The 113,631-nt window shown below is 52.1% G+C and carries 122 protein-coding genes and 4 pseudogenes (1 of these 126 only partly in view); 85 read left to right on the forward strand and 41 right to left on the reverse strand.

Going from position 1 to position 113,631, the window contains the following annotated elements; all coding sequences use genetic code 11:
* Positions 1-453 precede the first annotated feature (453 nt).
* Positions 454-1,752 carry an MFS transporter gene (locus tag QMN38_RS19630; RefSeq protein ID WP_271440654.1) on the forward strand — a complete coding sequence of 433 codons (1,299 nt, stop codon included), beginning with the start codon at positions 454-456 and terminating at the stop codon, positions 1,750-1,752.
* Here QMN38_RS19630 and QMN38_RS19635 read toward each other — a convergent pair.
* The 5 genes from QMN38_RS19635 to trxC all read right to left on the reverse strand — a co-directional run bounded on the left by QMN38_RS19635 (position 1,749) and on the right by trxC (position 7,471).
* Complete coding sequence (locus QMN38_RS19635; protein WP_416348269.1) at positions 1,749-2,084, reverse strand: YfiM family lipoprotein; 336 nt, start codon at positions 2,082-2,084, stop codon at positions 1,749-1,751. The genes QMN38_RS19630 and QMN38_RS19635 overlap by 4 nt on opposite strands.
* A gap of 32 nt (positions 2,085-2,116) precedes the next feature.
* Complete coding sequence (gene pssA / locus QMN38_RS19640; protein ID WP_271440707.1) at positions 2,117-3,472, reverse strand: CDP-diacylglycerol--serine O-phosphatidyltransferase; 1,356 nt, start codon at positions 3,470-3,472, stop codon at positions 2,117-2,119.
* Positions 3,473-3,586: 114 nt separating this feature from the next.
* A complete protein-coding gene (locus tag QMN38_RS19650) occupies positions 3,587-6,247 on the reverse strand; it encodes a bifunctional acetate--CoA ligase family protein/GNAT family N-acetyltransferase (RefSeq protein WP_323605723.1) in 2,661 nt (886 codons plus the stop codon).
* A gap of 36 nt (positions 6,248-6,283) precedes the next feature.
* Positions 6,284-6,982: a tRNA-uridine aminocarboxypropyltransferase gene (tapT, locus tag QMN38_RS19655; RefSeq protein WP_271440656.1), complete on the reverse strand. Its 699-nt coding sequence runs from the start codon at positions 6,980-6,982 to the stop codon at positions 6,284-6,286.
* 69 nt (positions 6,983-7,051) lie between these two features.
* Complete coding sequence (trxC, locus tag QMN38_RS19660) at positions 7,052-7,471, reverse strand: thioredoxin TrxC (protein ID WP_323605725.1); 420 nt, start codon at positions 7,469-7,471, stop codon at positions 7,052-7,054.
* Between the two features lie 207 nt (positions 7,472-7,678).
* Here trxC and QMN38_RS19665 point away from each other — a divergent pair, with 207 nt between their 5' ends.
* Complete coding sequence (locus QMN38_RS19665) at positions 7,679-8,758, forward strand: tRNA/rRNA methyltransferase (RefSeq protein WP_271440657.1); 1,080 nt, start codon at positions 7,679-7,681, stop codon at positions 8,756-8,758.
* A 33-nt stretch (positions 8,759-8,791) separates the two neighbouring features.
* Here QMN38_RS19665 and ung read toward each other — a convergent pair whose 3' ends face one another.
* Complete coding sequence (gene ung, locus QMN38_RS19670) at positions 8,792-9,481, reverse strand: uracil-DNA glycosylase (RefSeq protein ID WP_137383463.1); 690 nt, start codon at positions 9,479-9,481, stop codon at positions 8,792-8,794.
* 318 nt (positions 9,482-9,799) lie between these two features.
* Between ung and grcA the strand changes: the two genes are divergently transcribed.
* The gene (gene grcA, locus QMN38_RS19675; protein ID WP_003037563.1) at positions 9,800-10,183 is read left to right on the forward strand and encodes an autonomous glycyl radical cofactor GrcA; all 384 of its coding nucleotides are present in this window, start codon (positions 9,800-9,802) and stop codon (positions 10,181-10,183) included.
* Positions 10,184-10,262: 79 nt separating this feature from the next.
* Here the strand turns inward: grcA and eamB are convergent, their stop codons facing one another.
* On the reverse strand, positions 10,263-10,850 hold the full coding sequence (eamB, locus tag QMN38_RS19680; protein WP_271440659.1) for a cysteine/O-acetylserine transporter: 588 nt from the start codon (positions 10,848-10,850) through the stop codon (positions 10,263-10,265).
* Between the two features lie 102 nt (positions 10,851-10,952).
* On the opposite strand from eamB, the gene QMN38_RS19685 reads away from it, so the two are divergent.
* Positions 10,953-11,849, forward strand: coding sequence for a LysR family transcriptional regulator (locus tag QMN38_RS19685; RefSeq protein ID WP_323605727.1), 897 nt, complete (start codon positions 10,953-10,955; stop codon positions 11,847-11,849).
* A gap of 17 nt (positions 11,850-11,866) precedes the next feature.
* Here the strand turns inward: QMN38_RS19685 and srmB are convergent, their stop codons facing one another.
* Positions 11,867-13,195 carry an ATP-dependent RNA helicase SrmB gene (srmB, locus tag QMN38_RS19690; RefSeq protein ID WP_271440661.1) on the reverse strand — a complete coding sequence of 443 codons (1,329 nt, stop codon included), beginning with the start codon at positions 13,193-13,195 and terminating at the stop codon, positions 11,867-11,869.
* Positions 13,196-13,325: 130 nt separating this feature from the next.
* On the opposite strand from srmB, the gene trmN reads away from it, so the two are divergent.
* Entirely contained in the window at positions 13,326-14,063 is a 738-nt protein-coding gene (gene trmN / locus QMN38_RS19695) for a tRNA(1)(Val) (adenine(37)-N(6))-methyltransferase TrmN (protein WP_271448637.1), read from the forward strand.
* Here the strand turns inward: trmN and nadB are convergent.
* Positions 14,048-15,670 (reverse strand): L-aspartate oxidase, encoded by a 1,623-nt coding sequence (nadB, locus tag QMN38_RS19700; RefSeq protein ID WP_271448636.1) that lies wholly within the window; start codon positions 15,668-15,670, stop codon positions 14,048-14,050. The genes trmN and nadB overlap by 16 nt on opposite strands.
* 263 nt (positions 15,671-15,933) lie before the next feature.
* On the opposite strand from nadB, the gene rseD reads away from it, so the two are divergent.
* The 12 genes from rseD to acpS all read left to right on the forward strand — a co-directional run bounded on the left by rseD (position 15,934) and on the right by acpS (position 25,650).
* On the forward strand, positions 15,934-16,098 hold the full coding sequence (gene rseD / locus QMN38_RS19705) for a rpoE leader peptide RseD (protein ID WP_124022090.1): 165 nt from the start codon (positions 15,934-15,936) through the stop codon (positions 16,096-16,098).
* A complete protein-coding gene (rpoE, locus tag QMN38_RS19710) occupies positions 16,095-16,670 on the forward strand; it encodes an RNA polymerase sigma factor RpoE (RefSeq protein WP_003037573.1) in 576 nt (191 codons plus the stop codon). Before rseD ends, rpoE begins: the two co-directional genes overlap by 4 nt.
* Before the next feature lie 31 nt (positions 16,671-16,701).
* Positions 16,702-17,352 (forward strand): anti-sigma-E factor RseA, encoded by a 651-nt coding sequence (gene rseA, locus QMN38_RS19715; protein ID WP_271440664.1) that lies wholly within the window; start codon positions 16,702-16,704, stop codon positions 17,350-17,352.
* Complete coding sequence (gene rseB / locus QMN38_RS19720) at positions 17,352-18,308, forward strand: sigma-E factor regulatory protein RseB (RefSeq protein WP_048210886.1); 957 nt, start codon at positions 17,352-17,354, stop codon at positions 18,306-18,308. The genes rseA and rseB overlap by 1 nt, the downstream gene beginning before the upstream one ends.
* Entirely contained in the window at positions 18,305-18,784 is a 480-nt protein-coding gene (gene rseC / locus QMN38_RS19725) for a SoxR-reducing system protein RseC (RefSeq protein WP_286628839.1), read from the forward strand. Before rseB ends, rseC begins: the two co-directional genes overlap by 4 nt.
* Positions 18,785-19,066: 282 nt before the next feature.
* Positions 19,067-20,866 carry a translation elongation factor 4 gene (gene lepA, locus QMN38_RS19730; RefSeq protein WP_005130327.1) on the forward strand — a complete coding sequence of 600 codons (1,800 nt, stop codon included), beginning with the start codon at positions 19,067-19,069 and terminating at the stop codon, positions 20,864-20,866.
* 15 nt (positions 20,867-20,881) lie between these two features.
* Entirely contained in the window at positions 20,882-21,856 is a 975-nt protein-coding gene (gene lepB / locus QMN38_RS19735) for a signal peptidase I (protein WP_048210888.1), read from the forward strand.
* Positions 21,857-22,094: 238 nt separating this feature from the next.
* Positions 22,095-22,775 carry a ribonuclease III gene (rnc, locus tag QMN38_RS19740; protein WP_003037579.1) on the forward strand — a complete coding sequence of 227 codons (681 nt, stop codon included), beginning with the start codon at positions 22,095-22,097 and terminating at the stop codon, positions 22,773-22,775.
* Positions 22,772-23,677 (forward strand): GTPase Era, encoded by a 906-nt coding sequence (gene era, locus QMN38_RS19745; RefSeq protein ID WP_271440665.1) that lies wholly within the window; start codon positions 22,772-22,774, stop codon positions 23,675-23,677. Before rnc ends, era begins: the two co-directional genes overlap by 4 nt.
* Positions 23,678-23,811: 134 nt before the next feature.
* The gene (recO, locus tag QMN38_RS19750; protein ID WP_137383480.1) at positions 23,812-24,522 is read left to right on the forward strand and encodes a DNA repair protein RecO; all 711 of its coding nucleotides are present in this window, start codon (positions 23,812-23,814) and stop codon (positions 24,520-24,522) included.
* 16 nt (positions 24,523-24,538) lie between these two features.
* The gene (gene pdxJ, locus QMN38_RS19755) at positions 24,539-25,270 is read left to right on the forward strand and encodes a pyridoxine 5'-phosphate synthase (protein ID WP_137383470.1); all 732 of its coding nucleotides are present in this window, start codon (positions 24,539-24,541) and stop codon (positions 25,268-25,270) included.
* Positions 25,270-25,650 (forward strand): holo-ACP synthase, encoded by a 381-nt coding sequence (gene acpS / locus QMN38_RS19760; protein WP_005130319.1) that lies wholly within the window; start codon positions 25,270-25,272, stop codon positions 25,648-25,650. Before pdxJ ends, acpS begins: the two co-directional genes overlap by 1 nt.
* 124 nt (positions 25,651-25,774) lie before the next feature.
* On the opposite strand, the gene QMN38_RS19765 is transcribed toward acpS, so the two are convergent.
* Complete coding sequence (locus QMN38_RS19765; protein WP_323605730.1) at positions 25,775-26,035, reverse strand: YfhL family 4Fe-4S dicluster ferredoxin; 261 nt, start codon at positions 26,033-26,035, stop codon at positions 25,775-25,777.
* 214 nt (positions 26,036-26,249) lie between these two features.
* On the opposite strand from QMN38_RS19765, the gene QMN38_RS19770 reads away from it, so the two are divergent.
* The gene (locus tag QMN38_RS19770; protein WP_323605731.1) at positions 26,250-27,647 is read left to right on the forward strand and encodes a tyrosine-type recombinase/integrase; all 1,398 of its coding nucleotides are present in this window, start codon (positions 26,250-26,252) and stop codon (positions 27,645-27,647) included.
* Positions 27,648-27,845: 198 nt separating this feature from the next.
* On the opposite strand, the gene QMN38_RS19775 is transcribed toward QMN38_RS19770, so the two are convergent.
* The 10 genes and pseudogenes from QMN38_RS19775 to QMN38_RS19820 form a co-directional block, all read right to left on the reverse strand.
* Positions 27,846-28,418, reverse strand: coding sequence for a 3'-5' exonuclease (locus QMN38_RS19775; RefSeq protein ID WP_323605732.1), 573 nt, complete (start codon positions 28,416-28,418; stop codon positions 27,846-27,848).
* Positions 28,419-28,557: 139 nt separating this feature from the next.
* A pseudogene (locus QMN38_RS19780) lies at positions 28,558-28,947 on the reverse strand (DUF550 domain-containing protein); the annotation flags it as partial.
* Positions 28,948-29,089: 142 nt separating this feature from the next.
* Entirely contained in the window at positions 29,090-29,434 is a 345-nt protein-coding gene (locus tag QMN38_RS19785; protein WP_048216131.1) for a hypothetical protein, read from the reverse strand.
* Positions 29,431-29,685, reverse strand: coding sequence for a hypothetical protein (locus tag QMN38_RS19790; protein ID WP_199994444.1), 255 nt, complete (start codon positions 29,683-29,685; stop codon positions 29,431-29,433). The genes QMN38_RS19785 and QMN38_RS19790 overlap by 4 nt, the downstream gene beginning before the upstream one ends.
* A complete protein-coding gene (locus tag QMN38_RS19795; RefSeq protein ID WP_001253786.1) occupies positions 29,682-29,858 on the reverse strand; it encodes a hypothetical protein in 177 nt (58 codons plus the stop codon). Before QMN38_RS19795 ends, QMN38_RS19790 begins: the two co-directional genes overlap by 4 nt.
* Entirely contained in the window at positions 29,846-30,385 is a 540-nt protein-coding gene (locus QMN38_RS19800) for an HD family hydrolase (RefSeq protein WP_323605733.1), read from the reverse strand. The genes QMN38_RS19795 and QMN38_RS19800 overlap by 13 nt, the downstream gene beginning before the upstream one ends.
* A 128-nt stretch (positions 30,386-30,513) precedes the next feature.
* Complete coding sequence (locus QMN38_RS19805) at positions 30,514-31,341, reverse strand: YfdQ family protein (protein ID WP_323605735.1); 828 nt, start codon at positions 31,339-31,341, stop codon at positions 30,514-30,516.
* A 57-nt stretch (positions 31,342-31,398) separates the two neighbouring features.
* A complete protein-coding gene (locus QMN38_RS19810; RefSeq protein ID WP_044691226.1) occupies positions 31,399-31,770 on the reverse strand; it encodes a hypothetical protein in 372 nt (123 codons plus the stop codon).
* 607 nt (positions 31,771-32,377) lie between these two features.
* Positions 32,378-32,743: a ClpX C4-type zinc finger protein gene (locus QMN38_RS19815; RefSeq protein WP_044702971.1), complete on the reverse strand. Its 366-nt coding sequence runs from the start codon at positions 32,741-32,743 to the stop codon at positions 32,378-32,380.
* 179 nt (positions 32,744-32,922) lie between these two features.
* Positions 32,923-33,597, reverse strand: a complete 675-nt coding sequence (locus QMN38_RS19820; protein WP_053390032.1) for a LexA family protein — start codon at positions 33,595-33,597, stop codon at positions 32,923-32,925.
* Between the two features lie 88 nt (positions 33,598-33,685).
* Between QMN38_RS19820 and QMN38_RS19825 the strand changes: the two genes are divergently transcribed.
* The 9 genes from QMN38_RS19825 (at position 33,686) to QMN38_RS19865 (ending at position 39,451) form a co-directional block, all read left to right on the forward strand.
* Positions 33,686-33,886, forward strand: a complete 201-nt coding sequence (locus tag QMN38_RS19825; protein ID WP_053390031.1) for a helix-turn-helix domain-containing protein — start codon at positions 33,686-33,688, stop codon at positions 33,884-33,886.
* A 43-nt stretch (positions 33,887-33,929) separates the two neighbouring features.
* Positions 33,930-34,481 carry a YmfL family putative regulatory protein gene (locus QMN38_RS19830; protein WP_053390030.1) on the forward strand — a complete coding sequence of 184 codons (552 nt, stop codon included), beginning with the start codon at positions 33,930-33,932 and terminating at the stop codon, positions 34,479-34,481.
* A gap of 172 nt (positions 34,482-34,653) precedes the next feature.
* Positions 34,654-34,833 carry a DUF4222 domain-containing protein gene (locus tag QMN38_RS19835; protein ID WP_003034732.1) on the forward strand — a complete coding sequence of 60 codons (180 nt, stop codon included), beginning with the start codon at positions 34,654-34,656 and terminating at the stop codon, positions 34,831-34,833.
* Positions 34,823-35,680 carry a conserved phage C-terminal domain-containing protein gene (locus QMN38_RS19840; protein ID WP_100194709.1) on the forward strand — a complete coding sequence of 286 codons (858 nt, stop codon included), beginning with the start codon at positions 34,823-34,825 and terminating at the stop codon, positions 35,678-35,680. The genes QMN38_RS19835 and QMN38_RS19840 overlap by 11 nt, the downstream gene beginning before the upstream one ends.
* On the forward strand, positions 35,677-36,996 hold the full coding sequence (locus QMN38_RS19845) for a phage N-6-adenine-methyltransferase (RefSeq protein WP_323605736.1): 1,320 nt from the start codon (positions 35,677-35,679) through the stop codon (positions 36,994-36,996). The genes QMN38_RS19840 and QMN38_RS19845 overlap by 4 nt, the downstream gene beginning before the upstream one ends.
* Positions 36,993-37,379: a RusA family crossover junction endodeoxyribonuclease gene (locus tag QMN38_RS19850; protein WP_000767088.1), complete on the forward strand. Its 387-nt coding sequence runs from the start codon at positions 36,993-36,995 to the stop codon at positions 37,377-37,379. Before QMN38_RS19845 ends, QMN38_RS19850 begins: the two co-directional genes overlap by 4 nt.
* Before the next feature lie 13 nt (positions 37,380-37,392).
* Complete coding sequence (locus QMN38_RS19855) at positions 37,393-38,076, forward strand: phage antirepressor KilAC domain-containing protein (protein ID WP_065944768.1); 684 nt, start codon at positions 37,393-37,395, stop codon at positions 38,074-38,076.
* Positions 38,073-39,068: a DUF968 domain-containing protein gene (locus tag QMN38_RS19860; protein WP_323605738.1), complete on the forward strand. Its 996-nt coding sequence runs from the start codon at positions 38,073-38,075 to the stop codon at positions 39,066-39,068. The genes QMN38_RS19855 and QMN38_RS19860 overlap by 4 nt, the downstream gene beginning before the upstream one ends.
* A 17-nt stretch (positions 39,069-39,085) precedes the next feature.
* Positions 39,086-39,451, forward strand: coding sequence for an antiterminator Q family protein (locus QMN38_RS19865; protein WP_086539062.1), 366 nt, complete (start codon positions 39,086-39,088; stop codon positions 39,449-39,451).
* Between the two features lie 22 nt (positions 39,452-39,473).
* Here QMN38_RS19865 and QMN38_RS19870 read toward each other — a convergent pair whose 3' ends face one another.
* Positions 39,474-39,896, reverse strand: coding sequence for a hypothetical protein (locus tag QMN38_RS19870; protein WP_003826156.1), 423 nt, complete (start codon positions 39,894-39,896; stop codon positions 39,474-39,476).
* Between the two features lie 262 nt (positions 39,897-40,158).
* The gene (locus QMN38_RS19875) at positions 40,159-41,028 is read right to left on the reverse strand and encodes an LAPAL motif-containing putative phage structural protein (protein WP_061381724.1); all 870 of its coding nucleotides are present in this window, start codon (positions 41,026-41,028) and stop codon (positions 40,159-40,161) included.
* 266 nt (positions 41,029-41,294) lie between these two features.
* Between QMN38_RS19875 and QMN38_RS19880 the strand changes: the two genes are divergently transcribed.
* From QMN38_RS19880 to QMN38_RS19910, 7 genes and pseudogenes are all read left to right on the forward strand, one after another.
* Entirely contained in the window at positions 41,295-41,681 is a 387-nt protein-coding gene (locus tag QMN38_RS19880) for a phage holin family protein (protein WP_181500231.1), read from the forward strand.
* Positions 41,668-41,949 carry a phage holin family protein gene (locus QMN38_RS19885; RefSeq protein ID WP_323605741.1) on the forward strand — a complete coding sequence of 94 codons (282 nt, stop codon included), beginning with the start codon at positions 41,668-41,670 and terminating at the stop codon, positions 41,947-41,949. The genes QMN38_RS19880 and QMN38_RS19885 overlap by 14 nt, the downstream gene beginning before the upstream one ends.
* A complete protein-coding gene (locus tag QMN38_RS19890; RefSeq protein WP_323605742.1) occupies positions 41,949-42,563 on the forward strand; it encodes a glycoside hydrolase family 19 protein in 615 nt (204 codons plus the stop codon). Before QMN38_RS19885 ends, QMN38_RS19890 begins: the two co-directional genes overlap by 1 nt.
* A 7-nt stretch (positions 42,564-42,570) precedes the next feature.
* Positions 42,571-42,846, forward strand: a complete 276-nt coding sequence (locus QMN38_RS19895) for a hypothetical protein (RefSeq protein ID WP_280558469.1) — start codon at positions 42,571-42,573, stop codon at positions 42,844-42,846.
* 266 nt (positions 42,847-43,112) lie between these two features.
* Complete coding sequence (locus tag QMN38_RS19900; protein WP_323605744.1) at positions 43,113-43,310, forward strand: hypothetical protein; 198 nt, start codon at positions 43,113-43,115, stop codon at positions 43,308-43,310.
* Positions 43,303-43,728: a phage tail tip fiber protein gene (locus tag QMN38_RS19905; RefSeq protein ID WP_323605745.1), complete on the forward strand. Its 426-nt coding sequence runs from the start codon at positions 43,303-43,305 to the stop codon at positions 43,726-43,728. The genes QMN38_RS19900 and QMN38_RS19905 overlap by 8 nt, the downstream gene beginning before the upstream one ends.
* A gap of 11 nt (positions 43,729-43,739) precedes the next feature.
* Positions 43,740-44,438: pseudogene (locus tag QMN38_RS19910) on the forward strand (glycosyltransferase family 2 protein); the annotation flags it as partial.
* Positions 44,439-44,556: 118 nt separating this feature from the next.
* On the opposite strand, the gene QMN38_RS19915 reads toward QMN38_RS19910, so the two are convergent.
* Positions 44,557-44,757, reverse strand: coding sequence for a hypothetical protein (locus QMN38_RS19915; protein ID WP_323605746.1), 201 nt, complete (start codon positions 44,755-44,757; stop codon positions 44,557-44,559).
* Between the two features lie 163 nt (positions 44,758-44,920).
* Here QMN38_RS19915 and QMN38_RS19920 point away from each other — a divergent pair, with 163 nt between their 5' ends.
* The 21 genes from QMN38_RS19920 to QMN38_RS20020 all read left to right on the forward strand — a co-directional run bounded on the left by QMN38_RS19920 (position 44,921) and on the right by QMN38_RS20020 (position 64,704).
* Positions 44,921-45,514: a hypothetical protein gene (locus QMN38_RS19920; RefSeq protein WP_323605832.1), complete on the forward strand. Its 594-nt coding sequence runs from the start codon at positions 44,921-44,923 to the stop codon at positions 45,512-45,514.
* Positions 45,511-45,849 carry an HNH endonuclease gene (locus tag QMN38_RS19925; protein ID WP_323605748.1) on the forward strand — a complete coding sequence of 113 codons (339 nt, stop codon included), beginning with the start codon at positions 45,511-45,513 and terminating at the stop codon, positions 45,847-45,849. The genes QMN38_RS19920 and QMN38_RS19925 overlap by 4 nt, the downstream gene beginning before the upstream one ends.
* A 139-nt stretch (positions 45,850-45,988) precedes the next feature.
* A complete protein-coding gene (locus QMN38_RS19930) occupies positions 45,989-46,474 on the forward strand; it encodes a terminase (protein ID WP_323605750.1) in 486 nt (161 codons plus the stop codon).
* Positions 46,475-46,481: 7 nt separating this feature from the next.
* Complete coding sequence (locus QMN38_RS19935; protein WP_323605752.1) at positions 46,482-47,999, forward strand: terminase large subunit; 1,518 nt, start codon at positions 46,482-46,484, stop codon at positions 47,997-47,999.
* The gene (locus tag QMN38_RS19940; protein ID WP_323605754.1) at positions 47,999-49,273 is read left to right on the forward strand and encodes a phage portal protein; all 1,275 of its coding nucleotides are present in this window, start codon (positions 47,999-48,001) and stop codon (positions 49,271-49,273) included. Before QMN38_RS19935 ends, QMN38_RS19940 begins: the two co-directional genes overlap by 1 nt.
* A 19-nt stretch (positions 49,274-49,292) precedes the next feature.
* Positions 49,293-49,973, forward strand: coding sequence for an HK97 family phage prohead protease (locus QMN38_RS19945; protein ID WP_323605755.1), 681 nt, complete (start codon positions 49,293-49,295; stop codon positions 49,971-49,973).
* Position 49,974: 1 nt separating this feature from the next.
* On the forward strand, positions 49,975-51,135 hold the full coding sequence (locus QMN38_RS19950) for a phage major capsid protein (RefSeq protein WP_323605757.1): 1,161 nt from the start codon (positions 49,975-49,977) through the stop codon (positions 51,133-51,135).
* Positions 51,136-51,166: 31 nt separating this feature from the next.
* Entirely contained in the window at positions 51,167-51,493 is a 327-nt protein-coding gene (locus tag QMN38_RS19955) for a head-tail connector protein (protein ID WP_323605759.1), read from the forward strand.
* Complete coding sequence (locus QMN38_RS19960) at positions 51,493-51,834, forward strand: phage head closure protein (RefSeq protein ID WP_323605761.1); 342 nt, start codon at positions 51,493-51,495, stop codon at positions 51,832-51,834. Before QMN38_RS19955 ends, QMN38_RS19960 begins: the two co-directional genes overlap by 1 nt.
* Positions 51,824-52,201: a hypothetical protein gene (locus QMN38_RS19965; RefSeq protein WP_323605763.1), complete on the forward strand. Its 378-nt coding sequence runs from the start codon at positions 51,824-51,826 to the stop codon at positions 52,199-52,201. Before QMN38_RS19960 ends, QMN38_RS19965 begins: the two co-directional genes overlap by 11 nt.
* Positions 52,198-52,608, forward strand: a complete 411-nt coding sequence (locus QMN38_RS19970; protein WP_323605765.1) for an HK97-gp10 family putative phage morphogenesis protein — start codon at positions 52,198-52,200, stop codon at positions 52,606-52,608. The genes QMN38_RS19965 and QMN38_RS19970 overlap by 4 nt, the downstream gene beginning before the upstream one ends.
* A 13-nt stretch (positions 52,609-52,621) precedes the next feature.
* Entirely contained in the window at positions 52,622-53,077 is a 456-nt protein-coding gene (locus QMN38_RS19975; protein WP_323605767.1) for a phage tail tube protein, read from the forward strand.
* A gap of 61 nt (positions 53,078-53,138) precedes the next feature.
* Positions 53,139-53,480, forward strand: a complete 342-nt coding sequence (locus QMN38_RS19980; protein ID WP_323605769.1) for a phage tail protein — start codon at positions 53,139-53,141, stop codon at positions 53,478-53,480.
* A gap of 219 nt (positions 53,481-53,699) precedes the next feature.
* Positions 53,700-56,675, forward strand: a complete 2,976-nt coding sequence (locus QMN38_RS19985) for a phage tail tape measure protein (protein WP_323605771.1) — start codon at positions 53,700-53,702, stop codon at positions 56,673-56,675.
* Positions 56,675-57,013 carry a phage tail protein gene (locus tag QMN38_RS19990; RefSeq protein ID WP_153742632.1) on the forward strand — a complete coding sequence of 113 codons (339 nt, stop codon included), beginning with the start codon at positions 56,675-56,677 and terminating at the stop codon, positions 57,011-57,013. The genes QMN38_RS19985 and QMN38_RS19990 overlap by 1 nt, the downstream gene beginning before the upstream one ends.
* A complete protein-coding gene (locus tag QMN38_RS19995; RefSeq protein ID WP_323605775.1) occupies positions 57,010-57,768 on the forward strand; it encodes a phage minor tail protein L in 759 nt (252 codons plus the stop codon). Before QMN38_RS19990 ends, QMN38_RS19995 begins: the two co-directional genes overlap by 4 nt.
* A gap of 1 nt (position 57,769) precedes the next feature.
* Complete coding sequence (locus QMN38_RS20000; RefSeq protein ID WP_323605777.1) at positions 57,770-58,480, forward strand: C40 family peptidase; 711 nt, start codon at positions 57,770-57,772, stop codon at positions 58,478-58,480.
* Positions 58,481-58,509: 29 nt separating this feature from the next.
* Positions 58,510-58,932, forward strand: coding sequence for a hypothetical protein (locus QMN38_RS20005; RefSeq protein WP_323605779.1), 423 nt, complete (start codon positions 58,510-58,512; stop codon positions 58,930-58,932).
* 55 nt (positions 58,933-58,987) lie between these two features.
* Positions 58,988-59,587, forward strand: coding sequence for a tail assembly protein (locus QMN38_RS20010; RefSeq protein WP_323605781.1), 600 nt, complete (start codon positions 58,988-58,990; stop codon positions 59,585-59,587).
* A gap of 52 nt (positions 59,588-59,639) precedes the next feature.
* On the forward strand, positions 59,640-63,224 hold the full coding sequence (locus tag QMN38_RS20015) for a TipJ family phage tail tip protein (RefSeq protein WP_323605783.1): 3,585 nt from the start codon (positions 59,640-59,642) through the stop codon (positions 63,222-63,224).
* A gap of 49 nt (positions 63,225-63,273) precedes the next feature.
* Positions 63,274-64,704 (forward strand): phage tail fiber protein, encoded by a 1,431-nt coding sequence (locus QMN38_RS20020; RefSeq protein ID WP_323605786.1) that lies wholly within the window; start codon positions 63,274-63,276, stop codon positions 64,702-64,704.
* A gap of 37 nt (positions 64,705-64,741) precedes the next feature.
* On the opposite strand, the gene QMN38_RS20025 is transcribed toward QMN38_RS20020, so the two are convergent.
* Positions 64,742-64,984, reverse strand: coding sequence for a DinI-like family protein (locus tag QMN38_RS20025; RefSeq protein WP_323605787.1), 243 nt, complete (start codon positions 64,982-64,984; stop codon positions 64,742-64,744).
* Positions 64,985-65,059: 75 nt separating this feature from the next.
* Between QMN38_RS20025 and QMN38_RS27215 the strand changes: the two genes are divergently transcribed.
* Complete coding sequence (locus tag QMN38_RS27215; protein ID WP_476580378.1) at positions 65,060-65,302, forward strand: DNA polymerase V; 243 nt, start codon at positions 65,060-65,062, stop codon at positions 65,300-65,302.
* A 2-nt stretch (positions 65,303-65,304) separates the two neighbouring features.
* Complete coding sequence (locus QMN38_RS20035; protein ID WP_476580379.1) at positions 65,305-65,694, forward strand: HumD family translesion DNA polymerase; 390 nt, start codon at positions 65,305-65,307, stop codon at positions 65,692-65,694.
* Between the two features lie 244 nt (positions 65,695-65,938).
* Here QMN38_RS20035 and QMN38_RS20040 read toward each other — a convergent pair whose 3' ends face one another.
* Positions 65,939-66,787, reverse strand: coding sequence for a MurR/RpiR family transcriptional regulator (locus tag QMN38_RS20040; RefSeq protein ID WP_048210891.1), 849 nt, complete (start codon positions 66,785-66,787; stop codon positions 65,939-65,941).
* A gap of 117 nt (positions 66,788-66,904) precedes the next feature.
* Between QMN38_RS20040 and murQ the strand changes: the two genes are divergently transcribed.
* Genes murQ through tadA form a run of 4 tightly spaced genes read left to right on the forward strand, consistent with a single transcriptional unit; the run spans position 66,905 to position 70,366 of the window.
* Positions 66,905-67,798 carry an N-acetylmuramic acid 6-phosphate etherase gene (murQ, locus tag QMN38_RS20045; protein WP_323605789.1) on the forward strand — a complete coding sequence of 298 codons (894 nt, stop codon included), beginning with the start codon at positions 66,905-66,907 and terminating at the stop codon, positions 67,796-67,798.
* 9 nt (positions 67,799-67,807) lie between these two features.
* Complete coding sequence (locus tag QMN38_RS20050; RefSeq protein WP_323605790.1) at positions 67,808-69,172, forward strand: PTS transporter subunit EIIC; 1,365 nt, start codon at positions 67,808-67,810, stop codon at positions 69,170-69,172.
* Positions 69,173-69,175: 3 nt separating this feature from the next.
* Positions 69,176-69,811 (forward strand): phosphatidylglycerophosphatase C, encoded by a 636-nt coding sequence (gene yfhb, locus QMN38_RS20055; RefSeq protein ID WP_323605792.1) that lies wholly within the window; start codon positions 69,176-69,178, stop codon positions 69,809-69,811.
* A gap of 57 nt (positions 69,812-69,868) precedes the next feature.
* The gene (tadA, locus tag QMN38_RS20060; RefSeq protein ID WP_323605793.1) at positions 69,869-70,366 is read left to right on the forward strand and encodes a tRNA adenosine(34) deaminase TadA; all 498 of its coding nucleotides are present in this window, start codon (positions 69,869-69,871) and stop codon (positions 70,364-70,366) included.
* Positions 70,367-70,413: 47 nt separating this feature from the next.
* Here tadA and mltF read toward each other — a convergent pair whose 3' ends face one another.
* A complete protein-coding gene (gene mltF, locus QMN38_RS20065) occupies positions 70,414-71,964 on the reverse strand; it encodes a membrane-bound lytic murein transglycosylase MltF (protein ID WP_323605795.1) in 1,551 nt (516 codons plus the stop codon).
* Positions 71,965-72,221: 257 nt separating this feature from the next.
* Between mltF and purL the strand changes: the two genes are divergently transcribed.
* The 6 genes and pseudogenes from purL to glnB all read left to right on the forward strand — a co-directional run bounded on the left by purL (position 72,222) and on the right by glnB (position 80,898).
* Positions 72,222-76,109 (forward strand): phosphoribosylformylglycinamidine synthase, encoded by a 3,888-nt coding sequence (gene purL, locus QMN38_RS20070; RefSeq protein WP_323605797.1) that lies wholly within the window; start codon positions 72,222-72,224, stop codon positions 76,107-76,109.
* 296 nt (positions 76,110-76,405) lie between these two features.
* Positions 76,406-76,705, forward strand: a pseudogene (locus QMN38_RS27030) (hypothetical protein); the annotation flags it as partial.
* Positions 76,706-76,992: 287 nt separating this feature from the next.
* Complete coding sequence (qseE, locus tag QMN38_RS20075) at positions 76,993-78,423, forward strand: two component system sensor histidine kinase QseE/GlrK (protein WP_323605834.1); 1,431 nt, start codon at positions 76,993-76,995, stop codon at positions 78,421-78,423.
* 22 nt (positions 78,424-78,445) lie between these two features.
* On the forward strand, positions 78,446-79,165 hold the full coding sequence (gene qseG, locus QMN38_RS20080) for a two-component system QseEF-associated lipoprotein QseG (protein ID WP_271448643.1): 720 nt from the start codon (positions 78,446-78,448) through the stop codon (positions 79,163-79,165).
* Positions 79,165-80,499: a two-component system response regulator GlrR gene (gene glrR / locus QMN38_RS20085; RefSeq protein WP_305764056.1), complete on the forward strand. Its 1,335-nt coding sequence runs from the start codon at positions 79,165-79,167 to the stop codon at positions 80,497-80,499. Before qseG ends, glrR begins: the two co-directional genes overlap by 1 nt.
* Before the next feature lie 60 nt (positions 80,500-80,559).
* The gene (gene glnB, locus QMN38_RS20090; protein ID WP_002914032.1) at positions 80,560-80,898 is read left to right on the forward strand and encodes a nitrogen regulatory protein P-II; all 339 of its coding nucleotides are present in this window, start codon (positions 80,560-80,562) and stop codon (positions 80,896-80,898) included.
* A gap of 101 nt (positions 80,899-80,999) precedes the next feature.
* Here glnB and hmpA read toward each other — a convergent pair whose 3' ends face one another.
* Entirely contained in the window at positions 81,000-82,190 is a 1,191-nt protein-coding gene (hmpA, locus tag QMN38_RS20095; RefSeq protein ID WP_271440672.1) for an NO-inducible flavohemoprotein, read from the reverse strand.
* Between the two features lie 325 nt (positions 82,191-82,515).
* On the opposite strand from hmpA, the gene glyA reads away from it, so the two are divergent.
* A complete protein-coding gene (gene glyA, locus QMN38_RS20100) occupies positions 82,516-83,769 on the forward strand; it encodes a serine hydroxymethyltransferase (protein ID WP_003835277.1) in 1,254 nt (417 codons plus the stop codon).
* Positions 83,770-83,861: 92 nt separating this feature from the next.
* Here glyA and hcaD read toward each other — a convergent pair whose 3' ends face one another.
* Genes hcaD through hcaE form a run of 5 tightly spaced genes read right to left on the reverse strand, consistent with a single transcriptional unit; the run spans position 83,862 to position 88,079 of the window.
* Positions 83,862-85,064 carry a phenylpropionate dioxygenase ferredoxin reductase subunit gene (hcaD, locus tag QMN38_RS20105; RefSeq protein ID WP_323605798.1) on the reverse strand — a complete coding sequence of 401 codons (1,203 nt, stop codon included), beginning with the start codon at positions 85,062-85,064 and terminating at the stop codon, positions 83,862-83,864.
* A gap of 9 nt (positions 85,065-85,073) precedes the next feature.
* The gene (hcaB, locus tag QMN38_RS20110) at positions 85,074-85,886 is read right to left on the reverse strand and encodes a 3-phenylpropionate-dihydrodiol/cinnamic acid-dihydrodiol dehydrogenase (RefSeq protein ID WP_271440674.1); all 813 of its coding nucleotides are present in this window, start codon (positions 85,884-85,886) and stop codon (positions 85,074-85,076) included.
* Complete coding sequence (gene hcaC, locus QMN38_RS20115) at positions 85,886-86,203, reverse strand: 3-phenylpropionate/cinnamic acid dioxygenase ferredoxin subunit (protein WP_202038039.1); 318 nt, start codon at positions 86,201-86,203, stop codon at positions 85,886-85,888. The genes hcaB and hcaC overlap by 1 nt, the downstream gene beginning before the upstream one ends.
* On the reverse strand, positions 86,203-86,721 hold the full coding sequence (hcaF, locus tag QMN38_RS20120; RefSeq protein ID WP_271440675.1) for a 3-phenylpropionate/cinnamic acid dioxygenase subunit beta: 519 nt from the start codon (positions 86,719-86,721) through the stop codon (positions 86,203-86,205). The genes hcaC and hcaF overlap by 1 nt, the downstream gene beginning before the upstream one ends.
* Positions 86,718-88,079, reverse strand: a complete 1,362-nt coding sequence (gene hcaE / locus QMN38_RS20125) for a 3-phenylpropionate/cinnamic acid dioxygenase subunit alpha (protein ID WP_271448628.1) — start codon at positions 88,077-88,079, stop codon at positions 86,718-86,720. The genes hcaF and hcaE overlap by 4 nt, the downstream gene beginning before the upstream one ends.
* A gap of 135 nt (positions 88,080-88,214) precedes the next feature.
* On the opposite strand from hcaE, the gene hcaR reads away from it, so the two are divergent.
* From hcaR to QMN38_RS20140, 3 genes and pseudogenes are all read left to right on the forward strand, one after another.
* A complete protein-coding gene (gene hcaR, locus QMN38_RS20130; protein ID WP_271448627.1) occupies positions 88,215-89,108 on the forward strand; it encodes a DNA-binding transcriptional regulator HcaR in 894 nt (297 codons plus the stop codon).
* A gap of 57 nt (positions 89,109-89,165) precedes the next feature.
* Positions 89,166-89,405: pseudogene (locus QMN38_RS20135) on the forward strand (aldose 1-epimerase); the annotation flags it as partial.
* A gap of 88 nt (positions 89,406-89,493) precedes the next feature.
* Positions 89,494-90,642: a 3-phenylpropionate MFS transporter gene (locus tag QMN38_RS20140; protein ID WP_271440678.1), complete on the forward strand. Its 1,149-nt coding sequence runs from the start codon at positions 89,494-89,496 to the stop codon at positions 90,640-90,642.
* Here the strand turns inward: QMN38_RS20140 and csiE are convergent.
* The 7 genes from csiE to QMN38_RS20175 all read right to left on the reverse strand — a co-directional run bounded on the left by csiE (position 90,637) and on the right by QMN38_RS20175 (position 99,605).
* Positions 90,637-91,914 carry a stationary phase inducible protein CsiE gene (csiE, locus tag QMN38_RS20145; RefSeq protein WP_323605805.1) on the reverse strand — a complete coding sequence of 426 codons (1,278 nt, stop codon included), beginning with the start codon at positions 91,912-91,914 and terminating at the stop codon, positions 90,637-90,639. The two genes, QMN38_RS20140 and csiE, sit on opposite strands and share 6 nt — an antisense overlap.
* Positions 91,915-92,816: 902 nt before the next feature.
* A complete protein-coding gene (locus QMN38_RS20150; RefSeq protein ID WP_323605806.1) occupies positions 92,817-93,419 on the reverse strand; it encodes an SIS domain-containing protein in 603 nt (200 codons plus the stop codon).
* A complete protein-coding gene (locus QMN38_RS20155) occupies positions 93,416-95,053 on the reverse strand; it encodes an FGGY-family carbohydrate kinase (RefSeq protein ID WP_323605807.1) in 1,638 nt (545 codons plus the stop codon). Before QMN38_RS20155 ends, QMN38_RS20150 begins: the two co-directional genes overlap by 4 nt.
* 17 nt (positions 95,054-95,070) lie before the next feature.
* Positions 95,071-96,024, reverse strand: a complete 954-nt coding sequence (locus QMN38_RS20160; protein ID WP_323605808.1) for an ABC transporter permease — start codon at positions 96,022-96,024, stop codon at positions 95,071-95,073.
* Position 96,025: 1 nt separating this feature from the next.
* Positions 96,026-97,015 carry an ABC transporter permease gene (locus QMN38_RS20165; RefSeq protein WP_271448621.1) on the reverse strand — a complete coding sequence of 330 codons (990 nt, stop codon included), beginning with the start codon at positions 97,013-97,015 and terminating at the stop codon, positions 96,026-96,028.
* A complete protein-coding gene (locus QMN38_RS20170; protein WP_323605809.1) occupies positions 97,008-98,516 on the reverse strand; it encodes a sugar ABC transporter ATP-binding protein in 1,509 nt (502 codons plus the stop codon). The genes QMN38_RS20165 and QMN38_RS20170 overlap by 8 nt, the downstream gene beginning before the upstream one ends.
* 105 nt (positions 98,517-98,621) lie before the next feature.
* Positions 98,622-99,605 (reverse strand): autoinducer 2 ABC transporter substrate-binding protein, encoded by a 984-nt coding sequence (locus QMN38_RS20175; RefSeq protein ID WP_006683457.1) that lies wholly within the window; start codon positions 99,603-99,605, stop codon positions 98,622-98,624.
* Between the two features lie 417 nt (positions 99,606-100,022).
* Between QMN38_RS20175 and QMN38_RS20180 the strand changes: the two genes are divergently transcribed.
* Both QMN38_RS20180 and QMN38_RS20185 read left to right on the forward strand, forming a co-directional pair.
* Positions 100,023-100,661, forward strand: a complete 639-nt coding sequence (locus tag QMN38_RS20180; RefSeq protein WP_271457603.1) for a DUF1007 family protein — start codon at positions 100,023-100,025, stop codon at positions 100,659-100,661.
* The gene (locus QMN38_RS20185) at positions 100,652-101,632 is read left to right on the forward strand and encodes a nickel/cobalt transporter (RefSeq protein ID WP_323605810.1); all 981 of its coding nucleotides are present in this window, start codon (positions 100,652-100,654) and stop codon (positions 101,630-101,632) included. Before QMN38_RS20180 ends, QMN38_RS20185 begins: the two co-directional genes overlap by 10 nt.
* 70 nt (positions 101,633-101,702) lie before the next feature.
* Here the strand turns inward: QMN38_RS20185 and suhB are convergent, their stop codons facing one another.
* The gene (gene suhB / locus QMN38_RS20190) at positions 101,703-102,506 is read right to left on the reverse strand and encodes an inositol-1-monophosphatase (RefSeq protein ID WP_003835237.1); all 804 of its coding nucleotides are present in this window, start codon (positions 102,504-102,506) and stop codon (positions 101,703-101,705) included.
* Positions 102,507-102,624: 118 nt separating this feature from the next.
* Here suhB and trmJ point away from each other — a divergent pair, with 118 nt between their 5' ends.
* The 11 genes from trmJ (at position 102,625) to sseB (ending at position 111,427) form a co-directional block, all read left to right on the forward strand.
* Positions 102,625-103,356 carry a tRNA (cytosine(32)/uridine(32)-2'-O)-methyltransferase TrmJ gene (gene trmJ, locus QMN38_RS20195; RefSeq protein WP_137384805.1) on the forward strand — a complete coding sequence of 244 codons (732 nt, stop codon included), beginning with the start codon at positions 102,625-102,627 and terminating at the stop codon, positions 103,354-103,356.
* A gap of 242 nt (positions 103,357-103,598) precedes the next feature.
* On the forward strand, positions 103,599-104,090 hold the full coding sequence (gene iscR, locus QMN38_RS20200; RefSeq protein ID WP_323605811.1) for a Fe-S cluster assembly transcriptional regulator IscR: 492 nt from the start codon (positions 103,599-103,601) through the stop codon (positions 104,088-104,090).
* A 112-nt stretch (positions 104,091-104,202) separates the two neighbouring features.
* Positions 104,203-105,417: a cysteine desulfurase gene (gene iscS / locus QMN38_RS20205; protein WP_271440688.1), complete on the forward strand. Its 1,215-nt coding sequence runs from the start codon at positions 104,203-104,205 to the stop codon at positions 105,415-105,417.
* A 25-nt stretch (positions 105,418-105,442) separates the two neighbouring features.
* Positions 105,443-105,829: a Fe-S cluster assembly scaffold IscU gene (iscU, locus tag QMN38_RS20210; protein WP_002913991.1), complete on the forward strand. Its 387-nt coding sequence runs from the start codon at positions 105,443-105,445 to the stop codon at positions 105,827-105,829.
* 20 nt (positions 105,830-105,849) lie between these two features.
* Positions 105,850-106,173 (forward strand): iron-sulfur cluster assembly protein IscA, encoded by a 324-nt coding sequence (gene iscA / locus QMN38_RS20215; protein ID WP_003835203.1) that lies wholly within the window; start codon positions 105,850-105,852, stop codon positions 106,171-106,173.
* Positions 106,174-106,281: 108 nt separating this feature from the next.
* The gene (gene hscB, locus QMN38_RS20220) at positions 106,282-106,797 is read left to right on the forward strand and encodes a co-chaperone HscB (protein ID WP_271440689.1); all 516 of its coding nucleotides are present in this window, start codon (positions 106,282-106,284) and stop codon (positions 106,795-106,797) included.
* Positions 106,798-106,812: 15 nt separating this feature from the next.
* Entirely contained in the window at positions 106,813-108,663 is a 1,851-nt protein-coding gene (gene hscA / locus QMN38_RS20225; protein WP_323605813.1) for a Fe-S protein assembly chaperone HscA, read from the forward strand.
* Position 108,664: 1 nt separating this feature from the next.
* Positions 108,665-109,000, forward strand: a complete 336-nt coding sequence (fdx, locus tag QMN38_RS20230; protein ID WP_003037690.1) for an ISC system 2Fe-2S type ferredoxin — start codon at positions 108,665-108,667, stop codon at positions 108,998-109,000.
* 11 nt (positions 109,001-109,011) lie between these two features.
* Entirely contained in the window at positions 109,012-109,212 is a 201-nt protein-coding gene (gene iscX, locus QMN38_RS20235; protein ID WP_003037694.1) for a Fe-S cluster assembly protein IscX, read from the forward strand.
* A gap of 61 nt (positions 109,213-109,273) precedes the next feature.
* On the forward strand, positions 109,274-110,557 hold the full coding sequence (pepB, locus tag QMN38_RS20240) for an aminopeptidase PepB (protein ID WP_271440691.1): 1,284 nt from the start codon (positions 109,274-109,276) through the stop codon (positions 110,555-110,557).
* 93 nt (positions 110,558-110,650) lie between these two features.
* Positions 110,651-111,427 (forward strand): enhanced serine sensitivity protein SseB, encoded by a 777-nt coding sequence (gene sseB / locus QMN38_RS20245; RefSeq protein ID WP_323605818.1) that lies wholly within the window; start codon positions 110,651-110,653, stop codon positions 111,425-111,427.
* Positions 111,428-111,525: 98 nt separating this feature from the next.
* On the opposite strand, the gene sseA is transcribed toward sseB, so the two are convergent.
* Positions 111,526-112,371: a 3-mercaptopyruvate sulfurtransferase gene (sseA, locus tag QMN38_RS20250; protein ID WP_271440693.1), complete on the reverse strand. Its 846-nt coding sequence runs from the start codon at positions 112,369-112,371 to the stop codon at positions 111,526-111,528.
* 206 nt (positions 112,372-112,577) lie between these two features.
* On the opposite strand from sseA, the gene QMN38_RS20255 reads away from it, so the two are divergent.
* On the forward strand, positions 112,578-113,631 hold the 5' portion of the coding sequence (locus QMN38_RS20255) for an alpha-2-macroglobulin family protein (protein WP_323605820.1). It continues 3,881 nt past the right edge of the window; 1,054 of the gene's 4,935 nt are visible here — the first part of the coding sequence; it begins with the start codon at positions 112,578-112,580; its stop codon lies beyond the right edge, outside the window.

Consider the following 113,631-nt stretch of genomic DNA (forward strand, 5'->3'; position numbering starts at 1 on the left):
CGCCATAAACTGCCAGGCATCAAATAAGTGAAGAAGCCCATCCTGCCGGATGGGCTTTTTTGCGTCTGTGCGGGGTGGAAACCGCCGGATGCACCGGACTGAATGTATGTTGTAGGCCTGATAAGCGCAGCGCATCAGGCACTCCCGGCGGCATTTCGCCGGATGCGGCGTATCGCCTTATCCGGCCTACAACTGTCTGGATCATCAGACATTCCCGGTGGCACATCGCCAGGTGCGACGTGAACGCTTTATCCGGCCAACAAAGGCCTGTGCTATTTCTGACAGCCAACCAGGTTCTCTTCCCCCGAACATTTCTTAATCCTTTCCCTGCTAATTAAAATCGTGATCTATCTCTCATAATAAATTATAACAACTATATAACATTTAATTTACTAAAACAGACGCAAAACATCATTGATAGATTCATAAGATCCTGGCAGGGGTACAATTCTAATGGCTGATAGCAGTGTAACTGAGAACGGGGCGCTGGCAGATGGCGACACCCGGCGTCGTATATGGGCAATTGTTGGTGCATCGTCAGGGAATCTGGTTGAATGGTTTGATTTCTATATCTACTCTTTCTGTTCCCTTTATTTTGCCCACATCTTTTTTCCTTCCGGAAATACCACCACTCAATTGTTACAAACCGCCGGAGTTTTCGCTGCAGGCTTTCTGATGCGGCCAATCGGAGGATGGCTTTTTGGTCGTATTGCAGATAAACACGGACGTAAAAAGTCCATGCTGTTATCTGTCTGCATGATGTGCATGGGATCGCTGGTGATCGCCTGTCTGCCTGGATATGAGACGATTGGCACCTGGGCTCCCGCACTATTACTGCTGGCCAGATTATTCCAGGGGCTGTCCGTTGGTGGGGAATACGGTACTAGCGCGACTTACATGAGTGAAGTAGCCGTTGAAGGTAAGAAAGGTTTTTATGCTTCATTCCAGTACGTGACATTAATCGGCGGGCAGTTACTGGCATTGCTGGTTGTGGTCATATTACAGCAAACCCTGGAAGATTCTGCGCTCAGAGCCTGGGGCTGGCGTATTCCGTTTGCGCTGGGCGCTGTATTGGCGATTGTGGCATTGTGGCTGCGTCGTCAACTGGATGAAACATCAAAACAGGATGTCCGTGCGTTGAAAGAAGCGGGGTCTCTGAAAGGGTTGTGGCGTAATCGCAAAGCCTTTGTCATGGTACTTGGCTTTACCGCTGCTGGTTCTCTGTGTTTTTATACGTTTACGACCTACATGCAGAAATATCTGGTTAATACGGCGGGTATGCATGCCAACGTGGCCAGCGGCATTATGACGGCCGCATTGTGCGTGTTTATGTTGGTACAACCGCTGTTCGGTGCGTTGTCAGATAAAATAGGCCGACGGACTTCAATGCTATGTTTTGGTGCGCTGGCGACGATTTTCACTGTACCTATTCTGTCTGCGCTGCAAAATGTGAGTTCTCCGTTTGTGGCATTTGTCCTTGTGATGTGCGCCTTGTTGATCGTCAGTTTCTATACCTCCATCAGCGGGATACTGAAGGCAGAGATGTTTCCAGCGCAGGTCCGTGCGTTGGGGGTGGGATTATCGTATGCGGTAGCCAATGCCCTGTTTGGGGGTTCGGCTGAATATGTCGCGTTATCCCTAAAATCTGTCGGCATGGAAACGTCATTCTTCTGGTATGTCACTGCTATGGCGGTGGTCGCATTCCTGGTTTCGCTGATGTTACACAGTAAGGGAAAAGGCTTACGCCTCTAATGATGTGCCAGTTGCCAAACGGCATAGCCGGTTGATGCGCCCGCCACATCCCAGGCAAAGTCTTTCCAGCTCCAGCCGCTCCCAGCGGGGCGGCTGTCCCACAGCTCTTTTGATGCCCCAAGGCTGACAGAGAACATCAAACCGATAGCTGCGCTACGATCGCGACTGTTTCCCTGATGCTGTGCATACTCGTTCCCCGCTGCGGCAAGCATGGCCGAGGCGATAAAGTGTTGAGCTTTGTCTTGCCCACTCCAGCTGTCGTTAGCCATGTGACTACAACCGGAAAGAAGCAAAACACTGGCAAGAATACACAGGCGCACCGTTACCTCCATAGGAAAAACCCCGTCACTGGACGGGGTTTTGATTACAGAATACGGCTGATTAATCTGTCGATTCGAATACGGCGTAATCGACGGATAAGCTTACGCACTTTCACCGGATAGTCAGCAATACTTTGCAAGTCGCGATAGTGTTTCACGACGGTGGTGTGCGTGCGGATAAGCTCCAGCTCTTTATCACGCTGGGGAGTCAGTTCCTGCTGGGGATCATGGATAAGAATGGCATTTTCCAAATCCAGCCGCCAGGCGCGGGGGTTAAGATTATTGCCGGTGAGCAGCATCCATTTATCATCAACCCACATACCTTTCAGATGATAGGTGTTGTCATCGTCTTTCCATAAGCGTACGACGAGCTGATCGGTATTCACGTAATACTGTAGCCGGCTCAGGAAACGGCGCAGATTAATTTCATATAAATAGGGCAGCGCGCCGATGATCTTAAAGGGTTCATCTTCCGGAATGAAAAAGTCGTTAGCTGTTTTATCGCCGACAATGATCTCGACCTTTTTGCCTTCGCGCAGCAGTTGAATGATATTGCGTACCAGGATGGCTGGCAGGTTGAAATAAGGCGTACAAATGGTGAGTTTGTGCTCCGCACAGGGCATGAGGTGGAAAATAGTCTTATTTAACAGACTGGATTTACCGAGCCCAACCAGCGGCGTGACTGACAGTTGCTCATTATCCGCATCTCCCTGGAAATGGAAGGAGGCATCGCGCAATTCCTGACGGTACAGGCGGATATCGTTTTTAATTTCCGGACTTTTAGGACGATGGATATCATCAAGACGATTAACGCCGCGCCCATTCATCAGGTTCTGAGTAACCCACTCGTACATGATATCGGCCATCTTCGCGTTGCGAATCAGCTGATAGCGGTCATAGCGGTATTTATCATGTTGGTGTAAGTAAACATCGTTCAGACTGGCCCCGCTATACAGGACGCTATCATCAATGATAAAGCCTTTAAAATGCAGAACACCAAGCGCTTCGCGGGTGTTAATTGGCACGCCGTAGACAGGGATATCGATACCAGGGTTTTCTTGCGCCATGCGGCAATACCAGTCAGCGTTGGTATTGGATGCCGCAACACCAATGCGTCCACGCTGGGCTCGATGCCAGTCGACAAGCACCCGAATATCCAGTTCAGGACGCTGCCGCTTTGCCGCATAGAGCGCGTCGAGTATGCCTTTACCGCCGTCATCCTGTTCCAGGTACAGCGCAATAATGCAGATCCGTCGCGTCGCGCTGGCTATTTTCTCCAGCAGAGTCTCCCTGAAATTTGCGGGAGCATAAAAGAAATCTACATCATCAACTGACTGAGAAATCTTAGGTAGTTGGGCAAGGTGTTGTTGATGTTTATTACGCTTAAATTTTGACAACATCACAGTGCATTTCTTCTCTGTTCATTGAAGGGTCCTCTGTGCTTTGCAGACGACATAAGCGGGCAATGATACCACCAGTACCCATGAATGTGGTCAACATTTCCAGTACCTTACTCACGATTCCTCATATTGGGCCAGATTCAGCGTTAGCCCAACAATTCCCTCTTCGAGCTGGACGTCGACATCAAACCCGAGTTTTCGGGCCAGGGCGACCATCCCACGATTGTTTGGCATCGTAATACCATTTAAACGTCTAAGTCCGTGATCTCGAGTGTATGCAATCAACTTTTCCATCAACCGACGACCTAAACCCAGCCCTTTGAGATCTGAACGAACCAGTACGGCAAATTCCGCATCGATATTATCCGGATCGGAGATAGCCCGTGTCACGCCGAGGATCTCTTCGTGGTTATCACGACAACGCACGGCCACAAAGGCCATTTCCCGATCGTAGTCGATCTGCGTCATGTTAGCTAAATCTTCATGGGTGAATTCGTTGATCTCACTGAAGTAGCGATAGTAAAGATCTTCTTTCGTCACCTGTGAAATGAACTGCTGCAGATAGGGTTCATCTTCCGGAAGAATAGGGCGAAACAGACAGCGCTCGCCGTTTTTCATCTCGACCCACTCTTCAAGCTGATGGGGATAAGGGCGTACCGCCAGCCTGCTTTCGTTATCGCCCGTGAAAGGGGCAATATCCAGTGTGACGTCCAGGGCAGTAAATTCCCCAGCAGAGGCCAGCAGAGGATGGATATCCAGGCGCTGAATTTCCGGACAGTCGACGATCAGGTTGGAGACCTGCACCAGAAGCTGGCTTAACCCGGCGATATCCAGTGGACGTAGTGCGCTGCGAGCGCGGATCTTTTTGTTTTTGATCCCCTGGATCACCAGATAACGCGCCAGGTTCATGTTGAGTGGCGGCAATGCGACAACAGCTTGCTCTTCAGGACGCCACTCAACTCCGCCTTCACCCAACATAATCAGCGGGCCAAACACAGGGTCATGTTCGACGACGACGCGCAGCTCCTGAGCACCGGCGCGGTTAGCCATACTTTGTACTAACAAACCGTGGATACGTGCCTGTGGCCAGGCCATTTTTACCCGATCAAAAATCGCATTCGCAGCCTGCTGCACTTCTGTTGCCGTACGCAGGTACAACATAACCCCCTGAACTTCTGATTTATGTGGGATATCAGGAGAGCGAAGCTTCAGTGCTACCGGGTAACCGATTTGTTCTGCGATGTGTACGGCTTCCGCACTGTCGCTGGCGATCCAGGTTGGTAGAGTGTGTAAACCATAGGCTTGCAAAATCGGCTGTACTTCATGGGTATCCAGCGATGTCGCGCCCTCAGCAATCGCCTGCTGTAACAGATTATGTGCCTCGGCGGTGTTGGCGGTCAGGCTATCGGGTAGGGCTGGTGTTTCTCGCAGTTGCTTCTGGTTACGCCGATATTCGACCATGTGCATGAAGGCCGTAATGGTACCTTCCGGCGTACGATAGGTGGGTAATCCGGCTTCACTAAACAACCTGCGAGCTTCCTGGGATGAAAACTCGCCGCACCAGTTGGTCAGCAAGGAGACGAACTTACCTCGCGGATGATGTTTGACGGCTTCAATTAGCGCCTGTGCGCTCTCGGTTCCGGGGGCTGCCGCGCTGGGGGAGTGAATGACCATCAGTGCGTCAAAATCTTGACTGGCGAGTAAAATATCCAGTGTCTTAACGTAGTGTTCGCTGCTGGCATCGTCACGCAGATCCAGTGGGTTGGCGATATCCACGTGAGCAGGTAAGGCATCGCGTAATTTGTGGCAGGTTTCCTCACTCAGCGCGGCCAGCTTACCGTTTCGTGACCACAGTTCATCTAATGCCAGCGCCGCGGGAGCGGCCCCATTGCTGATGATCATCAGTCTGTCACCGCGTAACGGGCGCATGTGGCTCAGGGTTTCGACCGCCGAGAAAAGCTCATGAGTGTCCTGTACGCGCAATAAACCAGCACGTTGAATCGCCGCATCCCAGGCTGGGTCCATTCCGGAACTGGTATGCAGTAAACGCTGTGCTGCGGGGCTACGGCCGCTTTTAATCACCAGAATAGGTTTGTTACGCGAGGCGCTGCGCGCAGCGGAGACAAAACGCCGGGCATCGCTTAAATGTTCGAGGTAGAGCAATATCGCGCTGGTTTTGCTGTCGCGCGCCAGGTAGTCGAGTAGTTCATCAACATCAATATCCAGGCTGTCGCCCAGTGCGATAAAGTAAGAAAAGCCCATTTCTCTCTGCTGTGCCCAGTCGAGTATGGTATTGGATACAGCGGCGGATTGAGAGATAAAAGCCAGCTTACCGCGCTTAATCGGAACGGGGGAGAAGCTGGCGTTAAGTCCCTGCCAGGGGGCCAGAAGCCCGAGACTGTTAGGGCCCAGTAGACGAATTTTATAACGTGATGCGCAGGCCAGCAGTTCAGCATGTTGCACCGCGGGAGCCGAGAGAATAATGCAGGTTTTGCAGCCTTTCTCGCCCAGTGCTTCCAGTAACGCCAGATTACGGCTGGCATTGGTACACAAAATGGCCAGGTCAGGAGAAAAAGGCAAGCTGCCAATACTGGGCCAGGCCAGTACGCCCAACACGGCTTTCCAGGCGGGGGTCACTGGTAAAACGGGGCCGTTGAACCCGCCTGCCAGCAGGTTACGCATCATCAGGTACCCTGCTCGATTGGGCTTCATTGATGCCCCAATCACGGCAATGGATTTCGGTCGCAGTAGCGCTTCCAGACCACGTTGACTCATATCGGCTTCCTTAATGACTCCAGTGACCGAATGATTTTAAACGCTTTCTGTTGAGTCTGCTGTGACGCTTCCCTGATGTTGAGTTTTTCCTGCCAGGTAGCGTGTTTTAAAGCGCGTGAAGTGAGCGCTTAAGCCTTCAGCCGCTTGCGTATCCCCTGCCAAATCCAGTAAGGCAATGGCGACTTCGGCAGTGCAGTACTGTCCCTCGGCGTGCACCCCGCGCAGGTGGTATGCGGAAAGGCGCGATAGATCGACGGAGATCACCGGCAGGTTGTCGAGGTAGGGACTTTTACGGAACATTTTACGTGCTTCCGGCCAGGTGCCATCAAGCATGATAAACAAGGGTGGTTTACCGGCTGGCGGTGTGAAAATGACTTCACGTTCTTCACCGGCATAAGACGCGGGGAAAACGACCATTGGCTGATAATCAGGATGTTGCACCAGATCAAGCAGCTCCTGCGGTGGTTCGGTACGAGACCACTGAAAAGCCGCAGTATTGGGTAAAATATCGGCAATCAAACGTCCTGTGTTACTGGGCTTCATCGGTTCGGTATCGAACATCATCAGACAAAAACGGCTTTTGGCCTGAGAAGGCACCCATGTTGCGCACAGGCAGAGTTTCAGCGGTAGCAGACAACGCTGACAGCGACGAATGCGGTTACCTCGGGCAAGAAAAGGACGTGTGGCGCGCGCGAGGCGCTCAGCGCGTAACTGAAGAACAGCGTTATCGGTCATGGGGAAACACGTTGAAAAACGCTATTGTCGCAGAGGTGAAAACGGGGCACAAGATGCGCCCCGCAGAGATTATAATGATTCGTTAAGCCAGCTATCAAACGGGGCTTTGGGTACTGCGCCATTCAGCATATCGACGACTTCACCCTTCCTGAAGATCATGATGGTCGGAATGCTGCGGATACCGAAACGTGCGCTGAGTTCGCGTTCGGCTTCCGTATTCACTTTAACAAAGCGCACTTTACCGCTACGCTCTTCCGCGGCATCTTCAAAAATAGGTGCGAAGTTACGGCACGGGCCACACCATGGTGCCCAAAAATCAACTACCACCGGAAGATCGTCTTTTAGCAGCTTATCCAGCGTTTCACCGGTCGCATTGATCACCTCCCCGTCAAACAGGTCGTGACCACAGCGTCCGCATTTGGCCGCTTCCTGAACACGATCGTCGGGAATGCGGTTGATAGCCTGGCAGCTGGTACAAACGGTATTCATAACTAACCTCTGGATGAGTAGGGTGGACTTCGCGGCAATGACGCCAGTATGTTTCTATTATGTTACATATTATCGGAGAGACTGTTTTAAACAACAATGCGTTTTATTCAATGAGTACAATAGTCATTAGCTTTTAAATGAAATAATGGCTAACGACGTGCACATCGGGTAATCTGCGCGCTTCGCGCAGAGCAGGTGGAGAAAAACATGAGCGACGAACTGAAGAACAAAAACGGCAAGGTCAAAGTGATGTACGTCCGCAGTGACGATGACTCGGATAAACGCACCCAAAATCCACGTACTGGCAAAGGCGGCGGTCGCCCCGGTACTTCCCGAGCCGAAGGCGGTCGTCGCCCTGCCCGTGATGACAGAAAGGGTCCGAACAGTGAACGCGGTCGTGAACGTGGTCGTGACCGTGATGTAGAACGCGATCGCAGACGTGAAGATTCACCGTGGCGTACCGTGTCCCGCGCACCGAATGATGATACTGCGGATAAAGCCGATCATGGTGGCATCAGCGGTAAGAGCTTTATCGATCCTGAAGTACTGCGTCGTCAGCGCGCGGAAGAAACCCGCGTTTATGGCGAAAATGCGTGTCAGGCGCTGTTCCAGAGCCGCCCGGACGCCATCGTCCGCGCCTGGTTTATTCAGAGCGTCACCCCGCGATTCAAAGAAGCATTGCGCTGGATGGCTGCAAACCGCAAAGCCTATCACGTGGTTGATGAGGCTGAACTGGCGAAAGCGTCTGGTACTGAGCACCATGGCGGTGTTTGCTTCCTGATCAAAAAACGTAACGGTACTACCGTTAAGCAGTGGGTTGCTCAGGCCGGAGCGCAGGATTGTGTGCTGGCGCTGGAAGATATCGCAAACCCGCATAACCTGGGCGGTATGATGCGTAGCTGTGCGCACTTCGGCGTAAAAGGCGTAGTAGTACAGGACGCAGCATTACTGGAATCAGGTGCGGCTATCCGTACCGCTGAAGGTGGTGCTGAGCATGTACAACCCATTACTGGTGACAGTATTGTGGATGTGCTGGATGATTTCCGCCAGGCGGGTTACACCGTCGTCATGACCTCAAGCGACAAAGGTAAGCCGCTATTTAACACCACGCTGCCAGAAAAAATGGTGCTGGTGTTAGGTCGCGAACGTGAAGCTCTGCCTGAAGCAGCTTGCTCAGCAGACGATCTGTGCGTTGCAATTGATGGTACTGGCAACGTAGAAACGCTTAACGTCTCCGTTGCGACAGGTGTGCTGCTCGCGGAGTGGTGGCGTCAGAACAAAGCCTGATAATAAAAATGCCAGCGATTCGCTGGCATTTTTTTACTCGCTCTCCGCCGGCAATACCGGCATCCAGTCGATCGGCTTTTCTCCCCGTTGTTCCAGCCATTCATTAGCCAGCACAAAGTGATTGCAGCCAAAGAAACCGCGATGGGCAGAAAGGGGGGACGGGTGCGGCGCTTTCAGCACATGGTGGCGCTGTGCATCAATAATGGCCCCTTTCTTCTGGGCGTGAGAGCCCCAAAGCAGGAAAACAACCCCTTCACGATGTTCGTTAATCAGGCTAATGACTTTATCGGTAAAGGTTTCCCAACCCAGGCTGGCATGCGAATGTGCCTGACCCGCCCGAACGGTGAGAACGGTGTTCAGTAGAAGCACCCCCTGACGAGCCCAACTCTCCAGGTATCCATGTGTCGGACGGGTAAATCCCGGGATGGTGGCTTCCAGCTCTTTATACATGTTCAGTAATGACGGCGGAGTGGCGATGCCTGGACGTACAGAGAAAGCCAGACCATGGGCCTGCCCTGGACCGTGGTATGGATCTTGTCCCAGAATGACAACTTTAACGTCGCCAAGCTCAGTAAAGCGAAAAGCGTTAAACACATCTTTTTGTGGCGGATAAATTGTCATACCTGACTGGCGTTCGCCGGCAACGGTATGCAGCGTGTTCACAAAATAGGGCTGCTGTTTCTCTTCAGCCAGCACATCGTGCCAGGTTAATTCGGTGGCCATCTCGCTCTCCTGCGATTTTTTCAATCCCCATAGCTTAACTGCTTCTTTCAACGGCGCAAAATTCTGCACGTTTCTCAAAGCGCTACCCCTTAAAGATAGTTGAAAATTTATGTAAAAAGTTTACCTGAGTACATAGTGTAAGTTGATGTAAAACAATAAAATCCACCTATCACCACTTTCCATGTGTGGTTTTTGTTGATTTAAATCAAAGATTCAAGGGTGTGTGAGGGGTATATATACACTCAAGCAACAATGGTTTTACCAATTGGCCGGATGAGGCCAACCGAAATCAAATAATTTTGCCGGGGAGGCATCAACATGATTACAGGTATCCAGATTACTAAAGCTGCAAACGACGACCTGCTGAACTCTTTCTGGCTGCTGGACAGCGAAAAAGGCGAAGCACGCTGCATCGTTGCGAAAGCAGGTTTCAACGCTGATGAAGTCGTTGCCGTCAGCAAACTGGGTGAAATCGAATACCGTGAAGTACCGGTAGATGTACAGCCAGAAGTTCGTGTAGAAGGTGGTCAGCACCTGAACGTTAACGTTCTGCGTCGTGAAACACTGGAAGATGCAGTTAAGCACCCGGAAAAATATCCGCAGCTGACCATCCGTGTTTCTGGTTATGCAGTACGTTTTAACTCGCTGACTCCAGAACAGCAGCGCGACGTTATTGCTCGTACCTTTACTGAGAGCCTGTAAGGCTCGCGGGGAGTAACCCCGATTAGCAGAAAATCAGAAGGCGGAAGATGTTAGTGCATCTTCCGCCTTTTCACATCCGTTAGTAAAAAATCCTCACCGCACAATAAACCAACAGTAGTGCCAGAACGATATTCAGCTGACGTCCATAGTGGCGGAAGATACGCTGAAAAAGATGACCAGCCAGCGCCCAGCAGGCATTGCCAAACGTTCCAATCAGCGCCAGCAGAATACTGACACCAATCAACCAGTAAGCATCCTGGGTATATGGCAACACAAACGTGGATAACGCAGTAATGCCATACAAAATGATTTTGACGTTCACAAACTGCAAACCAAAACTCGCCCAAAAGCTAATCGGTTCCGCCTGTAGGCTATCGTTTGAGGCTGGGCTGGTGGCGATTTTCATGGCCAGCCATAAAATGTAGGCTGCCCCTGCCCAACTCAGCCAATGAATGATAGCCGGATCCAGGACGGCCAGCGAAAACGAGATCCCGGCACACAACAGCATGACGATTAAAAAGCCCAGACTCATTCCGGCCAGAACACGCGTGCTCTGACGTAAGCCATGTGATGTCGCCGCACTCAGCGCGAGAATATTATTCGGGCCGGGTGTTAGCGCAGTAATCAGTGTATAGGTCCAGAATGCACTTAAAAGCATGGGTGTCACTTGTTATCTCCTCTGTTTTAGCAGACAGTACCCGAGACACAACATTTAAAAAAATGAATGTTTTTGCATCTTGAATTCGATAATTTCGATAGGTTGGTGAGGATGGATTTATGTCGGTTTATTACGCTAAAAACGGTAGTGGAAGAGGGCTCATTCCTTCGGGCTTCACAAAAGCTTTGCTGTACGCAATCAACCGTAACGTTTCATATTCAACAGCTTGAACAAGAACTCTCAATACAGTTATTCGAAAAAATTGGCCGGCGGATGTGCCTCACCAGTGAGGGGAAACGGCTGATGCCACATATACATGACCTGACTCGCGTGATGGCATCGATACGTCAGACGGCGCAACAAGATGCACAGCCGAGCGGTGATCTCCGCGTCGCAACCGGAGAAACGCTGCTGGCCTATAAAATGCCGCAGGTTTTACAGCGCTTTAAACAACGCGCTCCTGATGTTCGGTTGTCCCTACAATCGCTCAATTGTTATGTCATTCGTGATGCTCTGCTGGGTGATGAGGTAGATCTGGGGGTGTTTTATCGGGTGGGAAATGATGATGCGCTTGAGATGCTGTCGCTGGGTGAACAGTCACTGGCACTGGTCGCCTCTCCGGCTCTTCAGAACGTTGATTTCACTCAGTATAATCAGCATATTCCCTGCAGTTTTATTATTAATGAACCACAATGTATTTTTAGACAGCGTTTTGAAAGTCTGCTGCGTAAGCGACAGATTACGCTGGAGAATACTATTGAGCTATGGAGTATCGAAAGCATCAAGCAGTGTGTCTCTGCGAATCTTGGTGTCAGTTTTTTACCGCGGTTTACCGTTGAGAAGGAATTACACTCGGGAGAATTAATCGAGTTGCCGTTCAGTGAAAAGCCTGAACTGATTACCGCATTGTGCGCACATCATGCCGGAAAAGTCGTTAGCCCGGCGATGCGGGTTTTTATGGAATGTATTACAGAGAGCTTTGCTGTGCATGAAAAAATGCCGGGCTGACTGGCCCGGCATTCTGCTTACTCTTTGTCGGACTGCTGGGTAGCAGCTCCGCTCGGTTTACGACGTTTGCCGATATTTTTGGCGTCGCGGTGACGTTTTTTCACCCGCGGCTTCTCTTTCTCTTTTGCTTTTTTCTCTGCGCGTTTCGCCAGCACTTTCTTGGATGGCTTGCCGTTAGACTTCTCACTTGGCGCACGCGTGGTTGGACGCAGTTCATCAATGACGCGTGCCTTCAATGGCTCGTCAATATAACGACTCGCTTTGCCGAGTAACAGGTGGTCATGCGCTTCAACCAGTGAAATCGCGGTACCTTTCCGCCCGGCACGACCGGTACGGCCAATACGGTGCAGATAGGCATCGCCACTGCGCGGCATGTCGAAGTTAAACACGTGGCTGACGTCAGGAATATCGATCCCGCGTGCGGCAACGTCAGTTGCTACCAGCACGTTCACGCGACCATCGGTCAGGCGTTTGATCGCTTCGTTACGCTTAATCTGCACCATCTCGCCTTCGAGATAGCAGTTATTAATGCCAGCCTGGCGCAGCCAACCTGCCAGCTCGTGCACACGTTCGCGTTTGCGTACAAAGACAATTGAGCGAGTCGCTTCCGGCTGTTTTAGCAGATGGATCAGCATGGCAGTTTTGTGCTCGATATCATCGGCACGGTAGTAAAACTGATGGATCTTCTTGCGTTCGCGGGTGGACGGATCCGCGGAGACTTCGACCGGATCTTCCAGCAGACGCTCGGCAAAATCTTTGATCGCGTCGCCTTCCAGCGTGGCGGAGAACAGCATAGTTTGCTTACGCCAGCGGGTTTCACCGGCGATATGTTCGATGTCCTGGGCAAAGCCCATGTCCAGCATGCGGTCTGCTTCATCGAGGATCAGTGTCTCAACCGCATGACAGTCGAAGTTTTCTTCTTTAATGTACTGCAGCAGGCGACCCGTGGTGGCGACCACGATGTCCTGGTTTTCGCTAAAGACTTCCATGTGGTTCATGTAAGCCACGCCGCCGGTAATGGTAGCAATATCCAGATGCGTATTCTTTGCCAGCTCACGGGCGTGTTCGGCAACCTGCATCGCCAGTTCGCGCGTCGGTGTCAGGATTAAAATGCGCGGCGGACCGGATTTCTTGCGCGGGAAGTCGAGCAGGTGCTGCAACGCTGGCAGCAAATATGCCGCCGTTTTACCGGTGCCTGTCGGCGCAGAACCGAGTACATCACGGCCATCGAGCGCAGGCGGAATGGCGGCAGCCTGAATGGCGGTCGGGCGAGTGAAACCTTTTTCCTGGAGGGCTTCCAGCAGGCTTTCATCGAGTTCAAGTTCGGAAAAAGTCGTTACAGTCATGTTCTACCTCTGAGTGGGGCGCTGATTATAGACGTTACGGCTGCAATCTTCATCTGTTTGTATGGATATACCTTCTCAGGTATTGTTTTTATCCTATGTTATCGTTTTTTTCCCAGGAAGGTTGTTCTTCATGCCTCAGTCTACATCCGTACTTCGGCGTAATGGGTTTACTTTTAAGCAGTTTTTTGTGGCACACGATCGTTGTGCAATGAAAGTCGGAACGGACGGTATTTTATTGGGTGCCTGGGCTCCTGTGGCCGGCGTAAAACGGATCCTTGATATTGGTACCGGGAGTGGCTTGCTGGCGCTGATGCTGGCCCAACGTACAGACGAAAACGTCATCATAGATGCTGTTGAGCTTGATGTTGATGCTGCGCAGCAGGCGCAGGAAAACATTGCGCAATCTCCTTGGATGCATCGTGTGGCGGTGCATTCAGAGGATGCTCAGCAATGGGTACCGCGTCAGACCGTACGTTTTGACCTGATTATCAGCAATCCACCCTATTATGAACAGGGTGTGGAATGCGCCACGCCGCAGCGCGAGCAGGCACGCTACACGACTACGCTCGATCACGAAGCATTGCTCACGCTGGCGGCTGACAGCATTACCGAAGAAGGTTTTTTTTGTGTGGTGCTGCCGGAGCAAATTGGCAACGCGTTTACCCAACAGGCATTAAGTATGGGCTGGCATTTGCGTTTGCGTACGGATGTCGCCGAAACTGAAGCCCGGTTACCGCATCGGGTTTTGCTGGCATTCTCCCCGCAGACCGGGGAGTGCTTTAGCGACAGGCTGGTTATCCGTGGGTCAGACCAGCGTTATTCTGAAGGCTACACGGCGCTGACCCAGGCATTTTATCTGTTTATGTGATGGTTTAACGGCGAGAGAATGGACGGGCCTGATTCAGGAAGCTGCTCTGGATAATCCAGCGTGTAGTGCAGGCCCCGACTTTCTTTGCGCATCATCGCACAGCGTACAATTAACTCGGCTACCTGCACCAGATTGCGCAGTTCCAGCAAATTATTCGACACGCGGAAATGGGCGTAATATTCGTCGATTTCCTGCTGTAGCATCGTGATACGGCGCAGGGCGCGCTCCAGACGTTTAGTTGTGCGCACGATGCCGACGTAATCCCACATAAATAGCCGTAACTCATGCCAGTTATGCTGGATAACAACCAATTCATCCGGGTTTTCTACCCGACTTTCATCCCAACTTGGGAGGGCGTTAACGCCGCGGGCGTAGGGCATTCTGCGGTCAATATCTTCCGCTGCAGACCAGCCATACACCAGACACTCCAGCAGCGAGTTCGACGCCATGCGATTGGCACCATGCAGACCGGTATAGCTCACCTCACCGATTGCATATAAACCGTCGACATCTGTGCGGCCAAAGTCATCAACCATTACACCGCCGCAGGTATAGTGTGCAGCAGGGACGATGGGGACCGGCTCTTTGGTCAGATCAATACCCAGGCCTAACAGTTTTTCATAAATCATCGGGAAATGCTGACGGACAAATTCTTCGGGTTTATGGCTGATGTCGAGGAACATGCAGTCAGCACCCAAACGCTTCATTTCATGGTCGATGGCACGGGCGACAATATCACGCGGAGCCAGCTCGCCGCGCTTGTCAAAGTCGGGCATAAAGCGTGAGCCATCCGGGCGTTTCAGGTGCGCGCCTTCCCCGCGCAGTGCTTCGGTCAGCAGAAAATTGCGCGCTTGTGGATGATACAGCGCGGTTGGGTGAAACTGGTTAAATTCGAGATTGGCAACGCGGCAACCCGCACGCCAGGCCATGGCTATCCCATCACCGGAGGAAATATCCGGGTTGGTGGTGTATTGATACACTTTAGAAGCACCGCCGGTAGCCAGCACGACTGACTTCGCATGACAGGTTTCAACAGCCTCTTTATTCCGGTTCCAAATCCATGCTCCAACAACCCGGCGTGTCCCCGGTAGACCAATTTTATCTGAGATGATCAGGTCCACAGCGTTACTGCGTTCCAGCACCCGAATATTCGGATGATTTTGCGCCTGGCTGACCAACGTGGTTTCGACCTCTTTACCGGTGGCATCTGCCGCATGCAGGATCCGCCGATGGCTATGGCCGCCTTCTCGGGTCAGGTGATAGCTTTCTTCGCCGTTGGGCTGAACCTGAGTATCAAATAAGACGCCTTGATCAATCAGCCACTGGACACACGAACGGGCGTTGCTGGCAACAAACTCAACGGCATGACGATCGCAAAGACCGGCTCCTGCAATCAGCGTGTCTTCAACGTGGGAGTCAATGCTGTCGGTTTCATCAAAAACGGCGGCGATGCCACCCTGAGCATAAAATGTCGAGCCTTCGCTAACCGGCCCTTTGCTCAGGACAATGACCTGATGTTTTTCAGCCAGGCGTAGCGCCAGTGAGAGTCCGGCAGCCCCGCTGCCAATGATCAGCACGTCACAGGATAATTCAGGAGTCGTATTCATGATTTTTGTTTAATTTACTAAACAGTGTTTGGTCACCATAGCACCACATTGCGCGATACTGCACGTTTTATTTTTAACTGTGTTGCAACGGCTAAACATAGAGGAAAGGCATGGAGAGGAGTGAAAGAGCAAAAATATTTTGTGAAGCAGGCCGTTAGCATCAGATTATGAGGTGAAATAAAGTGGCTGTTGGGTTACTCTGCAAGCGGTGAAATGGGCATTTCTATACAGATAGTGCGTTGATCGGGTTATGTAGACTTATAATGAGAGATAAGACCTGTCTACAACATGACAAACAAAAACAAATGCGTAACGGAACTTTACGAAACTTGAGCACTCTAAGCTTTTGCTTGCTCATAGTGAAGCTTATGGAGTGGCGTTTCGAAAGCGCGTGGAAATTTGGTTTGGGGAGACTTTACCTCGGATGAGCGAGCAGTTAACGGACCAGGTCCTGGTTGAACGGGTCCAGAAGGGAGATCAGAAAGCCTTTAACTTACTGGTGGTTCGCTACCAGCATAAAGTGGCGAGTCTGGTTTCCCGCTATGTACCTTCGGGCGATGTTCCCGATGTTGTACAAGAAGCATTTATCAAGGCCTATCGTGCGCTGGATTCGTTCCGGGGAGATAGTGCTTTTTATACCTGGCTGTATCGTATTGCAGTCAATACAGCGAAGAATTACCTGGTCGCTCAGGGGCGTCGTCCACCTTCCAGTGATATAGATGCGATAGAAGCAGAAAATTACGAAAGTGGCGGCGCACTGAAAGAAATTTCGAACCCTGAGAACTTAATGTTGTCAGAAGAACTGAGACAGATAGTTTTCCGAACTATTGAGTCCCTCCCGGAAGATTTACGCATGGCAATAACCTTGCGGGAGCTGGATGGCCTGAGCTATGAAGAGATAGCCGCTATCATGGATTGTCCGGTGGGTACGGTGCGTTCACGTATCTTCCGAGCGAGGGAAGCTATTGATAATAAAGTTCAACCGCTTATCAGGCGTTGACGATAGCGGGATACTGGAAAAGGTATTAGGCATGCAGAAAGAAAAACTTTCCGCTTTAATGGATGGCGAAACGCTGGACACTGAGTTACTCAAAGAGCTGACTCATGACCCGGAAATGCAAAAAACCTGGGAGAGTTATCACCTGATTCGCGATTCTATGCGAGGTGATACCGCCGACGTTCTCCATTTCGATATTTCCGACCGCGTAATGGCTGCCATCGCAGATGAGCCAGTACGTCAGGCGGCGCCATTGATCCCTGAGGCCCAGCCAGCACCGCATCAGTGGCAGAAAATGCCATTCTGGAAGAAAATGCGTCCGTGGGCCGCGCAGCTTACCCAAATGGGTGTGGCCGCGTGTGTATCACTTGCAGTTATTGTTGGCGTCCAGCACTATAATGGACAATCTGAAACGTCCCAGCAGCCCGAAACGCCGGTATTTAATACATTACCGATGATGGGTAAAGCCAGTCCGGTGAGCCTGGGTGTACCTTCTGACGCGACAGCCAGTGGCGGTCAGCAACAGCAGGTACAGGAGCAGCGTCGTCGTATTAATGCCATGTTGCAAGATTACGAACTGCAACGTCGACTGCACTCCGAACAGCTTCAGTTTGAGCAGGCGCAAACACAGCAAGCCGCTGTCCAGGTGCCAGGAATTCAAACTTTAGGAACGCAATCGCAGTAATGAAGCAACTTTGGTTTGCCATGTCACTTGTGGCTGGTAGCCTGTTCTTCTCTGTAAACGCCTCGGCCAATCCTGCGTCCGGGGCGTTGTTGCAGCAGATGAATCTGGCCAGCCAGTCGCTCACCTATGAGCTGTCATTTGTCAGCATCAATAAACAGGGCGTTGAATCCCTACGTTATCGCCATGCCCGCCAGGACAACCGTCCTCTTGCACAGTTGTTGCAAATGGATGGACCGCGCCGGGAAGTGGTGCAACGTGGCAACGAAATCAGTTACTTTGAGCCGGGACTCGAACCATTCACGCTGAATGGCGACTATATCGTTGATTCTCTGCCATCCCTGATTTACACCGACTTTAAACGTCTTGCTCCCTACTATGATTTTATCGCGGTAGGCCGCACGCGTATTGCAGACCGACTCTGTGAAGTTATCCGCGTGGTCGCGCGTGACGGTACGCGTTACAGCTACATCGTCTGGATGGACACCGAAACTAAGCTGCCCATGCGTGTCGATCTCCTCGATCGGGATGGCGAAACGCTTGAACAATTCCGCGTTATCGCCTTTACCGTCAATAACGGGGTTAGCGACAGCATGCAGACGCTGGCGAAAGCAAATCTTCCGCCGTTACTGTCTGTTCCAGCGGGGGAGAAAACTAACTTCAACTGGAGTCCATCGTGGTTACCACAAGGATTCAGTGAAGTCTCCAGCAGCCGACGTCCACTGCCGACAATGGATAACATGCCGATTGAATCGCGCTTGTATTCTGATGGCCTGTTCAGTTTTTCTGTGAACGTGAACCGCGCGTCGCAAAACAGCGCCGATCAACTGCTGCGCACCGGACGCCGAACGGTCAGTACTACCGTGCGGGATAACGCCGAAATCACCATTGTGGGCGAGCTCCCGCCGCAAACGGCAAAGCGTATCGCGGACAATATTAAGTTCAGGGCCGCGCAATGATTAAAGAATGGGCAACGGTTGTTTCCTGGCAAAATGGCCTGGCGACGGTCAGCTGCGATGTTAAAGCATCGTGTAGCAGCTGCGCGTCGCGGGCTGGATGCGGCAGTCGTGTGCTGAACAAACTGGGGCCGCAAACAACGCATACTATCGTGGTACCCAGCGATGAACCGCTGACGCCAGGGCAAAAAGTTGAACTGGGTATTGCCGAAGGGAGTCTGTTAGGCTCGGCGATGCTAGTGTATATGTCTCCGCTGGCGGGACTCTTTATTTTTGCTGCGCTGTTTCAGGTGCTGTTTGGCAGCGATATCGCCGCACTCAGCGGGGCGATACTGGGCGGCGTGGGGGGATTCCTGATTGCGCGAGGATATTCCCGTAAGCTTGCTGAGCGCGAAGCCTGGCAACCGGTTATTCTTAACATTGCTCTTCCGCCCGATCTGATTCGTGTTGAAACACCATCTACCGAAACGACCCCATGATATTCTTGCCGGATGGCGGCTTCGCCTTATCCGGCCTACAAACGATCAGTAAGCCCTGTAGGCCCGATAAGCTTGCGCCATCGGGCATCACACTTCTCTTACGATGTTTTACATCAGAAAAGCGATGCCGTTTCCAGTTCCCGCTATCCTTGCTCTATGAACATTTCCTCGCCTCGGCGATGTAGTGTAGAATGCGGCGTTTCACTAAAACAGACGTTAAGCTCAGAACAGCGACTTCTCAGAGCCTGCCCAGGCAGGCGTAAGGCACAATAATTACACTATATGAAGAACATACGTAACTTTTCAATCATAGCTCACATCGACCACGGTAAATCGACGCTGTCTGACCGTATTATCCAGATCTGCGGTGGCCTGTCTGACCGTGAAATGGAAGCGCAGGTTCTCGACTCGATGGATCTTGAGCGTGAGCGCGGTATTACTATCAAAGCGCAGAGCGTGACGCTCGATTTCAAAGCATCTGATGGTGAAACCTACCAGCTTAACTTTATCGACACCCCGGGCCACGTTGACTTCTCTTATGAAGTTTCTCGCTCGCTTGCTGCCTGTGAAGGCGCACTGCTGGTCGTTGATGCCGGGCAGGGTGTTGAAGCGCAAACACTGGCTAACTGCTATACCGCCATGGAAATGGATCTGGAAGTGGTGCCGGTACTGAACAAAATTGACCTGCCAGCCGCCGATCCAGAGCGTGTGGCGGAAGAGATTGAAGATATCGTCGGTATCGATGCGGCTGACGCAGTCCGTTGCTCGGCGAAAACCGGTGTTGGCGTGACCGACGTTCTTGAACGTCTGGTACGTGATATTCCGCCGCCGGAAGGTGACCCGGAAGGCCCGTTACAGGCGTTGATCATCGACTCCTGGTTCGATAACTATCTCGGTGTGGTCTCGCTGGTCCGTATTAAAAACGGTACCATGCGTAAAGGCGACAAAATCAAAGTGATGAGTACCGGTCAGGTCTACAACGCCGACCGCCTGGGTATCTTTACGCCGAAACAGGTTGACCGTACCGAACTGAAGTGTGGCGAGGTAGGTTGGTTAGTTTGCGCCATTAAAGACATCCTCGGTGCACCGGTAGGCGATACCCTGACACTGGCGCGCAACCCGGCGGATAAACCCCTGCCTGGCTTTAAAAAAGTGAAGCCGCAGGTATACGCGGGTCTGTTCCCGGTCAGCTCCGACGACTACGAAAACTTCCGTGATGCGCTTGGTAAGCTGAGCCTGAACGATGCTTCCCTGTTCTACGAACCGGAAAGTTCTACCGCGCTGGGCTTCGGCTTCCGCTGTGGCTTCCTGGGGCTGCTGCACATGGAGATCATTCAGGAGCGTTTGGAACGTGAATACGATCTTGATCTGATCACCACCGCGCCGACCGTAGTTTACGAAGTGGAAACCACCGCGAAAGAGACTATCTACGTCGATAGCCCGTCCAAGCTGCCACCACTGAACAACATCTACGAACTGCGCGAGCCGATCGCTGAATGTCATATGCTGCTGCCGCAGGCATACCTCGGCAACGTTATTACGCTGTGTATCGAGAAGCGTGGTGTACAGACCAACATGGTTTACCACGGTAACCAGGTTGCGCTGACCTATGAAATTCCAATGGCGGAAGTGGTCCTCGACTTCTTCGACCGTCTGAAGTCAACGTCTCGTGGCTATGCGTCGCTGGATTATAACTTCAAACGTTTCCAGGCCTCCGACATGGTACGTGTTGATGTTCTCATCAACAACGAACGCGTTGATGCGCTGGCGCTGATTACCCACCGCGATAACTCCCAGAGCCGTGGCCGTGAACTGGTCGAGAAGATGAAAGATCTGATCCCACGTCAGCAGTTTGATATCGCAATTCAGGCGGCCATTGGTACGCACATCATTGCGCGTTCAACGGTTAAACAGCTGCGTAAAAACGTTCTGGCTAAGTGCTACGGTGGTGATATCAGCCGTAAGAAAAAGCTGCTGCAAAAACAGAAAGAGGGTAAAAAGCGAATGAAGCAGATCGGTAACGTCGAACTGCCGCAGGAAGCCTTCCTCGCTATTCTGCATGTCGGTAAAGACAGCAAATAATCTTAAGGAGTTGGCATGGCGAACATGTTTGCCCTGATTCTGGTGATTGCCACACTGGTGACGGGCATTTTATGGTGCGTAGATAAGTTTGTCTTCGCGCCAAAACGCCGGGAGCGCCAGGCTGCGGCACAGGCCGCTGCAGGCGATTCACTGGATAAAGCGACGCTGAAAAAAGTGGCCCCTAAGCCGGGCTGGCTGGAAACCGGTGCATCCGTTTTCCCGGTACTGGCTATTGTGCTGGTGGTGCGCTCATTTATTTATGAACCATTCCAGATCCCGTCGGGTTCGATGATGCCAACACTGTTGATTGGTGATTTTATTCTGGTAGAGAAATTTGCCTACGGAATTAAAGATCCTATTTATCAGAAAACGCTAATCGAAACAGGCCACCCGAAACGCGGTGACATCGTGGTATTTAAATACCCGGAAGATCCACGTCTGGACTACATCAAACGTGCTGTCGGTTTACCGGGAGACAAAGTGACGTACGATCCGGTGGCGAAAGAGGTCACTATTCAGCCAGGATGCAGTTCTGGTCAGGCTTGTGAGAACGCGCTGCCGGTAACCTATTCCGATGTTCAGCCAAGCGATTTTGTGCAGACGTTTGCTCGTCGTAACGGCGGGGAAGCGACCAGCGGTTTCTTTGAAGTTCCTCTGAACGAAACGAAAGACAACGGCATTCGCCTGACCGAGCGTAAAGAAACGCTGGGTGAGGTAACACACCGCATTCTGATGGTGCCAATCGCGCAGGATCAGGTGGGGATGTATTACCGTCAGCCGGGTCAGCAGTTAGCCACCTGGATCGTTCCACCGGGGCATTACTTCATGATGGGTGATAACCGTGACAACAGCGCGGACAGCCGTTATTGGGGATTTGTACCGGAAGCGAATCTGGTAGGTAAAGCGACCGCAATCTGGATGAGTTTCGACAAACAAGAAGGTGAGTGGCCAACCGGCGTTCGTTTGAGCCGCATTGGTGGTATCCACTAATTGCTGATAATTGTTCACGCTGTCGTCTTAATAACGACAGCGTGAATTATTTCTTGGATTAATTCCCTCAGACTAACGACATCCCTTGTCGTTGTGTATAGAATATTCCCCCGAAGTTTTAGGTTGGCACCGTCAGGTTGCCACGGCACACGAAACAGCATTGGTCTCTCTAATGACGGGTGTATATCAGGTCTGTTTCGTGTGCTGAATTGTTGACGCATTCATTTATTGGTATCGCATGAATCCCATCGTAATTAATCGGCTTCAACGGAAGCTGGGCTACACTTTTAATCATCAGGAGCTGTTGCAGCAGGCATTAACTCACCGTAGTGCCAGCAGCAAACATAACGAGCGTTTAGAATTTTTAGGCGACTCTATTTTGAGCTTTGTTATTGCGAATGCGCTGTATCACCGTTTCCCGCGTGTGGATGAAGGTGACATGAGCCGCATGCGCGCCACGCTGGTGCGTGGAAATACGCTGGCTGAATTAGCCCGTGAATTTGACCTCGGTGAATGTTTACGCCTGGGGCCGGGTGAATTGAAAAGCGGCGGTTTTCGTCGCGAATCAATTTTGGCGGATACCGTCGAAGCGTTGATCGGTGGGGTCTTCCTCGACAGCGATATTCAGACGGTTGAACAGCTGATCCTGAACTGGTATCAAACGCGTCTGGACGAAATTAGTCCGGGCGACAAACAAAAAGATCCGAAAACGCGCTTGCAGGAATATTTGCAGGGTCGCCACCTGCCGTTGCCGTCTTATCTGGTGGTGCAGGTCCGTGGCGAAGCGCACGATCAAGAATTTACAATCCACTGCCAGGTCAGCGGCCTGAGTGAACCGGTGGTTGGCACAGGTTCGAGCCGTCGTAAGGCTGAGCAGGCTGCCGCCGAACAGGCGTTGAAAAAACTGGAGCTGGAATGAGCGAAGAGAAAACTTACTGCGGATTTATTGCCATCGTCGGTCGCCCGAACGTCGGCAAATCCACCCTGTTGAATAATCTGCTTGGGCAGAAGATTTCTATTACCTCACGTAAGGCACAGACAACTCGTCACCGTATTGTTGGCATCCATACCGAAGGCGCGTATCAGGCAATTTATGTTGATACCCCTGGTCTGCATATGGAAGAGAAACGTGCCATCAACCGTCTGATGAACAAAGCGGCAAGCAGTTCTATCGGTGACGTTGAGCTGGTCATTTTTGTCGTGGAAGGCACGCGCTGGACGCCGGACGACGAGATGGTGCTCAACAAACTGCGTGACGGTAAGGTGCCGGTTATTCTGGCTGTGAATAAAGTCGACAACGTTCAGGAAAAAGCCGATCTGTTGCCACACCTGCAGTTCCTGGCAAGCCAGATGAATTTCCTCGATATCGTCCCGATGTCTGCCGAAACTGGACTGAATGTCGATACTATCGCGGGCATCGTGCGTAAACATCTGCCGGAAGCGATTCATCACTTCCCGGAAGATTACATCACCGATCGCTCTCAGCGTTTTATGGCCTCTGAGATCATCCGCGAAAAACTGATGCGTTTCTTGGGTGCTGAGCTGCCTTATTCTGTCACCGTCGAAATTGAGCGTTTTATTTCTAATGAGCGCGGCGGTTACGACATCAACGGTCTGATCCTCGTTGAGCGTGAAGGGCAGAAGAAGATGGTGATTGGTAATAAAGGTGCCAAAATCAAAACCATCGGCATTGAAGCCCGTAAAGACATGCAGGAGATGTTCGAAGCGCCTGTACACCTGGAGTTGTGGGTGAAAGTGAAATCCGGCTGGGCCGATGACGAACGCGCGCTGCGCAGCCTCGGTTACGGCGACGACCAGTAGTTTTAATACTCTATGGCTTTCGAGGTGCAGGAAGGCGGCAAGTCCGCGAATCCCCGGGAGCTTACTCGCGTAAGTGACTGGTGTGAACGGGCGCAGCCAACGCACCTGCAACTTGAAAGACGACGAGTATTATGATGGAAGGATGGCAACGCGCTTTTGTCCTGCATAGCCGCCCGTGGAGCGAAACCAGTCTCGTGCTGGATGTCTTCACGGAAGAGTCTGGCCGCGTGCGCCTTGTCGCCAAAGGCGCACGTTCTAAACGTTCCAACCTGAAAGGCGCACTCCAGCCTTTTACCCCGCTGTTACTTCGCTTTGGCGGCCGTGGTGAGGTGAAAACCTTGCGCAGTGCGGAAGCCGTATCTCTGGCACTCCCCCTTAGCGGTATCACGTTGTACAGCGGCCTGTACATCAATGAACTCATCTCGCGTGTGCTTGAGTATGAAACCCGTTTTTCTGAACTCTTTTTCGACTACCTGAACTGCATTCAGGCACTGGCTGGCGCGACAGGTTCGCCAGAGCCGGCGCTGCGTCGCTTTGAACTGGCCTTACTTGGCCACCTGGGCTACGGCGTGGATTTCACCCACTGTGCGGGCAGCGGCGAGCCGGTAGATGACACCATGACCTACCGCTATCGGGAAGAAAAAGGATTTATCGCCAGTGTTGTTATCGATAACAGCACCTTTACCGGACGCCATCTGAAAGCACTTGAATCGCGTGAATTTCCTGATGCTGACACGCTGCGTGCTGCGAAACGCTTTACCCGTATGGCCTTAAAGCCGTATCTTGGTGGTAAGCCCTTAAAGAGCCGCGAATTATTCCGGCAGTTTCTGCCGAAGCGAAAATAAAATAACGAGGATTGTCATGGCTGAATTACTGTTAGGCGTCAACATTGACCACATTGCCACTTTACGTAATGCTCGTGGTACCGCATACCCGGACCCGGTTCAGGCAGCGTTTATCGTTGAACAGGCTGGCGCGGATGGCATCACCGTACACCTGCGTGAAGACCGTCGCCATATCACCGACCGCGACGTACGTATTCTGCGCCAGACGCTGGATACGCGCATGAATCTGGAAATGGCGGTAACCGAAGAAATGCTGGCTATCGCCGTAGAGACGAAGCCGCATTTTTGCTGCCTGGTGCCGGAAAAACGTCAGGAAGTCACGACGGAAGGGGGGCTTGACGTTGCGGGGCAGCGTGACAAAATGCGCGATGCCTGCAAGCGACTGGCTGATGCCGGAATTCTGGTCTCGTTGTTTATCGATGCGGATGAAGAACAAATTAAAGCGGCTGCCGACGTGGGCGCTCCGTTCATTGAGATTCATACCGGTTGCTATGCTGATGCGAAAACCGATGCTGAACAGGCGAGTGAACTGGCGCGTATTGCTAAAGCGGCGACTTTTGCTGCCAGTCTGGGCCTGAAGGTGAATGCCGGTCACGGTTTGACGTACCATAACGTTAAAGCCATTGCGCGGATCCCGGAAATGCACGAACTAAACATTGGGCATGCCATTATCGGACGTGCGGTGATGAGCGGGCTGAAGGACGCGGTAGTGGAAATGAAACGTCTGATGCTGGAAGCGCGTGGCTAATGGCGATTCTGGGTTTAGGCACGGATATCGTGGAGATTGCGCGGATCGAGGCGGTGATCTCCCGCTCCGGTGAACGCCTGGCCAGACGGGTCCTGAGTGACAACGAATGGGCCATCTGGGAAACGCATCAGCAACCGGTGCGTTTTCTGGCAAAGCGCTTTGCGGTAAAAGAGGCGGCAGCAAAAGCCTTCGGTACCGGCATTCGCAATGGGCTGGCGTTTAATCAGTTTGAAGTCTTCAACGATGAACTCGGTAAACCGCGTCTGCGGTTATGGGGGGAGGCGTTAAAACTGGCGGAAAAACTGGGTGTCGCGCATATGCATGTAACGCTGGCCGATGAACGGCACTACGCTTGTGCCACGGTGATTATCGAAAGCTAGTTTCAGGACGTTGCCGGATGGCGAGGCGTCTTATCCGGCCTACGGGTTATGCGTTTTTTACAGGTGCTGGGTAGGCCTGATAAGCGTTAGCGCCATCAGGCTTCATCGCCGGATGGCGACGCGGCTATAGTTTATCCGCGTGATGCATCAATACAAACTTATCCCACAGCTGTTCTTCGGTTTCGCTATGTGCCGGGTCTTTCAAAATTGTGTTGGGGATCGGACACACTTTCTGACAGGTTGGTGTGTCGTAATGGCCTACGCATTCTGTACATTTGTCGCTGTTAATCTCGTAGATGCTCTCACCCATCGAAATCGCCTCATTCGGGCATTCGGGTTCGCACATATCGCAATTGATACAGCGTTTAGTAATTAGTAAAGACATTTCAATGAATTACCGTCAAATCATTTTAAAATCAGCAAGTTAAAGAGTTTCTCTATCGCTCTCTATTATTTACTTACTGTATGTTGATACAGTGTATTTAACCCTGATAAACTCAGTCCAGTAACACAAAGCCGCAACACATTGCATTTTGTCACGCTGAAAAGACCTGCATGTGTGAGCTTGTTTTCTGTGCCTTCACAGATAAGGATTGAGAATGCCGCGCACTGTAACACATAAACCGGATAGCCCCAATAATGACGATGTTTTAGCCTCGTCTGAAAAGTGGGATGCCTGTAAACCCCCCTATACCAGCTCACACATGAAAATCTGTGTTGCTGCCGCCAAAACTATCCTCTCCGCTTCTGGCGTCGCCCGTCGTTCCAAATACGAAAAAGAAAATTATCTCCGTATTGATTTTAGTAAAGCAGGTAAGGTGACCTTTTACGCTGAGTTCCCTAAAAAGATGGGGCTGAAAGGTAAAAAACTTGGCGAATGGCCGGAACTCGCAATTCAAATAGCCAGAGAGAAAGCATCAGAAATGGCAGAGGGTGGGTTGCGTGCTGAATCCGTCCACGCCGCTTTGGAAATGTACCGTGACGACCTTAAAGCAAAAGTCGACCGGCAGAAGTTAAGTCCTGATAGCTTCACGACCTACGGGGTACGTATCGACAGAATCAAAGCAACGTTCGGAGAGCGTGAAGTATTCAGTGATGTGACATACAGTCGGCTGGTGGATGTTCTGGATGAGTGGATCGCAACACGTTCCAATAATAACGCGCTAGAATTATTTGGTGAGCTTCGTCGGTTCTGGAAATTTTGTGCTCCTACACTTTGCAATGGGCGTAACATTGCCGCCAGTTTGCCAGATGATTATGTTTCTTCTCGTGTGCAGAAACCAACCCCAACGCGACTATTTACGGATATTGAATCAATCGCCCGCCTTTGGCTCAATGTGGCTGCCTGCACCTCTATACACCAGAAAAATGCCGTTAGATTCATGATTATTACTGGCGTTCGCCCGATAAACATTAATAACTTGCGCTGGGATTACGTCAACGAGGATGCAGATGAAATCGTTTATCCAGAAGGCGTGATCGGTATGCGCGGGGCGATGAAAACACAAAAGGCTTTCCGTCTGCCAATAACGCCAGAGATCAGGAGGATTATCGACGAGCAGAAAGCCTGGCGCGATTCAGTTCCTGAGTGCAATAAAGATTATGTGTTTTTGCAGCCGCGCGACCCTATGCAAGCATTTTCAAAACGATCACTGGATAAACTGGTGAAAACATACAGCCCGGAAGGGGCGGTAAAGGGTATGAAACATGACGGGACAATAAAAGGGAAAGAGGGGGCATTTAATACGATGTGCCGTAAATTCCTTAAGAGCAATGTTATTGCCCTGATGAAGGAAAGAGGCTACTCCCGATCAGATAGAAGGGAAGTAAGCCTCCTGTGCCTTCACCATTCCAGCAAGTCAGATGACCCGATGGCAGAACACTACGACTTTTCAGATGAGATTTTGCAGGAAGAGATTGCGTTAAAGCGCGAGGCATTTGAGGCTCACGAGCGGAGCATACTCGCGCAGGTTGCACTGCTAAGACGACGGGGTTAATACTGGCTCCGGCATTTCTGGATAAAAGCCTCTACATTACGGCGCTCATAGCGAACGACTTTAGCGCTGAATTTTACAGGGGCTAATGTAGAACGGTGCCGGTGTTCTGTATTCCATTTACATAATGTTTTTTGCGTAATCCCTAATTTCTGGCATACCTCGTCCGGAGTGAGGAGATCATCAGGTTGTTCAGTCATGTTATTCCTCACTGTTATCGATGGTGATGATGAGCCGCTTCCAGATAGCTGAGACATACTTAGCCTGATGTTTTGCATCGGCTAGGGCATTATGCATGTCACCTTCAAACGGTATGTCCCGGCGTGGGTTGATTCCTATTTTCCTTCCTAATTCGACGATAGTTCGGACATCACGATCATTCCAGAATTTCCACATGCAGGGGATTAATTCACGGTCATAGCTGGAGCGGAGGATTACATTATCAAAGGTAGCGCCATTACCCCAGACCTGAACTTTATCAATGTCAGAGTTATCAAGAATAAAGGTATTCAGCTTTATCAGGGCGGCTGAAATCGTTGTCGCATCCTCATCGCAAATAGCCATTCGAGCTCCTTCGCTTTGCCGCATCCACCAAATTATTGTTTCATGGTCAGGAACGGCACCTCCAGCAATCGCGCTTTTCAGGCTAACAACCCGGTAAAATTCAGGGCCCAGTTCACCAGTTGAAGGATCAAAAAACACAGCACCGATAGAGACGATGGGGGCATTTGGTTTATTCCCCATAGTTTCAAGGTCGATCATTAAATGGTTCACGTTAAATATTCTCCCGTTTCTTCGCTTCTGCGATGGCTTCATCAATAGCCTGACGAACAGTCATAACCGGGTAATTACTGTCATTGAGCATCATGGCGTTCCTCTGGAAATTAGCGTCAAACTTCCAACCGTAAGACGTACCGTAATACTCATTCAGCCTTTTGTTCTGAGCATCAAGCCAGTCGAGGCGCTTTGTATCCTCAGAACCATCCGGCGTTACCGGCGCTGGTTGCTCTTTGATGTGCAGACGCGGCTCACCATCTTTCGCCTCCGGCCACTGGCGGGTTTTGTTAACGGCCAGCTTTTCTACCATCGCCAGCGTAATCTGCTCATCACTGATACCGGCACGACGTTGCGCATCCCATAACAGGAATTGCATGTCAGCCCATTCGCTAAGGTCGCCTGGTTCAGCAGCAGCCTCGAGCGCTTCTTTGGAAAGGTGCTTCAGCGGACCAACTGGACCGACATCGCCGAAAGTAGCCTGTGACCACGCTGCATGCTCACGGCGTACCAGCTTGCGGGCAATAGCCCCATCAATCACCTTCAATACATCAGCGAGAATGTATGCTCTGTTCCCGCCGTTTGAGTACTGGGTATCATGTTGCAGGTGCTCGCGTATCTGGTGCAGGCGATCGACAGATACAGGACCGTGCACCGGGTGGTTTGTGCTTTTAGTCATTCCATGCCTCCAGCTCGTTCTGGATTTCCTCGTCGACCTCGTCATTTGTGGCATCTTCGTTCAGATAGTCGCGCGCCTCTTTGAGATACTGTTCGCGGCGTTCGTGGTACCAGGCAGAGAACTCCGGCGACCACCCTCGATTAGCCCCCTGAAAATCTACCATCGCATTATCCTCTGCCATACGCTCGACCATGCAGTCGGCAGTTGTCAGGGCGCATTCCCGGATGTAACTGCGAAGGTGGTGCTTACGCCAGTACGGACTGTATTTTGAATCGCAGCGGCTTTTAAATTCGACAGTCCAGCGACGGATGCAACGTGCGTTCAGTGATTTACTCATTGTGTTGCTACCTGTCTGGCTCTATTCAATAACTGGTTAAACATCATGGTTAGGTTGTTACTGCACCCAAATGGCATATCGTTAACACGGTATGTTGGAATGCCCTTGCGAACACCAGACTTCACGATCCGGCCTGTACCATAGAGTTGCGATAATGCGCCAGCGACCGCGGGGGTCTTTTTATTCATGCCTTTGGCGATTTCACCGCTGGTGGTATTCGGATGAGCCTGGAGATATTCAAATACGGTCATGGCGTTTTACCTTTACGTTCCTGTTCCAGTTGCACCAGAGACTCTTTTAATGCTGCGAACGTAGCGTCCAGTCTGGTGGCGACTTCGCGCATAAGCGGTGCATGCTTTGGTGGCAGTTCAGCAACGGAGGCAAAAGCCTCCGCAACGAGTTCTTTTACCTTCATGCGGCGCATTGGCGCAGCTCCACCAGTTCGTTAAAGCGGTTCATGAACAGGCCATAGGCTTGACCAGGACGGAGAGGGATAACCTGAACGAGAGCAGAGCAGGGAATACCTTCGAGAATTTCCCACTTCGAACCGTCATCGATTTCCAGATCACGGCGCTCGGTAGCTAACATGGTTAGATCGGCATATTTCACGACGGCAGCTTGCTCAAGCTGGATACCGAATTTAAAGCGGATAAGACCATCAATATAAGTTTCCATGCGCTGGTAGTCAGGCAGCAAGGCTTTGAGCGGGGCCGGAATATCTTGGCAATATGCCTCCGCAGCGTCGTGCATCAGCGCTTCAAAGGCGAACTCTGGCGGCACAATCTGGCTTACAAGCACAGAGTGCTGAGCCACGCTGTAGAACTCTGGGAGATGCCCAGCGAATCGACAGATGTTGGAAAGAGCAGTCGCGATATCCTCAACATCGATATCGTCGATTGTGGCGGTCAGATAGTTAAATTTTTTACCGGATAATGTCTGAATGTAGCTCATGGTTTTCTCCATATTGGCGCGCTGCACCGCGCAGATTTTGGTTGCACGAATCCCTCGCCGGGTGGCGATAATTAATGGAATTACGCTTCAATAAATCCCCGCGGCGCCGGGGATTTAATGCAGAGCAATTAGGCTTTAAAGTTACCGATGAAAGTTTCCACTGATTCACCTTCGAACTTGCTGATCAGCAAATCGCGGAATTCGTTGGCGATCTCTTCTTCCTGGGCTTCAAGTTGGACGATGCGCAGAACAAAGCAGGGTTCATCGCTGGTCAGCAGGCTGTTACGCAAGCTAAAGCGGCGTTCGCCCAGACCTTCATACGGCACACATTTGAACTCGAACGCCACAGGCATTACGTCTTTGCTGCTTGCTTCAACGCTTTGCATCAGCGATTTTTTACCAGCGAAATCACCAGTTTCATGGTCCTGCTGTGTTGCTTGCTGAATAGTGATACGACGCACAGCCTGAGCAGCCTGGGAAATCTGCATCGTATTGCCATCAGCATCAAACGCCAGGAGGTAATCGCTCCAGTCTTCCAGCCATTCGGCGATTTGCTTTTGCTTCAGGCGTTGACCATCGATCTGCAATAGCGCGCGGAACGGGGCGGTTTTCTTCAGGGTGATTGAAGCAACGTTATCGGCGTGACCGGGATTATCCAGTGTGCCGATGTTGAACACTGAACGGGCGGTCATGTTGTCAGCGTCAATAAAGCAACGAGCTGGCTCACTGTCGCTGGCGTAACCTTTAGAATAACGTGCGAAGTCGTCAATACTGGTTGTGGCCATGGTGCCACGAAAGCGGAAACGCTCCAGAGAAAAGCGCTCGAGGCTTTCAACGCCAGTACCCTCTGGCAGTAATGCGGTCGGGCAAGCCAGGCCATGAATATCATTCAGGTGATAACCGGAAAGAACCAGGTCTTTGACCTGCTTGAAGGTACTGCTGTCTAACTGAGACATAAAAATTCCTTAAAGATAGATGTAGAAAAACTGAAACTATGAGCTATCAAGCGCGGCTTATTTCGCCGCGCGTAACTTTCCGTCCGGATCCCCGCCGAGGGTAAACAAGTTGCCCTGGTCTTCCTGTAGGATGGTGAGCTTCCCGCCTTTGTTAACCCACATAGGGGTTTCGGTTGTGTCCTCTTCGGAGGCTTTACCACGCGGTGTCGGGGTGCTGTAGTTCAGCTTGTGCTTGATCTTGACGCGCTTCTCTTCAACGGAATTACCCATGCGCTCAAAATCAAATGTGAGGACTACTTTGCCTTTGTTGCCGTTGTTCAGAACGCCAAGCGCGGTGGTATTAAGTGCTGCCGCGATTTTGTTCATGAACACGCCGGCATCCAGTTCGCCAAGAAAATCTGGCACTACGGTCATGCGGTCATTACTCATGGTTTTACCCTCGTTAAGGCGGCTGCCACCGCCGAACTTTCTCCATACACAACAGAGAAGGGCACCTGCATTGGTCGGCGGCTTGCAGAGACCGCTTTCTTTTTGCCCGGGTGGATTGGGTTATGAGCCCGTCGCCCGGTGATGCCCTTTTCTGTTGTGTGTCGGGCTTCCACCGACTCCCATCTGTTTTTAAAGGCGCTCAGATATCGTCTGGCCTGTGCTGGTCTTTCCCTGCCGTCAGCGTTCTACTTCACGCCGTCACTGCCGTCGAGGGAGCTGGCATCTCTCCGTTTATACAGTTGAACGTCTGCCGCTGTTGTCGGTGCTGGTACCGCCACTGTCCAGGACATTTATAAGGACCGTCTCCAAGTGGTAACTCTTCCAGTCCCGGTAAGAATCCTGCGAGATGCTTACCATGACCGGCTGATATTCCCTGAAAAAGGCTGGCGGTTACCGGACAAATGGGAAAACACCGGGCCGCCAGAACAGGGAGTTACTTGTTATTGCTTTGGCCTGCTTTTAACCACATCAGGCGCGGTGGTATCTTGGTGTTCTCACACAACCAAGAGGGATGTTTATGGGCGCTTTTGATAACCAGGAAATTACGTTACCCGCATGCCCTAAGTGCGGCGCTAAGACGAAGAAGAAAATCGCTTGGCTCAAGTCGAACAAAAGTTTCACTTGTCGATGTGGAGCCACTATCAATGTCAACAGCAGCCAGCTTACTTCCGAAATCAGGAAGGTTGAGGACAAGCTGAAGAAGCTCTTTAAATAGTTTTTTATCGACTGATATTATTTCGTTATCAGGGGTTGGTTTTTCAGCCTCTGATTTTTTAGTCAGGATCATTTTTTCTACACATGTGACTACGCATTCCGAACAGATAGCAGGTTCGTCCTTACCACCTTTTGCGACGATCTTCATCGCTACCAGTTCGGTTGCTCCACAAAATGAGCATGTGAATAAATGATTCATGTAAACCTCTGCCCCTAACCTTAGTTTTCTGTCAGCGAATCATCCGGTTATTCATATGCCACCGGCGGCTACTTCGTGGGCGTCCTGCCTGTTCGCTGTTTCGTATAGGTACATTATGTACCTTGAGGGTACATTGTCAAGGATAAAAAAACCTGCCGAAGCAGGTTTGTGATGATGGGTTAAGGCTTATGCCTGTGCCGTCGTGGTTTTCCTGAGAAAACAACGGTGCCAATAATCGAGCAATTACCATTGATCCTAATATATGGCTCTGGCCAGTTGGCGTTTAAAGCTTTAAGAAACTTTTCGCCACTATCTTCTATTAATCGTTTAAACGTCGTTTCGCCAGAATCATGCATTAAAGCAATAACATCATCGCCATGAGAAGCTGCAACCTCTGGATCTACAAAAATCATATCGCCAGGACGATACTCATCGATCATTGAATCACCAATGACGCGTAAGATATAAGTCATTGGCCCGCACGGAACGGGACAAGGATATGTTTCTACACTACTCAAATCTACCTCTGCATAACCAGCATCCGTCCATGCTCCGGCTTGCACCCAGGATATAACCGGGACCATCGTAATTGATCTATTAACGTCTGAAACGTCGGGTGATTTAGCAATGTTGGTAGTTTGATGTTCGGTATCTAGCCAACCTTGAGGCAAGTCAAAACATTTTTCGATATGCCTTGCCATAGCGTCACCAATACCTTTGGTGGCACCTTCACCCATAAACCGGCTGGTTTGTGTAGGTTCACGATCGATCATGTTAGCGAAGTAGCTATTACCCCCAACACCATCTCTCAATTTTCGGGCGTTTAATCGCCTGATTTCCTGGATAGTTTTCATCAGTAAATTAAACAATGTGTACCTCTATGGTACAAGTACCTTGTGGGTTCATTTCTTTCGTGTAATATGTACATAGGAGGTACATATTATGAAAGAGTATTGGGACTCTTTAACTAAAGAGCAGCAAGGCGAATTAGCTGGAAGCGTAGGTTCCACGCCTGGCTACCTGCGTTTAGTTTTCAATGGCTACAAAAAGGCAGGTTTTTCCTTGGCTAAAAAACTGGAGGAAACAACTGCTGGGATTATCAGCAAATCTGATCTTCGTCCTGACATTTACCCTAAACAGTAGCAGACGAGTTGATTTTTATAACCACAGAATTAAGGGGTTAACCGTGGGTAACGAACCTATTTGGAAAGTTGAACGTCAGCCAATCTGGCTGGTGGTAGCGATTAAAAAGACGATTACCGATCTGCCTGGTGGCTACGCCGAAGCGGCGGAATGGTTGGGGGTAACAGAGAACGCACTGTTTAACCGCCTCCGCGTAGATGGTGATCAGATCTTCCCTATGGGGTGGGCGATGGTTTTACAGAAAGCAGCCGGTGTTAGCTACATAGCTGACGCGTTTTCTCGTCAAACAGATAACGGGATCCATATCCCGGGCGCGGCACCAGAAACAGAGAACGAAGAGATTGGCTTAAAGCTGGCTGAGCTGGTGGGAAGGCTTGGTGACCTGGTTAACGCATATCGTCGATACATCGATGATGGTGTGGTTGATAAAGGGGAGTGGGACAGTCTGAACGAAATCGCCTACCAGTTCCGGGTAACGCTTATGACGTTTCTGAACCTGATTTCACGAGTCTATTGCCTTCCAGAAAAGAGTGACGCCCGCGAGTGTGCAGCTCCGGGCGCCTTGGCGAACAACTCTTCGAGTATGGAGAAATAATCCGCATGAGCAGTTTAACGGCTTTTAACCGTCTACCGCAACTCAGGATGATCCCAGTTTCGGGTACTCCGTTATTTCGGTATGAACGCAGATTATCAAACCGCCGGGTTCCGTGTAACCACAGTAGGGCGGTTTCAATTGTGGGGGTCTACAACCGGAGGGCGAAACGCCTGTGCGCGAACTTAACCGAAGGTTCAAAGATCACCGCGGAGTGCCAGTCCGTGTTATCCGCTGGGAGCCAGAAACACAGCGCGTTATCTATCTGCGTGATGGCTACCCGCACGAATGCTTTAGCCCACTTGAGCATTTCAGGCAAAAGTTCAGGGAGATAACGGACGATCATGAGCACTAAATTAACCGGCTACGTATGGGATGGTTGCGCGGCGTCGGGCATGAAATTGTCTAGTGTCGCGATCATGGCACGCCTCGCTGATTTCAGCAGCGATGAGGGCGTGTGCTGGCCGTCCATTGAAACTATTGCTCGCCAGCTTGGCGCAGGGCCGAGCACGATCAGAACGGCAATCGCAAAGCTTGAAAAAGATGGCTGGCTCACGCGTACACAGCGCCGTAATGGTAACCGTAATGCGTCGAACGTGTACCGCCTGAATGTGGCGAAACTTCAGGCTGCCGCATTTTCTCAACTGTCAGATTCTGACACGTCAAAATCTGACGCATCAAAATTTGACGCCTCAAAAACTGACCCGTCGAAATCTGGCAAAAACGGCGGTTTTGACCCGTCAGAATCTGGCGGGGATCCGTCAGTAAAATCAAAACAAGATCCACAAGTAACTTCAAAACCCTCTTGTCCGGTTGCGGCGCAACCAGACCCTGAAGTCGTGATTACTGATCAGGCAATTTTGGTTCTGACCCATTTGAACCAGATCAGCGGATCCCGGTATCAGAAATCAAAAACATCCCTGGAGAACATCCGTGCCCGACTGCGTGAGGGATACAGCGTTGCAGACCTGCAACTGGTTATCGACCTGAAGCATGAGCACTGGCACGAGAACGACGAGCAGTACCAGTACATGCGCCCGGAAACGCTGTTCGGCCCGAAGAAATTCGAGAGCTATCTGCAAAGCGCTACCCGCTGGGAGCAGAAGGGACGGCCTAAACGCGCTGACTGGGGCGCGAAAAAGCGCGATGTGATGGCTTTTGGTCCGGTTGAAACAACGATTCCAGAGGGGTTCAGAGGATGACGTTAAACAAATATTGCCAGGCGCTGGCGGCACTACGTAGCAAACCAGCCCACGAACTGAAAGAAGTTGGCGATCAGTGGCGGACGCCGGATCTGCTTTTTTGGGGGATCAACGCGCTATTTGGTCCATTAGTTCTGGACTTGTTTGCTGACGACGACAACGCGAAGTGCCCGGCATGGTACACCGCAGAAGATAACGCGCTGACGCAGGACTGGTCTGAACGTCTGGCAGAACTGGGTGGCGCTGGCTATGGCAACCCACCGTATAGCCGTTCGCAGTATCACGAGAAACAGGCGATCACTGGTATGACGCACATCATGAAATACGCAGCAGCCCAGCGCGAGAAGGGCGGTCGCTATGTATTCCTGATAAAAGCCGCGCCGAGTGAAACGTGGTGGCCGGAAGATGCCGATCACATTGTATTCATTCGCGGGCGCATTGGGTTCGATCTGCCTGTGTGGTTTGTACCTGCTGACGAAAAACAGAAACCCACCAGCGCGTTTTTTGCCGGTGCTATAGCTGTCTTCGATAAGTCATGGCGTGGTGAGCGGTTCAGCTATATCAACCGCACAGAACTGGAGGCAAAAGGTCGTGCGTTTATGACTTTGGCGCAATTTGCTGCCAGCAAGTCTCAACCTGCAACTGCCACACCATCTGTAGCTGACAAGCCAGAAGCAGAGTTGCCACTTACCCAGAAAGATATTTTTGATATCAGCGGTGTCGAGGCGTGGGCATGTGTTAGAGCTGCGTTCGGCGATAAAGAAGAATACACATTCAGTGAATCGAAGTTTGGGCATACCTGGGCGGCGGATTCTGTCGAAGCACCGGAATTCACTCAGGTATCACCATTAACGATCGACAAAGCGAAGCTGCTTATTCGTGAGAGTATTTTGTTCGGTGTGGATGAGTGGCTGTTGTCGATTCAATTCGATGACGCTGCTGCGCGCCTGGATATGTCGGAACGTATTCGCACTGTTGCCCTTGAAGCATCCGGTGAATATGGCATGAACAGTGCTGATTTCATTGCAGCTATGGGAAGCCTGGATGTTTCCAGTTGGTCCAATATTCGCCACATCCGCATGCACATCCGTGAGAAAGCTAAACTAGTGGCGGATCCGCTTCCCGAGTCCCGTATCTGGCCGTTGGAGGTTGGAATTGTATTCGACCAGGTTGATGGCGCTGACATGCTGAATGAATCACAGCAGAACAAACTGAAAGCCAATATCAATCAACTCTGGCTGGAGCGGACGGCCACCAGCGAAATCATTACTGCAGCTTCTGAACTTGTTCGCAGTATGAGGGGAGAGGCCGCGTGAAACTGATCCTGCCTTTTCCTCCGAGCGTGAACACTTACTGGCGGGCCCCTAACAAGGGGCCGCTGGCCGGTCGTCACCTCATTAGCGCTGATGGCCGTAAATACCAGAGCGCTGCCTGCGTGGCGATCATTGAGCAATTACGACGTCTCCCGAAGCCATCGACTGAACTGGCAGCGGTAGAAATCACTCTGTACCCGCCGGATGCGCGCCGCCGGGATATCGATAATTACAACAAAGCCCTGTTTGACGCGCTGACGCATGCGGGTGTCTGGGAAGACGACAGCCAGATTAAGCGCATGCTGGTGGAATGGGGACCCGTTGTGCCGAAAGGTCGGGTAGAGATAACGATCAGCAGATATGAACCGGCGGGTGCAGCCGCCTGATATGGAGAAAAGTATGAGCCAGTTAGCAACAACAGCATTAACCATGTCCAGCAGCGATATTGCTGAGCTGGTGGAATCACGACATGACCATGTTAAACGGTCCATTGAACGCCTGGCAGAGCGCGGTGTTATTGAACTCCCCCCAATGGGGGAAGTTAAAAATCACCTCAATCAGTCGGTATCGGTTTATCTGATAGGGAAGCGGGACAGTTATATCGTTGTCGCGCAGCTGTCGCCGGAGTTTACCGCGCGTCTGGTTGATCGCTGGCAGGAGCTTGAGCAGGCACAGCAGCAGACGATTCCTCAATCATTCTCTGAAGCCCTACGTCTTGCAGCTGATCTTGCAGAACAAAAACAGCAGTTGACTAACGAACTTGCTGCCGCGGCGCCGAAGGTAGAGTTTGTTGATCGGTACTGTACAGCCAGTGGGTCAATGTCATTCCGCCAGGTGGCAAAACTGCTTAAGGCCAAAGAGCCCGATCTGCGGTTATTCCTCCTTGAGAACGACATCATGTATCGCCTTGGCGGAACGATGACCCCACGGCATCAGCATATTGATGCGGGCCGTTTTGAAGTGAAAACCGGCACATCCGTAACCTCAAATCATGCATTCAGCCAGGCACGTTTCACGGCGAAAGGCGTGCGCTGGATTGGTGGGCTGTGGGCAGAACACATTGCCAGGGGGCAGGTCGCGTGAGAGCTCTGCTTACCCCCGAGATCGCCCATCGTATGGGGATTGTGCTGTTCCGTCCCGGTGCGGAACTGATGCACCTCTTCATGCGTGGTCGCGTTCTGCTCGAGCCTGAACCAGAAGAAATGGCGTCATTCAGTACCGGGGCTGTTCCGGCAGCCATTCAGCCGCTGGCTGATGATCCGGTAATGCGTCAGGTCTTCGAGAATGAGAGGGTTATTCAGCGTGCCGGTGGGATTTCTTCCCTTGAGCAATGGTTGAGTAATCGGTTTGAATGCCAGTGGCCACATTCAACGTGGCACGACAAGAACTTCACAACAATGCGGCACCCACCAGGAAGTATTCGCCTGTGCTGGCATTGCGATCACACTTTGTCGGGGCAGCATACCGAACAGCTTGCAGGTATAGCGGCAGGAAACCTGGTATCCTGGATTCTGGAAGTCATTCGGCGTGATTCTGGTTTTCCCGAGTCGCATATCCTGACGCTTCCGGAACTGTGCTGGTGGATGGTCAGAAACGACCTGGCTGATGTTATTCCGGAAAGCGTTGCGCACAAGGGGCTACGCCTTCCGGATGAGAAGATCCGCTCGGTCATGAGGGAAAGCGACATTGTGCCTTCCGCTTCTGCAGCCAGCCTCGTGCAGGAGAAGGCGAAGAAGATCCTCACGCTCTCTGTTGATCCGGAGTCTCCGGAATCTTTCATGCTCAGGCCAAAGCGACGCCGCTGGATAAATGAGACTTACACCCGCTGGGTAAAAACACAACCCTGTGAGTGTTGCCGACGGCCAGCAGATGATCCGCACCATATCGTAGGGCACGGTATGGGTGGTACAGCAACAAAAGCCCATGACCTCTTCGTGATCCCTCTGTGCAGAGAGTGCCACGACGAGTTACACGCCGATGTACCAGCATTCGAGCAGAAGCATGGTACGCAGCTTGAGCTGCTACTGCGTTTTATGGATCGGGCGCTGGCGATCGGCGTAATTGCGAAAGCTTAAGTGTATGGAGAAAAGTGATGCGTGATATTCAAATGTTACTCGAAAGATGGGGCGGGTGGGCTGCCAGTGATAGTTCTGGCGTGGACTATTCTCCTATAGCTGCAGGATTTAAAGGGCTGTTGCCGCAAATAGGTAGCTCCCGACCGTCTTGTACTGACGATGATGCGCTGATCATCGAAGGGTGCCTGGCGCGATTGAAAAACCGAAAACCATATGAGCATTCACTTCTTGTTGCCCACTACCTATACGGAATATCTAAGAGGAAGATTGCGAAAGCGCGTAAAAAAGATGAGAAATTGATACGCATCGAGATACAGATGGCAGAAGGATTTATAGACGGATGTTTGGCTATGCTTGATATTCGACTTGACATGGATGATTGATTGTTAAAATCAAGACTGCCGGTTAGCCTTGAGGCCCGGCAGTATCTGGTAGTTGGCTCGAACGTGATGAGGCTTCAAGGATAGAGTCGCTGCCAATAGAAACGAGTATTTCAATTGTCTTGGCCTTTGCCTGCATCAGCCTGGCTTCAATTTCAGGGGTTAAATGCTCTGAGCTTAGCTGTTTTTCGATCTCAGCTAAATCTCGTTTACACTTCGCTCGTTTAGCTGCATCTTCTGGTGATTCAAACCCATGCCTAGAAATGAACCAATTCATCACGTAGGTAAGGACAGCAGCAACACCAGGCACAAGGGCATAAGCAACCGTCCTCCACACGCTGTTGGGGTCTGTAAGAACTGCACCAACTAAAACGCTGAGTATTGCTCCCCAACCACCAGTGGAAAGTGTCGCTTTTCCAGTACTTAAACCTTTACTTTGAGAACTCATTTTGGTTTTGAATTCTCCGAAATAGCCTCATCAATAAGGCTGGTAAGCATTTTGCCGTTTTTTCTTGGCACCTTAACTATGAGTGTTTTAGTTGTACCAGTATCTTCATCGTGATACCGGAACTCAAAGGTCCTGGTAGGAAACAATCGACGCCATAGCAAAGCAGATGCCGAATAGCAGAAACGACTAAAGGTAGGAATGATCATAATCACTCCTATCCAGAAGATCAGTTGCGCTATCTGCAAGTTTAATGCCACGTTAATCAAGCCTCAGCAGGGCGTTTTCGCTTAACTTTGGTTATAGCATACTTGGTTGAAGCATTACGTGCAGTGAAAGTTTTTGTTGTTTTGAGGTCAACGACAAACAAATCTTCTTTGGTGAAACTAACGATCCCATTTTGGACTTGATGTATAAAAAGTTGATCCTCAAACGAAACTGCATGTTCCTCTCCGAGGTACTCAATCCTCCAACCTTTTGTTCCTTCAAAGTTTATTTGGACGAATCTTACGTTTACTTCTTCCACTGATTCTTCTTTTTCCAGCAAAGTGCCCCTGGGAAGTGGTTTTATTTCCTCAGTTTCTTCACCTTCCAGGCGGACGACTTCGATACCGTCTTCATTCAGAACTTTGAACACTGCGCCTTCTTTCCCGTCTAAAGGTGCGCGCACAACGTTCACTAAAGCATTCCTAATTTCTGGATCAGTCACTAGCTTTGCTACAGAATCATGACAAACAATCTCTTCACCTTCGAGCTCAAGAACGGATTGGTTTGTACCTGCTCGTTTCGTGATGGAAATGACTTTCTTACTTCCCAACTGTCGAATTAACGATAATGCAGGTGCACCAATTGCTGCGCCGGCTAACCCTGTCAATCCGATCACTTTCGCAACATTGATTGCATGTGGGACAAGTTCCATCATCGTATAGGATACGCCGAGAGAGCCAGCCTCAGCCGGGTTTGTCACCATCAACTTCACAGTTTGTTGACCGTCGTTAAGCCGTTTATCGGCGGCTGAAATTAAATCAGCCATAGAACCTATGGAAATGCTAAGTGTTTTTGCATCAATTTTATGCTGTGCCAATTCAGTGTCTTCTGCATCATAGAAGATCTGAAAAGAAGTAGTATTGGTCACTATTTGCTCGCTATGGTTTGATTTTTTTCCATAAAATACCTGTTTTAATAATAAAAAACATTATTGCGGTCCGCAAAAAGTAATGTAACGTGTTAAGAGTGGTCACTTAGACGCGAACTTAAATATTTCAGAACCTCGCCAATCGGCGGGGTTTTTTCATTTCAGGTCCAGGCTAAAAACTGCAGATTAACCGTGACCGCATGAGCTTGCGGCCTGAACCCTTTCCCCTCGTTTCTGAGAGGATTCACAGCAATTGAGGGGGACCGATGTCCGAACCAATAACCGGCACAGGCTTAGCTGGTGGCGCTTTAACTGGGGCGAGTATTTACGGACTGCTAACCGGAACGGATTATGGCGTTGTGTTCGGTGCATTTGCTGGTTCTGTTTTCTACATAGCATCAGCTGCTGATTTGAGCACTTCACGCCGATTGGCATATTTCATAGTGTCATATATTGCCGGAATGCTCTGCGCTGGATTAGTTGGGGCTAAATTGTCAGCCCTTACGGGATATAGCGATAAACCGCTGGATGCTATCGGTGCCGTAATTGTTTCTGCTTTAGCCGTCAAAATCCTGACGTTCCTGAATAATCAGGATATCGGCTCGCTGGTGGCGCTGATAACGCGCCGGGGAGGTTCAGGTGGTACTAAATGACCCATCGGCAACAATTAATGCGCTGCTTTGCGCTGGGGTAGTGCTGACCCTGATGTTTTACCGTCGCGGCGATTCGCGACATCGACCGTGGATATCTCGCTTAGCCTGGTTGCTTACGGTCATTTATAGCGCCGTACCGCTGGCGTATCTGTGCGGTATCTACCCTTATTCATCTTGGGCCACTATCGGGGCCAACATTATTTTCTTGTCTGTGCTTGTCGCCGTCAGAGGCAACGTAGCGCGGCTGGTTAATCATCTGAGGCAATAATGAACCAATCACAATTTCAGCAGGCGGCTGGTATCAGCGCCGGGCTTTCTGCACGCTGGTTTCCGCACATTGATGCGGCAATGAAAGAGTTTGGAATCACAGCAGTTAACGATCAGGCCATGTTCATTGCGCAAGTTGGGCATGAATCTGCTGGTTTTACCTCGCTGGTCGAGAGCTTCAACTACTCGGTAGACGGGCTAAAGAAAACCTTTGGTAAGCGCCTGACGCCGTACCAGTGCGAAATGCTGGGGCGTGTCGATGGTAAACAGGTCGCTCACCAACCACAAATAGCCGATCTGGTTTACGGTGACCGTATGGGGAATAACAGCCAGGGTGACGGCTGGAAATATCGCGGTCGTGGCCTGCTTCAAATCACTGGTCGTGAGAATTACACCAAATGCGGTACAGCGCTGAAGCTTGACCTTGTCAGTACTCCGGAACTATTGACGCAAGAGCGACACGCGGCACGTTCAGCGGCATGGTACTTCACGTTACGCGGCTGTCTCCTCTATTCGGGGGATGTGGAACGCGTCACGCAGATTATTAACGGTGGTCAGAACGGCATTAACGACCGCCGTGAACGTTACGCTAAAGCAAAATCCGTACTGGTGTGAGGTCGCGATGGGACTTGAAATGATTCTGGGCCTCGCAGTTGCGGTGCTTGCTGCAATTGCAGGTGCATTTGGTATTGGTAAATCGCGCGGTACCAATCAGGCAGAAGCCAAAGCAGATAAGCAACGCACTGAAGAACGAGCAGCAGCTACAGAAGCGGTAGCCGAACGCCGGGTGGAAGTAACGAAAGAGGCCAGCAATGTACAGCAGACTGTTAACCATATGCCTGATGATGCCGTTGATTGTGAGCTGCGAAACGACTGGACTCGCCCCGGTAGTCGTTGATACTGCCTGTGACTGGGTAAAGCCAATCTACCTGACTGATAACGATATCGGCGTTATGGATCGCCAGACGAAGAAAGACATCCTGGCGCATAACAAAGCTTGGCAGGCGAACTGCCAGAAAGAAACCAGAGCCTCGCAATAGCGGGGCTTTTTAATGCGCATCGCACGCGCACATCAAAGAAAGTCTTTCAGCTGTGAGCCTGGGCAAACCGTTAACTTTCGGCGGATTTGCCGTGCGACAGGCTCACGCCTAAAAGGGAAATATCATGCAATTAGGCAAAAAATCGAAAACTGGGTTGAGAGTGTTTATTCGTACCCATGGGAATTTCATCGTTGCCAATAGACGGGGAATACCACGCATTGTTGTAGGGGCTATTGACGAAACCCAAAACACCTTGCGTAGCGGCAGTCCTTCTACGTTCAAACAATTCAGCTCACGCCAAAAGGAAATGAATAATGGGTGAAAAAATCATTGCTTATGCCCTCGACACAGCTTTGGCTCGACATTATGAGCAGCTTGGCAATACAGAACGTGAAAAAGCGGCGGTGGTATTTATGGACGGTCGCTGGGTTGCTATCCGCGGGGATTTTACTCCTGACGAAATTCGCGATGCTCTAGAGTTCATCAAGCGCACCAGACTGACGGAGTCACTCGGAAAGGCGCTCGCCGATTCATCACCATTTTCCGTGAAGGACGGGCAGGTATTTATTAAAGATGCCTTTATTGATAATGGCATGGTGTCTGCGGAATACAGTGTAAAAATGCATATCAGTATTGAAGAAAACGATAAGGCAAATTCCTCTTTTGAAGAGGCCGTCCGCAAAGCCGTTCAGAAAGAATGTCAGCCCGGCGGTCTAATCTGGCATCAGCGCGGCCGCTGACAGGAGAGTTCATGCAGGTCACTATTGATGGTGTCCCATACGCTCCCGCCAGCGTCGTTTCATCACGGATCGGCATTGCCATTTCGACGCATCAGCGTGCAGACGTTTTAAAACGAGCACTCGAACAGCACATGAGGCATCTTCCCTCCGGCGCGCTGATGGTGGTGGTCGATGATGGTTCAAAACCTGCAGCGGTAGTTCCCGACGGCGTGCAACTGCTTCGCCATGAAACATCACTTGGCATTGTTGCTTCGAAGAACGCGAGCTTAGCCGCGTTGATGGACGCCGGATGTGAGCATCTCTTTCTCTGGGATGACGATGCATATCCGATCGCCGATAACTGGCACCTGCCATACATCGAATCACCAGAGCCGCACCTTGCTTACCAGTTTCTCGATCTGACTGGCCGCAATAAGCTGAATGACATTGCGGTGCTTTACCGTGACGATCAGCATATTGTGTATACCGGGCAGCGTGGCGTGATGTTGTATTACCACCGCAGCGCCATCGAGAAGGTAGGCGGTTTCGATCCGGTTTATGGTCGTGGCATGTACGAGCACAGCGACCTTGCCATACGTATCCATAACGCCGGACTGACCACGTGGGCTTACGCCGATATTGTTGGTTCTGAAAAGCTGATTTACTCGCTTGATGAGCATGAAGCGGTGGAGCGTTCGGTACCGAGGCCCGACCGCCAGGCGCTGGTGGAAACATAAATAAAGGAAACATTAATGAAAAAACATAAAGCTAAAAATAAATTATGTCGACCAAAGCGCCAGCCCAATAAACCTGTGGGCTGGCATATTAATTTAGTTGGCGAGGCTCTATTTAAATGAACTGATTGAATTCCTTGGCTGAATCATTCAGCTCGTATTCTTTCAGATTGTTGATAATGGCCTCTCTGCGCTCTGGTGGAAGTTGAGCCATCAGGAAGCCTACAACGCATTTAAGCTGACCAACCTCTTTATTGAGGTCATCAATGGTTTTGGCATTGCATTCCACCTGTAGCCTGAAATTATTCTTAATCATATTGATTCCTTATCCAGAGGTAATCAGCCATCCCTCTGCGCTGAGTGCGCCAGTGTCCCACCACTGACGGGCTGAATCCCCACTTTAGCCAGGGATAAAGGAAAGCAACACCCTGATATGCAAACAGTGGCTGCCATCGTGCGGCTTTTTTATTGGAGATTTGCTGGTGGCTGAAGACATTAAGTTTGTGGTGGTCTGCCATCATGCCCGCATAGGTCATGCCCAACGTCTCGCTGCGCAGTTGGATGCTCATCTGCTGGTAGATGATGCCAATCACGGTGCGAACTGGAATCACCGGCGCGCTATCGAATGGGCTGGTGGGCAATCTTGCCGGGTAGTTGTGCTGGAAGACGACGCGCTGCCGGTGCATGGGTTCACTGAGAAGGTTGCTGACTGGCTGGTGCGCTTCCCTTGCGACATGCTGAGTTTTTATCTGGGTACCGGGCGCCCACCGCAATACCAAATGCAGATTGCTGAACGCCTGATTAATGCGGACAAGGTGAGGTCTGACTTCATCATGCTACCGCGGTTGATACATGGTGTGTGCTACAGCATTCCGCCTCAAAGCATCAGCCGTGTGCTATCTCAATGGGACAGTAGTAAGCCTGCCGATTATGCAGTGGGTGATGCTTATGGTAGTTCCGTTGTCTACCCGTGCTGGTCTTTGGTTGATCATACAGATGGTGATCCGGTGGAGCACCACCCCGACAGCGAACCACGTACAGAACGCCGTCGGGCTTGGAGGCTTTCGCTATGAGTAAAGAGCCTCGCATCTACGGTAGCCGGTGGGATAAGGCCAGGCTTTCATTTCTGCGTAGCCATCCATTATGTGTAATGTGCAGTGAGCAGGGTAGGACGATAGCCGCGACAGTGGTTGACCACATCAAGCCGCATAAGCTAAAGGATGCTATCAGGTCGGGTGTTCAGACTGAGATTGCTAAAGCTCAAGTGCTCTTCTGGGATAAAAATAACTGGCAATCACTGTGCAAACAGCACCACGACTCAACCAAGCAGAGGATGGAGAAGAGTGGCACGGTCATCGGCTGTGACGTTAACGGCTACCCTCTTGACCCTAACTCCCACTGGAAGTAAATGAGAAAATATCTCATCTTTCGCGCTGTAGCATGGGTAGGGGGGAGGGTGAAACTCTACCCCTCTCGCACCAAATGACCGCGCATGTCCTTTCAATTTAACGCTAACCCGATTTTTTCCGATTTATCAGGTGATAAAAATGGCAGACAAACGAACCCGCTCCGACAGTTCGGCGGCGGCGCTTCAGGCCATGAAAAATGCTACAGAGGATACTATCCAACCTCCGGCGCATGCGGGTCTGGAGAAAAAAGCCGAACCTTTCTGGCATGACAATATCAGATCAAAAGCGCTGGACAGTTGGACGCCAGCAGACCTGCTTGCCGCTGCTGAACTGGCAAATAATCAGCTCTATATCACCGTTTTACGCAAAGATTTACGGAAGGAAGAACGCGTGCGCGGTGAAGAACGTAACGAGCAACTCATCAAGGATTTGCGAAAACAGATTGTAGAGTTGCAGCGAACTATTCTGGCCCAGCGTCGCGATCTGCAAATCCACTCGCATGCGACTAACGGTGAGAGCCGTGACCAGAAGAAACGCAATGAAAATGACCGGAATGCACGTGGTACGGTTAGCCAAAACTCGGGAGAGGATGACAATCTGATCGCCTTCCCAAAACACGGATAGGGAATCAATGACGCGTGGTGAAAAGGTTATCGCGTTCATTGAACGCTACTGCATTGTTCCGGAAGGCAAGCTTATCGGGAAACCGATGAGGCTGGATGAGTTCCAGAAGTTATTTCTCCTGGCTATGTATGACAACCCGGTAGGAACAGATAAAGCCTATCTCAGTATTGCCCGTAAGAACGGTAAAACAGGTTTGATTGCGGGAATACTTCTTGCTCACCTTGTCGGGCCCGAAGCTAAGCAGAACACGCAAATCGTTAGTGGTGCAATGAGCCGGGAACAGGCTGGTATTGTATTCAGCCTCGCCGTAAAAATGATTAACCTGAATCCCGATCTTCAGAGCATCGTTCACATCATCCCAAGTGGTAAAAAGCTGATTGGGTTACCGATGAACGTAGAATTTAAGGCGCTGGCTGCGGAGGGGAAAACTACCCACGGACTTTCGCCGGTACTGGCCATTCTCGATGAGGTGGGGCAAGTCGTTGGGCCACAGAGCGATTTTATCGACGCCATTATCACTGCGCAGGGCGCCCATGAATCCCCATTGCTAATAGCGATAAGTACCCAGGCGGCAAACGATATTGATTTGCTGAGTATCTGGCTTGACGACGCTGAGCGTTCAGGTGACCCGCATATCGTTTCCCATGTTTACCAGGCCCCTAAAGAGGCTGATGTACATGATCGGGAAGCGTGGGCAGCAGCAAACCCGGCTCTGGGCTCCTTCCGTTCACTGAAAGATTTAGAACGCCAGGCTGAAATGGCTGGGCGTATGCCGAGTTTTGAAAATACCTTCCGTAATCTTTGTCTTAATCAGCGTGTTTCGACAGTCTCGCCATTCATCTCTAAAAACGTCTGGGAAAGTGGTAAGGCTCCGGCAATAAACACTCCGAGGAAGTGGTTTGCTGGTCTGGACCTTTCGGCAAGAAATGACCTTACCGCACTGGTGATCGCTGGCGAAGACAGTAAAGGGATATGGGATATCTTCCCGTATTTCTGGACACCGGAAAAAACACTCAGTGATAGAGCTAAAACTGACCGTGTTCCTTATGACGTATGGGTTAAACAGGGCTTCCTGCGAACAACACCGGGATCGTCAGTCGATTATGGTTTTGTGGTTAATGACATAGCAGAAATTCTTAGCGACTTTGATTTGCTTGCATCGATGGCTTTTGACCGCTGGCGCATAGACCTGTTTCGAAAAGAACTGGAGAACATTGGCCTGGCACTACCGCTGGTGGAGTTCGGGCAAGGGTTCAAGGATATGGGGCCAGCAGTGGACACGATTGAATCTCTGTTGTTGAACGGCAGGATCAGGCACGGCATGCACCCTGTTCTGACAATGTGCGCACAGAATGCAGTAGTGGTGAAAGATGCTGCGGGTAATCGCAAGTTGGACAAATCAAAAGCCACTGGTCGTATTGACGGAATGGTCGCTATGACAATGGCTGCTGGGGCTGCAAACGGGGAGGTCGTTATCGCTGGTGGCGACTTTGAAGATTTCTTATTTAAACCGCTGAGCATGTGATGGATGAACCTAAATACAGCATAGATTTACGCACAAACAACGGTATGTGGGCGCGCCTGCAGTCATGGTTTGTTGGTGGTCGGTTGGTTACGCCAGATCAGGGCTCACAAACCGGTCCAGTTTCAGCGCATGGCGCGCTGGGTGACTCGCAGGTAACCGATGAGCGCATTCTGCAAATTTCCACTGTATGGCGTTGCGTTTCGTTGATCTCCACATTAACTGCCACGCTCCCGTTGGATGTCTTTGAGACAGATAATAAGGACAACCGGCTTAAAGTAGGAATGGAAAATCCGTTGGCGCGGTTGCTGCGCTACTCACCTAATCAGTACATGACCGCTCAGGAGTTCCGTGAGTCAATGACGATGCAGCTTTGCTTTTATGGCAATGCGTATGCCTTTATTGAGCGTAATTCTGTTGGTGATGTGATTAACCTTTTACCTCTAATGTCCGCGAATATGGATGTCCGTCTGGAAGGTAAAAAAATTGTTTATCGTTACAAACGAGACAGTGAGTACGTCAACTTTAGCCAGCGAGAAATTTTCCATCTGAAAGGGTTCGGGTTTAATGGCCTTGTTGGTTTATCTCCTATCGCCCACGCGTGTAAATCGGCCGGGGTGGCGGTGGCGATGGAAGACCAGCAGCGTGACTTTTACGCTAACGGGGCTAAATCACCAAAAATACTTTCCGTTGGCGATCGCGTAATGACGAAAGAGCAGCGTGAACAGGTTGAGGAAAACTTCAAGGAGATTGCTGGTGGTCCGGTTAAGAAACGGCTTTGGATACTCGAAGCAAACTTTGCTGCTCATGACATCGGTGTTAGCCCACAGGACGCCGAAACTATGTCTTCACGGAAGTTTCAGGTTAGTGAGTTAGCTCGTTTCTTTGGTGTACCGCCTCACCTGGTCGGTGATGTCGAAAAATCGACGAGCTGGGGTACGGGGATTGAGCAACAAAATCTTGGCTTTCTTCAGTACACCCTTCAGCCCTTCATCTCCCGCTGGGAAAACTGCATTCAGCGTTGGTTACTTAAACCTTCAGAGGTGGGTAAATACCACGCTGAGCATAATCTCGATGGTCTATTACGTGGAGATTCGACTTCCCGAGCGGCATTCATGAAAGCAATGGGTGATGCCGGTCTGCGAACGATTAATGAAATGCGCAGGCTGGATAATATGCCCCGAATTGAGGGCGGTGATGTTGCGATGCGACAGAAACAATATGTGCCCATAACTGTCCTGGGAACTGATAACAAACCTCGCTCCGGCGGGGTTTAGTTTTTTTTAAGGGGGCAACATGCCAGAGATCAAGAAAACGCTCTCTTTTGAAGAGACGGAAATTAAGTTCACCGGAGACGGCACTCAGGGCATTTTTGAAGGCTACGCCTCGGTGTTCGGTAACGTCGATTCTGATGGTGACATCATCCTCCCTGGTGCATTCAAAAGTGCAATCCAACAGCCAAGTCGTAAGGTCGCAATGTTCTTCAATCACCGGGCATGGGAGCTTCCAGTGGGTAAGTGGGATGCACTGGCTGAGGACAGTAAAGGGCTTTTTGTCCGCGGGCAGCTTACCCCCGGTCACAGCGGCGCTAGCGACCTGAAAGCCGCTATGCAACACGGTACCGTCGAGGGTATGTCGGTCGGTTTTTCCGTTACTAAAGACGATTACTCACTCGCTAACGGTGGGGGGCGTATTTTCAAAAACATTACAACACTGCGTGAAATCAGTGTCTGCACTTTCCCAGCGAACGAATTAGCGGGCGTCTCCGCCATGAAGAGTATCGACGGTATAGAAACCATCCGTGATGTTGAAAACTGGCTGAGGGATTCAGTGGGTTTAAGCAAATCACAGGCAGTGGGGCTTATTGCCCGGTTTAAGTCAGCCGTTCGGAGCGAGTCCGAACCTGACGAAACCAAATCAGATATTTCCGCGCTAATCGCGAGTATCAGTTCATTCCCTCAATCATTAGGAAAATAACATGTCCGAATTAGCACAAATTCAGAAGGCGATCGAAGACTCTCAGAAAAACATGCAGCAGCTTTTTGATGCACAAAAAAATGAGATTGAAACTACCGGGAAGGTGTCAAAACAATTGCAGGACGACCTGGCGAAAGTTCAGGAAGAACTCAAAGCAGCCGGTACCCGTTTGTTCGACATGGAGCAGAAATTTGCTTCCGGTGCAGAGAATCTGGATGAGAAGAAATCTTTCTCCGAGCGTGCCGCAGAGGAGCTGACTAAATCCTGGAACGGCAGCAAAGGCCAATTCGAAGCGCAGACCTTCAACAAATCTCTTGGTAGTGATACTGCTTCTGCTGGGAGCCTGATCCAGCCCATGCAAGTGCCGGGTATCATCATGCCAGGTCTGCGCCGCCTGACTATCCGTGACCTGCTCGCTCAGGGGCGTATTTCCAGTAATTCCCTGGAATATGTCCGTGAAGAGCTGTTCACCAACAACGCGGCAAGCGTGGCGGAAAAAGCGCTGAAGCCAGAATCAGATATTACGTTCAGCAAGCAAACTGCGAATGTGAAAACCGTTGCACACTGGATCCAGGCATCGCGTCAGGTTATGGACGATGCGCCAATGCTGCAGTCCTATGTCAATAACCGTCTTATGTATGGTCTTGCGCTGGAAGAAGAACGCCAGTTGCTTAATGGCGATGGCAGCGGGGATGACCTTGAAGGTATCAACCATGTGGCCACAGCCTACGATACTGGTCTGAATGACACAGGAGACACCCGCGCCGATATTATTGCGCATGCGATCTACCAGGTAACTGAATCCGAGTTCAGTGCATCCGGCATTGTCCTCAACCCGCGTGACTGGCACAGCATTGCTCTGCTGAAGGATAACGAAGGCCGTTATATCTTTGGCGGCCCACAGGCGTTCACCACTAACATTATGTGGGGGCTTCCGGTTGTGCCGACCCGTGCACAGGCTCAGGGTACCTTCACTGTTGGCGGTTTTGACATGGCCTCTCAGGTTTGGGATCGCATGGATGCCACAATCGAGGTCAGCCGCGAAGATCGGGATAACTTCGTTAAAAACATGCTCACCATCCTGTGCGAAGAGCGTCTGGCCCTGGCTCACTATCGTCCGAAAGCAATCATCAAGGGTAGCTTCGCTGAATCTGGCAGCTGATGGAGGGGGCGGGTAACCCGCCCTTTAGCCTATGACCATAGATGTACTAAGCATTGTTCCGATCGAAGAGCTCAGGCAGCACGTTGAAATGGATACTGATGACAGAGATGCAGTGATTAAGCGCTACGCGCAGTCGGCGCTCGATTACTGTCTGCGCTGGTGCGATGACCCTCGCTGGAAACAAGCTTCAGATATTCCCTCTCCAGTGGTCTCCGCCATGTTGCTGGTTTTCGGTGATTTGTTCGAACATCGCACCAGCCAGACTGAGGTGCAACTCTATACCAATGTGGCTGCGGAAAATCTTATGTTCTCCTGCCGTAACTGGCGTGGCATTGCAGAACAAGAGGAGGGTTCCTGATGGAGCCAGGCCGCCTCCGGCACCGTGTCCGGATAGAAATAAAAACGGATGAGCGTGACAACTTTGGTCAGCCGATCGGCTGGAAAAGTTTGGGCATTTTTTCTGCTGATATTCGTTCGGTTACGGGGCGGGATTTCATCAGCGGCAACGCTGAGCGTTCAAACGTCACCACGAAAATTTTCATGCGGTACCGGGACGACATCCGAGCCACGGCCACTCGCTTGATCGAGGTGACAAAGAAGGGAGAGGGTCGCATTTTTACCGTGACTGCACCGCTACCCACGCGTGACAGACGCAATATTGAAGTCCTGTGTATGGAGGATTTTACCCGTGTACCCTGAACTTAAAAGCGAAGTTGAAACGCTTCTGGGTGTGAATGTTTATCCTTTGATAGGCCCGCAAACAGAGGGCGAGTTTGTGACGTTACAGTTGATAAGCGATCCGCGTCTGGTCAGCGGAACCATTCGCACCAAACTTGTGGCGACTCGCTATCAATTGAGCTTTATCTCTTCTCTATACAGTCGAACAGAAGAGATGGACAACGCGCTATGGGCGGTCTGGGAAAATGTAGTTCACGGTCATATTGGTGGATACCCCATTCAATATGTTGAGCGGCAGGGCGTGAGGGAGAGTTTCGAACCAGATGACGGTGGGAAATACCGTCGTGCCCGGGATTACATATTCTATTGCCCGGAGAATGCCTCATGATCCGTATGGAAGTTCAGGGGCTGAAAGAGCTGGAACAGCAACTGCTCAGCATGGGGGAAAAGGTTGCTGTAAAAGTTCTCGGTACCGCCGGGAAAGAAGCAATGGAAATTGTCCGCGAGGATATGCAGCAGCACGCCGGATACGACGATACGAGCACTGGCAGCCACATGCGCGACAACATCAAAACCACCTACCAAAACCGGATGAATGACGGTCGATGGCTGACTGCGGTGACAATCCGGGTTGGTCCATCCAAAGCGCACACAATGAAAGCACTGGCGCAGGAATTTGGCACTGTTAAACAGGTTGCCGATCCGTTTATGCGCCCGGCGCTCGATTTCAACCGAGCAAAAGTCCTGCGTATTCTCGCCGTGAGTATTCGCGAGGGGATTGAAAATAATCGTTAACTGAGGAAAAAACATGGCTGATAAAAGCTCACCGGAATACGCAATGCTGCCCGCCGGGACAATCGTTAAATGGGGTGCAACGGGTGAAGACGTGGCAGATTTTCAGTCACTGGTGAATTGTAAGGCGCTCGGGGCTACCGGTGCAACGGGCTCGTTCGTCGACTGCACCACGCTTATCGATACCCAGAAACAATTTCTCTCTGATATGCCAGAGGGACCGGAAAAATCCCTCGGCTTTGTCGATGATCCTTCCAATACCAGCTTTATGGCATTTCTTAATGCCGCACAGGCGCGCCAGACGGTCCAGTTCTATATCAAACTACCAAACGGGCGTACCGCAACAATGATTATGGCGCTCTCTGGCTGGAAGCTGAATGAAATTACCGCGCCAGCAGGTGAAGTGATCCAGATTACCGTGAACGGTAAGCAAAACAATATCGACTGGGGTTATGAAGAACCGGGAAGCTAATTTCTGATGACTTCGTGAGTACTATCGCCGCCTCAGGGCGGCTTTTTTAATGGAGAATTAAATGAAAGACCTGAAATCACGTCTGCTGTCCCCAGAGCGCTCAGCACATTCTTTTACGTTGTTGGGCACTGAGTTGTTTATTCGCCGGTTGTCAGCATTTGAGTTATCGGAATTTGAGGATAAAGCCTCAGAGTTAAACGGTCCTGGTAATACCCGACCGCTGATGATGGCTGCCGCCTCGCTGGTGCTGAATGCGCTGGTGGATGAAAACGGTATTCCCGCGCAGAACTTGCCAGCGCCGGACGAACTCATGAAATCGCATTCTTACGCGTCAATTACGGAGGCTATGACCACAGTGCAACGCCACAGCTACGGTACGCTGGAGGAAGCGAAAAAAAACTGACCAGCTCCCGGTGGTTGTCACTGATTTATGCCATGGCAGACCGCTTTGGGGAGCCTGATGTTCGAAAAATTGCCAGCCTGCCCGCAGAAATCATCCTTCACTGGCAGGCATGGTTTGCGTTAACGGGAAACGCGACAGGTGGTACGCCTCCCGAACCCTCTGTTTCACAACCTTCTCCTGTCATTGACCAACAATGCGCTGACGTAATGAGGATGCTCAATGAGTGATGTTGCGAGCTTGTCGGTTGCCCTGCATCTGAATTCTGCGGCGTTTAAATCCCAGATCACCGATGCGTATCAAAATGCGGGGCAGGCGAGTAAAAAGTTTAATCAACAGGCGACAGCTCAGGCCAATGAGCTGGCGAATGCGATTGGCAAGACGGTGGATGCCGCGAAAAGAATTGGCGTGTCTGGCGCTAATGCGGATCAGTTCTCGGGAGCAACTCGTGGCGCGGGTCAACTGAACTTTGTCCTTCATGAAGTCGCCGCCGGAAGCAATGTTGCCAGTAGCAGCATTATTAACGCGCTTATTCCGGCGGTTCACTCCTTAAAAGGGCAACTGGATGGTTCAGCAGGTAGCTGGAAAAACCAGCAGGAAGCAGCCCGAAGTGCAGCAGCAGATCTGGCGACTGCTGCACAGAACCAGATAGCAGCAGCTCAGGCAGAAAAGCAGGCTGCTCTGGGAAAGGCTGCTATTGCGGAAAAAACTATTGCGGCAGCACAGGCGCAGCGTGAACAGGCCATTGCGCTTGACGAGTATTACGCGAAGCAGGCTGCGGTTAACAAGCAATATGGCCTGAATGTCAGTTATCAGGATGAACATCTTAAAAATGAGCGGGCAATTATTGAGGCGACGCGACTGGAGGCTGGGGGACTAGAGAAACTCAAAGCCGCAAAGGCCTCAGTCACGGCGGCAGAACTCGCTGAGACCGGGGGTAAAGCTGCTCTGGTTGCCTCAACGGAAGCTGCTGCTGTAGCGAATACTCAACTGTCTGTCAGTCAGCGTATAGCTGCAACAAGCAGTCGCGCATTAAGCTCCGCACTGAGTTTGCTGGGCGGGCCTGTAGGTATTGGCCTTACCGTTCTGGCGGCCGGCGGCGCAATGCTTTATAGCGAGTTTAAAAAAGGTGAGGAGCAAACCAAAAAATTAAACTCGGCAATTCTGGATTTAAAAACCTCCTCGCTACTGTCGGCCAATGAACTTAAACGTCTGAATAGTGAACTCGGCGGAACGGAGGTATCCGTTGATGCAGTGGCTGCAACAGCAAAAGCGGGTTTCAGTGGTCAGTTGCTGACGGACGTAGCCACTCTCGCGAATACTTATGCCCAGGCGGGCGGCAGTGCTCAGGAATTAGTTACCCATCTTTCATCACTGCGTGGTGATCCTGTTGCAGCCATGCAGAAACTGACAGCGTCAGGTGTGGTGCTTAGCGATTCAATCATCAATCAGGTTCTGGCGCTTAATCAGCGTGGTGAAGCTGCTCAGGCCAGCCAGATTCTCATTGATACGGCGATTCAGGCGGAGAAAGGGCGGCTTTCTGAGCTCGGATACGAAGTTGATGAAACCAGCAAGACCGTAAAAAATCTGGGTAATACATGGGGTACCGCTGGCGAGCAGGCGGTGCTCGCCCTGGGTGGCGCGGTTGATAAAACGCGGGAAGTGAATAATAAGCTGTCTGGCATGGCGGCACAGCTAATGTCCGATATCACCGCTGCAAGCGCTGCTGCGCAGAGTGAACGCCTGAAGAATAGCGCTGGCCTTAAAAGTTATATGGATGCGGGGACGACGGCAGCTGAAAGACGTGCTGAAGCTATCAAGCGACTCAACGGCAGCATCTATAAGTCAGACACCCAGGAATATACCCGCATCCTCAAGGGGATTAATGACGAGTACGATAAAGCCACGAAGAGGGAACAGCCTAAGCAGGCGAAAGTTGAAGGTGAAAGTGAGGGGCAACGCGCGCTGGCGCAGGCGCAGCAACGTCACGCTGTATTGCTTGAAGAGGCCAGCGTAACCACGGGGCTTACGCAATCAGCACAGCAACTGGCAGTCTTTAATGAGAAGATCACCAGTCTGAAAGGGCAGCAACTGACAAAGAGTCAGCAAAGCCTAGTCAGTATGCAGGACCAAATCCGCGCGCAATTACAGTCCAATATTCAGCTTGAGAAAGATGCAGCACTGCGCAAAACCTCGCTGAAGTATCAACAGGAAGCGAAAAAATGGGAGGAAGAAGTTGCAGCAATGCGGCGGGAATCGGCGCAAAGCCTGCAATCGTATACCCAGTCTGATCGCGAGTCTGCAAACGCTGAAGCCCGAATGGCAATCGAGAACCGCTTCAACCAGCGCCGGATAGCGCTTGAGAAGGATTTCAGTGATACCACGTCAGCAGAATACCAGGCCAGACTGGCCGATCTTGATGCTGCTCAGCAACAGGAGTTGCAGATTGTTCAGCAAACACAGCAAGACAAACTTGCTGTTGAGCGCGATTACTCTGCTGGATTCCGGCGCGGAACCCAAAACTGGGTAGACAGTGCGCGTGATGCAAACAGCCAGATGGCGGGTTTCTCATCCAGTCTGTTTGATGGGATGACTGATTCTCTGGCATCTTTTGCAATTACCGGGAAGGGGAACTTCAAAAACTTCACCACTTCTGTCCTCTCTGACCTGGCAAAAATTTCGGCACGTATTGCACTTTCGAGTGCGCTTCAGAGCATTTTCGGCGCGGCAACTTCTGCGTTTGCAGGTGGTGCTTCTGGCGGCAGTACACCATCAGGTGCTTATGACAATGCGGCATCGGATATTAAATTCAACGCCAAAGGCGGCGTATATAACTCTCCTTCGTTAAGTTCTTTCAGCAATAACGTTTACGACTCCCCCCAGCTATTCGCTTTTGCGCAGGGAGCGGGCGTATTTGGCGAGGCAGGCCCGGAGGCCATCATGCCTTTAACCCGGGCATCAGATGGTTCGCTGGGTGTACGTTCCGTCGGGGGAGGTGGTTCCCAGTCCTCTGGTTCTGCCCCTGTGGTGTACATCACCATTGAAGGGGATGGTAATACCGGTACACAAACCACGGCAGGCTGGGAGAAGTTTGGCAAAGAGATTGGCAGCTTTGTGGATCAACGATACCGCAAAATGATTCAGTCTGACCTTCGCCCCGGCGGCGCAATCTGGAACAGCACAAAAGGGAGTCGCTAATGGCGCTTGAAACCTTTACATGGAGCCCTCGTGTCAGTCCCAGCCAGACGGTGACTATGCGGACACGTAAAGCTCAGTTTGGAGACGGCTATACCCAGGTCTCCGGGGATGGAATTAATCCTCGCTCGCAGGAATGGGATATGAATTTCGTCGGTACTGAATCTTATATTCAGGCAATTAAGGCATTTCTGGACAGGCATGAGGGAATACGGTCGTTTCAGTGGAAACCTCCACTTGAGCCACTGGGGCTTTATCGCTGCGAGCAATATAAGCCAACCCCAATGGGGGCCGGTAATTTTTCCCTGACAGCCACATTCACGCAGGCATATAAACCATGAGTTTAAATGAGGATTATCAGAAGCTGGAGCCGGGTAATGATATCCGGCTTTTTTCTGTCGACGGCACCGGTTTTGGTTTGACGGATATCATGTATTTTCATGCCTACAATATCCCTCATACTGAGGCTGAAATACTCAGTGCAGGCGTGGATGAGTCGAAACTTCCGGCAAAATCCATCTGGTGGCAGGGTAATGAATATAGCGCGTGGCCCTGTCAGATAGAAGATATTGAAGCATCAACGGATGGTAGTTCGGCACAGCCTCGACTTTCGGTCGGTAATATCGACTCTTCAATCACCGCATTGTGCCTGGCGTATGATGATTTGCTTCAGGCCAAAGTCACCATCCATGACACACTGGCGCAATATCTTGACGCTAAAAATTTTGCTGGTGGGAACACCTCTGCTGATCCTACACAGGAAAAATTAAAGGTTTATTACATTGATTCGAAAAGCAATGAAACCGACGAGGTGGTGGAGTTTACATTATCCAGCCCGATGGACCTGCAGGGGCTCATGATACCGACCCGCCAGCTTCATTCAGTATGTACGTGGTGTATTCGCGGGAAATATCGCTCAGGCGACGGGTGTGATTACGCTGGAAGCCGATATTTTGACAAGTTCGGTAACGAGGTGAGTGACCCATCGCTGGATGAATGCAGTGGGCTGCTTAGCACTGGATGCAAACCACGTTTTGGTGAAAATGAAGAGTTGCCATTCGGCGGTTTCCCCGGCACGTCTTTGATCAGGAGCTGATATGCGCCAGAAAACGATTGATGTCATTATGTCGCATGCGGCTGCTGAATATCCTCGTGAATGCTGCGGCGTGGTGGCGCAGAAAAGCCGTGTTGAGCGTTACTTTCCTTGCCGTAATCTTTCCGTTGATCCGACAGAAAACTTTCATCTCTCTCCGGAGGACTACGCAGCAGCTGAGGACTGGGGAACGGTGATCGCCATCGTTCATAGCCACCCTGACGCCACGACGCAGCCGAGCGAACTGGATAAAGCACAATGCGATGCAACGCTTCTGCCCTGGCACATTGTGAGCTGGCCCGAAGGGGATTTACGTACTATCCAGCCTCGCGGGGAGTTGCCACTGCTGGAGCGTCCGTTTGTGCTTGGGCATTTTGACTGCTGGGGGCTGGTGATGAGTTACTTCCGCCAGACCCACGGTATTGAGCTGCACGATTACAGGGTGGATTACCCCTGGTGGGAAAATGATTATCCGGAAAACTTCTATCAGGAGTGCTGGTTTGAATGCGGTTTCCGCGAGTTCGACGGCCCACCGAAACCAGGCGACATGGTGATTATGCAGGTGCAGGCCGATAAGTGGAATCACGCGGGAATTCTGCTGGAAGGAAATATGATGCTGCACCATCTGTATGGTCACCTGAGCCAGCGTGTTCCGTATGGTGGCTACTGGCAGGAACGAACTATGAAGGTTCTACGCTACAAGTCTCTGTGCTAACCTTTTGTAAAACCAAAGGGGATATGGACATGAAAAAGCTTTTTTTTGCAGCTACTTTAATCAGTTTATCTGGATGTGCCACCCAGGCAGTTCTTCCTGAACAGGCTGAGCAAGCTCCCCAGAATAGAGTATTGAAATATCAGGATAAAACGACTGACAAAAATGCAACTTTGATTGTCGTGCGCGATAGTGGGTACCTTGGTAGCGGTTGTTTTACTGGGGTTTATTTAAATGACGAGAAGGCTGCGATTCTAAATCCAGCTGAAAAGGCCATATTTCATCTTAAACCCGGGGAATGGAGCGTTGCGATAAAGGGTGAAGGTAAACTTTGCATATCAGATTCCGTACCCGTTGGAAATTATGTAAATCTTAAGGATGGTGAAACAAAGGCAGTGCGTTTATTTGCTGACCCTAGCGGGAACGTTGATGTGAAACCATTACCTCTTAAGTGATTATAATAGACCACAAGAAGCCCACCAATTGGTGGGCTTTTTTATTGGAGTACTTATGCAGGAAGAGAATATCCAAATTGAACTTGGCGGAGTATTAGGAAAAACGTTCGGCAAGATACATAACCGTTATATCTCCACGGCTAGTGAGGCTGTAAGGGCTCTTTGTTGCACGATTAAAGGCTTTGAACAGTATCTCAATAACAGTAAGAAGAGAGGCTTAACCTTCGCAGTATTTCGCGGTAAGAAAAATATTGGTAAAGATGATCTTGGATACCCATTAAATGGGGAAGTGATTAGAATTGTTCCGGTAATTATTGGAAGCAAAAAAGCAGGTCTGTTACAGACTATCTTGGGTGCAGTCTTGGTCGTGGTTGGGGTTGTGGTTTCAGGGTTGTCTTATGGATGGGCTGCGCCTGTTGGCGGCGCATTGCTTAGTGCCGGTGTAGGTCTTATGGCTGGTGGTGTAATCCAGATGCTTTCACCTCAGGCCTCTGGTCTGGCTAGTAAACAATCGGCAGATAACCAGGCTTCATACGCGTTTGGCGGAGTAACCAACACGGCATCGCAGGGCTACCCGGTACCGCTTCTTTACGGTCGCCGACGAATCGGTGGCGCAATCATTTCTGCCGGTATTTATGTCGAAGATCAGCAGTAGATAAGAAACCTTCTTTCAGGCCACCTCCGGGTGGCTTTTTTATGGGTTGAATATGGCTACAGAAAAAGCGTTAACAGGCCGCAAGGGCGGCAGCTCCAGTTCCCGAACTCCCACTGAACAGCCTGATGATTTGCAGTCAGTAGCAAAAGCCAAAATCCTTATGGCGCTGGGAGAGGGGGAGTTTTCCGGTCAACTAACGGGTAAAGATATTTATCTTGATGGCACAGCGCTGGAGAACGCAGACGGATCGCAAAATTTCAGCGGTGTGACCTGGGAGTTTCGCCCGGGTACACAGGCGCAAAAATATATTCAGGGTATTCCCGGTACCGAAAATGAAATCAGCGTGGGTACAGAGGTATCAAGCGCTACAGCCTGGACGCGCACGTTTACCAATACGCAGATCTCTGCTGTTCGTCTGCGCCTGAAATGGCCATCGTTATATAAGCAGGAGGACGACGGCGATCTAGTCGGCTACTCAGTTAATTATGCAATCGACCTGCAGACGGACAGTGGCACATGGCAGACGGTACTCAATACCAGCGTGACTGGCAAAACGACATCGGGTTACGAGCGCAGCCACCGTATTGATTTGCCCCAGGCTGGCAGCACGTGGGCCATCCGGCTACGCAAGATTACTGCTGATGCCAACAGTGCGAAGATCGGCGACACGATGACGCTGCAAAGTTTCACTGAGGTCATTGACGCGAAGCTGCGTTATCCGAACACAGCGCTGCTTTACATCGAGTTTGATTCCAGCCAGTTCAATGGCTCAATTCCGCAAATATCCTGTGAACCGCGTGGGCGTGTTATTCGCGTGCCTGATACCTATGATCCAGAAACACGAACATACAGCGGCACCTGGACGGGGTCGTTTAAGTGGGCATGGACTGATAACCCCGCCTGGATTTTTTACGATCTGGTGGTGACAGACCGTTTTGGGCTTGGTAACCGTCTTACGGCAGCCAATATTGATAAATGGGGGCTTTATCAGGTTGCCAAGTATTGTGATCAGGAAGTGCCTGATGGCAAAGGTGGTAGCGGTACTGAACCTCGTTATATCTGTAATGTTTATGTGCAGAGCAGAAGTGAGGCATACACCGTGCTTCGGGATTTTGCCGCAATATTCAGGGGTATGACTTACTGGGGCGGCGATCAGATAGTTAGCCTGGCAGATATGCCACGCGACATTGATTACAGCTATACGCGCGCTAATGTCATCGATGGCCGATTTGCTTATTCCAGCAGCACGACAAAAAGCCGCTACACCACAGCACTAGTTTCATGGTCAGATCCCGGTAACGCCTACGCAGACGCGATGGAGCCGGTATTTGAGCAGGCGCTGGTGGCGCGGTACGGATTTAATCAGCTGGAAATGACAGCCATCGGCTGCACCCGGCAATCAGAAGCGAACCGAAAGGGGCGCTGGGGTATTCTCACCAACAATAAGGATCGCGTTGTTTCGTTTGATGTTGGCCTGGACGGAAACATTCCGCAGCCGGGATACATCATCGCGGTGTCAGACGAGCTTCTGTCTGGCAAAGTTATGGGTGGCCGCATCAGTGCTGTTAACGGTCGCGTGATAAAACTTGACCGCGTAGCTGATGCAGCAGCAGGCGATCGCCTTATTCTCAATCTTCCCTCCGGCGCGTCACAGAGCAGGACTATTCAGGCGGTTAACGGGGAATCAGTCACAGTCACTACGGCATACAGTGAGACACCGCAGGCCGAAGCTGTATGGGTGGTTGAGTCAGACGAGCTCTACGCCCAGCAGTATCGAGTTGTCAGCGTCTCCGATAATGATGATGGCACTTTTTCTATTACTGGCGCATGGCATGACCCGGATAAATATACCCGTATCGATACCGGAGCCATCATTGACCAGCGGCCGGTGAGTGTGATCCCGCCGGGTAACCAGTCGCCGCCGGCTAACATTGTGATCAACTCGTTTTCAGTGGTGCAGCAGAATATCAGCGTCGAAACCATGCGGGTGAGCTGGGACCAGGCGCAGAATGCTATCGCCTATGAAGCGCAGTGGCGCCGCAATGATGGTAACTGGGTAAATGTGCCGCGCAGCTCCACCACGTCATTCGATGTTCCGGGTATTTATGCCGGGCGTTACCTTGTGCGCGTGCGCGCTATTAATGCCGCTGAAATATCCTCTGGCTGGGGCTACTCCGAAGAGAAAACGCTGACGGGCAAGGTGGGAAATCCACCGAAACCTGTCGGCTTTGCGACAACGCCGATCAACTGGGGGATTCGCCTGAACTGGGGATTCCCGGCTAACACCGGGGATACGCTGAAAACGGAAATTCAGTACACCGCGAACAGTGATTTCTCTAATCCTCTTTTGCTGTCGGATGTGCCTTATCCGTCAGCCGAATACACCCAACTGGGACTGAAGGCGGGACAGGAGTTCTGGTACCGCGCGCAGCTGGTTGACAGAACGGGTAATGAATCAGGCTGGACCGACTGGGTTCGTGGTGAATCCAACGCGAATGCTGACGACTACCTGGGCGATATTGCCGATGATTTTCTGACGTCTGCCGACGGTGATCGCCTGACAAGTGACATTGATACTAATCTGGAAGCTGCGTTGCAGAATGCGCTGGCCAACCATGGAACGGTGGAACACCAGTGGGCGCAGTACGGCGAAGTGCGCGCGGATATTCTGGTGGTTAAAACGACCATTGCGCAGGTGGATAAGGCCATGGCTGAAATGTCCACGCAGGTGCAGGCGCAGTTCAATGATGTGACTGCCGCACTGGAAGATAAACTCACCGCCGTGGTTGATGCCTCCGGAGCATCTGCGATTTACACCCTCAAAACCGGAGTACGGATTAACGGTGTGATGTATAACGCCGGAATGTCGATTGCAGTGCAGGCAGAAGCGGGTAAGCCGGTAGTCACCCGCGTCGGGTTTAACGCTAATCAGTTCGTCCTGATGAGTGGCAGCGGCGATACGCAATATTCACCCTTTGCGGTGGTCAATGGTCAGGTCTTTATCAGTGATGCGTTTATTCAGGATGGCAGTATTACCAATACAAAAATTGGTAATTACATACGCTCGAATAATTACCAGGCAGGATTGACCGGCTGGAATATTGATAAAACTGGGCAGGCTGAATTTAACGATGTAACCGTACGCGGAACTGTATATGCAACCGGCGGATCGTTCACTGGCGATATTCATGCTAAAGACGGGGAATTCTCTGGCACCGTATCAGCCCGGAAATTTGTGGGCGATATTGTTGCCCTATACACATATAACGATTATCCCGGATTGAACGAGCCAATTAACACCAAAACGTTCACATATAAAGACAGTTCCAGTTTAGGGCTACAAAAAACAATATTGTTCCAGGTTGGATGTCAGGTGAGGAGTCTTGTATCAACAGCAACTTCGGCAACGATTATTATCAGCATTAACGGAAACGAAAAAAGATACACGTTTTCAACATCAAGCGGTGGTTCCAGTAGCGGCAGCACCGTCCCGTTCGTTGTTACGCACTCCATTGTTACGACGGCGGATATCGTATCAATCACACTCCGGGAAGAGGCAACTGGTAGTTACCAGCATTCACTTTATAGCCCCACAATAATGGTTGGACGTTCCTCTGGGAATTTCTCCGGTGGCTAATTGCACACATCGTACGACAGCTAAATAATAATTGTAACGTGAGGACTCAATGAGCGCAGGAACCCTGACACTAACAAACAATTCTGCAGCCGTAATGGGCAGCGGAACTGCATTTACTACAGAGCTGGCAGCCGGAGATTTTATTGTTGTTACAGTGGGTGGTATTCCATACACCCTCCCGGTTAAGACCGTCAATAGCAATACATCACTGACGCTGGTCAGTAACTTTACCGGTCCCACGCAATCGGGTGCAGCATGGTCAGCCGTTCCTCGTGTGGCACTGAATATGGTTACTGCCGCGCTGGTGACCCAGAGCGCGGAGGCGCTTCGCGGCCTGAACTACGACAAACAGAACTGGCAGCAATTTTTCACTGCAGATGGTGATGTAACCATTACGCTCCCTGATACCAGCCAGACAACAGGACCATCAGCGAAAAAGTTAATCAGTAGTGTAAACCTTAAGGCGGATAAGTCTGCTCTCAATGATTACGCCAAAAAAGGGGCTAACTCTGACATCACCAGTCTGGAAGGACTCACTACCCCCCTGAGTATTACGCGTGGGGGAACTGGAAGTAATAGTGAATCCGGGGCGAGAACTAAACTTGGTCTGGGAACCTCGGCAACCAGAAATGCGGGAAAATCAACCGGGAATGTACCCGTTGTGGGTGATATGTGGGGGATTGGTGCCGGGACATCACATTATCTGGATATTAATGCAGCCTCTAATAATGATATTTTCAGCGCGCTGTCGGAAAACGGGCTTTGTGCATTTAGAAATAATACACAAATTACATCCACGCCTCACACCGCCTACGGAGCCAGCATCTCAGTTTATACAGGAGATACATTTGGTGCCATTCAGTTTCCATATAGTGCGTCGGGTAAGATTACCGTTATGGCGGCACAAAAAAATACCGGTATTTGGTCACGGACGTTGTACGACACGGTAAATACAACAATAGACGGTAATGGTTTCATTAAAAAAGCATCTCCGATTGTTAAACTGAAAGGCGACGGATCGGCGGAAGTTAACTACCAGGCAGAGGGGGCCTTCACAGAACGTCTTGACGTTGGCGTTTATCGTATTTCTGGCGTTTTGGGCTTCAACTCAGCTCCAGCATGGGGGGGTATCGATGGCGGCATTGAGATACCGCTCGACCGAAACAAACAGCCCCTGTTGTGGGTGGATTATAAAGTCGAGTCAGATGGTTCCATTCTGCTGAAAACGTACCACCGGACACATCCATCGGCACCGGAGTTTGCCCGTAATTTAATTGGCCACACATCTGATAATGAGACTTTTATTGAAACCGTAAAAGACGGGGAACCTGTCGATATCCCTGCTGGGCGCTGGGTGGATCTGCGTGTTGAAATGCCTGCAGACAGTATCTTTAATCAACGTCAGGAGGAAATGAGGATAGCAATGGAACAGGCTGAGCAGGCTCGTTCTGAAAATCAGCAGAGCACCCAGCCGCGATAGTTGATGTAATAATGCTACAGCCAGGCATATCTGCTTGTTAATCTTCAGCTAACCAGAACTCAGCCTCTTCAAACATTTCCTGAACAGTCCGGCTTATCTGTTCTTTCTCATGCTTGCTGGCGTCAGTGTTGATCGCCGGCAATGTCATCATCGGTTTTACCCGGACATCAGCATCGGGGAAAATCCGGTGAACCCTCTTACTCAGTTCGCCCAGAATGATATCTTTTGCACCGGGCAGACCATCAAAATTCCTTTTGTCATAAACGAGTTCCACGAACATTGCTCATTGCTCCTTTACTGGATGGATATACAGTATTTATACTGTGTTTTTATCCGGTATTCAAGAGAGGGCGTGATGATGCCACGACGCAGCGATATTGAAATAGCCTGGTATGCTTCGATACAGCAGGAACCAAATGGCCGGAAGACCGTAACCACGCAACGGTTTGTCCAGGAACTGAGCAAGGTTAACTGGAGCTGGACGATGAAGCAGGCCAACGAATGGATCGAGTGTTATGTGACAACATTCCGCGATGTATCAACGCAGGAAGGCGAGAACCGAACCTTTCAGTTGTTCAATCCAAACGGAGGACTCTAGCCATGGGCTTTCCTTCACCTGCGGCAGATTACGTTGAAACAAGGATCTCCCTCGATCAGCAGTTAATCAGTCAGCCCGCAGCGACTTATTTCATGCGGGCATCGCGTTCACATTTCAGGGAAGGGATAATCCAGGGGGCGCTACTTGTTGTTGATGCGTCACTTTCTCCCTGTGATGGCTCGCTGCTGATATGCGCGATAGATGGGGAATTCAGGATCAAGCGATATCGGACTCATCCTCAGCCCCACTTGGTTAATCTGGAGAACGGGAGAAGGGAGGCGCTGCCAGTAGACGATGATAGCTACAATTCTTCACACGCTATATTCGGGGTGATCACTTACATTATCAATAATGCCAGGACCGCAGAGTTTGATGACTGCCCGGTGATGTAAGCGACAAGCGATGTGTTGCTATGTCGATTTAAATTTTGTGTTGCTGGGTTTTTATTAAAATTATTTTCTCTACAAAAACCAGCAACGCAATCAATAACACATACTACTATTTTATTGAATATATTGTTATTTTTCCTGTTTGCCGCACATATCGCAATTGATACACTTTTTAGTGATTAACAGGGCCATCAGGAAACTCTCAAAACATCACAAATCGGGCGGGCATTATACGCGCATTCTTTGTTCAGACCAGTTTTTTTACCAGCGCTTCACTGTGGCGAATTCGTTCCGGAGCATGTTCTAAATCTTGCTGAACCAGCGCCATAAACAATAAATCTGTAAGCATCATCTGTGCGTGCGTCGATGAAATTGCCGCGCTGCGCGTCGCTTGTTCTTCGGCAATCGTATACAGGCAATGGCTTGCTCGCTGTTGCAGGGCATTGGGTGTAAATCCGGTGATGGCAAGAATTTTGGCACCGGTGCGCAATGTTTCATCCGCAGCCAGGTTGAGTTCACGACGTTCCCCGGTATAGGAAATCGCCAACAGGAGATCGCCCGGCGAAAGCGCCTGTACCGTTGCCAGCAGTGCGTGCATATCGCGTTCCACTACCGCGTTAAAACCAATTTTCAGCAGTTTCCAGGCAAAATTCTGTGCCACCAGCCCAGAGGCACCAATTCCGGTCAGGACAATGCGTCGGGCTGAGCGTAACAAGGCAACGCTTTCCATCAGCTTTTCTTCGCTGTTGATATCCAGTGTGGCGTGCATGGCCGCAACGTTCTCCTGAATCAGTTTTTCACCAACCAGACGCATTGGGTCGTCGCCGCGGATCTGATTATGCACTGGGATAGAATGGGGATTGGGATTACTGGCCAGTGCTTCGCTGATCGCCAGTTTCAGTGCGGGAAACCCTTTAAACCCCATTTTTTGTGCGAACTTCACGACGCTGGACTGGCTGACGCCCGCTTCAAAAGCGAGTTGCTGTGAACTGAGATGACGCGCAGTATCCGGCTGTGCGAGGAGGTAATCCGCAAGCTTTTTATCGCTTTGCGCGAGGTCCGGGTAACGCTGACGAATGCGAATCAAACAGTTCATGCTGTCTCCTGGCGAAAACGTGATGGCGATTACAAAACAAAATTTCACTCGCCTGGGTGAATATTATATTCCATTATAACGGATTAATATGAATTAAAAATTCCTAAGGAACAAAAAATGAATCTCGGTGCGTTAGTGTCAGAAAGCCGCAATCCTCAGACTATGGATCTTGATGCGTTATCCACGCTTGAGTTGGTTCATCGTTTTAATCAACAGGATACGCTGGTAGCCGCTGCTGTAAAAGCAACTCTGACTGAAGTTGCGCTTGCGGTCGATGCGGCGGCTGACGCGTTAAAAGCGGGCGGACGGATTATCTACATGGGGGCGGGCACCAGCGGGCGTCTTGGTGTACTGGATGCGTCTGAGTGCCCACCGACTTTTGGTGTACCACATGGACGGGTTGTTGGCCTGATTGCCGGCGGTCCGGGGGCATTGCTGAAGGCCGTTGAAGGTGCAGAAGATAACCCGCAACTGGGTGAAGATGATCTTCGTTCGCTCAACCTTACGGTACAGGATTTAGTGGTTGGTCTGGCGGCATCCGGGCGTACACCCTATGTGATTGGCGGCTTGCAATATGCTCGTTCCGTAGGCTGCACCACGGTGGCGATTTCCTGTAATCCGGATTCCCCCATTGCGCGTGAAGCGGACATCGCCATATCACCGGTTGTTGGCCCGGAGGCCCTGACAGGCTCAACGCGACTGAAGTCCGGTACTGCGCAAAAACTGGTGCTTAATATGATTTCTACCGGTGCAATGGTGAAATTTGGCAAGGTATATCAGAACCTGATGGTGGATATGAAAGCGACCAACGTTAAGCTGGTAGACCGGGCGTGTCGCATGGTCGTGGAAGCCACCGGTATTGCGTATGACCAGGCGCAAGCTCTGCTGAAACAGACCGATTTTGATGTTAAGCCCGCCATTTTGATGGCTCTAACTGGTCTCGATGCTACTTCAGCCCGGGAAAAACTGGCTGCACATCAGGGTTTTTTACGCGCGGCGTTAGAACACTAAGAGGCTGATATGGATAAAACGGCGGTGCTTGCCAGCGATATTCTGCTGGGTGTGGGCGGAGAGAAAAATATTCTGCGCCTGGAAAACTGTATGACGCGCGTCAGAGTGGAAGTACAGGATGACGCTCAGCTCGATATTTCCCGACTCAAGCAACTGCCGGGCGTTAGCGGCTACGTGAAGCAGGGGGCGCAGCACCAGATTATTGTTGGTCCGGGCAAAGCCGCGAAAGTGGTCGATGCCATGCGTTCCCTGATTGCCGATGGCGGCGAACGTTCCAATGTGGGGGATATTGAGCGGACAAAATCAGAGGCCAAAGCGAAGTACAAAGCGCCGATGAGTGACGCGCTGCGTAAACTGGCTAACGTTTTTATCCCGCTTATTCCGGCGTTTATCGCCTCCGGTTTGATTACCGGTATCATTAACATCCTCAAACGTCCGGACATCGTGGGGGACTTGGCTACCCACTATCCGAATATGTTGGGACTGTTAGGCATTTTCGGTAGCGCCGTGTTTGCCATTATGAACATCCTTGTCGGGGTGAATACTGCCAAAGTATTTGGTGGTTCGCTGGCGATGGGGGGCGTGATGGCCGGCATTCTCTCCAGCCCGCAACTGGCGCAAATTACCTTGTTTGGCGAGGCCTTGCAGCCGGGACGCGGTGGGGTGATCGCGGTGCTACTGGTGGTGGCGCTAATGTGCTGGATTGAGCGTAAATTCCGCGAAGTGCTGCCGGAGTCTCTTGAGCTGATCCTTAATCCACTACTGACCACCCTTATTACCGGGACCATCGCCATTGTGGCGCTGCAACCGCTTGGTGGCTGGATAGCCGAATCCATTGCCCATGGCGCTTCCTGGGCTATCGATCGCGGTGGCTTCCTGGTGGGGGCGGTGCTGGCAGGCACCTTTCTGCCACTGGTTCTCACCGGACTCCATCAGGGATTGGTCCCTATCCATGTAGAGCTGGTACAGGCGCACGGGTATAACGCACTCTTTCCTATTCTGGCGATGGCGGGAGTGGGGCAAGTCGGTGCGGCTATTGCGGTACTGATGAAAACCCGTAACGCACGGCTGAAAAAAGTGATTAAAAGCGCGCTACCGGTCGGATTGCTGGGTATTGGCGAACCGCTGATTTTTGGTGTGACATTGCCATTAGGCAAGCCGTTTATCGGTGCCTGTCTCGGTGGTGCAGTTGGTGGGGCGCTGATCAGCTACTGGAAGGTGGCGACGGTCATCACCTTTGGCATCTCGGGATTGCCGTTGGCACTGACGATTGTTGCCGGAAAAGTGATGTTCTATCTGTTAGGCTATCTGGTAGCGGTTATTGCCGGGTTCCTGTTTACCTGGCTATTGGGGTTCAACGATCCAGAGGAATAAGGTTTGACCAGTCACCAGCGTCGCGTTGTTTTTTTTGATTTGGATGGCACGTTACACCAGCAGGATATGTTCGGCAGTTTCTTACGTTTTCTGTTGCGTCGCCAACCGCTAAATGCGTTGCTGGTGCTGCCCCTGTTGCCGATTATTGCGCTGGCAATGTTAATTAAAGGGCGAGCTGCCCGCTGGCCCATGAGCCTGCTGTTGTGGGGCTGTACCTTTGGCCGCAGTGAAGCGCACCTGAAGGCACATCAGGCCGATTTTGTGCGCTGGTTTCGCGGGCATGTGACGGCATTTCCGGTCGTGCAGCAGCGTCTGACGACGTACCTGTTAAGCTCAGATGCTGATATTTGGCTGATCACCGGTTCCCCGCAGTCGCTGGTGGAGCAGGTTTACTTCGATACGCCGTGGCTGCCGCGTGTCAATTTGATCGCCAGTCAAATGGCGCGTGGATACGGGGGCTGGGTATTGCCGCTGCGCTGTCTGGGGCATGAAAAAGTGGCGCAACTGGAACAGCAGATTGGCGCGCCGTTGCATCTTTACAGCGGTTACAGCGACAGCAAGCAGGACAATCCACTGCTCTCTTTTTGCCAGCATCGCTGGCGCGTCACGCCGCGCGGGGAGCTGCAACAACTCGAATAGAGTAAACGATAGCGTCTGTGTATAATGCGCCCGCTTTGATTACTGGAGTTATCCCCTTTGTCTGAAGTTGAATTTAGCCACGAATACTGGATGCGTCATGCTTTAACGCTGGCTAAGCGCGCCTGGGATGAGCGTGAAGTCCCGGTGGGTGCAGTATTGGTCCTCAACAACCGCGTGATTGGCGAAGGCTGGAATCGGCCGATTGGCCATCATGATCCTACCGCCCACGCTGAAATCATGGCGTTGCGCCAGGGCGGTCTGGTGCTACAAAACTACCGTCTGCTGGATGCAACGTTGTATGTCACACTGGAACCGTGCGTCATGTGTGCTGGTGCGATGGTGCACAGCCGTATTGGCCGGGTAGTTTTTGGTGCGCGCGATGCGAAAACGGGGGCGGCGGGTTCGTTAATGGACGTACTGCATCATCCAGGCATGAACCATCGGGTTGACGTGACTGAAGGCGTGTTACGCGATGAATGTGCCACGTTGCTCAGCGATTTTTTCCGTATGCGTCGTCAGGAAATTAAAGCCCTGAAAAAATCCTCCAACGTGTGAATACCGATCTGATTGCCTGAGGGTGTTGCGCTAATTCCCTTCAAAGACTACTTCTGCTCTTTTTTCTGCGTCGAAAATAGCAGAGAAGGGGAGTGCGACAGATAGCTTGATGAGGTCTGAGACAGGAATGCCGCCAGCGGAAACTTCTCCTCGCCTAACAGTTCTGTGGATGATACCGCCGGGTAATCCTGTGCCAGTCGCTGTGTTTCAATCGCCTGCTTTTCTTTCTCTTGCAGGTATCCCACCAGACTTATCTGGTACTTACGGATATTTTCCACATAGGCGTAGGCTTCGTGACCGCGTGCATAGCCATAGGTCAGCTTGTTGTAATACGGCTTTTGACTGAGCAGCGGCAGACGTTGTTTTACATCGGACCAACTGTTCGGGTTGCCTTTGGTTTTTACCGTCAGCGCCCGCGCATCCAGCATATGTGCGTAGCCCATATTGTAAGCGGCGAGTGCAAACCAGATACGTTCTCCTTCGGGCACGGTATCCGGCACTTTGCTCATCATGTCCTGCAAATATCGCGCGCCGCCGCTGATGCTCTGTTCGGCATCGGTACGATCAGTGAGCCCAAGGCTCTGGGCAGTATTTTTGGTCAGCATCATCAGACCGCGTACACCGGTCGGGGAGGTGGCCTGCGCGTCCCAGTGTGATTCCTGGTAAGAGATTGCCGCGAGCAGTCGCCAGTCTATTTCCTGCGCATATTTCTCAAAAAGTGGCTTCAGATCCGGTAACACGCTATCAACCGCACGCAGGAAGGTGCGGGTATCAACATAGTCAAAATCATCGCCATGCCCAAGGTACTTTTCTTCCAGCCGCGCAAGCGAGCCGTCTTCATTCATGGTATTGAAGAAATCCAGCAGGGCAGCGGACAGCGTATTGTCATCGTCCAGACGGCTGAACCAGGTCACCGGCTGTTCGTCGGAGACATCCAGCGCGACGGCCAGCTCAGGGTGTACACGCTGGTACAGGCTGATGGCGACGGAATCCGCGATGGTATAGTCCAGCTTACCGGCGATGACATCATCAAGCAGTTCAGTGGTGCCCTTTTTCTCATCAACTTTCCAGCTCAGGTCCGGATATTTTTTTTCTTTTAACTGCTGGAGGTCGTTTATCACCACGTGTCCCGGGGCGATGGTCAGCTGATTTTCGGTCACACTGGCAAGGCTGCGAGGGCGATATTGCCCAACCCGATACACCAGTTGTTGCGATACGGAATAGTAGGTCGGACCCGGCTGATAATTTTTAACGCGCTCACTGTTATACACCAGACCCGCGGCTAACAGATCGGCATTCCCGTTATCCAGGTCGTCAAAAAGCTGGCTGATGTTCTGGCGTACGGTGATTTTCAGCTTCACACCCAGGTAGTTGGCGAAGGCTTTGGTCAGTTCGTAATCCAGTCCAAACTTTTTCCCATTAAGCGTGGCGTAAGTGAGCGGCGAGTCGATGGTACTGACGCGCAGCTCTCCCCGCGACTGAATGGCGGCGATACGATTGTCGGCTTTACCGAACCAGGGGATGGATGGCCAGAGGGCCGCTGCCAACAACAGCGTCAAAATACCGATGAACAGATAATTAATCTTTAATTTTTTCAATTAGTTAATTCTCTGAACCGTACGTTGTCTCTGCGTGCTGTGGTATTGATTAAGAAGTGAATTAGTCATTAATGAGCGGCATTTTGCTTAAACTTGCGTCAGTTGGCAACTTATTCAGAAAACAGACCGCATTTGATGATAAGACAAAGTCGTGATTTTATTTCGACGCAAACGGTTTCGTCGGCGCGGTAGATTCTTTATAATGACGCCCGTTTCCCCCACTTGGGCACACCGAAAGCTTAGAAGACGAGAGACTTATGATGGAAATTCTGCGTGGTTCACCTGCACTGTCTGCATTCCGTATTAACAAACTGCTGGCACGTTTTCAGGCTGCCAACCTCCAGGTCCACAATATTTACGCCGAGTACGTCCATTTTGCCGATCTGAATGCACCATTGAATGAGGACGAGCGCGCGCAACTTGCACGTCTGCTGAAATATGGTCCTGCTCTTCACAGTCATGCCCCTGAAGGCAAACTGCTGCTGGTCACGCCTCGCCCGGGTACCATCTCCCCGTGGTCTTCTAAAGCGACTGATATTGCCCATAACTGCGGCCTGCAACAGATTAGCCGCCTGGAACGTGGCATTGCCTGGTATGTTGAGGCCTCCACGCTGACTGCTGAGCAGTGGCTGACGGTTGCCAATATTCTGCATGACCGCATGATGGAAACGGTTTTCTCTGCGCTGAGCGATGCTGAAAAACTGTTTGTTCATCACCAGCCTGCGCCGGTTTCCAGCGTTGACCTGCTGGGTGAAGGACGCCGGGCGTTGATTGACGCTAACCTGCGTCTGGGGCTTGCGCTGGCAGAAGATGAAATCGACTATCTGCAAGATGCGTTCACTAAGCTGGGACGCAACCCGAACGACATCGAACTGTACATGTTTGCACAGGCCAACTCCGAGCACTGCCGCCATAAAATTTTTAATGCCGACTGGGTGATCGACGGTAAGCAGCAGCCGAAATCGCTGTTCAAGATGATCAAAAACACCTTTGAAACCACGCCGGAGCACGTCCTGTCTGCCTATAAAGATAACGCAGCGGTGATGGAAGGTTCTGAAGTGGGTCGCTACTTTGCTGACCACCAGACCGGTCGCTACGATTTCCATCAGGAGCCTGCTCATATCCTGATGAAGGTTGAAACCCATAACCACCCGACGGCGATCTCGCCGTGGCCAGGTGCCGCAACGGGCTCTGGCGGTGAAATTCGCGATGAAGGTGCAACCGGGCGCGGTGCGAAACCGAAAGCCGGGCTGGTGGGTTTCTCCGTTTCCAACCTGCGTATCCCGGGCTTTGAACAGCCGTGGGAAGAAGATTTTGGCAAGCCGGACCGTATTGTCACCGCACTGGATATTATGACCGAAGGTCCACTGGGTGGTGCTGCGTTTAACAACGAATTTGGTCGTCCTGCGCTGACGGGCTACTTCCGCACCTATGAAGAGAAAGTGAACAGCCATAACGGTGAAGAGCTGCGCGGTTACCACAAACCGATCATGCTGGCGGGTGGGATCGGCAATATCCGTGAAGATCACGTGCAGAAAGGCGAGATCGTGGTGGGTGCTAAGCTGATCGTCCTCGGCGGTCCGGCGATGAACATCGGCCTGGGCGGTGGTGCGGCATCATCTATGGCTTCCGGCCAGTCTGATGCCGATCTTGATTTCGCTTCCGTACAGCGCGACAACCCGGAAATGGAGCGTCGCTGCCAGGAAGTTATCGACCGTTGCTGGCAGATGGGGGACGCTAACCCGATCCTGTTCATCCACGATGTTGGTGCGGGTGGCCTGTCTAATGCCATGCCGGAGCTGGTCAGTGACGGCGGACGCGGCGGCAAATTCCAGTTGCGCGATATCCTGAGTGATGAACCGGGTATGAGCCCGCTGGAAATCTGGTGTAACGAATCTCAGGAGCGCTATGTGCTGGCGGTGGCCGCCGATCAACTGCCGCTGTTTGATGAACTGTGTAAGCGCGAGCGTGCCCCCTATGCGGTGATTGGTGAAGCCACCGAAGAACAACACCTGACGTTGAGCGATAGCCACTTCGACAACCAGCCGATTGACATGCCGCTGGACGTTCTGCTGGGTAAAACGCCGAAAATGACCCGCGACGTACAAACGCTGAAAGCCAAAGGCGAGCTGCTGACACGTGAGCATATTACGATTGCTGACGCGGTAAACCGTGTGCTGCACCTGCCGACCGTAGCAGAGAAAACCTTCCTCGTGACCATCGGCGACCGTACTGTCACCGGGATGGTGGCGCGTGACCAGATGGTTGGCCCGTGGCAGATCCCGGTAGCGAACTGTGCGGTCACTACCGCCAGTCTGGATAGCTACTATGGTGAAGCGATGTCCATCGGTGAACGAGCCCCTGTCGCGCTGCTGGACTTCTCCGCCTCTGCGCGTCTGGCGGTCGGTGAAGCGCTGACCAACATTGCGGCAACGCAGATTGGCGACATCAAACGCATTAAGCTGTCGGCAAACTGGATGGCGGCTGCTGGCCATCCCGGTGAAGATGCCGGGCTGTACGAAGCGGTAAAAGCCGTCGGGGAAGAGTTATGTCCGGCGCTTGGCCTGACTATCCCGGTGGGTAAAGACTCCATGTCGATGAAAACCCGCTGGCAGGAAGGTAACGAGCTGCGTGAAATGACCTCCCCGCTGTCACTGGTGATCACCGCCTTTGCTCGCGTGGAAGACGTGCGCCATACAATCACGCCGCAACTGTCTACTGAAGACAATGCGCTGCTGCTGATTGATCTTGGCCTTGGTCACAATGCGCTGGGTGCGACATCGCTGGCACAGGTATACCGTCAACTGGGCGACAAACCTGCCGATGTGCGCGACGTAACGCAGTTGAAAGGCTTCTACGACGCCATTCAGGCGTTGGTCGCACAACGTAAGCTGCTGGCTTACCATGACCGCTCCGACGGCGGTCTGCTGGTTACGCTGGCAGAAATGGCCTTTACCGGTCACTGCGGCGTTGAAGCAGATATCGGTACTCTGGGCGATGATCATCTGGCGGCGCTGTTTAATGAAGAGCTGGGGGCTGTCATTCAGATTCGCGCTGCTGACCGTGACGCGGTAGAAGCAATTCTGGCGGCGAACGGTCTGGCTGATTGCGTACATTATCTCGGTCAGGCGGTAGCCGGCGATCGTTTCACCCTGACCGCCCAAGGTCAGCCGGTGTTTAGCGAAAGCCGTACTACCCTGCGTATGTGGTGGGCGGAAACAACCTGGCAGATGCAGCGTCTGCGCGACAACCCGGAATGTGCCGATCAGGAACACAACGCTAAAACCAACGATGCCGATCCTGGCCTCAACGTTAAACTGTCGTTTGATATCAACGAAGATATTGCGGCTCCATATATTGCTACCGGTGCGCGTCCAAAAGTAGCCGTGCTGCGCGAACAGGGCGTTAACTCCCACGTAGAAATGGCGGCAGCTTTCCACCGTGCGGGTTTTGACGCTATCGACGTGCATATGAGCGATCTGCTGGGCGGTCGCATTGGTCTGGGTAACTTCCAGGCGCTGGTGGCCTGTGGTGGCTTCTCTTACGGTGATGTGCTTGGTGCAGGCGAAGGTTGGGCGAAGTCGATTCTGTTCAACAATCGGGTACGTGATGAGTTCGAAACCTTCTTCCATCGCCCGCAAACGTTGGCACTCGGCGTGTGTAACGGTTGTCAGATGATGTCCAACCTGCGCGAACTGATCCCTGGAAGCGACCTGTGGCCGCGCTTTGTGCGTAACCACTCCGATCGCTTTGAAGCGCGTTTCAGCCTGGTCGAAGTGACACAAAGCCCGTCTCTGCTGCTGCAGGGTATGGTGGGGTCACAGATGCCAATTGCGGTTTCTCACGGCGAAGGTCGTGTGGAAGTGCGTGACGATGCGCATTTGGCTGGGCTGGAGAGCAAAGGGCTGGTGGCGCTGCGCTACGTTGATAACTTCGGTAAGGTGACCGAAACCTATCCGGCTAACCCGAACGGTTCTCCAAACGGTATCACTGCTGTTACCACTGAAAATGGTCGCGTAACGATTATGATGCCACACCCGGAACGTGTATTCCGTACCGTGAGCAACTCCTGGCACCCGGAAAACTGGGGCGAGGACAGCCCGTGGATGCGCATCTTCCGTAATGCGCGTAAACAGCTCGGTTAATCTGGTCGAACATCATGAAGCCCCTCTTGAGGGGCTTTTTTGTAGCCAGATACAGAGCGCCTGATGGCACTGCGCTTATCAGGCCTACGGGGAAGGGCATTTGTAGGCCGGATAAGGCATTTACTTCGCGATCCGACTGCCTGATGGTACTGCGCTTATCAGGCCTACGGGGAAGGGCACTTGTAGGCCGGATAAGGCATTTACGCCGCCATCCGACTGCCTGATGGCACTGCGCTTATCAGGCCTGCGGGGAAGAGCGCTTGTAGACCGGATAAGGCATTTACGCCGCCATCCGACTGCCTGATGGCACTGCGCTTATCAGGCCTACGGGGAAGGGCGCTTGTAGGCCGGATAAGGCGTTTACGCCGCCATCCGGCAATAAACTCAGCGCTTATGCCGAAAAATTAAAGTGTCGGGAAATCCCGACATTGTCAGGGTTGGCTTGTCGCCAAAAAGAGACACTTAATAACTTGATCTATAATGATTTTATTTTTAAGTGCAGCGAGTGTTGCTTATTAGCGACAGAGTGCACAAAAAACACTCAATCCTTATTTTTACACAATTATTCATATTTCTTATATTTATCATTGTGTTAACAAAGTGTTTTGAATATTGGCACAGATGCTGCATAATATTAACCAGTGGCTCATTCACCTTCTTATGTCAGCCCCTTCGGGACGTGCTACATAAACTTCGAATGACGCACAACAAGGTGCCTGCCGTCCAACATCTGATATTAGCGAAGCTCATATCAACCTTCGGGCGAAACGTCGAGTTAGGCACCGCCTTATTCCATAACAAAGCCGGGTTAATCCCGGCTTTGTTGTATCTGACGTTCCCCTCAGTTAGCATCGTCTTATTCCCGTCCATTGAGAGTAACGCCTTGAAGCGCTGGTCTGTTTTCCCTCGATCCTTACGTCAGCTGGTGACACTGGCATTTTTGCTGATCCTGCTCCCTTTGCTCGTACTGGCCTGGCAAGCGTGGCAGAGCCTGAACGCCCTGAGCGCTCAGGCGGCGCTGACTAACAGAACCACGCTCATTGATGCCCGACGCAGCGAGGCGATGACCAATGCCGCGCTGGAGATGGAGCGTAGCTACCGACAGTATTGTGTGCTGGATGATCCGACGCTGGCAAAGGTTTACCAGAGCCAGCGTAAGCGTTATAGCGACATGCTGGACGCGCATGCGGGCGTTTTACCGGACAACAAGCTCTACCAGGCGTTACGGCAGGATCTCAACGATCTCGCCCAACTGCAGTGTAATAACAGCGGTCCTGACAGCCAGGCGGCAGCCCGTCTGGAAGCCTTCGCTAATGCGAATACCGACATGGTGCAGGCCACCCGTACCGTGGTCTTCTCGCGCGGTCAGCAGTTACAACAAGAAATTGCCGAACGTGGTCAGTTCTTTGGCTGGCAGGCGCTGGTACTGTTTCTCGTTAGTCTGGCGATGGTACTGCTGTTTACCCGTATGATTATCGGCCCGGTGAAGGGTATTGAACGGATGATTAATCGTCTGGGGGAAGGTCGCTCACTGGGCGATAGCGTATTGTTTACAGGCCCCCGGGAACTGCGTTCCGTTGGCCAGCGCATAATCTGGTTGAGCGAGCGCCTTTCCTGGCTTGAGTCACAGCGACATCAGTTTTTACGCCATCTCTCACATGAACTGAAAACGCCGCTGGCAAGTATGCGTGAAGGCACGGAGTTGCTGGCCGATCAGGTAGTTGGGCCGCTCACTCCCGAGCAAAAAGAGGTGGTCGGTATTCTGGATGACAGTAGCCGTAATCTACAAAAGCTGATTGAGCAATTGCTAGATTACAACCGCAAGCTGGCGGATGACGAAGTAGAACTTGAGCGCGTAGAAATCGCGCCGTTGGTGGAAAGTGTTGTTTCAGCACATAGCCTGCCCGCTCGCACCAAAATGATACATACTGATGTTGCGCTGGCGGCGAACGCTTGTCTGGCCGAGCCCATGCTGTTAATGAGCGTGCTGGACAATCTTTATTCCAATGCGGTGCACTATGGCGCTGAATCCGGTAACATTTGGATCCGCAGCAGTTTGCATGGCTCGACGGTATACATTGATGTCATAAATACCGGCTCACCGATTCCAGAAGCAGAACAGGCGATGATCTTCGAACCGTTTTTCCAGGGTAGCCATCAGCGAAAAGGGGCAGTCAAAGGAAGCGGGTTGGGACTGAGTATCGCCAGAGACTGTATCCGCCGTATGCGGGGAAAACTGTATCTGGTTGATGAGCATGCGCAAAGCGTTTGTTTCCGCATAGAACTGCCGCTATCTGCATCGAAAAACCACTAAAATGAACCTAAGTCTGGTGAGTATGCCACACGTTGTTGCCCGAATGCTTAAACGAGATTTTATTCGCCGCGTCTTACTCGCAAGTCTGCCATGCCTGGCGCTGGTCGGCTGCGTTCCCAACGCGGTGAATCACATTATCGGCGATCCTTCGCAGGAGAAAATCCCGCCGCATCAACTCGCTGATTACCTTGCCACCGAATGTACGGATATCTGGTCGCTGTCGGGCCAGTCCACAGATACCAACCCGCTCTACTGGTTGCGAACCATGGATTGTGCCGATCGCCTGATGCCTGTTCAGGCACGCAGTGAAGCCAGTACCCAACTCACGGATACCTGGCAGGGTGCTTTTAAGCGTGGGATCCTGCTTGATGGCGCCCACATTACACCGCCTGAAAGGCGTGAAATAATGACCCGTCTGGATGCGCTAAGCCCGCAAATTCCGGCCCAGGTACGTCCGCTTTATCAGGTCTGGCGCAGTAGTCAAACGCTGCAGTTACAGCTTGCAGAAGAACGTATGCGCTACAGTAAACTTCAGCAGTCATCTGACAGCGATCTTGATGCGCTGCGCCAACAGCAACAGAATTTGCAGAGCCAGCTTGATCTCACCACCCGTAAGCTGGAAAACCTGACCGATATTGAACGACAACTGTCCACCCGTAAACCTGCCGGCAGCTACAATCCCGATGCGTTGCACGGTACTGATAAGCTCACGACGCCTGATGATGGGGAGGTCTCGCCATGATAAGCCGCAAGCCCGCGCATCTGCTGCTCGTCGATGACGATCCGGGGCTGTTGAAATTGCTCGGTATGCGGCTGACCAGTGAAGGTTACAGCGTCGTAACTGCAGAAAGTGGGCAGGAAGGATTACGGGTACTGAATCGTGAAAAAGTGGATCTGGTCATTAGCGACCTGCGCATGGATGAAATGGACGGCATGCAGCTGTTCACTGAAATCCAGAAAGTGCAGCCGGGGATGCCGGTCATTATCCTGACTGCGCACGGCTCTATTCCCGATGCTGTCGCGGCAACGCAGCAGGGCGTTTTCAGCTTTCTCACCAAGCCGGTCGATAAAGACGCGCTATACAAAGCGATTGACGGTGCGCTGGAACAGTCCGCGCCTGCTACTGATGATAGCTGGCGCGAATCAATTGTTACCCGTAGCCCGTTAATGCTGCGTTTGTTAGAACAGGCGCGGATGGTCGCGCAATCGGATGTCAGCGTATTGATCAACGGCCAAAGCGGCACCGGGAAAGAGGTGTTTGCCCAGGCGATTCACAACGCCAGTCCGCGCAGCCACAAGCCCTTTATCGCCATAAACTGCGGGGCGTTGCCGGAACAACTGCTGGAATCAGAGCTTTTTGGTCATGCGCGCGGTGCCTTTACCGGAGCGGTGAGTAATCGTGAAGGTCTGTTTCAGGCCGCAGAAGGTGGGACGTTATTTCTCGACGAAATAGGCGATATGCCCGCGCCGTTACAGGTTAAATTGCTGCGCGTATTGCAGGAGCGTAAAGTTCGTCCGCTCGGTAGCAATCGTGATATCGACATTGATGTGCGGATTGTTTCTGCAACGCACCGTGACCTGCCCAAAGCCATGGCGCGGGGCGAATTTCGTGAGGATCTCTATTACCGTCTCAACGTGGTAAGTCTGAAGATCCCGGCGCTGGCCGAGCGTACAGAAGATATACCACTGCTGGCAAACCATCTGCTGCGTCAGTCAGCCGAACGGCACAAACCGTTTGTCCGTGCTTTTTCGACTGATGCGATGAAACGTTTAATGACCGCCAGTTGGCCGGGCAACGTGCGTCAGTTGGTCAACGTGATTGAACAGTGCGTGGCGTTAACCTCTTCGCCGGTGATCAGTGACGCGCTGGTGGAGCAGGCGCTGGAAGGTGAAAATACGGCGCTGCCAACCTTTGTTGAAGCGCGTAATCAGTTTGAGCTCAACTACTTGCGTAAGCTGCTGCAAATCACCAAAGGTAATGTTACCCATGCTGCACGAATGGCGGGACGCAATCGTACAGAATTCTACAAGTTGCTCTCTCGTCATGAACTTGATGCAAACGATTTCAAAGAATAAATCTGCGGATTATGTTAGCTTTATTTGATCAAAAGACAGGCGACCTTTTCAAGGAATAGCATGAAAAAGATTGATGCGATTATTAAACCCTTCAAGCTGGACGATGTCCGCGAAGCGCTGGCAGAAGTCGGCATTACCGGTATGACGGTGACAGAAGTGAAGGGGTTTGGCCGTCAGAAAGGCCACACCGAGTTGTACCGTGGCGCGGAATATATGGTGGATTTTCTGCCGAAGGTAAAAATTGAAATCGTGGTTACCGACGATATTGTTGATACCTGTGTCGACACGATTATTCGTACTGCCCAGACCGGCAAAATCGGCGACGGTAAGATTTTTGTCTTCGATGTGGCGCGTGTTATTCGTATCCGTACTGGCGAAGAAGACGACGCGGCAATCTAAGCCGCGCCGTTAATTTGTAGGCCTGATAAGCGTAGTGCATCAGGCAGAGTGATTGCCGGATGACGGCGTATACGCCTTATCCGGCCTACTCGCTGACTTAATTACAAGACTTTATGTGGGCCGAAGCATTCGTAATGAATGTTTTCGTTTTTCACACCCAGACCGACCAGTTGCTTTGCAGCAAATTGCATAAAGCCAACCGGGCCGCACAGGTAGAACTGCATCGCCGGGTCACTGATAGCGCCTTCCAGTTTGTTCAGATCCATCAGCCCAACACTGTCAAACGTACCTTTCGCGCGATCGGCTTCGGTTGGCTCACGATACCAGGTGTGTGCGCTAAAGCGTGGCAGCGTTTTGCCTAGTTCATTCACTTCATCGGCAAAGGCATGCACGTCGCCGTTTTCAGCCGCGTGGAACCAGTTAACCTGCGCGGTATGATTCGCTTTTGCCAGCGTGTCCAGCATGGCCAGCATTGGGGTCTGACCGACGCCTGCGGAAATCAGAGACACAGGAGTATCGGTGGCGACATCCATAAAGAAATCGCCAGCAGGTGCAGCTAAATGAACAACGTCACCCACATTTGCGTGGTTGTGCAACCAGGTTGAGACCTGACCACCTTCTTCACGCTTAACGGCAATACGGTAGCCTTTGCCGTTCGGTTTACGAGTCAGTGAGTACTGACGAATCTCCTGATGTGGGAAGCCTTCTGGCTTCAGCCAAACGCCCAGATACTGCCCCGGGTGGTATTCCGCGACCGCACCGCCGTCGACCGGTTCAAACTCAAAGCTGGTGATTAACGCGCTACGCGGGGTTTTGGCCACGATGCGGAAAGGACGGGTGCCTTCCCAGCCGCCATTTTTGCTGGCATTTTCGCTGTAGATTTGCGCCTCACGGTTGATAAAGACGTTAGCCAGCACCCCATACGCTTTGCCCCACGCATCCAGCACTTCCTGGCCTGGGCTGAACATTTCATCCAGCGTTGCCAACAGATGACCACCCACGATGTTGTACTGCTCGGGTTTAATCTGGAAGCTGGTATGCTTCTGGGCGATTTTCTCGACCGCTGGCAGTAGCGCTGGCAGGTTTTCGATATTGCTGGCATACGCGGCAATGGCGTTAAACAACGCTTCGCGCTGATCGCCATTACGCTGGTTACTCATGTTGAAAATTTCTTTCAGCTCTGGGTTATGCGTAAACATGCGATCGTAGAAATGAGCGGTCAGTTTCGGACCTGTTTCAACCAGCAAGGGAATGGTGGCTTTCACTGTAGCGATGGTTTGTGCGTCAAGCATACGGTCTTCCTTTATCTGAGACTTTAATGATGTATGTCAAATACATCTTATAAAAAATACCCCTGCATTGTAAATGGTTCTTTGTAACTTTGCGTTGTAAAGGTTACAACGTGAAAAATCTGCATCACAAACCTGAAAAGAAATCCGTTGAAATTCAGCAGAGCTTTGTTCCAAAAAGCCTTGTGTACCGCGAAGGTAATCGTTTGCGTAAAATCCTTTGTCAAGACCTGTTATCGAAGAATGATTCGGTTATACTGTTGGCCGAAGTCCTAGGGACAACCTTTTTAGGCCGAAATTCTATTGTTAGCTGAGTCAGGAGATGCGGATGTTAAAGCGTGAAATGAACATTGCCGATTATGATGCCGAACTGTGGCAGGCTATGGAGCAGGAAAAAGTACGTCAGGAAGAGCACATCGAACTGATCGCCTCCGAAAACTACACCAGCCCGCGCGTTATGCAGGCACAGGGTTCTCAGCTGACCAACAAATACGCTGAAGGTTATCCGGGCAAGCGCTATTACGGCGGTTGCGAATACGTTGATATCGTTGAGCAACTGGCGATCGACCGCGCGAAAGAGCTGTTTGGTGCTGATTACGCTAACGTCCAACCGCACTCAGGTTCTCAGGCTAACTTCGCTGTTTATACCGCACTGCTGCAACCGGGTGATACCGTTCTGGGTATGAACCTGGCACAAGGCGGCCACCTGACTCACGGCTCCCCGGTAAACTTCTCCGGCAAACTGTACAACATCATCCCTTACGGTATTGATGAGTCCGGTAAAATTGACTACGAAGACATGGCTAAGCAGGCCAAAGAACACAAACCGAAGATGATCATCGGCGGCTTCTCTGCTTATTCCGGTGTGGTTGACTGGGCAAAAATGCGCGAAATCGCTGACAGCATCGGCGCGTACCTGTTTGTTGACATGGCGCACGTTGCGGGTCTGATTGCCGCAGGCGTTTATCCGAACCCGGTTCCACACGCACACGTTGTGACCACCACCACCCACAAAACCCTGGCGGGTCCGCGTGGCGGCCTGATCCTGGCGAAAGGCGGTGACGAAGAGCTGTACAAAAAGCTGAACTCCGCGGTGTTCCCAAGTGCGCAGGGCGGCCCGCTGATGCATGTTATCGCGGCAAAAGCGGTAGCGCTGAAAGAAGCGATGGAGCCAGAGTTCAAAGTTTACCAGCAGCAGGTTGCTAAAAACGCCAAAGCGATGGTGGAAGTGTTTCTGAACCGTGGTTACAAAGTGGTTTCTGGCGGTACTGAAAACCACCTGTTCCTGCTGGATCTGGTTGATAAAAACCTGACTGGTAAAGAAGCTGACGCCGCGTTGGGCCGTGCTAACATCACCGTTAACAAAAACAGCGTGCCGAACGATCCGAAGAGCCCGTTTGTGACTTCTGGTATCCGCATTGGTTCTCCGGCGGTGACTCGTCGTGGCTTTAAAGAAGCAGAAGTGAAAGAACTGGCTGGCTGGATGTGTGACGTTCTGGACAACATCAATGACGAAGCTGTTATTGAGCGTGTGAAAGGTAAAGTGCTGGATATCTGTGCACGCTTCCCGGTTTACGCGTAAGTAATACGGATTGCCGGATGGCGGTGTAAACACCTTATCCGGCCTACATACGAGTGATTTGTAGGCCGGATAAACGCAGCATCCTCCAGCCGTTATATCGACTTAAGCACGATTGCTTCATCGACTAAAGCCGCCATTGGCGGCTTTTTACTGGCCTGAATCCATTTCCTCAATAAACGTATTTCTCGTCCCTGATTCAACGTTACTGCGCCGACTATCACGCCATCCTGCAGGTTAAACCATATCGCTTTCTGCGCATCAGCATCACCGCGTACAAGCCAGCTATCTCCCTGCATTTCGCCAATAAACTGCAAATTATCCTGGTATTGGTCAGTCCAGAACCAGCCAGGTGTCTTCTCCGGCAACGGTAAATTGAGCATTGCGGCAGCGGCAATTTGTGCCTGGATATTGGCATTTTCCCAGCTTTCGACACGCGCCAACGAACCGTCGGGCTGACACGTCAGTGCCACGTCGCCGGCAGCAAAAATCGCCGGATCGGAGGTGGTACAAGCGGTATCAACGATAATGCCGTTCGCCGTCTCCAGTCCTGCATCGCGGGCCAGTGCGTCATTCGCCACGATACCAATTCCGTAGATCACCGCATCGGCAGTGACGCTTTCACCATTTTGCAGCGTCAGGGTAAGTAACTCACCGCTTTCGACGTGCTCGATGGTGCTGTTGAGCCGTACCTGCACACCCGCCTGTTGGTGGCGTGCTAGCAGATAGTCACGCACTGGGGCAGGCGCATTGCGGCCCATCACCGTTGGAGCCTGCTCCACTACCGTTACCCGGCAGCCGCGCTGGGTCGCACTGGCCGCCAGTTCCAGACCAATGGTGCCCGCCCCGATAATCACAATCGATTTACCGGGGAGTAATGCATCTCGCAGACGAGTCGCGTCGTTTGCGTGGCGCAGGGTAAAGCAGCGATCGCCCAGTTTATCCAGCAGTGGAAGAGGGCGGGCAGCCGCTCCCGTGGCAATCAGTAGCTGATCCCACGGATAAACCTGGCCGTCAGCCAGCTCGAGCTGATGTGTCTGGCGACCGAGCGTCTGGATAGTCACGTTCAGATGCAGATGAACATTATTTTCCTGCCACCAGGCCGCGTTGAGTACCGGCTGTAGCTGCGGGGTGTCGTCCAGCAGCATGGCTTTGGACAATGGAGGGCGTTCGTACGGCTGATGCGGCTCATTGGAGAACAGATGTATCTCGCCGTCAAACCCTTGCTGGCGCAGTGCTACCGCCGCCATCGCTGCGGCCTGTCCACCGCCGACGATAGCAATAATTTTGTTGTGCATAACGCCTCCTCAGAGATCCAGTCCGGCGGCAACGTGGCGAATACCGCGAATACCCAGGCCAGCATCGGCATTGATCATCACGCCGCTCAACGTACGGTTGTTGCGCTTTGATGCCAGCATCACGTATGGACCGGTAAAATCTGCCGGATCAGGGAAAAACTGCAGCGGCAGGATAGCGGCGATTTTTTCCGGCGTCAGTGATTGCATAATTGATGTATCGTTCTGACCCAACGCCTGCGGCCCGCGTAGGTCGGTTGCCATACCACACGGCCCTACGCCGTTGACACGAACTTTCGGTGCTAATTCGTAGGCTAACTGACGAATGAGTCCGGTTGCGGCGTGTTTGCTTGCGGTATACAACGGGCCGCCGCCGCCGGGATACCATGCGGCATTGGAAAGGGTAAAAATGATACTGCCTTCGCTGGCAATAAGTGCCGGTGCGCAGGCTTTCGCGCCCAGCAGATAGCCCAGCACGTTAACGTTGAACAACTCATGAAAGCCGCTTTCCAGCGCCTCGGCGGAGGTACTGATCAGCGAAGCATTATGATCCCAAATCCCGGCATTACCGATAAAGCAGTCCAGCTTGCCGAACGTCGTGAGGATCTGATCCACCGCCCGCTGATAGTCGGCATAACAGGTGACATTCCCTTCTACCGCCAGCACGTGTTCGCCAAAGTGCTGGCGCAAGCTGGCGACCTTGGCTGTCGACAGTTCCAGCGTGGCAACTTTTGCACCTTCTTCGATAAAGCGTTCGACCAGAGCCAGACCGAGGCCAGAACCACCGCCAGTAATAAAGATGATGTTGTCGCGTAAATCGCTCATCAGGCCCCTCCGGGAATATCAACAAACACATCACTACCTTCCACATACACGGCATAGGTAGTCAGCGGATCGGTGGCGGGCAGGCATAGCGCTTTGCCGGTTTTCAGACAAAAACTGGCCGCATGCAGCGGGCATTCCACGGTGGCATCGTCTTCCAGATAACCTTCCGACATCGAGGCATTGCCGTGGCTGCAGCGATCGTTAATGGCATAAAACTCGCCGCCGACGTTAAACAGCGCGATGACGGGCGACGTGTCGAGCCGGAGAGCTTCACCCTCCGGCAAATCCCCTACGGGGCAGGCATAAATACGGCTCATCAGAACAGGACACTCAGGTTATGGGAGGTGATCACCGCCTGATCCAGCACGATCTCACGCTCCAGTAAACGCCACTCATCACCCGGCAGACGACGGACTTTGTCTACGCGCATGCCAACGTAAAAGGTTTCATCTCGCTCTTTTTGCGCGCGGTACAGCAGGTAGTTAAGGCGCACCGCGAACACGTCGGGTTGGCCCGTTTCGCTGATCTGCAGGTTGCTGATCAGATGACGAGTGCGCGATGGCGGCTCTTCCGCCCAGGCCATACCGGTTTCGAGGCGGGCGATCCGGCGCTCAAGCTGATCTTTGTTGTCATTGAAAATCCACGTCGTCGGCGGCTGCACGCCTTTGCGACGATCGCGGGTCTGGGCATTGACTGTGGTACGCATGGTGTAGCGAATGTCGTCGTCCAGTTGTGCCAGCCAGTCGCGAAACTTCCAGTCATCCAGCAGGCTGGCCTCATGGTAGAGAAACTGCGCAATGCGATGATGAAGCTCCAGGGAGACTAAGGTACTCATTTCATCACCTCCTGCTGGTAAGCGGCGGTTTTCTCATGCACTTCCTGCCAGCTTTCGCTACTGAGCAGATCGGCCCAACGCTGGTACATGCCGCGCGCGGCGGTTTCTGAGAAGATGTAGTTGGTGATCCCCGGAATACCGTCTTCACGGCGTTTTTCCTGGCCCAATCCCATCTCCAGACACAGTTTGGTATTGCGCGCCCGGTGGCCTTTCAGCAGCTTTTGAATTTCACACCAGTTTTCTGAATCATCCTGCTCAAGGAACCCAGCCGGGCCGAAGGCACGGGTAGCGCTGTTTTCAAATGCCGCTTTGACGTCATCTGACGCGGCCTTATCGGTAATACAAAATGCCCACACTTCTACCTGATCGGGGCCACGTGGATGCCAGACACGCAGCGTGGCAGTACCGTTTAGCCATGACAGCGTTGGGAAGATATTGTTATGGCCCGCCAGTCGCAGAGCGCGAACTTTGCCCAGCCGCTGTTCGGCCTCTGCATAGGTATCGCGATAGTAGCTGGAGACTTCACCGTCGACCCAGACGTTGGCATCGGGTTTCTCGGTAAAGAAAAATCCGCTGCCGTGACCGTCCTGACCGAATTGCAGCGCATCTTTGGCGGTTTCCCACACCGGACGGGCGGTTTGTCCGTCCCCCAGGCGTTTATCACTGCCGTCATCTTTCGCGCCCAGTACCTGAACGGCAGAAGCATGGCTAAACAGGGCGTGATATTGGTCGCTGGCAAACTGCTCGGCGGGGAATTTCCAGTTACAGTCGATAGTCCACTTTTGTACACCACCGACGATTTCAGTGCCGCCTTCGCGACGGTCAAGCACGCCGTCCAGATACCAGGCGATGTCGCCGAGATAATCGCGTAGTGCAGGCGCACTGGTGTCCCAGTTGCCGAAGATCAGCCCCTTGTAGCTCTCCACGCCGGGTACTTCGTTCAGGCCCCAGTGAGATTTGCACAACCCTTGTGGGTAAGCGCGTGGCTCCAGCGGGACATCGATGAGCTCGCCGTTAATACCGTATGACCAGCCGTGATATGGGCAGGTAAAGGCACGGGTGTTACCGCAGTCGGCGTAACTGACCCGCATTGCGCGGTGGCGGCATTGGTTGAGAAAGGCTTTGATGCTGCCGTCTTTCTGACGCACCACCACGACCGCATCCTCGCCCATGTAGGTGTTAAAAAAGTCACCCGGTTTTGGAATTTGGCTTTCGTGCGCGAGGAATAACCAGCAGCGTCCGAAGATCCGTTCCAGCTCCAGTTGGTAAATTTCAGGGTCGGTATAAATCCGTGGCGTTACGCGACCGTTTTGGGTATCAATCAGTTGGTAGATGTCTAAATTTGAGGGTGTGGTCATATTTTTTAATCCTGAAAGCTAAGATGTATTGACCTTCTTTTTTTGTGCCATAAGGATGTTGCTGGTTAGTTATCAATCTGTGAAATAGTAAATTTCTACCAGTTGAGACATTTTTTCGATAACAAGGAGAAGGGCATGGAACTGAGGCACTTACGCTATTTTGTCGCGGTGGCTCAGGCGCTGAATTTCACCCGTGCGGCAGAAAAGCTGCATACCTCTCAGCCGTCGTTGAGCAGCCAGATCCGCGATCTGGAGGCCTGTGTGGGTGTTCCGTTACTGGTACGCGATAAGCGAAAAGTGGCTCTGACAGCGGCGGGAGAGTGCTTTTTACAGGATGCGCTGGCTATCCTCGAACAGGCGGAGAGCGCGAAAATTCGCGCCCGTAAAACGGTGCAGGAAGATAAGCATTTTACAATTGGTTTTGTTCCTTCAGCAGAGGTAAATCTGCTGCCTAAGGTGCTGCCTTTGTTTCGTTTAAAACAACCGGATACACACATTGAATTGGTGAGTCTGATAACTACGGAACAGGAAGAGAAGATCCTGCGTGGGGAGCTGGATGTGGGCTTAATGCGCCATCCGGTTTACAGCCCGGAACTGGACTATCTGGAACTTTTCCATGAGCCGCTGGTGGTGGTGCTACCGGCTAACCATCCGTTAGCCAGTGAAAAGGCAATATCGGCACAGCAACTGAACGGTGTAAATTTTGTCAGCACCGATCCTGCTTATTCCGGTGCGTTAGCGATGATTGTCAAAAACTGGTTCCAGCAGCAAAAAAGCCAGCCCAATATTGTACAGATGGCTACCAATATTCTGGTGACCATGAACCTGGTCGGTATGGGACTGGGGGTAACTTTGATACCCGGTTATATGAATAATTTTAATACCGGTCAGGTGGTTTTCCGGCCAATTGTCGGCGATATCCCGACCATTTCACTGCTGATGGCGTGGAAAAAGGGGACGATAAAACCCGCGCTTGCTGATTTTATCGCCACGGTACAGGAACGTTTAGAGGTGAGTCTGACGGAGTAATCGTTACTGTTCGCTCAGTTGTGATTCCACATACAGATAGCCAATCCCCATCAGCGGCTCAACGTTGGCTATTCGGGCTGGAGTGGGCGGGCCGTCATTCAACGCGATGTGATAAAGGTCACGATTTTAGCGCAAACTCCATGGTTGATTCTGTTCAGAATGTCGGGTGAGTCGTTCTTGTGTCTTGAGCCGCAGACGCATCCGGTAAAAGCCCACCACATGCAGGGACAGCCGGGATTGCAGGTTCTGGCTCAGGGGGAACGTTGCCATTTTTCGCTGCAAATTTGTATCGAATAGGGCGAAAATCATGTTATTTGTCTGTTAATGCTCTCTTGCGCCAGCCTGCGTTTGTCGCCAGACTATCGCCTCCAAACGGGAGGGATTCATGGCTCTGCATTCCACGCGCTGGCTGGCGCTCAGTTATTTCACCTATTTCTTTAGCTACGGTATTTTTCTGCCTTTCTGGAGCGTCTGGCTCGAAGGGTTGGGGCTGACGCCGGAAACCATTGGTGTGCTGCTGGGCGCTGGGCTGATTGCTCGTTTTCTGGGGAGTTTGCTGATTGCGCCGCGCGTGAGTGATCCCTCTCGCCTGATCTCTGCTTTGCGTATCCTGGCGCTCCTGACGCTGGTCTTTGCGCTGGCTTTCTGGGCGGGCACTAACGTGGCGTGGCTGATGGTGGTGATGGTCGGTTTTAACCTGTTTTTCTCACCGCTGGTGCCGCTGACCGACGCGCTGGCCAACACCTGGCAAAAACAAATAACCATGGATTATGGTCGGGTGCGCCTATGGGGGTCCGTGGCATTTGTCATCGGCTCCGCGCTAACCGGTAAACTGGTGAGCCTGTTTGATTACCGGATGATCCTTGTACTGTTGTCGCTTGGGGTCGCGTCGATGCTGCTGGGGATGATGATCCGCCCGAGCGTTCAGCCTGCGGGGGAAAACCGTCAGCAGGAGAGTGCGGGATGGCCGGCCTGGCGCACGTTGATAGCCCAAAGCTGGCGTTTTCTCGCCTGCGTAAGCCTGCTGCAAGGGGCTCATGCGGCCTATTACGGTTTTAGTGCCCTCTACTGGCAGTCGGCTGGATATTCTGCCTCGGCGGTAGGGTACTTATGGTCGCTCGGTGTGGTGGCGGAAGTGATTATTTTTGCGCTCAGCCACAAGCTATTCCGTCGCTTTAGCGCTCGCGATCTGCTGCTGCTCTCTGCCGTTTGCGGCGTGGTGCGTTGGGGATTGATGGGCTGGAGTACCGAACTGCCGTGGCTGATTGTGGTGCAGATCCTGCATTGCGGAACCTTTACCGTCTGTCACCTGGCGGCGATGCGCTATATCGCGACGCGGCAGGGCAGCGAAGTCATTCGTTTGCAGGCGGTTTATTCCGCGGTGGCGATGGGGGGGAGTATCGCCATCATGACCGTGTTCGCCGGCTACCTGTATCAAAATCTGGGCAGTGGCGTATTCTGGGTGATGGCGCTGGTGGCGCTTCCCGCGATTGTCTTGCGACCAAAAGTGGTGGCGCAACCAGCGGCATCATGATTCGAGGATTTTGCGGATCTGTTGCTGCTGATGTTGCGTAAGCGCCAGGTCCGCATGAATCAACGGTGGTGAAAACAGCGGTAGCGGCGTGGTGTACGGTGTAATAATCAGCGCCACACCACGCGGTGAACCTTCTTTTTGAAAGTCCTGCATTGGCATATGCTTTACATTGAGCGGCAGCAGCGTCAGTTCCCGCAGTTGTTGCTCTATATGTGCCTCACGTTGTTCGTTATTGCCGGTCAGCAGGATTATCTGCTTCTCGTGTAAATCCTTTTCCTGCATCAGCCAGGCACCGAAAATGACGGCCACCAGCCCAGTCTCTTCCTCGGAAAAACGCACATCGTATTCCTCTTCGAATCCGTGTAACGCTTCACGCGTGGTGCGTACTAACCGGGGATACAGCCGACTGAACTCTTCCGGCAGGGTGTTATCAATACCAATGGCGAACAGACTGCGGTTCAGTGCTTGAGCCAGATGTACATACAGTTGGTCATTTAGCCCCTGTTCATCGCTGAAGCGGACGTTGCCATATTCACGAAAACGCAGCACTAACCGGGCAATCTCAAGGCGCAGACGACGATCCTGTTGGTGGTTATCACGAATCGGGTCGGGGATGCGGATCATCGAAAACAGCAGCGCCATAAACAGCGATTCCCCCAGCGGCGCACTCTGCATAACGTGTCGTTGCCAGTGGCGGCCGATTTCCTCAGCGAGTGGGTATTCGGCACAAACTTGCGCCCAGCGTTGTTGCAGAGGATTAAACTCCGGGGTGATCCCTGCGTGATGCTGTAGCAGGCAGTACTGTAAATAAAGCCGCAGGAACTGGATATCACGGCACTCAAACGGCTTCTGCAAGCGTCGGGAACACAGGTTGATCAGCGCATGCAGATTGGTGTCGTCATACAGCGTTCGCGCAATACCACGTTGCTTAAGTTCCATTTTTAACGCCGGGGTAAACTGCTGGGCAATAAATGTTGGACAAATCCGCAGGCCACGGCGCAGCCACTGTAACAGGCACAGACGCTGATTGAGCGGGGTTCCTTCTATTGCATAATGTCCATTATGAGCGGTGGTAATGGCGAGTCGGTGATAGCGCTGGATTTCGAGTCCGGCACCGATAATATCTTCCCGAACCGTGGCATCATCGACCCCGTTCAGCGTGCTGAAAGTCTGCGCAGTGGCAACTTGCCCTGGCAGGAAAAGCGTCAGAAGCACCTGACAACGGCGCTGGGGAGCGGATAGTACAGATGGCGGGGCAAGCGTTGACATCATCTGTAGGATCTCCCGTAAGTATGTTTGATAAGAATAGCTAAAGTTTGCTTATTGAAATGGAGAATGGAATGCTTTCCGCCAGGAATGCTGGAGAGCGTCACAGAATTTTTAACGTGCGGAACAGATAGCGGTAGTTGAACGCAGCGCGTTAATCCGCTTTTTCACTGTTTTATCTTTTGTTTAGATATATAAAAATCGGCAGATTGCGCAATGACGCCCTGTTAACGCTTCGGCATTAACATATGTTTGCTGAGCATATGAATATGCTTTCTCAGAGAAAGGGTTCCGTTCACCTCATGTTCATCGCTTTTCTGCACCCTGAACGCCGGTGAACGTGTTAAGGGTGCTATCGCCGCACCCTTAACAATCCCGGCTCCCGGCGGGAAAATTGCCGCTCCGCGGTTCCCTCCGCTTATTCCTCCAGGCTACCGGGCCGGGCGCGATGCAACATCCCTGTCGCACGCACCCTGAACCCGCATCCCTGCGGGTTCTCCCGGCCTTACGGAAACACGTCGGCAATTTTCAGCCGGACCCGCCACGCCTGACCACCTGTATTTTTATTTGAACATGTTTGAACAGCAAAACAGATTTAACTGAAAGTCAGAGAGTTGAAGCGACACCCTGGTCCGGCTGAAAATCGATGAGGCGTTGACGGCTGACCGGGGCTGCCCGCAGGGATGCGGGCAGAGGGGACGGCCTGCAGGGACGCAGGCTCGACCCCGACCCGACAGGCAGACGGCATAAGACGAATAGCTCGCGCAGCGACGATTTTCCGTGCCGGGAGCCTGGGATGTAAGGGAGGCGGCGGTGAGCCTCCCTTACACGTTCACGGGTATCTGAATTTCAGAGAAATGACAGCGCTGAGGTGAACGGAACCCTGAGCCGGAATTACATGTTCTCCATCACGTCTGCCCGCGGCTCAGCGTTAACCCCACATCACCGCCTGGATGCACAGATAACAGCGTCTCTTTTGAGTAGCCGCTTTCGCTCATCAGGCAGGCGCAGGCGGCGTCAAAGATTGCCAGTACCAGCATTATTGACGTGGTCGCCAGCATGTTTAGCGGATCGGCTTCGCGCTGTACGCCGGTGGAAATCACCAGTCTCGATGCTTTAGCAATGGCTGAAGCGGCGTTTTCAGTGATGCTCAGGATAGGCACATTTCTCGCTGCCAGACCGGGTAGCAGCCGAGTGAGTTCATCGGAATTGCCCCCGCGTGACAGCATGATGACCAGATCATCGGCGCGTAAAAACCCCAGATCGCCATGTGCGGCGTCGGTGGCATTAAGGTAAATCGCCGGACGCTCCACGCAGGCAAGCATATGCGCCACTTTACGCGCTGCAATGCCGGAGGTGCCCACGCCAGTGACGACGATTTTCCCCCGGCAACCGCGTAGCTCCGCCATCAACGACTGCCAGACAGGTTCAGTCAGATGCTGCCCCAGACTCGCCAGGGCATCGCTATAGAGCTGAAATACGCTGGTGGCCTGAGACCAGGCGTTACTCATGCGTCCTCCTGCATCAGCTCGCGGTATTTCATGTGGTCCTGATACATCTCGTGGAATACCCGGTATTTGCGATCGTAGTACTGCTTAATACGGTTAGTTTGTGGGGTGACCGTCTTACCAATACGACTCATCGCCGACATCGCTTCCGGGAGGGTGTCAAAAACACCTGCCGCGATGGTGCCCATCATCGCGCCACCCAGCAGCATGGCTTCGCTCTCTTCTGGCAGCAACATTGCGCAACCCGTGGCGTTAGCATGTTCCTGAACGAAGATCGGGTTCTTTGTACCGCCGCCGCTGGCCATAATGGTATCGATGGTGTAACCACTTTGATTCATCGTCTCGATAATATGACGTGTCCCCAGGGCAATGGCCTGGATAGTCGCCAGATACTGCAACGCCATGTCTTCTGGCGTGCGGGATAGCTTCAGCCCGGTGATTGCCCCTGTGAGCGTTGGGTTAGCGCGCGGAGAGCGGTTGCCGTGGAAATAGGGCAGGATATGCATGTCGCGGGTCAGAAAGGCGATATCTTCCGGCTCACCGGCCATTTTACGCAGCAGCGCATTCAGCACTTCGTAAATGGTTTGTCCCTGGGATTTCGCCTGTGCCAGTAGTGTTTCATAGCACGGATGCGACTGAATGACGTGGTCGATTAACGCCCCGGTCGCTGACTGCCCGCCTTCGTTGAGCCAATACCCCGGCAGAACGGCAGAGTAGTATGGACCCCAGATGCCGCTGATAAAACGCGGCTCTTTGGAAATGGCCATATGGCCCGTGGAGGTACCGCCAATCAGTGCGACACGACGGTCGAAATCCGCCACTTCGCCGGAAACGCCGCAGGCGCCGAGTGTGCCGAGGGTGCCAGCGTGCGCATCGATGATCGATACGCTGACTGCCGTCCCCGGAATCAGCCCCATTTCGCTGGCGGCGCGTGCTGACAGCCCATGACCGAGCGGTTCACCCATGGTTTTTACGTAGCGGCCAATTTTGGCCGCATCGTGCTCCAGTAAATCTTCCAGCCCGATCTGGCGGAAGTAGCTGGCATCCCATTTGTCTTCATGGCCCATATAGGTCCATTTGCAGACCGTTGAACACAGCGAACGCGTGTCGTCTCCGGTCGCACGCCAGGTGAGGAAGTCTGGCAAATCAAAGTAGTAACCTGCATTGGCCCAGGTATTGGGCATATGCTGTTTCAGCCACAGCAGTTTTGGCGTCTGCATTTCCGGAGAGATAATGCCGCCGACGTAGTCCAGTACCCGATGATGAAGGGCGTTGATGCGGTCGGCCTGGGTAATGGCGCGGTGGTCCATCCACACAATAATATTCTGTTCGCTACGTCCGGAGGGACTGATGGTCAGGGGGTTACCCTCTTTATCCAGCACCACCAAAGAACAGGTTGCATCAAAGCCTAACCCTTTCACCTGAATCGGGTTGATATCTGATTGGTTGATGGCATCGCGAACCGCGTTACACACTGCCTGCCAGATGTTATCGGAGGACTGCTCAACAAAATCGGCCTGCGGGCGGTAAATCTCGATGGCCCGACTGGCCTGACCGACCATCCTGCCGTTAAGATCAAATACGCCTGCTCTGGCGCTTCCGGTTCCGACATCCACACCAATAAAGTAACTTGCCATAATTTTTTCTCCTGAAATCAGGCTTTACGATTCTGTAATGCGATAAAGAGGATCAGCACCGCGCCCCACAGCGCCATCGTCAGATAGCTACTGACCCCCAGCAAGTTAAGGCCGCTTTCCAGCATTTGCAGCACGATAAGTGCCAGCACCAGGCCGATAATGCGCCCGAAGCCGCCATCCGGGTTGATGCCGCCGAGTACGGAGGCAAGGATGGTGACCAGCAGGTAGGATTCGCCGTATCCGGCTTTCGCCGAGTTGAATTTCGCCATCATCAGAATGGCGGCGACCCAGCCGAGCAGTGCCGAAATGACGTACACGGAAATTTGTACTCGTAGGGTATTCACGCCGCTGTAGCGGGTTGCCTGTTCATTGGAGCCGACGAGATACAGGCTGCGCCCTAATGTGGTGTGTTCGAGCAGTACCCACAGCAGGATCGCCACGAGGAAAAAGAGCAGCAGCGCCACCGGAAGCCCGGCAATCGTTGCGTTGCCAAGATATTGAATCGCCGTCGGGAAGCCGGAGATGACCGTCCCGTTAGACAGCAGAATATTCAGCCCGGAGATAAGTGTCATGGTGCCGAGCGTGGCGAGAATGGGGGATACACCGACCCAGGCGATCAGCGCACCGTTCAGGGTACCAATGGCAACCGCGACGGCAGCGCCTGCCAGCAGTGCCAGCACCAAAAACAGCGGGTTATCCGGATGGGTGACGATAATCGCCGCCATCACCAGCGAGCAGGCGTTCGCCCCGGCAATAATCGACAGGTTAATGCCGCCGGTCAGCATGGTCATGCCCATCCCCAGGGCCAGCATGCCGAGGATCGGTAACTGCGAACCGATGGACTGGAAGTTAGCGACGCTGAAAAAACGGCTGCCGAGCAGGGCCGAGAAGACCAGTGCGACGACCACAATAATGACGCATTGCAGGCGAATGATGGCATCACCGGGTAAAAATCTGGCGATTGTTTTCATCTCAAAGCTCCCTTGCCAGTTTGCGTTTTTCGTTCCAGGCCGTGGCGCTGATGCTGACCAGGATAATGGCGCCGCTGAACACGGTATGCCAGTAAGAGGAGACGCTGAGCAGCGTCAGGCCGTTTTGTAAGAAGGCCAGCAGGACCACGCCGAGCAGGGTTCCGGTCAACGTACCGCGTCCGCCGCTCATACTGGTTCCGCCGAGCACCACCGCCGCCAGCACCGTCAACTCAAAACCAAGCAGTGAATTGGGAGCCACAGACTGAGTGATTTGTGCCTGCACCACGGCGGCAACGCCCGCCAGAATGCCCATGTAGCCATAGACGTAGAAATGCAGTTTCAGCAGGTTCAGTCCCAGACGCGAGGCCGCATCACGGTTGCCGCCCATGGCGTATACCTGACGGCCAAGACGGGTATAGTTCATCAGTACGGCGGTAAAGATGATCACCGCAGCCAGACACAGCAAGGGCAGGGTCAAACCGTAGTCGTAACCGTCCGCTGCGGTGAACGAGAACCAGTTAATGCCGTTCATAAACCAGTCGGGGAAGCCATACAGCCAGGTGCCTTTAGTGGTGTAAACCAGCAGGCCGTAATAAACGTTCAATGTGGCGATAGTAATGATGATCGCCGGAACGCGCAGCCAGTAGACCAGGAAACCGTTGATGAGTCCGAGCAGCAGACCCACTGCAACCGCAATCGCCAGCGCCAGTGCGAAGTTGCCGCCGTGGCCGATCACCCAACTGGCCATCGCGTATTGGGCAATGGCGGTCATCGCCGGGAAGGAGATGTCGATTCCGCCGGAAATCAGTACCACAAACAGACCGCAGGCAAGGATGCCAAGAATCGCGTAGCTGGTGGCCACATCCGTCAGGTTCCCCAGCGACAAAAACTCATCGGTGCTGATGCTCAGCCCGACGGCAAGCGCCACGACCAGAAGCCCCAGCCAGAACTCATGTTGCCCGATTAAACGGGAGAAACGCAGACTATTCATTGATGACCTCGACCACTTCAGCAATCTCCTCTTCACGACAGTGATGGGGGTTAAATTCCGCTACCAGCTTGCCGCGGCGCATCACCAACACGCGATGGCTGTTGTAATACGCTTCCGGAATTTCATCGCAAATCATCAGTACCGCCATCCCCTGTTCCGCCAGGTCGCGGGCTATCTGATAAATGCCTTCTTTGTTGGCAATGTCCACGCCAACGGTAGGCGAGTCGAGGATCAGGATGCGCGGATTGGTCGCCACCCATTTAGCAATGGCGATACGTTGGGCATTCCCACCAGAAAGTGTTTTAACCGGCAGATGTGGATCGGAGACCTTAATGTTCAGCTCGCGGATCAGGTCAGCGACCAGCTTTTGCGCTTTGCGATGATCGAGCAAGCCGCTGCGGGTGTGCAGTTGGTCAAATACCGTGACGATGGTGTTGTCATAGATCGACTGCTCCATGATAAGCCCCTGCGTCAGGCGATCTTCAGAGACGTAGCCGATTCCGTGCTTAATGGCATCGTGGTTATTGCGCAGAGTAACCGGCTGGCCGTTAATGCGGATTTCACCGCTTTCAGGATGCGTCATGCCGAACAGGCTCAGACAGAGCTCGGTACGTCCGGCTCCCAGCAGACCCACAATGGAAACTATCTCGCCGCCGTGCAGCGACAGATTAATGTTCTGGTATTTGCCCCGACGGCTGAGATTGCGCAGCTCCAGCAGCGGTTCCTGCTCAATGGCTGGCCTTTGTGGCAGTGGGCTGTAGTGGAAGCGTTGTCCGGTCATCAGGAAGGCCAGTTCGTGGCTGTCGAGTTCGCTGGCCGGGAATGTCCCCACCAGTTTACCGTCGCGCATCACGCTAATTCGGTCCGCCACTTCCATCACCTCATCCAGACGATGGCTGACAAACACCACGCAAATTCCGGCAGCCTTCAGTTCGTTGACCACTCGCAGCAAACCGTTAACTTCCTGGCGGGTCAGAGAGGCGGTGGGTTCATCCATAATGACCAGTCGGGCATCGGCGGCGATTGCCCGGCAAATAGCAACCAGTTGTCGGTCGGCAATCGAGAGTTTTTCAACTTTTTTATCGGGATCGATGTTCACGCCGATGCGCTTCATGGCTGCCAGCGCCTGCTGCTTCATGGCACCACGCCGTACCCAGATATCGCCGCCGGGCAGATAGCGGTTGACCGCGATGTTTTCCGCGACGCTAAAATTGGGAAACAACGACAAATCCTGATAAATAACCTGAATACCATAGTGGGAAGAGAGTTGCGGTGTCAGGTGATGGAACAATTTACCATCGAGTGAAATTTGTGCGCCTTTTTCAGGGCTATAGACCCCGGAGATCACTTTAATAATGGTGCTTTTACCACAACCGTTTTGACCCGCCAGACAGTGAACTTCGCCTTTTTTCAGCGTTAAATTCACCTTATCCAGCGCCAGCACGCCCGGGAATTGTTTGCTGATATTCTCAAGAGTGATAAATGCGGTGGTGTCTGTCATGGACAATACCCCTGCGAGCGTCCGGGGGGGGACGCTGAGTGTTAGTTTGGTAGATAGCGCCGACCAGACGGTCGGCGTTAAGGTTCCCTGGTGTTGGCTAAGGCCTTAGAAACCGAGTGATTGTGCGTTGTCTTTGGTGACTTCGAGGATCTTGTTAAAGCGGATCACTTTCTTCTCCGTGTCGATATCGGCTTTCCCTAAACCATCGATACTCAAATCGGCGTTGACTTCTTTGCCCTGCAGCAGCTGATCGGCAACCGTTACCAGCGCGTAGCCCGCGTCTTTCGGATCCCACAGCAGCGCTTTTTTGATGTCGCCACGCATCAGGTAAGGCGCTGCTTGTGCCGGCATTGCGATACCGACGACGGCGATTTTATCCTTGGCGCGTTTTTTCTGAACGGCCTGGCCTGCACCGATAGGACCCAGTGAGCCGAAACCGATAATGCCTTTCATCTGCGGGTAAGTTTTCATCAGATCCAGCGTGGTGGCATAGGACTTATCGATGCTTTCCGCGACGGGTAAACGGGAGGTGACTTCGAACATCTCCGGATATTTTTCTTTCTGGTACTTAATTGCATAATCAGCCCATGCGTTATGCAACGGCACGGTCAGCGAACCTACATAGATAGCATATCCCCCTTTGCCGCCCATATTTTTCGCCAGTTCATCGACGTTGGCCTGCGCGTATTTTTCACTATCAATCGTTTCGATATCCCACTGGCCGATGTGCTCGTCCGGAGATTCGTGCGTCAGGACCACGATGCCTTTATCGCGTGCTTTTTTCAGTACAGGTTCGAGGACTTTGGCATCGTTAGGAACCACGATGATCGCATTCACGTTTTTAGCGATCAGATCCTCAATGACTTTTACCTGCTGAGCCGGATCCGGTGTTGACGGGCCGGTCTGGTAAGCATTTACATCGAGTTTTTTTGCTGCTTCATTCACGCCGGTTTCCATTCGGTTAAACCACGGAATACCGGTGACTTTGGCAACCACAGCAATTTCATATTTTTCCGCCGCAAACGACGTGCCGGACAACATGCATGCAGAAACCAGGGTTGCACTGAGTAATGCGAGTTTGAATTTCATAGTTGTACCTTTAGTAGGGGGCAGGGCATGTTACGGCGTGAAGTTAACAACGAATGGAAGAGGGAATGAATCATAAGTTTGATTAATGTGATCTATGCCTATTTTTGTTAATTATTGGAGAATTTTAAGTTAATTTTTGGTTAAATTTGATGAGATTTGGATTTTATCTGACGCTATATTTGTTAATAATTCATTAATATGAAACTTATAATTAACATCTATGCATCATTTGACGTAAATTGAAGCCATGGATCGTCGTTTTTACGGTGACGGGAAAATAATAAAATGTCGAAATTGAGAACTGAATCGATACCGGAAAAGGGTGCTCAACATTTTTCCGTTCGATGATATGCTCACCACTCTTTTCGCCCAGGACGTTATCATTGTGGCGGCCTGTATTGTTACCGTGGAGAACTCATGCAACGCGTTCAACGCATCATTGTCACGTTGATCCTGGCTATCCTGTCTTTTAATGTCGGTGCGCATCCCCACAGTTTTATCCATCTGAAAACTGAGATAGTGAGTGAAAATAACCAGTTTGTAGCGCTGAAAATGCGCTGGACGATGGATGAAATCACCTCGGCTGATCTGCTTTATGATGCGGGGAATGCCAAACCGGGTGATGAGATCTGGAAAAAACTGGCGGCAGAAGTGATGGCCAACGTCCTTGGGCAGCACTATTTCACTGAAGTGTGGCATGCGGGACAAAAGGTAAAGTTTAAAAATCGGCCGACGGAATATGGTATGGAACGTGAGGATCATCAGGCGGTGCTGACATTTGTGCTGCCGTTGGCAGAGCCGCAGCCGTTGAACGGACAAAAATATAGTATTTCAACGTTCGATCCGACCTACTACGTCGATATGAGCTATGACAAAGACAGTGATGCCTCTCTGGCACAGCCCCTACGCCAGCAATGCCGGATTTCCGTGCATACGCCGACACCGAATGAACAAACGCTGAGTTTTGCACAGTCGCTGGATAAAGAAGATGCACCACCGGAGGATATGGAATTAGGTAAACAGTTTGCACAGACGGTGACGTTACAATGTCAGTAATTTATCGACCACACACGGTCAGACGTCGTTGGCTTAGCCTATGGCCGCTGGCGCTGTTTTTGCTACTGGCGACGGGCGGCATACTGTGGCTATGGCAGATCTGGCCGCAGGTCATGGTGAAAAGTATTGTCTGGCAGCGGGATGTTAATCAGCAGATGAGTGGGTTGCTCAAAGCGGTTGCTGCTAATCCGACCCGGGCCGGGGGATCGCTGCTGCTGTTTAGTTTCCTGTATGGGGTACTACACGCGCTGGGGCCGGGACACGGGAAAATTGTTATTACCACCTGGCTTGCGACCCATCCGTCGAAGTTGAAGTCGAGTATCGGGCTGACGCTGGCGTCTTCGTTGTTACAGGGACTGGTCGCAATTGGGCTGGTGATAGTGGTGCTTACGGTACTGCAGCTACCGGCCCGGCAATTGCATATGAGCAGTTTCTGGCTGGAGAAAGGAAGTTATGCGTTGGTGGGGGTGTTGGGGGTGCTGCTGTGCGTTCGTGCGCTGAGAAAGCTGCGCCAGTTGCTGCGTCGCCCGACGTTTACCGCTTTTGCGCCGCAGCATATCCATCATGATGGCTGTGGTTGTGGGCATCAACATTTGCCAGACCCTGAGCAGATACAACACGGGGATGACTGGCGTGCGCGACTGATGATAATTCTGTCTATGGGCATGCGCCCGTGCTCCGGAGCCATCATGGTGCTGCTGTTTAGCAAAGTGGTTGGCGTGTTTAACTGGGGGATGGCATCGGCGCTGGCCATGGCGGCTGGAACGTCACTGACGATCACATCTTTAGCTTTACTGGTGCACAGTTTCCGCTCGCTGGCGGTGAAAGTCAGTGGCAATAACGCGCCGGTACTGTGGCGGCAGATTGGCTGGACAACGCTGGCAGTAGCCGGAGGCATGGTGCTGATTGCCGCTGCGGTGGTGATGTGGATGAGTGCGGTGCCGGTGGGGCGGGGGATAAGACCGTTTTAGGTTAGAACGGTATAGTATGAATTGTAGGCCGGATAAGACGCGAAAGCGTCGCATCCGGCACCACAGCAGATTAACGCTTCAGCGCATCGCTCAGTTCGTCACGCATGTTAGCCAGCATGGCTTTAACGACGCGCGGGTTACCAGCAACAATGTTGCCAGTCGCCATGTAGTTATGACCACCGGTAAAGTCGCATACCAGTGCGCCAGCTTCACGGGCAATCAGTTCACCTGCGGCAAAATCCCACGGGCGCAGGCCAATTTCAAAATAACCATCAACGCGTGCAGCGGCAACGTATGCCAGATCCAGCGCAGCAGAACCCGTGCGACGGAAGTCCGCGCATTCGGTGAACATGTTGCCGAGGATTTTCATATAAGAAGCGGCGTGCTGCTTCGCTTTGAACGGGAAACCGGTGGCGATGATGGTGCCATCCAGATCGCGAGCCGTGCTGCCGCGCAGACGGTAGCCGTTCAGCTGTGCGCCCTGACCACGAGTCGCAGTGAACAGTTCGTTACGCATTGGATCGTAAACAACAGCGACTTCAGTACGACCTTTGATGCGTACTGCGATAGATACCGCGAAATGCGGCAGACGTTTTACGAAGTTGGTGGTGCCATCCAGTGGATCGATAACCCATTGAACATCCAAATCTTCACCAACATGTTCACCGCTTTCTTCGGTGATGATGGTGTGCTGTGGGTAAGATTTGCGGATCGTTTCGATAATAATCGCTTCGGCGGCTTTATCGACGTTAGTCACGAAATCATTGCTGCCTTTCTGGCTGGTTTCTACAGAGTCTGGGGTTTCGTAGTGTTTGGCAATTACATTACCCGCCTTGCGCGCTGCGCGCACGGCGATGGTCAGCATCGGATGCATCGGTCTCTCTCACTGGATGTTAAAGAACGGGAAAACGGCGCAGAGTATAGCAGCGAGTTCGGATTATGTCTTCGTTTTATGATAATATGGGCGAATAATCTTTAGCCGAAGAAATACAATGCTGCAAAATATTCGAATCGTGCTGGTGGAAACGTCTCACACTGGCAACATGGGCTCTGTTGCCCGCGCAATGAAAACGATGGGTTTAACCAATCTGTGGCTGGTAAATCCATTAGTAAAACCGGACTCCCAGGCTATCGCTCTGGCGGCTGGCGCCAGTGATGTGATTGGCAGTGCGCAAATCGTCGATACGCTCGATGAAGCACTGGCGGGTTGTAGCCTGGTTGTCGGAACCAGCGCGCGTTCCCGCACGTTGCCGTGGCCGATGCTGGATCCGCGTGAGTGTGGCTTAAAAAGCGTTGCTGAAGCGGCAAATACGCCGGTGGCGTTGGTTTTTGGTCGTGAACGCGTTGGTTTGACTAACGAAGAACTGCAAAAATGCCATTATCACGTCGCTATTGCCGCGAACCCGGAATACAGTTCGCTCAATCTGGCGATGGCGGTTCAGGTCATCTCTTATGAAGTCCGCATGGCCTGGCTGGCAACGCAGGAAAGCGGTAAAGCAGCTGACTATGAAGAAACCCAGTATCCACTGGTCGACGATTTAGAGCGTTTTTACGGTCATCTGGAACAGACACTGCTGTCGACCGGGTTTATCCGTGAAGGCCATCCGGGGCAGGTGATGAACAAGCTGCGTCGTCTGTTTACTCGCGCACGTCCAGAGAGCCAGGAACTGAATATTCTGCGCGGGATTTTAGCGTCGATTGAACAGCAGAATAAAGGGAAGTAACCTGTCTTTACGCCGGATGGCGCTTCGCTTATCCGGCCTACAGGCCGCACGATTTGTCGGCCGGATAAGCGAAGCGCCATCCGGCAAACGAATACCGCACGGAACGCAAAATACCTGACTAAATTAGTCAAGTAAATAGTTGACTGATTTAGTCGGGAATGTCAGACTTGCCCCTGCTATGCAATACCCCCATTTTACAATAAAAAACCCCGGGCAGGGGCGAGTTTGAGGCTAAGTAAGACATGAGACTGACATCAAAAGGGCGTTATGCCGTGACCGCAATGTTGGACGTTGCGCTCAACTCCGAAACGGGCCCGGTACCGTTGGCTGATATTTCTGAGCGTCAGGGCATTTCCCTGTCGTATCTGGAGCAGTTGTTCTCCCGTTTGCGTAAAAACGGTCTGGTTTCCAGCGTACGCGGACCAGGCGGCGGATATCTGCTGGGTAAAGATGCAGGCAGCATCGCAGTAGGTGAAGTTATTAGCGCTGTTGACGAGTCTGTAGATGCGACCCGTTGCCAGGGTAAAGGCGGTTGTCAGGGCGGCGATAAGTGCCTGACCCACGCGCTGTGGCGCGATCTTAGCGACCGCCTGACCGGTTTCCTCAATAACATTACGTTGGACGAACTGGTAAATAATCAGGAAGTCCTCGATGTGTCTGGTCGCCAGCACACGCATGACGCTCCACGCACTAATCGTGCTCAAGACGCGATCGACGTTAAGTTACGCGCATAATAAAAGTATTTTAGAATCAGGCCGGGACGCCAGACGCCCCGTTAACTCGGTCGTACATCCAGCCGGTTGCCTGATTCCTTGCATTGAAGCGATGTACGGAGTTTATAGAGCAATGAAATTACCGATCTATCTCGATTACTCCGCAACCACGCCGGTGGACCCGCGTGTTGCCGAGAAAATGATGCAGTGTCTGACCCTGGACGGAAACTTTGGTAACCCAGCGTCTCGTTCACACCGTTTCGGCTGGCAGGCTGAAGAGGCGGTAGATATCGCCCGCAACCAGATTGCCGACCTCGTGGGCGCTGACCCGCGTGAAATCGTCTTTACTTCCGGTGCGACTGAATCCGATAACCTGGCGATTAAAGGTGCAGCCAACTTTTATCAGAAAAAAGGCAAGCACATCATCACCAGCAAAACCGAACACAAAGCCGTGCTGGACACCTGTCGTCAGCTGGAGCGCGAAGGGTTCGAAGTCACCTACCTCGCCCCGCAGCGTAACGGCATTATCGACCTGAAAGAACTTGAAGCGGCGATGCGTGATGACACCATCCTCGTGTCCATCATGCACGTGAACAACGAAATTGGCGTGGTACAGGATATTGCGACGATCGGCGAAATGTGCCGCGCGCGTGGCATCATCTATCACGTTGATGCAACCCAGAGTGTAGGTAAACTGCCTATCGACCTGAGCCAGCTGAAAGTGGACCTGATGTCCTTCTCTGGCCACAAAATCTATGGCCCGAAAGGTATCGGCGCGCTGTATGTGCGTCGTAAACCGCGTATCCGTATCGAAGCGCAGATGCACGGCGGCGGTCACGAGCGCGGCATGCGCTCCGGTACGCTGCCTGTTCACCAAATTGTCGGTATGGGTGAAGCTTACCGTATCGCCAAAGAAGAGATGGAAACCGAGATGGCGCGTCTGCGCGGTCTGCGTAACCGTCTGTGGAACGGTGTGAAAGACATGGAAGAGGTATACCTCAATGGTGACCTCGAGCATGGCGCACCGAACATTCTCAACGTCAGCTTCAACTTTGTTGAAGGCGAGTCGCTGATTATGGCGCTGAAAGATCTGGCGGTATCTTCCGGTTCTGCATGTACCTCTGCAAGCCTGGAACCTTCCTACGTGCTGCGTGCACTGGGGATGACTGACGAGCTGGCACATAGCTCAATTCGTTTCTCTTTAGGTCGTTTCACTACCGAAGAAGAGATTGACTACGCCATCAATCTGGTTCGTAACTCCATCGGCCGTCTGCGCGACCTTTCTCCGCTGTGGGAAATGTTCAAGCAGGGCGTGGATCTGAACAGCATTGAATGGTCACATCACTAATCGGTACCGATAAGGAGAATTCATCATGGCTTACAGCGAAAAAGTAATCGATCATTACGAGAATCCACGTAACGTGGGTTCTTTTGACAACAGCGACGAGAACGTGGGCAGCGGCATGGTGGGTGCACCGGCCTGTGGCGACGTGATGAAGTTGCAGATCAAAGTCAACAATGAGGGTATCATTGAAGACGCGCGTTTCAAGACTTACGGCTGCGGTTCCGCTATTGCCTCCAGCTCTCTGGTTACCGAATGGGTAAAAGGGAAATCTCTGGATGAAGCACAGGCGATTAAAAACACCGATATTGCCGACGAACTTGAACTGCCACCGGTGAAAATTCACTGCTCTATTCTGGCTGAAGACGCGATTAAAGCCGCGATTGCGGATTACAAAAGCAAACGTGAAGCAAAATAATTAAGAGTTGAGGTTTTATTATGTCGATTACCTTAAGCGACAGTGCAGCAGCGCGTGTAAATACCTTCCTGGCAAACCGCGGTAAAGGGTTTGGTCTGCGTCTGGGCGTGAGAACCTCCGGCTGCTCAGGTATGGCCTATGTACTGGAATTTGTTGACGAGCCGGCGGCTGAAGATACCGTGTTTGAAGACAAAGGCGTAAAAGTCGTGATCGACGGAAAGAGCCTGCAATTCCTCGACGGTACGCAGTTAGACTTCGTCAAAGAAGGTCTGAACGAAGGGTTTAAGTTCACTAACCCGAACGTGAAAGACGAATGTGGATGCGGCGAAAGCTTCCACGTGTAACGCGCTTACTGATAACCCCACCGTGGTCGCCTGCGCGTGGGGTTTGTTTTACCTGACTCTCTGGTTTTGCCTCATCGAACAACAGAGAATCGATGCCCTGAGAATGTTATGGACTACTTCACCCTCTTTGGCTTACCGGCCCGTTATCAGCTCGATACTCAGGCGCTGAGCCTACGTTTTCAGGATCTACAACGTCAGTATCATCCTGATAAATTCGCCAGCGGTTCTCAGGCGGAACAACTTGCTGCAGTTTCGCAGTCCGCCACTATCAACCAGGCCTGGCAAACGCTGCGTCATCCCTTGATGCGCGCCGAATACTTACTGTCTTTACACGGTTTTGATATCAGAAGTGAACAGCACACGGTGCGCGACACTGCTTTCCTGATGGAACAGTTGGAGCTGCGTGAAGAGCTGGACGAAATTGAACAGGCAAAAGACAGTCAACGACTGGATGCGTTTATGAAACGTGTCAGCGACATGTACAATGTTCGCCATCAATTGATGGTAGAACAGCTGGATAGCGAGACGTGGGACGCGGCGGCAGATACCGTGCGTAAGCTGCGTTTTCTCGATAAACTGCGAAGCAGTGCAGAACAACTCGAAGAAAAACTGCTCGATTTTTAATTTCCGGAAGCGAAAATGGCCTTATTACAAATTAGTGAGCCTGGTCTGAGCGCTGCGCCGCACCAGCGTCGTCTGGCGGTAGGCATCGATTTAGGCACCACCAACTCCCTGGTTGCAACTGTACGCAGCGGCCAGGCCGAAACGTTGGCCGACCACGACGGTCGCCACCTGTTGCCGTCAGTGGTTCACTATCAGCAGCAGGGCTACTCAGTCGGTTACGATGCGCGTGCTAACGCGGCGCTGGATACGGCAAATACCGTCAGTTCGGTAAAACGCATGATGGGCCGCTCGCTGGCGGATATTCAGGCGCGCTACCCGCATTTGCCTTATACGTTCCAGGCGAGTGAGAACGGTCTGCCGATGATTGAAACTGCTGCTGGCTTACTCAATCCAGTACGCGTCTCTGCTGACATTCTGAAAGCGCTAGCCGCGCGGGCAACCGAAGCGCTGTCCGGCGAACTGGATGGCGTGGTGATCACCGTTCCGGCCTACTTTGATGATGCTCAGCGTCAGGGCACGAAAGATGCTGCGCGTCTGGCGGGCCTGCATGTACTGCGTCTGCTGAATGAACCGACCGCTGCCGCGATTGCCTATGGCCTGGATTCAGGTCAGGAAGGTGTCATTGCCGTTTATGACCTTGGCGGCGGTACGTTTGATATTTCTATTCTGCGCCTGAGCCGTGGCGTGTTTGAAGTGCTGGCGACCGGTGGTGATTCCGCACTCGGTGGCGACGATTTTGACCATCTGCTGGCCGACTACATCCGTGAGCAGGCGGGCGTTGCCGATCGCAGCGACAACCGCATACAGCGTGAACTGTTGGATGCCGCGATTGCCGCTAAAATCGCGCTCAGCGATGCGGACTCTGTCACCGTTAACGTGGCGGGATGGCAGGGTGAAATCACCCGTGAAACCTTTAATGAACTGATTTCCGCACTGGTTAAGCGCACGCTGCTGGCTTGCCGCCGCGCACTGAAAGATGCTGGCGTTGAGGCGCAAGACGTTCTGGAAGTGGTGATGGTTGGTGGTTCAACGCGCGTGCCGCTGGTGCGTGAACGCGTCGGCGAATTCTTTGGCCGTACGCCGCTGACCTCGATTGATCCGGATAAAGTCGTTGCCATCGGCGCGGCTATTCAGGCCGATATTCTGGTTGGCAATAAACCGGACAGCGAAATGCTGTTGCTGGACGTTATCCCGCTGTCCCTGGGACTGGAAACCATGGGCGGTCTGGTGGAGAAAGTGATTCCGCGTAACACCACGATTCCGGTGGCACGGGCACAAGACTTTACCACCTTTAAAGACGGGCAAACGGCGATGTCGATTCACGTGATGCAGGGCGAGCGTGAGCTGGTGCAGGACTGCCGTTCGCTGGCACGTTTTGCACTGCGCGGCATCCCGGCACTACCTGCGGGTGGGGCGCATATCCGCGTGACCTTCCAGGTGGATGCTGATGGCCTGTTGAGTGTGACCGCCATGGAGAAATCCACCGGCGTTGAATCCTCCATCCAGGTCAAACCGTCCTACGGTCTGACGGACAGCGAAATCGCCTCTATGATTCAGGATTCGATGAGTTTTGCCGAGCAGGATGTAAAAGCGCGTATGCTGGCAGAACAAAAAGTCGAAGCAGCACGTGTACTGGAAAGCCTGTTCGGTGCGCTCGCTGCTGATGCCGCGCTGTTAAGCGCCGCAGAACGTCAGATTATCGACGCCGCCGCCGCGCATTTGAGCGAGGTTGCACAGGGCGACGATGTTGACGCGATAGAACAAGCCATTAAAAACGTAGACAAACAAACCCAGGATTTCGCCGCTCGCCGCATGGACAAATCTGTCCGTAGCGCGCTGAAAGGCCATTCTGTGGACGAGGTTTAATATGCCAAAGATTGTTATTTTGCCTCATCAGGATCTCTGTCCCGATGGTGCCGTTCTGGAAGCTGAGACTGGCGAAACGATTCTCGACGTTGCCCTGCGTAACGGCATCGAGATTGAACACGCCTGTGAGAAATCCTGTGCCTGTACGACCTGTCACTGCATCGTACGTGAAGGTTTTGATTCTTTGCCGGAAAGCACAGAAGAAGAAGACGACATGCTGGATAAAGCCTGGGGTCTGGAGCCGGAGAGCCGTTTGAGCTGTCAGGCGCGGGTCACTGAGGACGATTTAGTGGTCGAAATCCCACGTTACACAATCAATCATGCACGTGAGCATTAACAGAGGGTAGTATGGGACTGAAGTGGACCGATAGCCGCGAAATCGGTGAGGCGTTGTACGACGCGTTCCCCGATCTCGATCCCAAGACCGTTCGTTTCACCGATCTGCACCAATGGATCTGTGACCTGGAAGAGTTCGATGATGATCCACAGGCATCGAACGAAAAAATCCTTGAGGCCATTTTGCTGGTCTGGCTGGACGAAGCCGAATAAGTCAACGGGCTGCCCACGGGTGGCCCGTTTTCCTGTATGCGCGAAAATAAGGATAAATAAAATGACAGAAGCCATGAAAATTACGCTTTCCACGCAACCTGCCGATGCCCGCTGGGGTGAAAAAGCAACATACAGTATCAATAATGACGGTATTACCCTGCACCTGAACGGAAAAGATGATCTGGGCCTTATCCAGCGTGCCGCGCGTAAAATTGACGGTCTGGGGATTAAACACGTTCAACTGGACGGTGAAGGCTGGGATACCGAGCGCAGCTGGGCATTCTGGCAGGGCTATAAAGGGCCGAAAGGCAGCCGCAAAGTTGAGTGGGCTGCTTTGGACGAGGCACAGCGCAAAGAGCTGGATAACCGTCTGAAAATTATCGACTGGGTGCGTGACACCATCAATGCCCCGGCGGAAGAACTCGGCCCGGAACAGCTGGCGCAGCGCGCGGTTGATCTGCTGTGCTCTGTCGCGTGCGATAACGTCTCTTACCGCATCACAAAAGGTGAAGATCTGCGTGAGCAGAACTACATGGGACTGCATACGGTGGGACGCGGTTCTGAACGTCCGCCGGTGCTGCTGGCGCTGGACTACAACCCAACTGGCGATAAAGAAGCGCCGGTTTATGCGTGTCTGGTCGGCAAAGGCATCACCTTTGACTCAGGTGGTTACAGCATCAAACAAAGCGCATTTATGGATTCAATGAAGTCCGATATGGGCGGTGCGGCAACCGTAACTGGCGCACTGGCATTTGCTATTACTCGCGGGCTGAACAAGCGCGTGAAACTGTATCTGTGCTGTGCGGATAACCTGATTAGCGGTAATGCCTTTAAACTGGGCGATATTATTCACTATCGCAACGGTAAAAACGTTGAGGTGATGAACACCGATGCAGAAGGTCGTTTGGTTCTGGCGGATGGCCTGATTGACGCCAGTGCGCAGAAACCGGAGCTGATTATTGATGCTGCCACGCTGACAGGTGCCGCGAAAACAGCACTGGGTAATGATTACCACGCGCTGTTCAGCTTTGATGACCAACTGGCTGCTCGCCTGCTGGCAAGTGCTGCACAAGAAAATGAGTTGTTCTGGCGTCTGCCCCTGGCGGAATTCCACCGTAACCAGCTGCCGTCTAACTTTGCCGAGTTGAATAACACCGGCAGCGCGGCCTACCCGGCTGGCGCAAGCACTGCGGCGGGCTTCCTGTCCCATTTCGTGGAAAACTACCAGCAAGGCTGGCTGCACATCGACTGTTCTGCAACTTATCGCAAAGCGCCGGTTGAGCAGTGGTCTGCTGGCGCAACTGGTCTGGGTGTGCGCACAATTGCGAACTTGTTAACCGCTTAATTATGTAGGCCGGATAAGCGTTAGCGCTATCCGGCAAGATAACGGCGGGGGCGCTTCGCTTGCCCGCCCTACATGCATCTCTATTGTGATCCTATGTTTGAAACAAAAAACGAATTAGAAACGTTGCTGGAACAAGCAGCGACAGAGCCAGCGCACCGTCCGGCCTTTTTCCGCACGCTGCTGGAGTCTACTGTCTGGGTACCGGGTACTGCCGCAGAAGGTGAGGCGGTCGTAGAAGACAGTGCGCTGGATCTGCAGCACTGGGAAAAAGAAGACGGCACGACGGTGATTCCGTTCTTCACCTCTCTGGAAGCTTTACAACAGGCCGTGGAAGATGAACAAGCGTTCGTCGTTATGCCGGTGCGCACATTGTTTGAAATGACGCTCGGCGAAACACTGTTTCTCAATGCTAAGCTGCCAACGGGCAAAGAGTTTATGCCACGCGAAATCAGTCTGCTGATGGGGGAAGAAGGCAACCCTCTGAGTACCCAGGAAGTACTGGAAGGCGGTGAATCGCTAATTCTCTCCGAAGTTGCCGAACCGCCCGCACAGATGATTGACTCGTTGACCACACTGTTTAAAACCATTAAACCGGTGAAGCGTGCATTTCTCTGCTCAATTAAAGAGAGCGCGGATGCTCAGCCGAACCTGTTGATTGGTATTGAAGCCGATGGCGATATCGAAGAGATTATTCATGCTACTGGCAGCGTTGCAACTGACACGTTACCGGGCGATGAACCCATTGATATTTGCCAGGTGAAGAAAGGTGAGAAGGGCGTCAGCCACTTTATTACCGAGCACATTGCACCGTTCTATGAACGCCGCTGGGGCGGTTTCCTGCGCGACTTTAAGCAGAATCGGATTATCTAAAAGACCAGGCCGGGTGGCGACGTATACGTCTTACCCGGCCTGGGATGTGCGCTATTTTGTAGGCCGGATAAGCGAAGCGCCATTCGACATTTCCAGCTTTATAATACCGGTTCTACCGGTAAATCACTCCGCGATCCCCATTCGCTCCACGCACCGTCATACAAGGACACATCAGGAACCTCCAGCGTGGCAAGCGCCAACACGACGACGGCAGCCGTCACACCGGAACCGCAACTGGCAATGATTGGTCTGTCAAAGCTCACGCCGTGGCTAAAGAAAATCGCATCCAGCTCATCGGTGGTTTTCAACTCTCCGTCACGTACCAGTTCTGTCCACGGCACGTTCAGTGCTCCTGGAACATGACCGCGTTTCAGGCCTGGTCGAGGTTCATCAACCTGGGCATTAAAACGTGCCGCCGGGCGGGCATCGACGATCTGTGCCGTTTTTTCATGGCTGGCCAGCAGCACATCGGTCACGCGTACAACCGCTTCAGGCGCGAATGCTGTATCAAATTCACCTTCGGGCAAATCAACGTTTCCTGTCTGCAGGGGGAGCTCATCACGCTGCCAGCCAGCCAAACCGCCAGCCAGAATTGAGACATTCTCAACGCCAAATGTCCGCAACATCCACCATGCCCGCGGGGCAGAGAACAGATTACCTTCATCGTATATCACCAGGTGCTTATCTTGGTGCACGCCTAACTCGCGCATGGCGACGGCGAAGGCTTCCGGGCGCGGCATCATGTGCGGAAAGGGGGAGGTGTGGTCAGAGAGGGCTTCAATATCAAAAAAGACAGCGCCAGGGATATGGCCTGCACGATATTCCTCGCCAACATCGCGATCTTCCTGGCCTGGAGGTGCCATCCGGGCATCAAGAATTTGTATTTCCGGGTCGTCAATATGTTCGACAAGCCAGTCGGCAGCGACAAAGAAGGCGGTAGTCATAGGCATCTCCATTTTTACCAGGTTTCGGCAAATTGTCGGATGTTTACTGTAAAGCGACAAGTAAAAGAGGCTGATTTGTCAGGCCGAACCACATTAATCATTAAAATTCAGACAATATCATTCGCTTGCCGACTTCCACCGTAAGAAATCTGACGCATAATAGTTGTACTACGTAGCTAACAGGCCACTGCGGCCAGGGATGAAAAATGAAATATATTCGCGTAGCGGCCTGCATGCTGATGCTGGCCCTGGCAGGGTGCGATAATAATAACGATAAGCCGCCAACAGCGGCGAAAAATGATGCGCCAGCCCCGCAGAGCGCACCGGTAAAAGATCCGGCGCAATTACAAAAGCTGATACAGCAGAGTCAGGGCAAGTCGCTCACACTGCTGGATGCCTCTGAAGTTCAGCTTGATGGCGCAGCAACCCTGGTCCTGACTTTCTCTATTCCTCTCAATCCCGAACAAGATTTTTCCCGCGTCGTGCACGTTGTCGATAAAAAAAGCGGCAAAGTGGACGGGGCCTGGGAGCTGGCGCCGAATCTGAAAGAGCTGCGTTTACGCCACCTTGAACCCAACCGCGAGCTGGTGGTCACCATTGAGCGTGACTTGTTGGCATTGAATAAAGCGGCGTTTGGTATTGAGTATGAAAAAAATATTACCACCCGCGACGTTCAGCCAAGCGTAGGGTTTGCCAGTCGTGGCTCGCTGCTGCCGGGCAAAGTGATCGAAGGATTACCGGTGATGACGCTGAACGTTGATAGCGTTGATGTGAACTTCTTTCGCGTGAAACCTGAATCGCTCGGTGCCTTTGTCAGCCAGTGGGAATACCGTAACGCATTGTCCAACTGGGAATCAGATAACCTGCTGAAAATGGCGGAACTGGTGTATACCGGGCGCTTTGATCTCAATCCAACGCGTAATACCCGAGAGAAACTGTTGCTGCCGTTGAGCGATATCAAGCCGCTGCAGCAGGCGGGCGTGTACGTGGCGGTGATGAATCAGGCTGGGCATTACAACTACAGCAATGCCGCGACGTTATTTACGCTCAGCGATATCGGTGTTTCTGTCCACCGTTACCACAACCAACTGGATGTTTTCACACAAAGCCTGGAAAACGGTGCTGCGCAACAAGGGATTGATATCACCTTACTCAATGAGAAAGGGCAGACATTGGCGCAAGCCACCAGTGATGCGCAGGGGCATGTAAAGCTTGAAACTGATAAAGATGCGGCTTTATTGCTGGCGCGAAAAGATGGGC

The organism is Citrobacter sp. R-1.5.2 (assembly GCF_035064245.1).
GTDB lineage: Bacteria > Pseudomonadota > Gammaproteobacteria > Enterobacterales > Enterobacteriaceae > Citrobacter.

Coding starts and splice junctions, on each gene's coding strand:
- QMN38_RS19630 (WP_271440654.1), top strand. CDS start 454: ATGGCTGATAGCAGTGTAACTGAGAACGGGGCGCTGGCAGATGGCGAC.
- QMN38_RS19635 (WP_416348269.1), bottom strand. CDS start 2,084: ATGGAGGTAACGGTGCGCCTGTGTATTCTTGCCAGTGTTTTGCTTCTT.
- pssA (WP_271440707.1), bottom strand. CDS start 3,472: ATGTTGTCAAAATTTAAGCGTAATAAACATCAACAACACCTTGCCCAA.
- QMN38_RS19650 (WP_323605723.1), bottom strand. CDS start 6,247: ATGAGTCAACGTGGTCTGGAAGCGCTACTGCGACCGAAATCCATTGCC.
- tapT (WP_271440656.1), bottom strand. CDS start 6,982: ATGACCGATAACGCTGTTCTTCAGTTACGCGCTGAGCGCCTCGCGCGC.
- trxC (WP_323605725.1), bottom strand. CDS start 7,471: ATGAATACCGTTTGTACCAGCTGCCAGGCTATCAACCGCATTCCCGAC.
- QMN38_RS19665 (WP_271440657.1), top strand. CDS start 7,679: ATGAGCGACGAACTGAAGAACAAAAACGGCAAGGTCAAAGTGATGTAC.
- ung (WP_137383463.1), bottom strand. CDS start 9,481: ATGGCCACCGAATTAACCTGGCACGATGTGCTGGCTGAAGAGAAACAG.
- grcA (WP_003037563.1), top strand. CDS start 9,800: ATGATTACAGGTATCCAGATTACTAAAGCTGCAAACGACGACCTGCTG.
- QMN38_RS19685 (WP_323605727.1), top strand. CDS start 10,953: ATGGATTTATGTCGGTTTATTACGCTAAAAACGGTAGTGGAAGAGGGC.
- srmB (WP_271440661.1), bottom strand. CDS start 13,195: ATGACTGTAACGACTTTTTCCGAACTTGAACTCGATGAAAGCCTGCTG.
- trmN (WP_271448637.1), top strand. CDS start 13,326: ATGCCTCAGTCTACATCCGTACTTCGGCGTAATGGGTTTACTTTTAAG.
- nadB (WP_271448636.1), bottom strand. CDS start 15,670: ATGAATACGACTCCTGAATTATCCTGTGACGTGCTGATCATTGGCAGC.
- rseD (WP_124022090.1), top strand. CDS start 15,934: ATGAGAGATAAGACCTGTCTACAACATGACAAACAAAAACAAATGCGT.
- rpoE (WP_003037573.1), top strand. CDS start 16,095: ATGAGCGAGCAGTTAACGGACCAGGTCCTGGTTGAACGGGTCCAGAAG.
- rseA (WP_271440664.1), top strand. CDS start 16,702: ATGCAGAAAGAAAAACTTTCCGCTTTAATGGATGGCGAAACGCTGGAC.
- rseB (WP_048210886.1), top strand. CDS start 17,352: ATGAAGCAACTTTGGTTTGCCATGTCACTTGTGGCTGGTAGCCTGTTC.
- rseC (WP_286628839.1), top strand. CDS start 18,305: ATGATTAAAGAATGGGCAACGGTTGTTTCCTGGCAAAATGGCCTGGCG.
- lepA (WP_005130327.1), top strand. CDS start 19,067: ATGAAGAACATACGTAACTTTTCAATCATAGCTCACATCGACCACGGT.
- lepB (WP_048210888.1), top strand. CDS start 20,882: ATGGCGAACATGTTTGCCCTGATTCTGGTGATTGCCACACTGGTGACG.
- rnc (WP_003037579.1), top strand. CDS start 22,095: ATGAATCCCATCGTAATTAATCGGCTTCAACGGAAGCTGGGCTACACT.
- era (WP_271440665.1), top strand. CDS start 22,772: ATGAGCGAAGAGAAAACTTACTGCGGATTTATTGCCATCGTCGGTCGC.
- recO (WP_137383480.1), top strand. CDS start 23,812: ATGGAAGGATGGCAACGCGCTTTTGTCCTGCATAGCCGCCCGTGGAGC.
- pdxJ (WP_137383470.1), top strand. CDS start 24,539: ATGGCTGAATTACTGTTAGGCGTCAACATTGACCACATTGCCACTTTA.
- acpS (WP_005130319.1), top strand. CDS start 25,270: ATGGCGATTCTGGGTTTAGGCACGGATATCGTGGAGATTGCGCGGATC.
- QMN38_RS19765 (WP_323605730.1), bottom strand. CDS start 26,035: ATGTCTTTACTAATTACTAAACGCTGTATCAATTGCGATATGTGCGAA.
- QMN38_RS19770 (WP_323605731.1), top strand. CDS start 26,250: ATGCCGCGCACTGTAACACATAAACCGGATAGCCCCAATAATGACGAT.
- QMN38_RS19785 (WP_048216131.1), bottom strand. CDS start 29,434: ATGAGTAAATCACTGAACGCACGTTGCATCCGTCGCTGGACTGTCGAA.
- QMN38_RS19790 (WP_199994444.1), bottom strand. CDS start 29,685: ATGACCGTATTTGAATATCTCCAGGCTCATCCGAATACCACCAGCGGT.
- QMN38_RS19795 (WP_001253786.1), bottom strand. CDS start 29,858: ATGCGCCGCATGAAGGTAAAAGAACTCGTTGCGGAGGCTTTTGCCTCC.
- QMN38_RS19800 (WP_323605733.1), bottom strand. CDS start 30,385: ATGAGCTACATTCAGACATTATCCGGTAAAAAATTTAACTATCTGACC.
- QMN38_RS19805 (WP_323605735.1), bottom strand. CDS start 31,341: ATGTCTCAGTTAGACAGCAGTACCTTCAAGCAGGTCAAAGACCTGGTT.
- QMN38_RS19810 (WP_044691226.1), bottom strand. CDS start 31,770: ATGAGTAATGACCGCATGACCGTAGTGCCAGATTTTCTTGGCGAACTG.
- QMN38_RS19815 (WP_044702971.1), bottom strand. CDS start 32,743: ATGAATCATTTATTCACATGCTCATTTTGTGGAGCAACCGAACTGGTA.
- QMN38_RS19820 (WP_053390032.1), bottom strand. CDS start 33,597: ATGAAAACTATCCAGGAAATCAGGCGATTAAACGCCCGAAAATTGAGA.
- QMN38_RS19825 (WP_053390031.1), top strand. CDS start 33,686: ATGAAAGAGTATTGGGACTCTTTAACTAAAGAGCAGCAAGGCGAATTA.
- QMN38_RS19840 (WP_100194709.1), top strand. CDS start 34,823: ATGAGCACTAAATTAACCGGCTACGTATGGGATGGTTGCGCGGCGTCG.
- QMN38_RS19845 (WP_323605736.1), top strand. CDS start 35,677: ATGACGTTAAACAAATATTGCCAGGCGCTGGCGGCACTACGTAGCAAA.
- QMN38_RS19855 (WP_065944768.1), top strand. CDS start 37,393: ATGAGCCAGTTAGCAACAACAGCATTAACCATGTCCAGCAGCGATATT.
- QMN38_RS19865 (WP_086539062.1), top strand. CDS start 39,086: ATGCGTGATATTCAAATGTTACTCGAAAGATGGGGCGGGTGGGCTGCC.
- QMN38_RS19870 (WP_003826156.1), bottom strand. CDS start 39,896: ATGAGTTCTCAAAGTAAAGGTTTAAGTACTGGAAAAGCGACACTTTCC.
- QMN38_RS19880 (WP_181500231.1), top strand. CDS start 41,295: ATGTCCGAACCAATAACCGGCACAGGCTTAGCTGGTGGCGCTTTAACT.
- QMN38_RS19890 (WP_323605742.1), top strand. CDS start 41,949: ATGAACCAATCACAATTTCAGCAGGCGGCTGGTATCAGCGCCGGGCTT.
- QMN38_RS19895 (WP_280558469.1), top strand. CDS start 42,571: ATGGGACTTGAAATGATTCTGGGCCTCGCAGTTGCGGTGCTTGCTGCA.
- QMN38_RS19900 (WP_323605744.1), top strand. CDS start 43,113: ATGCAATTAGGCAAAAAATCGAAAACTGGGTTGAGAGTGTTTATTCGT.
- QMN38_RS19905 (WP_323605745.1), top strand. CDS start 43,303: ATGGGTGAAAAAATCATTGCTTATGCCCTCGACACAGCTTTGGCTCGA.
- QMN38_RS19915 (WP_323605746.1), bottom strand. CDS start 44,757: ATGATTAAGAATAATTTCAGGCTACAGGTGGAATGCAATGCCAAAACC.
- QMN38_RS19925 (WP_323605748.1), top strand. CDS start 45,511: ATGAGTAAAGAGCCTCGCATCTACGGTAGCCGGTGGGATAAGGCCAGG.
- QMN38_RS19930 (WP_323605750.1), top strand. CDS start 45,989: ATGGCAGACAAACGAACCCGCTCCGACAGTTCGGCGGCGGCGCTTCAG.
- QMN38_RS19935 (WP_323605752.1), top strand. CDS start 46,482: ATGACGCGTGGTGAAAAGGTTATCGCGTTCATTGAACGCTACTGCATT.
- QMN38_RS19940 (WP_323605754.1), top strand. CDS start 47,999: ATGGATGAACCTAAATACAGCATAGATTTACGCACAAACAACGGTATG.
- QMN38_RS19945 (WP_323605755.1), top strand. CDS start 49,293: ATGCCAGAGATCAAGAAAACGCTCTCTTTTGAAGAGACGGAAATTAAG.
- QMN38_RS19950 (WP_323605757.1), top strand. CDS start 49,975: ATGTCCGAATTAGCACAAATTCAGAAGGCGATCGAAGACTCTCAGAAA.
- QMN38_RS19955 (WP_323605759.1), top strand. CDS start 51,167: ATGACCATAGATGTACTAAGCATTGTTCCGATCGAAGAGCTCAGGCAG.
- QMN38_RS19960 (WP_323605761.1), top strand. CDS start 51,493: ATGGAGCCAGGCCGCCTCCGGCACCGTGTCCGGATAGAAATAAAAACG.
- QMN38_RS19970 (WP_323605765.1), top strand. CDS start 52,198: ATGATCCGTATGGAAGTTCAGGGGCTGAAAGAGCTGGAACAGCAACTG.
- QMN38_RS19975 (WP_323605767.1), top strand. CDS start 52,622: ATGGCTGATAAAAGCTCACCGGAATACGCAATGCTGCCCGCCGGGACA.
- QMN38_RS19980 (WP_323605769.1), top strand. CDS start 53,139: ATGAAAGACCTGAAATCACGTCTGCTGTCCCCAGAGCGCTCAGCACAT.
- QMN38_RS19985 (WP_323605771.1), top strand. CDS start 53,700: ATGAGTGATGTTGCGAGCTTGTCGGTTGCCCTGCATCTGAATTCTGCG.
- QMN38_RS19990 (WP_153742632.1), top strand. CDS start 56,675: ATGGCGCTTGAAACCTTTACATGGAGCCCTCGTGTCAGTCCCAGCCAG.
- QMN38_RS19995 (WP_323605775.1), top strand. CDS start 57,010: ATGAGTTTAAATGAGGATTATCAGAAGCTGGAGCCGGGTAATGATATC.
- QMN38_RS20000 (WP_323605777.1), top strand. CDS start 57,770: ATGCGCCAGAAAACGATTGATGTCATTATGTCGCATGCGGCTGCTGAA.
- QMN38_RS20005 (WP_323605779.1), top strand. CDS start 58,510: ATGAAAAAGCTTTTTTTTGCAGCTACTTTAATCAGTTTATCTGGATGT.
- QMN38_RS20010 (WP_323605781.1), top strand. CDS start 58,988: ATGCAGGAAGAGAATATCCAAATTGAACTTGGCGGAGTATTAGGAAAA.
- QMN38_RS20015 (WP_323605783.1), top strand. CDS start 59,640: ATGGCTACAGAAAAAGCGTTAACAGGCCGCAAGGGCGGCAGCTCCAGT.
- QMN38_RS20020 (WP_323605786.1), top strand. CDS start 63,274: ATGAGCGCAGGAACCCTGACACTAACAAACAATTCTGCAGCCGTAATG.
- QMN38_RS20025 (WP_323605787.1), bottom strand. CDS start 64,984: ATGTTCGTGGAACTCGTTTATGACAAAAGGAATTTTGATGGTCTGCCC.
- QMN38_RS27215 (WP_476580378.1), top strand. CDS start 65,060: ATGATGCCACGACGCAGCGATATTGAAATAGCCTGGTATGCTTCGATA.
- QMN38_RS20035 (WP_476580379.1), top strand. CDS start 65,305: ATGGGCTTTCCTTCACCTGCGGCAGATTACGTTGAAACAAGGATCTCC.
- QMN38_RS20040 (WP_048210891.1), bottom strand. CDS start 66,787: ATGAACTGTTTGATTCGCATTCGTCAGCGTTACCCGGACCTCGCGCAA.
- murQ (WP_323605789.1), top strand. CDS start 66,905: ATGAATCTCGGTGCGTTAGTGTCAGAAAGCCGCAATCCTCAGACTATG.
- QMN38_RS20050 (WP_323605790.1), top strand. CDS start 67,808: ATGGATAAAACGGCGGTGCTTGCCAGCGATATTCTGCTGGGTGTGGGC.
- purL (WP_323605797.1), top strand. CDS start 72,222: ATGATGGAAATTCTGCGTGGTTCACCTGCACTGTCTGCATTCCGTATT.
- qseG (WP_271448643.1), top strand. CDS start 78,446: ATGCCACACGTTGTTGCCCGAATGCTTAAACGAGATTTTATTCGCCGC.
- glnB (WP_002914032.1), top strand. CDS start 80,560: ATGAAAAAGATTGATGCGATTATTAAACCCTTCAAGCTGGACGATGTC.
- hmpA (WP_271440672.1), bottom strand. CDS start 82,190: ATGCTTGACGCACAAACCATCGCTACAGTGAAAGCCACCATTCCCTTG.
- glyA (WP_003835277.1), top strand. CDS start 82,516: ATGTTAAAGCGTGAAATGAACATTGCCGATTATGATGCCGAACTGTGG.
- hcaD (WP_323605798.1), bottom strand. CDS start 85,064: ATGCACAACAAAATTATTGCTATCGTCGGCGGTGGACAGGCCGCAGCG.
- hcaB (WP_271440674.1), bottom strand. CDS start 85,886: ATGAGCGATTTACGCGACAACATCATCTTTATTACTGGCGGTGGTTCT.
- hcaC (WP_202038039.1), bottom strand. CDS start 86,203: ATGAGCCGTATTTATGCCTGCCCCGTAGGGGATTTGCCGGAGGGTGAA.
- hcaF (WP_271440675.1), bottom strand. CDS start 86,721: ATGAGTACCTTAGTCTCCCTGGAGCTTCATCATCGCATTGCGCAGTTT.
- hcaE (WP_271448628.1), bottom strand. CDS start 88,079: ATGACCACACCCTCAAATTTAGACATCTACCAACTGATTGATACCCAA.
- hcaR (WP_271448627.1), top strand. CDS start 88,215: ATGGAACTGAGGCACTTACGCTATTTTGTCGCGGTGGCTCAGGCGCTG.
- QMN38_RS20140 (WP_271440678.1), top strand. CDS start 89,494: ATGGCTCTGCATTCCACGCGCTGGCTGGCGCTCAGTTATTTCACCTAT.
- csiE (WP_323605805.1), bottom strand. CDS start 91,914: ATGATGTCAACGCTTGCCCCGCCATCTGTACTATCCGCTCCCCAGCGC.
- QMN38_RS20150 (WP_323605806.1), bottom strand. CDS start 93,419: ATGAGTAACGCCTGGTCTCAGGCCACCAGCGTATTTCAGCTCTATAGC.
- QMN38_RS20155 (WP_323605807.1), bottom strand. CDS start 95,053: ATGGCAAGTTACTTTATTGGTGTGGATGTCGGAACCGGAAGCGCCAGA.
- QMN38_RS20160 (WP_323605808.1), bottom strand. CDS start 96,024: ATGAAAACAATCGCCAGATTTTTACCCGGTGATGCCATCATTCGCCTG.
- QMN38_RS20165 (WP_271448621.1), bottom strand. CDS start 97,015: ATGAATAGTCTGCGTTTCTCCCGTTTAATCGGGCAACATGAGTTCTGG.
- QMN38_RS20170 (WP_323605809.1), bottom strand. CDS start 98,516: ATGACAGACACCACCGCATTTATCACTCTTGAGAATATCAGCAAACAA.
- QMN38_RS20175 (WP_006683457.1), bottom strand. CDS start 99,605: ATGAAATTCAAACTCGCATTACTCAGTGCAACCCTGGTTTCTGCATGC.
- QMN38_RS20180 (WP_271457603.1), top strand. CDS start 100,023: ATGCAACGCGTTCAACGCATCATTGTCACGTTGATCCTGGCTATCCTG.
- QMN38_RS20185 (WP_323605810.1), top strand. CDS start 100,652: ATGTCAGTAATTTATCGACCACACACGGTCAGACGTCGTTGGCTTAGC.
- suhB (WP_003835237.1), bottom strand. CDS start 102,506: ATGCATCCGATGCTGACCATCGCCGTGCGCGCAGCGCGCAAGGCGGGT.
- trmJ (WP_137384805.1), top strand. CDS start 102,625: ATGCTGCAAAATATTCGAATCGTGCTGGTGGAAACGTCTCACACTGGC.
- iscR (WP_323605811.1), top strand. CDS start 103,599: ATGAGACTGACATCAAAAGGGCGTTATGCCGTGACCGCAATGTTGGAC.
- iscS (WP_271440688.1), top strand. CDS start 104,203: ATGAAATTACCGATCTATCTCGATTACTCCGCAACCACGCCGGTGGAC.
- iscU (WP_002913991.1), top strand. CDS start 105,443: ATGGCTTACAGCGAAAAAGTAATCGATCATTACGAGAATCCACGTAAC.
- iscA (WP_003835203.1), top strand. CDS start 105,850: ATGTCGATTACCTTAAGCGACAGTGCAGCAGCGCGTGTAAATACCTTC.
- hscB (WP_271440689.1), top strand. CDS start 106,282: ATGGACTACTTCACCCTCTTTGGCTTACCGGCCCGTTATCAGCTCGAT.
- hscA (WP_323605813.1), top strand. CDS start 106,813: ATGGCCTTATTACAAATTAGTGAGCCTGGTCTGAGCGCTGCGCCGCAC.
- fdx (WP_003037690.1), top strand. CDS start 108,665: ATGCCAAAGATTGTTATTTTGCCTCATCAGGATCTCTGTCCCGATGGT.
- iscX (WP_003037694.1), top strand. CDS start 109,012: ATGGGACTGAAGTGGACCGATAGCCGCGAAATCGGTGAGGCGTTGTAC.
- pepB (WP_271440691.1), top strand. CDS start 109,274: ATGACAGAAGCCATGAAAATTACGCTTTCCACGCAACCTGCCGATGCC.
- sseB (WP_323605818.1), top strand. CDS start 110,651: ATGTTTGAAACAAAAAACGAATTAGAAACGTTGCTGGAACAAGCAGCG.
- sseA (WP_271440693.1), bottom strand. CDS start 112,371: ATGACTACCGCCTTCTTTGTCGCTGCCGACTGGCTTGTCGAACATATT.